Source organism: Oceanospirillum sp. (assembly GCF_982874595.1).
Genome location: NZ_CEYNZH010000008.1, coordinates 1 through 115,343 on the forward strand (window position 1 = coordinate 1; position 115,343 = coordinate 115,343).

Below are 115,343 nucleotides of genomic sequence, written 5' to 3' on the forward strand. Positions count from 1 at the left end.
CGGAAACCCCGCTTCAGTCGAAGCGGGGTTTTTTTATGCCCGGAAGAAAAGGGCGGGAAGAACGTAGCCGGATAAACGGCCGGTCAAACACGTGAGCGGGCTGGATGATTAACTATCGCATAGAGCAGAAGAGGGCTAAGTAAGAAGGCGGGCCCACATATCTAAATGTAGGCCGCCAATCTGTTCAGAATAAAAGTGTTTTTGAGGCTTTGCCTGGTTCTTCACGGGTTAGTTTTGGCACTAGGAATCCAGGAAGCACCTTCTGCATTTCCTGCCATAGTAGGACGGCTCTGTCATCAGGCACATCAAAGTGGCTGGCTCCCTGTACTGGATCAAAGGCATGTAGGTAGTAGGGCAGGATGTCCGCATCAAAGAGTGCTTCGCTAAGCTCTGAGAGCGTTTGGCTATTGTCGTTCACACCTCTTAGGATCACAGACTGGTTGAGTACCATCATTCCATGATCGGTGATCTTCCGGACGGCATCTGCAACAGAGATGTCAATTTCATTAGCATGATTGATATGCAGTACCCAGATCACTTTTAAGCGGTTTTCTGATAAACGAGATACCAATGCATCCGTAACGCGTTGAGGGATCACCACGGGCAGTCGTGAGTGGATTCGGAGGCGTTTCAGATGGGGGACTTCTGATAGCTTGCTGATTAAAACCTCTAACCGTTTATCAGATGTGGCCAGTGGATCACCACCACTCAGGATCACTTCGTTTACGTCTGGTTGTTGTTTCAGATAAGCCACCACCTGATCCAGACGTTCATTCGATAACCCGTTATCGGCATAAGGGAAATGCCTGCGGAAACAATAGCGGCAATTAATGGCGCATGCGCCAGAGCCAACTAAGAGCACGCGGCTTTTATATTTATGGATCAAGCCAGGAATCGGGTTGCTCTCTGCTTCCTCTAAGGGATCTGTTACGTAGCCGGTGACCTTAACCGTTTCCTGCTGAACGGGCAGCACCTGCAGCAGCAGAGGATCCTGCGGATTCCCTTTCTCAATACGCTCCAGATAAGGTTTGGGGACACGTAGCTCAAACAGTTTGTGCCCACTCTCAGCACCTGGTAAGCACTCTGCAGGCAGCTCCAGATAGGAGATCAGCTCAGCGGCTGGAATAAGACTCTCTTTCAGTAGTGTCTGCCAATCGCTATCCAGGGTGTTTTCGTATGTTTTATCGGCAGGAAACTGCACAGAGGATTCAGAAACAGGTATCATTGGCAACCAGATTTTGTTGATCAGGAAAGGTCGTCTGCCTTTCCGACTAAATTAAGAGATATTGGTGATATTTTATGGCGAACTATTCTACCAACGAATTCAAGTCGGGTCTTAAGGTAATGCTTGAGGGCGACCCGTGCTCCATTTTGGAGAACGAATACGTTAAACCGGGTAAAGGTCAGGCCTTTAACCGTGTAAAGCTGCGTAACCTGAGTACCGGTCGTGTATGGGAGCGTACCTTCAAGTCTGGTGAAAGCCTGGAAGGTGCCGATGTTATGGAATATGACATGGAGTACCTGTATACCGATGGTGAGTTCTGGTATTTCATGGCGACGGATGGTTCTTTTGATCAGCACCCTGCTGATGAGAAAGCAGTGGGCGATACAGTTAAATGGCTGAAAGAGCAGGAAACCTACACCGTAACGCTATTCAATGGTGCGCCTATCTCTGTAACTCCGCCAAACTTTATTGTTCTGGAAGTTACCGAAACGGATCCTGGCCTGAAAGGTGATACGGCTCAGGGTGGTTCTAAGCCTGCAACTCTGGCGACCGGTGCTGTTGTTCGTGTTCCTCTGTTTGTGAACATCGGCGACAATCTGAAGATCGATACCCGTACAGGTGACTACGTAAGCCGTGCTTAAGCGACTTAGCCGTCCCCTATAAAGAAACCGGCTTCGGCCGGTTTTTTTCTGTCTGTTTATCCTGTGAAAATGAGAGGCATGCTATGAACCAAGAGCAATCGCTGTGGAAACCTTCGGCCAGCATTGAGCATCTTAAGTTACGGGCTGAGACCCTCAGGCAGGTTCGGAGCTTCTTTGATGAGTGCGGTGTGCTTGAGGTGCAGACGCCGGTTCTGGGGCGTGCAGGCAGCACTGATGCATACTTGAGTTCCATGCAGAGTCATTGCTCCGGTGGTGGTGTCAGTGAACCGCTGGATCTTTATCTGCAAACATCTCCTGAGTTTCATATGAAGCGATTGCTGGCGGCTGGTAGCGGTGCTATCTGGCAGCTGGCGATCAGTTTCCGTAATGGTGAATACAGCGAGCGTCATAACCCTGAGTTCACGATGCTTGAGTGGTATCAGCCTGGCTATGACCTGAATGATCTGATGTCTGAAGTGCAGTCATTGATTGAAGAGGTGCTGGGTGTCGGGCGCTTCAGTTGCCATAGCTATCGCTCACTGTTTCAGAAACACCTACAGATTGACCCCTTCACCTCGGAGTTATCAGTAATGCAGCAGTTGTCCCATGAGAAGACCGGGATTACTGCTGACGATATGGATCGCGATGGTTGCTGTGACTTGCTGATGAGCGCTTGTATTGAGCCTTTACTGGGTCAGGATGAAATTACCTTTGTGACGGACTATCCGGCGTCTCAGGCAGCGCTTGCTAAGGTCAAACAGGATGCAGAGGGTGATTGGGTCGCTGCCCGCTTTGAGTGCTATTACCAGGGCATTGAATTAGCGAACGGCTACCATGAGCTGACCGATGCCCAAGAGCAGGCGAAGCGTTTTGCCGCGGATAATGATCAAAGACGCACTTTGGGTTTGCCGGAAGTGACCGTGGATCAGTATCTGATAGATGCTTTAGCTTCGGGTATACCGGAGTGTGCGGGGGTTGCCTTGGGTTTTGATCGGTTACTGATGCTAAAAGCTGATGCAGAACGTCTTTCTGATGTGATTAGCTTCAGTATTGATAGGGCCTAAATGTACTTATCGGTGTCTGGGCATAAAAAAAGCGTAGGCAAGTGCTACGCTTTTTTTAACCGACGGTAGAAAGCCAAAGGTTATTCTGCTTCCGGTGCCTTGGTTTCAGCGGACTCGCTTTTAGCATTATCGGATGCTGTCAGAAACTGGCCGAAGTACTCACCCATGCGAGTCGGCGTGCCAGCCTCAAACTGATCCAGAAACTCAGCCATTTCCGGACCATAGAGCATGACAATGGTCGAACCCAGTTTGAAGCGACCCAGTTCTGCACCCTTCTCCAGAGTAATCGCCTGTGGCTGATCTGAATAATTACTGACCGCCACTTCACGGTTCAGCGGCGTTACCTGGCCACTCCAAACGGTTTCGATGCTGGCAACGATCATAGCACCAACCAGAACCATCGCCATTGGGCCGTGTTCAGTATCAAAAATGGCAACGACACGTTCGTTACGGGCAAACAGACCGTCAACATTTTCAGTGGTGGCCGGGTTAACCGAGAACAGACGACCAGGAACATGGATCATCTGACGCAGGGTACCCGTTACCGGCATATGAATACGGTGATAATCCTTAGGGGACAGATAGATGGTTGCAAACTGACCACCCATAAAAGGTGCGGCACGTTCTACATCGCCACCCAGTAGTTCCAGTACAGAATAGCTGTGTCCCTTAGCCTGAAAAATACGGCCGTAATCGATCGGTCCCAGCTGGCTAACGGTACCGTCTACCGGGCAAGCCATGCTGTTTTCCAGCGAAATAAGCGGACGAACCCCCTCTTTCAATGGACGGGTGAAGAACTCATTAAAGTTCTCATAAGCCTTAGGGTTTGGCTGAGCAGCCTCTTCCATGTCGACCTTAAAGGTTTTGATAAACTGACTAATCAGTAAGTTTTTAAGCCAGCCAATCCGGCTTTGGGCCAGAAAGCCCACTAATCTGGAGATCAGATGGTGGGGTAATGGGTACTGTATCGCTGCAAACAGCTTCTTTTTATTCACGTATGAACCTTAGGTTTCAATCGGGGTGTCGGAGCGGTTGCCCCACTCATTCCAGGAACCGTCGTAAGCGCGAACCTGCTTAAAACCGAGTATTTTACCTAATAACCAGGTAAAACCCGAGCGGTGATGCGATTGGCAGTAGGTCGCAATCTCCTGATCTATCGTCAGCCCCTTTGTTTGCAGCTCTGTGATGATTTCAGCCATATCACGAATGCGGAGTTCGTTCTCCTTATCCATCGCTTCTGTCCACTCGTAGTGAACCGCTGTTGGAATATGTCCGGCACGCTCTGCTTTAGAGGCTGTACCTTCATACTCACCTAGTGAGCGGGAGTCCCAAACAGCAAAATTTTCGGTACTGATTTTAGATTTCAGTTCATCCAGTTCGATGCGTTCATTCAGGTTGATATGATCGGCTTTATAGTCTGATGCTACTGGCAGGGACTCTTCCTGATGCTGAGGTTTGCCATCCGCACGCCAGGCAAGAATACCTCCATTAAGGTATGAGTAGCGTGAATGCCCCATGACTTCGAGTGTCCACAGCAGGCGGCCAGCCCAACCACCACCTTCGTCATCGTAGGCAACAACATGGGTATCACGGCTCAGACCCAGCTCAGAAAACAGAGTACTGAGTTGTTCTGCCGTTGGTAGCTTATTAGGTACAGGAGCAGAGCCTGTAAAAAGCCGGCGGTAATCCAGAAAAACAGCGCCGGGAACATGTCCCTGATCGTAGCACTCGCGGGAGCAGGAGACATCAATGACCAGTAGGTCTTCGCTGCCTAGCTTGGCTTCCAGCTGATCAGAGTCGATCAATAGAGGTAACAGATTGTTTTCAGAGCTCATTTTCTTCTCCCATGGGGAAATGACGTTACTGACCTTGATACCATTCCGGTTACAAAAAATAAAGTTTCATAAAAAATGTAACTTTTATCGTTCTCATCCTCAATGCACAATAACCCGGGACGGTTAAGAATATAGAATAATCCTAAACGGGCTGTTGCCTGGAGTCAGTGAGGATTACACTACTTAAAGATATTGCCATTGCGGACGATACTTTAGGGCAGATTGCGGCAGTAAATACTGAGTTTAAGGATGTCGACATGTTATTGATTATTGGTGCTTTGATTGTATTGGCCAGCGTTGGAGGCGGTTATGTATTGTCCCATGGCTATTTGCCAATGCTGTGGCAGCCTTATGAGCTGATTATTATTTGTGGAGCGGCTTTTGGTGCTTTTGTTATTGCCAACAGCAAACACACCATTATTGAGGTGATGAAAAGCGCCCCGAAAATGATTGCGGGTTCCGGTTTTAATCGTGCATTTTATATGGACTTGCTGAGTCTGATGCATGATCTGTTCGCCAAGATTCGTAAGGAGGGCATCATCGCGATTGAAGAGGATATCGAAGATCCTGATCAAAGCCCGATTTTTACTGGTTACCCGGCTATTGCTAAGCATAAGAGCCTGGTTGAATTTATCTGTGATTATGTTCGCCTGATCAGCTCCGGTAATATGCAGTCCCATGAGCTGGAAAGTCTGATGGATGCGGAGATTGAAACTCTGCAGCATGAGATGGAAGAGCCTGCTCATGCAGTAACCAGTGTTGGTGATGCCCTGCCGGGCTTCGGTATTGTTGCTGCGGTATTGGGTATTACCATCACTATGAAGGATATTGCGGCCCCGCCGGAAGTTTTGGGTCTGCATATTGCAGCGGCTCTGGTCGGTACCTTCCTGGGTATTCTGCTGTCATACGGCTTTGTCGGCCCTATGGCCAATGCGATGAATAATGAAGTTCATGAGAAGATTAAAGCGTTCGAATGCGTTAAAGCCTGCCTGATTGCCAACATGAATGGGCTGGCACCTCAGATGTCCATTGAGTTTGGTCGCAAGATGTTGTTTTCCAGTGTTCGTCCGAGCTTTAACGAGCTGGAAGAACATGTACGTTCCCGCTAACGGAGTCCGGCATGGAAGATAAAAATAACATCGTTATCAAGCGCGTTAAAAAGGTCGCAGCCGGGCATCACGGTGGCTCCTGGAAAATTGCGATGGCCGATTTTGCCATTGCAATGATGGCTTTTTTCCTGCTGATGTGGCTGCTGGCAAATACCACAAAAGAGCAAAAGGTCGAGCTTGAACAGTTTTTCTCTGATCCGGTTGGTTATATGGACAAGGTAGGGCGCCTTAACCCGATTGATTTGGGTGGATCGCCGTCATTGATTCGCCAGATGAATACCAGTGCAGATTCTGACCAGATTGAGCAGGCTCAAATGCTGAATAAGGATGATCCTGAGCAGCTTGCCGCAAGCATTGAAACGAACAAAGAGGTCATGGACTCGCTACAAAGCACTCTGATTCAAACCATTAGTCAGAGTGAGACGTTACAGCAGTTTAAAGACCAGCTATCGATTGATATCCGGCCAGACGGCTTACATATTCAGATTGTGGATAACAAGCTGCGTCCAATGTTTGACCCCGGCAGTGATAAGATCAAAAACTACTTTGCCGAGATCCTGTTGCAGTTGGCGCCGGTTATTTCAAAGGTTAATAACAAAATCAGTGTCAGTGGACATACCGATGCTGCAGCCTTTGGTGATACCGATTATTACAGCAACTGGGAGCTCTCATCGGAGCGTGCTAATGCAGCTCGTCGCATGCTGATTGAAGGTGGTTTACCGGAAAATCATGTGGCTCAGGTGGTTGGATATGCCAGTTCGCAGCTCTACGAACCGGAAAAACCTTTGGATCCGATCAACCGCCGGATCGAAATTGTGGTACTGAATAAGCCCGCTGAAAAAGAACTTTCTCCTGAGGTAGCTCCGACTTCACAGGGATTGAATGTTGATGAGGAGGCGGCACTGGATGAAGCGGAGCAGTTGCTCAACCAGAAACCGGCGGAAGAGGCTTCACCCTATAATCCTCTGGACTCAAATACCCAGGTTCGTAGCGGACGTGCTGAAAGTAGCTATGGAACAGAACGCTTAGGGCCGGGTGGCGAGCCTGTACCTCAACAGACTGAGAGGGCATCTTCTCAGCCGGATCCTGTTCCGGAAAATGTTGCTCCCAAAGAGGTTTTGAACTCTTTGGAAGGCTTGTTGAATCAACCGGACTCGCCCTATGTTCCGCCGCCAGAGGTGGACTGACCTGAACGTCGGTTTCGATAAATAAAAAGAAAGCCCGCAGGTTATCTTATTTGGATTAACCGATAGCGGGCTTTTTTATGTCGCTGTTTAAAGCAGGTTCCTGATCCGTTATTTCAGCATTCCGATCAGTGAGCCTAGTGTTGGGCCGATGGGAGCATCCAGTTTAAGTTGTAAAAGCCCATCAGCACGGGTTTTGCCTAATGTCAGCGCTGCAATTGGCTTCTCTCTTTGCTCAGCGTAACGGCAGAAGCGGAAGCCGGAAAAAACCATCAGTGACGAACCGATAACCAGCAGAGCATCGGAGCGATCCAATGCCTCAGAAACCTTCTCAACGCGCTCTTTGGGAACATTATCACCAAAGAAAACCACATCGGGTTTCAGGATGCCTGAGCAGCTGGGGCAGCCTGGAACCTTGAAACCGGTGAAATCCACTTCAAGATCCGCATCGCCATCGGGAGCCGTTTCAGCCGTGAAGCGAGTGAATTCAGGGTTCAGACGCGCACTTTCGGCATGAACCTGATCCCGTTTGACCCGGTAATCACAGCTCATACAGATCACTTCATCGGAGCGGCCATGCAGGTCGATGACCCGCTGACTTCCGGATTGCTGATGCAGGCGATCCACATTCTGGGTGACCAGTAGTTCAACATGTCCCATCGCTTCCAGTTCAGCTAAGGCCGCATGGGCCTGATTAGGCTCGGCATCACGAATCACCGGCCAACCGATCAGGCTTCGCCCCCAGTAACGCTGTCGTACCAGCTCGCTCTGCATAAAGTCGCTGTGTTGTACCGGCTGTTTGCGTTTCCACTGACCTTCCTGATCCCGATAGTCCGGAATACCGGAGTCGGTGCTCATACCGGCACCGGTCAGGATCAGAAGGCGGGGATGCTGCCTGATAAACTCAAACAGAGCGAGTGATGGATCTTGGGCGGGCAGTTGTCCGGTCATCAGTACTCCGAATTTGATCGATTAAAATTCGTCCAGAGAATCGATAATACGGTGATAACTCTCAAAGCGTTCAGGACTGATATCTCCCGCTTCAAGTGCGTCCCGCAGAGCGCAGCCCGGCTCCTGACGATGTCGGCAATCCCGGAATTTACAGGCACCTAACAGACCATCAAACTCCCGGAAGCCTTCCGCAACCTGACGCTCATCGATATGCCACAGACCAAATTCCCGAATTCCCGGTGAGTCGATCAGATCTCCACCATCAGGCAGGTGGAACAGCATTGCTGTAGTGGTGGTATGCATACCTTTACGGGTTTGCTCGGAAAGCTCCCCAACACGGAGGTTAATACCCGGCAGCAGCACGTTCACCAGTGAGGATTTACCTACACCGGATTGGCCGACAAAGACACTGACCTTGTTATCCAGCAATTGATTCAGTACGGTGAGGCCATCTTCCTCAACGGTTGAAGCCGTTAGAACCTTATAGCCGATCTGTTGGTAACGTTCAGCCATCTCCAGCAGACGAGGGGCATTATCGGCATTCAGCAGATCGGTCTTGTTCAGCAGCAGAACCGGCTCAATACCGGTACTTTCTGCCGCCACAATATAGCGGTCGATCAGATTCGCGTGAGCATAAGGTTCAGGAGCAAAGACGATAACGATGTAATCGATATTGGCGGCCACGGGTTTCAGCTGGCCACGGGTGTCTGGGCGCATCAGCGCATTGAGTCGGTCAAGACGGGCAACAACGATACCATCGTTATCCGGCCCGGGCCGCCATACAACCTTATCACCGGTTACCAGTGCATCAATATTGGCGCGCATGTAGCAACGGTGCACCTTACCTTTGGATTCACCGGTCGTGCCCTCCACATCAACCTGACGGCCGTAGTGGGCGATGATCTGACCTTCCTGTTCCGCCCCTAACTCACCGGCAGACAGCTGTTCATCAATCTCCTGATCTTTACGGCTGACCCGAGAGGCTCTCTCTTTCTGAATCTTCTCAATACGCCACTGTTGGCGACGGTTTAGTTTACGTTTGCTCATGGATATTGGTTATCGCTATATTCGGATGCGCTGCTGAGTGAGGGGCTGATTCTAACATAACCAGATAAAAGCCCCTTACTTTTAGCCTTGAGGCACAAATATCCTTATACTTTGCTGTCATTGAAAGGCTGCATTAAAGCAGCGCTTAACCATCGATGATTTTGGCCGCAAGAATCGGGGGATTCAGCTCCCGATGCTGAAACAGGAGCTCAGGGCGTAATGACACAGGCAACCGAATCGAATAAAGCGAACAACCTGATCTGGATCGATCTGGAGATGACAGGCCTTGAACCTGAGCGCGATACCATCATTGAGATCGCAACCGTTGTTACGGACTCCGAGCTGAATATTCTGGCAGAAGGCCCAACCTTTGCCATCGCCAAACCCAAAGCCGTTATGGATGAGATGGGCGAGTGGTGTACCAAGCAGCATGGCTCATCCGGACTGACTCAGCGCGTACTGGACAGCAAAGTCTCTATGCAGGAAGCCGAGCAGAAAACTATCGAGTTTCTGCTGCAATATGTCGAGCCGGGTAAATCACCAATGTGCGGAAACAGTATCCAGCAGGATCGTCGCTTTCTGGTGAAAGAGATGCCGCGTCTGGAGAAATTCTTTAACTACCGCCATCTGGACGTCAGCTCCCTGAAGATTCTGGCGAAAAACTGGTATCCGGATGTGGCAAAAAGTGTTCAGAAAGGTGGTTCGCATCTGGCGATGGACGATATTAAAGACTCCATTAACGAGCTGAAGCATTACCGTGAACATATGCTGAAATAAGAAGTTCAGCAAAAATTACGGTAGAAAGGCGCATTCTTATGCGCCTTTTTACTTTGTACTGCTCCTAATAAGCGAGGCAGGACTTAGATTGCGGTTTCGTTAACGCTAACCTGAACATCAATATTGCCACGGGTCGCATTGGAGTAAGGGCACACCTGATGGGCGGTGCGTACCAGATTAAGTGCCGTTTCCTGCTCCAGATCTAGGGTTACAGCTAACGAAACCGTCAGGGCAAAACCGCCGTCACTATTTGGGCCGATACCCACTTCAGCGGTGACCGGCGCTTCGCTCAGTTTCACTTTAGCTTCTCGGGCAACGTGCAGAACTGCATTAGAAAAGCAGGCTGCATATCCTGCGGCAAACAGTTGTTCCGGATTGGTAGCGTTACCGGCACCGCCCATCTCTTTTGGATAAGCCAGACTGACATCCAGTAAACCATCATCTGTTTTTACCTGACCATTACGACCGGCGGATGCTGTTGCGGATGTGTTGTAGATTGTTTGCATGATGATCTCCTGAAAAATATTTGAAAATTAAGTTGTATGCAATGTAATTGCCAGCAATCTTATTTCGACTGCAGGGTTGTTTGCAAGTATATTGTGCGCAACTTAATTGGTCGGTTTGAGGGTCTTGATATGTCATCGGGTGATAATTCAAAGGAAAACAGCAGCTTACTTCAGCTGGACAACCAGCTCTGTTTTTCTCTATACAGTGCGACAAATGCCATCACCCGGGCTTATCGGCCCTTATTGGATGCTTTGGATCTGACCTATCTGCAATACATGGCGATGATGGTGCTTTGGGAAGAGCAGAGTGTCAGCGTGAAACGCCTGGGTGAGCGCCTGCATCTGGATTCCGGTACGCTAACGCCACTGCTGAAAAGGCTGGAAGCTAAGGCTCTGGTTGTGCGGGGACGTAGCCCGGATGATGAGCGGGTACGTGTGATCACGCTGACCGATGCAGGGCAGTCGCTCAAAACTCAGGCGGAAACGGTTCCGGAGCAGATCCTTTGTCAGACCTGTATGCCACTGGACGAGCTGAAGCAGATGAAGCAGTTGTGTGATCAGCTGTTGAAAAACCTTGCCAGATGATTGAGTGCAAAGCTTTTAGTTTTACTGCAGATCATTACAATGGCCTCCTGTTAAAATACCTGACTAAAACCATTGGTTTTTCATGGGTATTATCCGATCAAAATAATGCGGCGGATTTACGATCCGTTTAGCAGGAGAAATTGATGATTACTGTTTGTGCGCTCTATAAGTTTGTTCGTCTCGACCACTTTGAATCCCTGCGTGAACCTTTGCATCAGGTGATGCTGGATCATGACGTAAAGGGCACTCTGCTGCTGGCGGCTGAAGGTATTAACGGTACGATTGCCGGTCCAGCTGACGGTATCAAAGCGGTTCTGAACTGGCTGGCGCAACAACCCGCCCTAGCAGATATTGTTACGAAAGAATCCTTCCATGAAGAAAACCCATTCAATCGTACCAAGGTGAAGCTCAAGAAAGAGATCGTCACCATGGGCGTCGAGGGTATCGATCCCCGGCACGTCGTGGGTACTTACGTTAAGCCGAAAGACTGGAACGCGCTAATCTCTGATCCTGAGGTTTTACTGGTGGATACCCGTAATGATTACGAGGTGGAAATCGGAACCTTTAAAGATGCCCTGAACCCGGATACTGAGACGTTTCGGGAGTTTCCGGATTATGTCAAAGAGAACCTCGACCCTGCCAAGCACAAAAAAGTGGCGATGTTCTGTACCGGTGGTATCCGCTGTGAAAAATCCACGGCGTACATGAAAGAGCAGGGCTTTGATGAGGTCTATCATCTTGAAGGCGGTATTCTGAAATACCTGGAAGAGGTGCCGGAAGAAGAGTCTCTGTGGCAAGGCGAATGCTACGTGTTTGACGGTCGTGTATCGGTAAATCATCAGCTTGAGAAAGGCCAGTACGATATGTGCAACGCCTGCCGCCTGCCAATTACCGAAGAAGACAAAGCGTCGGATAAGTATGAAGCCGGTGTGACCTGTCCGAAGTGTTATGGCACGCATACTGAGGATCAGCTGAAGCGTTTCCGTGATCGTGAAAAACAGATTCAGTTGGCGCGTGCTCGCGGTATTGAGCATGTGGGTGGCGAAGCGAAAACCCATGCTGAGCTGAATCGGGAGCTGAAGCTGAAACAAAAGCAGCAGCAAAAAGCAGCACAGCGTCGCTAGGTATAGAATTTAGTATCATCATTCGCTTTTTTAAAAGGCGAATGGTGGTTATTCTTGGTAGAGGTGCTAGTGGGATGTATCAGGCTGCTTCCTTAAACACGTTTCGAAGCGATGTTATACACTTGATTTCGTTCACGCTTTCCTACAGCTACAACTGACACGACTACTTCCTCATCGCGCACTTGGTACACGAGTCGATATCCTGCACTCCGGAGTTTGATCTTGTAGCAGTCTTTCATGCCATTCAGACGGGCAGATTCAACTCTAGGTTCTTTTAATCGATCAATAAGTTTTTTCTTAAACTGCAGGCGTATTGTTGCGTCTAATTTTCTCCACTCTTTCTCTGCGTCATATTTAAAGACTAGCTTATAGGTCATCAATGCTGACCTTTATTTCTTCCTGACACTCACGATCTTGTACGATTTGTGCAAGTTCCATATCTTCTAATTTATCCAGTAGCGCTTCGTATGCTTCTGCTGGGATACAGTAGAATGCTGGTTGGTTGCGATTTAGCACAGCAACTGGAAAGCCGTCGGCTTCGTCAACCACAGCCATAGGGTTCTTTTTTAATTCAGAAATACTGGTCGTGTTATCTGCCAGTATTGGGCGAATTGTGTTCATGGATTGAGCCTTTTAGATGTCCTGAAACAACTTTAAGTCTAGGTCATTCGCTTTAATTTAGCCAGATATAAGACCTGTTAAGGGTGTCCTGATTAGGTTTCTATTGGCTTTGGTTAAGTGAGGCTGAATTCATGATCGCTCGTCTAGTCCCAGCTGTTTAAATCAATATCGGCCGTTACAGCTCGCATTTTATGATGGCTTTTTCAGTTTGGCCCGTGCCTCAAGAACCGCATCCCGCTTAAAACAGCCTTCTAAGTGATCGTTCACTAAGCCCATCGCCTGCATAAAGGCGTAGCAGGTCGTTGGCCCGACAAATTTCCAGCCCCGCTTTTTCAGATCTTTACTCATCTGTTTCGAGAGATCGGTCTGGGCGATCTGGCTCAGCGTGGCGTAATCCAGCTGATTCGGGCGCTGATCCTGTGTGGGTTCAAAGTGCCAGAAATAAGCCGCCAGAGAGCCACATTCCTTCTGCAGCTCAATGGCCCGTTTCGCATTATTGATGGTGGCCTCGATCTTTCCGCGATGGCGGATAATTCCCGCATCCAGCAGTAAGTTATCCACATCCTGCTCTGTGAATTGCGCGACTTTATGAAAATCAAAACCGGCAAATGCCGCCCGGAAATTCTCCCGTTTACGCAGAATGGTGATCCAGCTTAACCCCGCCTGAAACCCTTCCAGACAGATCTTTTCAAACAAACGGATATCATCCGTCACCGGAAAGCCCCATTCGGTGTCGTGATAGTGACGGTAAAGTTCATCGTCTTCACCGCACCACCAACAGCGTTTAGCACCTGAATTATCTGTTATGAGTCCAGCGTCTGCCATTTGGAAATCCCTGTAGTCATTAGCCTGACAAGAGGATGCACCTGAGCAGAATAATTATCTACAGAGAAAGGAAATTTATTCCATTGAAGGTGATATAGGGGAGCAGGTAGCGGGTACACCTTTGCTCAAATGTGAGCAAAGGTGACTTTTTGGACTTAAACCGCCATCGCAATTCCGGTCAGGGCGATCAGTCCGCCGGCGATCTCTGCCCGGAAGGCTTTTACTTTCAAGATCAGACCGATACCGGCCAGATGCAGCGCCATCGTCGCTACGCTAAAACCCAGCAGGTAAGTGCTTAGCATCGCACTGGATGGAAGTTCTGCGCCGTGAGCGGCCCCGTGGAAAACAGCCATTGCTGCAACCAGCAGGGAACTTACTGGTGCGCTGAAGCGGGCAGAAAATGCCACCAGCAGGCCTGCAATAATCACAGATGCGCTGATACCCGCTTCCACGAACGGGAATGGTACGCCAGCGGTTGCCAGCATTGCTGACAGAAGCATCATCGCGACAAAGGTAACGGGGAGCTGCCAGAGGGCTTTTCCGCCCATTTTTGCGGCCCAGAGTCCTACCGCTAACATTGCCAGTAGGTGATCGAGTCCCAGCAGCGGGTGCGTTAAACCAGCCATCAGACCTAAAACCTCGTGGCCGGTGTGTGCCATTGCAGAAGCCGGTAGTAGGCTGGCACCGATCAGCAGTGCTTTGGAAAGTGTTGTCTTATTCATCGTTATTGTCCTTTTGAAATGGAACTTGTTTGTTGTTGTGCGGATTCATCAGGTGATTGACGAATGTTCAGTCGGGTTAAACAACCGCTTTGGCGGGAGGAATCTCTTTTGACTCCAGCATGCCTTCGGTGACGATAAACTGAATGATCTGATCCAGCCCCTGGGCCTGTTTCAGATTAGAGAAAACAAAAGGACGATCACCGCGCATCAGTTTGGCATCGCGATCCATCACCTCAAGGGATGCACCGACAATCGGAGCCAGGTCGGTCTTGTTGATAATCAGCAGGTCGGATTTGGTGATACCAGGACCGCCTTTACGGGGAATTTTGTCTCCAGCGGATACGTCGATCACATAGAGGGTCAGGTCTGACAGTTCCGGGCTGAAAGTAGCACTCAGGTTGTCACCGCCACTTTCCACAAACACCACATCCAGAGCGCCGTGGCGCTCCACCAGCTGATCGATAGCCGCAAGGTTCATGGAGGCATCTTCACGAATGGCGGTATGCGGGCAGCCACCGGTTTCGACACCCAGAATCCGATCCGCACTCAGGGCTTCATGTTCAGTCAGAAATTTCGCATCTTCTTTGGTGTAAATATCATTGGTGACGACAGCAATGTCGTAGTGATCACGCAAAGCGGCGCACAGTGAACGCAGCAATGCTGTTTTACCGGAGCCCACCGGGCCGCCAACACCGACGCGCAGTGTCTGTTTAGGTTTTGTCATGACATATCCTCGTACTTAATTTCTTATCGTGAGACGCTTTCCGGCCTGATGGTGAACAGGGTTCAGGAGCGGAAAAGTCGTGAATACATGTGTTCGTGTTGTGAGCTGGCGATGGCTAAAGCAGGTAAGCCTGCGCCAATCGCTTCCTCAGAAATCTCTTCCGCCTGTTCGATGGCGGTTTCCAGCTCGGGTTGCAGAGCAACCAGCAACTGCTGTGCCTGTGTCTGCCCCAGCGGTACCAGCTTGGTAGCCGCTGCGATCTGGTTTTCCAGCCAGGACCAGAGAAAGCCGTTGGCTGCCGCCCGATAGGGGATCTGCCAAAGAGACGCGGCCAAAGCGAACAGGCAGACAAAGCTGACCGATTCACTCTTGCTGAAGGGCTGGGCCATCTGCAGGCTGTTCATCAGCCGCATCAGGGCTTCACCCATGGCGGTATCCGTCAGGGTTAGTTCGTGGGTTTCCCGACAGGCCAGTGTCAGCTCGTTGATGCGCTTTAGCTCTTTAATACACTTTGACTCGGGCCAGTCTTCCTGAGCGCAGGCCTGCATTGAGAGCCTGAGCAGAGGAATATCCGTGCCCGAAAGCCCCAGATGCAGCTGTTCCCGAACCCAGTGTTCCACCTGATCCGCTTTGCGAATCCAGCCCGCGTCTATGGCGTACTCCATGCCGTGAGAGAAGGCATAGCCTCCCACCGGCAGACTGACTGAGGCCAGATGCATCAGGCGCACCAGACTCAGATCGGTCATCGCTGGCGCTGCTGATCCAGAGGCGTTATCCGGCTCAGTGTTCATGGTGATGTCCGTGAGCGTGGTCATGCTCATGTTGATGAGAATGGCCGTGGCCATGTCCGTGATCATCTGAGTGCCCATGATCATGACCGTGGGAGTGCCCGCCGAGGCCCTTAAAGTAAGCACCGTTTTCCGGCACAAACACCGCTTCGGTATGCACTATGGTCAGCTCCAACAGCTCCAGCATCTCCTCCAGCACATGATCCGGTGTGATGCGCAGCCAGCGTTCACCGACCTGCAACTTCACATGCCGGTTGCCCAAGTGATAGCAGGCGCGGGCAAAGGTGTGCCAGTCATCGCAACGGGCTTCGGTGACGGGTTCTACCGCACCTTCTACTTTAACGATCTTGCCGCAGTGAGATTTCAGATATTCACCCACCTGCAGTGCGGTGCCGCGCTCCAGAAATACCCGGACTTCTTCTCCATCGGTACTGGTCAGGCGCAGGCGACCGCGATCCCGCTGCTCATGGTTCAGAGTTACTGTGGCATAGATAGGGCCTGCTTTTTCGGTGCCCAGTCGTTCGTAAATCTCAAGCATCTTGGTGCTCCTTTAAGAATTTTCCGGGCGTCATCAGAACAGGTTAAAGCGCTGGGCCAGCGGCAGTTCAGTCGCAGGCTCACAGGTCAGCAGTTCACCGTCAGCGCGTACCTCATAGGTTTGCGGGTCAACGGTGATATCCGGCTGCCAGTTGTTCAGCACCATGTCATTTTTGCTGATGTTGCGGGTATTACCGCAGGCTACCAGTTCACGGTTAAGGCCCAGTTTTTCCCGGATGCCGTTATCCAGCGCCGCTTTGGAGACAAAGGTGACGGAGGTTTGACTGGCGGCTTTGCCATGAGCACCGAACATAGGACGGTAGTGCACCGGTTGTGGCGTCGGGATGGAGGCGTTCGGATCGCCCATAGGGGCCGCGGCGATCATACCGCCCTTGATAATCATCGAAGGTTTGGTGGCGAAGAAGGCTGGTTTCCAAAGCACCAGATCTGCCAGCTTGCCCGGTTCAATGGAGCCGACTTCATGGGAAACACCGTGGGTAATCGCCGGGTTGATGGTGTACTTGGCGACATAACGACGGGCGCGGAAGTTATCGCAACCCACGTCCTTATCTTCCGGCAGCAGGCCAAACTGAGTCTTCATCTTGTGCGCGGTCTGCCAGGTGCGGGTCACCACTTCACCAACTCGGCCCATCGCCTGAGAATCGGAGGAGATCATAGAGAAGGCACCGCGATCGTGAAAAATATCTTCGGCAGCGATGGTTTCCTTACGGATACGGGAGTCAGCAAAGGCCACGTCTTCCGGAATCGAGCTGTCTAGGTGGTGACAGACCATCAGCATATCGAGGTGTTCATCCACCGTATTGACCGTGTAAGGGCGGGTCGGGTTGGTGGAGGAGGGCAGCACATTCGGGTAAGCACAGGCGCGAATAATATCCGGCGCGTGACCGCCACCAGCCCCTTCGGTGTGATAGGTGTGGATAACACGGCCTTTGAACGCGCCAATGGTGTCATCAACAAAACCGGATTCGTTCAGGGTGTCGGTATGGATCGCCACCTGCACATCATACTTTTCCGCCACGCTCAGGCAGCAGTCGATTGACGCCGGTGTTGTGCCCCAGTCTTCATGCAGCTTCAGACCGCAAACACCCGCTTCCAGCTGTTCTTCCAGCGCCTCTGGTTGGGACGCATTGCCCTTGCCCAGAAAGCCCAGATTCATTGGCATATCATCGGTACTTTGCAGCATCTTGCCGATATACCAGGGGCCCGGTGTACAGGTGGTCGCATTAGTACCGGTAGCTGGCCCTGTACCGCCGCCGATCATGGTGGTGACACCGCTCATCAGGGCTTCTTCGATCTGCTGCGGGCAGATAAAGTGAATATGAGCATCAATGCCGCCAGCGGTCAGAATCGAACCTTCCCCGGCGATCACCTCAGTACCCGGCCCAACGATGATATCCACATTGGCCTGAACATCCGGGTTACCGGCTTTACCGATCCGAACAATGCGACCGGCTTTGATACCCACATCACCTTTGACGATGCCCCAGTGATCCAGAATCACTGCGTTGGTGATCACCAGATCCATGGCACCTTCGCTGCCATCGGAGGGTTCGTTCACCTGCTGGCTCTGGCCCATGCCGTCACGGATCACCTTGCCGCCACCGAATTTCACTTCATCGCCATAAACGGTGAAATCTTTTTCTACCTGAATCCAGAGATCGGTATCGCCAAGCCGGACCTTGTCCCCTACGGTCGGGCCGAACATCTGGGCATAGGCGGTGCGGTCCATAGTGACAGATGAGGTTTCGGAACTGGAGTCCGAGCTACCTGACTCTTCAAGCGGGCCCATCACTTCACCGCGGAAGCCATAAATGGTTTTACTTCCGGCAAATTCTACCAGTTGCACTTCACGACCCTGACCGGGCTCGAAACGAACCGCTGTGCCGGAGGCTATATTCAGATGGAAGCCTTTGGCGGCTTCGCGATCAAAGCTCAGTGCCGGATTGGTTTCCGCAAAGTGATAATGGGAACCCACCTGAATCGGGCGGTCACCGGTGTTTTCGACCCGAAGGGTGATCACCTTGCGGCCTTCATTAAGCGTGATCTGCCCTGCTGCGGCTTTTACTTCGCCGGGGATAAAGAGGCCAGAGGTTAGTGAATCCTTATCAGTCATGGTGATCTCTCCTTAGCAGATAGGCTGATGAACGGTGACAAGCTTGGTGCCGTCGGGGAAGGTCGCTTCTACCTGAACCTCATGGATCAGTTCCGGCACGCCTTCCATCACCTGATCCGCATTAAGCAGGGTTTTGCCGTAGCTCATCAGCTCCGCTACGGTTTTTCCGTCACGGGCGCCTTCGATGATTTCCATAGTGATAAAGGCAACCGCCTCCGGATAATTCAGTTTCAGTCCACGGTTCAGGCGTCGTTCCGCCAGCAAGGCTGCGGTAAAGATCAGCAGCTTATCTTTCTCTCTTGGCAGTAGTTCCATAGTGACCTCTTGCAATGTGATCCTGACGGGCAGGTAATTTTTAATTCGGCGATTCAGCGTTTTGAATTCAGGCGCGTTTTGTTCAGGTATTGGTTACTCAGGTAGCCCAGATACGTGGCTCACAGGCATCGCGGTTGAGTAGTTCAGGGCGTACCTGTTTCCAGCATTCGATAAAGAGTTTGCGGGCTTTTTCCGAGCAGCGACCCAGATAGCGCACTATCACAAAGCCGTGATTCAGGGTGACGCCCGCGAGAAAATCCTCATCGAGGGATTTGTGCTGCTCGCAGCAATCCCGCAACCGGCGGATCAGGTTTTCCAGTACGGTTTCATCATCATTTAGTGGGGCATTAAAAGAGGGCGCATCGAATGGGCCGGCCACCATCATGGCGGTGATCGGATAACCTCTAAGACCTGCAAGGCTCTGCAGCATGCCGTTTTCCTGCTGATCGCCATCGACGACTAACCGTTCGCGCAGACAGAGCTTGCCATCGCGATAAATCTGCAGGTTTTGCTTCATCAGACTGCCGGGGGAAAAGGGTTGCTGACAGGCGGGCAGGCCGAGACTGGTGATCTCCCAGCCGATATAGCGGGCGTTTCCGGTCAGGTGAACCTGTGTATCCAGTTGCGTCATGGCACCGGGATAGATAATGCCTTCCAGTGGCAGCCATTCGAGGGAGGCATCATCTGCCAGATCAAAGCGCAGTATCTGATGCTGCAGGCTTTTATCAGCGCGTGCCTTATAAACCCGGCCTGCACCCGGCGTTGTAATCAGAGCAGAAGCTTGTTCATCCACATCGGCAGAGATGGTCAGGGTATCACCGGAAACCATGCCTCCCGGTGGATGCAGCAGATAGAGATGCGCCAGATTGCGCCCTTCAGGGTAAAAGGGCTTCTGCACATAAAGCGGGCCTTTATGTTCGCAACCTTTAAGGACTGAACCGCGCATTGTGCGGGCCAGCTTGAGTGCCAGTCGGGCTTCCCAATGGGAAGCCTGTGTTGTTATCACTGCCTGATTCATAGGGCTGTCTGTTTTATGTTTGCACTCTTTTGGTGCTTATTTTATTGGTTAAGATTTCTTGGTGCGCTTTATTGGTTGGCTAACCTACTGTTTTTATTGGGTTTTATTTTTTCTGGCGCACTGTAAATGGCTTTCTGTAACCTGTTGATGCAAATTCCCGACCAACTTTCGGTGTTTGGGATCCGGGGAATGCTAGAGAACAGCATCAATAAATTTCTGCAGTTCCGGCGTTTTGGGAGCGGCAAATACTTCCTTGGCATCACCGGATTCCCATATTTTTCCCTGATGCATAAAGATCACGCGATCTCCCACATCTCTTGCGAAATTCATCTCGTGCGTGACCAGCACAAGAGTCATGCCCTCTGCCGCCAGCTCTTCCAGAACATTCAGAACATCGCCAACCAGTTCCGGATCAAGGGCCGAGGTAATTTCATCGCACAGCAGCACCTTAGGCTGCATCGCCAGAGATCGGGCGATGGCAACCCTCTGCTGCTGTCCGCCTGATAACTCCTGAGGGTAGCTTGTGGCTTTATCTTTCAGTCCTACTTTTTCAAGCACCTGAAGCGCTAAGGCATCGGCTTTTTCCGCAGAGATTTTGCGAACCAGTTTGGGGGCCAGAGTAATGTTCTGGCTCACGGTCAGGTGTGGAAACAGGTTGAAACTTTGAAAGACCATGCCCACGCTTTTGCTCAGCTTTCTGATCTGTTCTTCGTCACTGGTCACCTCCATCTGGTCAACAGTGATGCCGCCTTTGTCATAGCCTTCCAGACCATTGATGCAACGAAGCAGAGTGCTTTTGCCTGAGCCACTTCGGCCAATAATAGAGATAACCTCACCGGCTTTAATTTTCAGATCGACACCTTTGAGTACATGGTTGTCGCCGTAATATTTATGAACGTTATCGATACTAACCAGTGACATTGAGTTTTCTCTCCAGATGACGGCTGGCTACAGATAGCGGGTAGCACAGCAGGAAATAGATCAGCGCAACCATGCCAAATACTTTGAAGGGTTCGAAGGTTGCGTTGTTGAGCATGGTTCCGGCTTTGGTTAATTCGACAAAGCCAATGATTGAGGCCAGAGCGGTGCCTTTAACGATCTGCACTGAAAATCCGACGGTAGGGGCTACGGCCACCTTCAATGCCTGAGGCAAAATAATGTGTCGCATGATTTCGAAGTAGCTGAGACCTAGGCAGCGTGAGGCCTCCCATTGGCCTTTGGGGAGTGATTCAATACAGCCACGCCAGATTTCAGACAGAAAGGCGCTACTGAACAGCGTCAGCGCCAGAGCTGCTGCTGTCCAGGGCGAGACATCGATGCCCAGAAGCGACAAGCCAAAAAAGACCAGAAACAGCTGCATCAGCAGAGGGGTACCCTGAAATAACTCGACATAAAGGCGGGCGACTTTGACTAATGCGGTTCTGCTGCTGATCTGCAGAAACGTTAAAATCAGGCCAACAGTTGCGCCGCCTAAAAAGGCGATCAGGGATAAAACAACCGTCCAGCGTGCGGCAAGAATCAGCGCCTGAAAGATATCCCAGTTGGTAAATTCATTCATCGTTGTGCCCTCAGATTAGGGAAGACAAGATAGTGAATCCCGTTAAAGAGCTGGCGCATTCCGATAGAGAGCAGAAGATAAACACCGGCCACCACAAAATAGACTTCAAAGCTCAGGAAGTTTCGGGATTGGATAAAGTTCGCGGCAAAGGTGAGTTCCTGAACCGAAATCTGTGACAGCACCGCAGATCCCAGCATGACGATGATGCACTGGCTGGTCAGAGCGGGATAAATTTTCTGAATAGCAGGCGGCAGTACGACGCGAACAAAGGTCTGAAAACGGGTTAGTCCAAGCACTTTAGCCGCTTCAATCTGGCCTTTTGGGGTTGCCTCAATACCCGCCCGGATAATCTCTGTACTGTAGGCTCCAAGGTTAATCACCATGGCCAGTACCCCCGCTTCCCAGGCTGATAATCTCAGCCCCAGTGCCGGCAGCCCAAAGAAGATAAAAAACAGCTGAACGATAAAGGGCGTGTTACGGATCAGTTCGACATAAACGCCAACGGCTTTGGATTTCAAAGAGGATTGCCCTGCCCGAGCTGCCGCACATAGGGTGCCTAAAAGGCACCCCAGAACGGTCGTTATCAGGGTAATCACAACGGTGGTAACAAGCCCATCCACCAGATTTTGCAGGTAGGGCAACAGGCCAGAAAACTGAAAGTTGTATGCCATGATGACTACCCCTTACTTACTTCAGCTCTTCAGGAAGGGGGGCCTTGAACCACTTAATCGACAGCTCATCAAGTTTCCCGCTTTGAATACCCTGAGCGACCAGCGTGTTCACTTTGCTCAACAGTTCTGGCTCGCTTTTGCGCATACCGATGTAGCAGGGTGAGTTTTTGATCATGAATTTGGATACCAGATCGCGGTTGGATTGACGCTCAGCGATTTTGGCTGCGACCAGGTTACCGGTGGCAATAAACTCGACCTGACCGGAAAGGTAGGCCGAAATTGTGGTGTTGTTGTCTTCGAAGCGCTGAATGGTGACAGAGTCAGGCGCTACCTTGGTCAGCTCCAGATCTTCAACAGAGCCTCGGGTGACACCGACAACTTTTCCGGCAAGATCGGCCGGAGATTTAACGGTGGCCTCGCTTTCACCAAAAACACCCAGGAAGAAAGGCGCATAGGCGCGGGAAAAGTCGACGACTTTCTCACGCTCAGCATTTTTTCCCATGCTGGAGATCACCAGATCCACTTTACCGGTTTGCAGATAAGGAATTCGGTTCGCACTGGTAACGGGAACCAGCTTAAGTTTCAGCTTCATGCTCTCAGCCAGAAATGCAGCCATGTCCACATCGTAGCCGACCGGTTGCAGATCCTTTCCAACAGAGCCAAAAGGTGGGAAGTCCTGTGGTACTGCAACCACCAGCTCCCCCCGTTCCTGAATTGTTGAAAGTTGATTGGCCTGAGCATTCAGGGCCGCTAACGATAGAGTCACAGCGCCAACAAGTTTGATGCAGTTACCCAGAAGGGATTTTCCGTTGCGAAAGAGTTTTGTTGCTTTCATTGTGCATAGCCTCTTTTGTTTCATTTGTGTTTTTCTTTGAATCATTTGTTTCATAGATAAAGCAATGAAGAGGCCATGTTTTTTAACTGTTTGAAATGTAAGGGGTATTTTTATTTTCTTAGCGTATTGAAAAAAATAAACAACGCAAAATGCACCGATGTTGTGCTTTGAGGGCAACATCAGTGCATGGTGAGATATCTTGGTGTGTTTTTAAGCTTTAGCTCGGAGCCGGATGCTCTTTTATCCAGTGGTTTGCGATATCAACCCTTCGGGTGATCCAGATATCGTCAAAGCTTTGCAGGTAATCCAGAAAGCGTTGCAGGGCGCGGAAGCGTCCGGGTTTACCGATCAGGCGACAGTGCAAGCCGATGGACATCATTGCCGGGCGTGTTGCTCCTTCTTCATACATCACATCAAAGCTGTCCTTCAGATAGCGGTAGAATTCATCACCCTCAGAAAATCCCTGAGAGGATGAGAAGCGCATATCGTTACAGTCCAGCGTGTAGGGGATAACCAGATGCTGTCGGGTTTCACCGGTTGAGGTTGTAACCGGAGTCCAGAAAGGCAGGTCATCGCCATAGTAATCGGAGTCATACAGAAAGCCTCCATGCTCAACAACCAGCTGACGGGTGTTGGGAGAGTCCCGTCCTGTGTACCAGCCCAGAGGCGTTTCCCCTGTCATCTGTTCCAGCATACGAACGGCTTCTTTCATGTGTTCCCGCTCGATATGTTCCGGCATGTCCTGATAGTGAATCCAGCGCAGGCCATGGCAGGCGATTTCGTGGCCCTGATCTATAAAAGCCTGGGTCACTTCAGGGTTTCTTGCCAGTGCCATCGCAACGCCAAAAATGGTCATGGGCAGCTGACGCTTTTCAAACTCTCTGAGGATGCGCCATACCCCGACACGGGAGCCGTACTCGTACAACGACTCCATGCTCATATGGCGGCTTGTGTAAGGCTGGGCTCCGGCTATTTCCGACAGAAAGGTTTCGGCATGGGGGTCGCCGTGAAGTACAGAATTTTCACCGCCTTCCTCATAATTGAGTACGAACTGAACCGCCAGTTTGGCCTGGTTGGGCCAGTTGGCATTAGGCGGGTTAGCGCCGTAACCCTTCATATCTCTGGGATAATTGCTACTCATCCTTATTCACCTGCTGTCGTTTTATCTTCAGCGGGCTGATAGGTGCAGTGCTTGCTGGTGGATAGTCCGCAACGCAGCAGGCCTTCGATCAGACTGATACCTGCTCTGACGCCATCAATCACCGGAACCTGCAGGGCATCCTGCAACTTCTTTTGCAGAATGGTCAGGCCGGCACAGCCGAGAACCAGTACCTCCGATTCATCCTGTTCCAGAATCTGCTGGCAACGTTGCAGCAGAATCGGGAACCATTCCGGTTCGAGAAATTTTTCCAGATCAAGCACAGGTGTTTTCATGGCATGTACACCCCGGCAGTGGGTGGCAAAGCCATATTGATGGGCATTACGCTCCAGAATATGCACCGACTTCTGTTGTGCTGTCAGCACCGAAAAGCCTGCGCCTAAAAGGGTTGCTGTGTGCATGGCGGCTTCACCGATACCCAGAACCGGAGCGGGTGTGATCTCACGGCAGGCATCAAGACCGGTGTCGTCTGCACAGGCGATCAGATAACCCTGTGATGGGTTGCTTTGCAGGCTTTTCAGTACGCCTACGGTGGCAAGAGCGCCATCATAAAAACCTTCCACACTGGCAACGCCTGAAGGCGCGCAGACAACCTTCAGCTGGGTATCATTCAGGGCTACCTGTTGGCAGCTGGTTTCAATAACCTGGCGCATCGCTTTGCTGGTGTTGGGGTTTATAACGCAAATGGTCTGTGACATAGATATTCCGATGGCTTAGTTAAGGGTTTTAGCCCGATGCTTTTTCAGCAGGTGAACAGCAAACATGGCGCAAAAGATCAGACTGAAAGAGAACAGAGTGGTAACCGTACCCAATGCATAGAGCACAGGAGAGGTGACGTTGGTGGTCATGCCGTAGATCTCCAGCGGCAAGGTGTTATAGGTGCCGGAGGTCATCAGTGTGCGGGCAAACTCGTCATAGGAGAGGGTGAAGCCAAACAGGCTGACACCGATCAGACTCGGCAGAACCAGAGGAAATACCACAAAACGGAAGGTCTGCCAGGAGGTTGCACCCATATCCATAGCCGCAGCTTCATAGCTGCGGTTAAAGCGGTTGAATACCGCAAACATAATCAGCAGGCCAAAGGGCAGCGTCCAGGTCAGATGAGCACCAAAAGCCGAGGTGTACCAGGTTGGTGCAATACCCAAACGGTCAAACATGATGCCGATCCCCAGGCTGATCAGAATAGAGGGCAGGATCAGGCTAACCAGAGAGAGATAAAACAGTGCATCACTGCCTTTAAATTTGCGGCGATATGCCAGGCCTGCCAGTAGTGAAAATGCCGCGGTGCAGATCATGACCGCAAAACCCAGCAATACAGAGCGGAACAAAGAGCCGCCAAAATCACCCACCTGCTGGGGTTCAAACAGCTGACGGAACCAGTGGAGTGACACCCCGTTCATCGGGAAAGTCAGGCCACCGTTAGGGCCCTGGAATGACAAAATGGCAATGGTCACTGTCGGTCCGTAAAGAAAGACCAGAAATAGCATAAAAAACAGAGTCAGAGGCACAAAGCCCGGCTTATGTCGTTGGTTAATGCGAGCCATGGTTTTACAGCTCCTTCTTGATATTGATAAAGCGGAACATCACGCTGAGCATAATCAGCACGGTTCCCAGCAGGACGATGGCGTTTGCGGCAGCCGCAGGGTATTGCAGCAGAGAGATCTCATTGCGGATCAGAACGCCCACGGAAGCACTCAGACCCCCGCTCATCATAGTGACGGTAATAAAGTCGCCCATCACCAGCGTCATCACGAAGATGGAGCCGATCGCCAGACCGGATTTGCACAGCGGCAGAATAACGTGGGTAATGGTTTGAAAAGCGCTGGCGCCGGAGTCGATGGCGGCCTCTACCAGATTGCGGTCGATACGCATCATAGAGTTAAAAACGGGAACAACCACAAACAGGGTATACAGGTGAACAAAGGCCAGAATGACACTGAAATCACTGTACAACAGCCACTCGATGGGCTCGTCGATAATGTGGGTTTCCAGTAAGGCTGAATTCACCAGACCGTTGCGCCCCAGTAACGGAATCCAGGAGATCATACGGATGATATTGGATGTCAGGAACGGTACCGTACAGGCGATAAACAGCAGGCTCTGTACGAAGGAATTTTTGACATAAAAAGCGATGTAATAAGCCACCGTAAAACCGATCAGCAAGGTGATGATCAGTGTTGAAACGGCATAGAACAGAGTCTTCAGATATGCGCTGTAAGTCACCGATGATGTCAGAAGAAATTCATAGTTTTCAGTAATAAAATCCGGCAGAAGCCGGTAAGAATCGTAATCCCAGAAGCTCACCACAAAGATGGTCAGAATCGGGAAAAGCAAAAATAACAAAATAACCAGAGCCAGCGGTGCGGCCTGAAAGTAACTGATGTATCGAGAAAAAAAGCGCATTGAATCTGCTCCGATAAATTGAGGCGGGAGGCCGTAGCCCCCGCCTTATCTCTGATGGCTGTATCGCGTTAAGAGGCGATAAACTCATTCCATTTTCTGAGCATGTACTTGTTTTCATCCATGACAGAGTTCCAGCAGGCCACGGAGCTCATACGCTCCCAGTAAGAGCCACCGTCACGCACCGCACCGGCTTTTTCCATCACCTTACCTTCAGGACTCAGAATGTCGCCCTGTGCCGGTTTACCTTCAATCCAGTAACCCCATTCATCAGCCGTCATATACTGTTTTGAGGTGGACGGTGCCGCAGAGTAGTAGCCCTGACGGTTCAGGTAAGCACCGACCCAACCAGACAGATACCAGTCGATATATTCATAAGCGGCATCCAGCTCAATACCACTCAGATGCTTCGCAAGACCGATACCACCGCCCCATGAACGGTAACCTTCCTGTAGTGGTTGATAGCGGCACTCGATACCCTTTGAGCGAACCGCGGCAACTGCCGGAGACCACATAGACTGAATCACCACTTCACCGGAAGACATCAGGTTGACGGACTCATCAAAGCTCTTCCAGAACGCACGGAACTGACCCTGTGATTTGGCTTCTTTCAGAATGGCGATGGTTTGGTCGATCTCAGCACGGGTCATGTTGCCTTTGTCGGCGTATTTGATCTCACCCATGGATTCGCAAATCATCGCGGCATCCATAATGCCGATGGCCGGAATGTTCAGAATGGAAGTCTTACCACGGAATGCCGGGTCCATAATGTCACGCCAGTTGGTAATCGGGCGGCCGACCAGATCCGGACGAATACCCAGCGTGTCTGCGTTATAAATAGTCGGAACCAGCGTCATCCAGCGGGTTGGGTTATCCGCAAACTCAGTCGAGTTTGCGCCTTCAACAAAACCGACAGTATGAGGGGCGGTGCCCTGAGCGATCACAGAATCCGGGGTCAGCTTACCGTTGATGAAAAGCGGTGCGATCTTGTCGAAGTTTTTCAGACGGTGAGTATCCATCGCCTGCATGGTGCCGGCCGGGAAAACCTTCTTACAGATCCAGTATTCGATATCGGCAATGTCGAAAGAGCGGGGCTGAGTCACGGTGCGCTGTGCTACGGCATCGGAATCCAGAGCGGTTAATTCCAGATTGATACCCAGATCTTCCTTGGCTTTCTGCGCGATGGCATTGAGGTTAGAAACCCCGGTACCAAACTGACGCAGTGTGATGTTTTTGATGTTCTGTGCCCAGATCATCGGAAAGCCAGTAATGGCTCCTGACCCAACGGCAGCACCACTTAAAGCACCTGCGGCTTTAATAAAGGTGCGGCGTGACATACCTTTTTTTTCTGGCGTTGTTGAAACCGTTTCTGTTTCGGCTCCGGTAACTTCGCTTGGGTTTTTCACATCATCTTTCATAACAGCCTCTCTGGCATATTGAGTTGTTTTATCTAGGGTTAACTCTTGTTGTTATTGCTGGTGTTTTTTTGGGACCGCTTATTGAGTTATTGCAGGGGGTTCAGTTGATCGTTTTGCCATCCCAGATAGGCGGTATCACCGGGGCTAAAGGGGTGGCTGAGAAAGTCCGAGTCATTCTGGTAAACAGAAAGACAAAACTGATCGCCAAGCTGACACTTCAGATGGATGTAGCTGCCGAGGTACTCCACATCTTCGATACGGGCCGATGTTTCCAGAGCGCCTGCAAAGGGGGTGGGAGCGATCTGAATACGGTCGCAGCGTAGCGAAACTGTCCGCTCCAGTGATTCATCTGAGTGAAGTGCCGGTGGCAGTTCGATGCTGACGGCCTGGTCCGGGCTGAAGCGGTTTGCTTCCTGCTTACCGGTAATGATGTTGTGACCACCAATAAAGCTGGCTACAAAGGCTGTTTTTGGTCGGGTAAAGATGCCGACAGGGGTGTCCACCTGCTCAATATGGCCATGGTTCATCACCACCACCTGATCCGACAGCGCAAAGGCCTCTTCCTGAGAGTGGGTCACATGGATAAAGGTGATCCCCAGCTTCTGCTGGATACGCTTGAGTTCGGTACGCATTTTGGCACGCAGAAAGGGGTCAAGTGCCGACAGAGGTTCATCCAGCAGGATCACTTCCGGTTCGTTAATCAGGGCTCGGGCCAGGGCAACACGCTGCTGCTGACCACCGGACATCTGCTCCGGAAACGCTTCTGCAAAATTCCCCATATTCACCAGATCCAGCATCTTGCGTGCCCGGTTATGGCGCTCTTCTTTCGATACACCGCTAATCTTCAGACTGAAAGCCACGTTATCCAGGCTGTTGAGATGTGGGAAAAGTGCATAGTTCTGGAACATTAGTGCCGTGCCCCGCTCTCTCGGAGGCAGGTCAGTAACGTTACGGTTGTTCAGCAGAATGTCACCTTCGGAAGCGGCTTCGTGACCAGCGATCATGCGTAGCGTTGTGGATTTACCGCAACCACTGGGGCCCAGAAGACAGCAATAGCTGCCGCCGGGAATTTTCAGATTGATCTCTTTTACCGCCAGACTCTCGTCGTAACGCTTGGATACCCCAACTAGCTCAACAGAACCTTTACTCATAGCTTTTTCCAAATTGTTAGCAATCTTTGGTTCTTCTGTTAGCGATAAGTGTGCCAAACAATTCAACGTGTTTATAACGGGTTGTTTTTATTAGATTTGTTGATTAAATGAGGCCTGTAAAGGTGTTTTTAAGCTGTTTTTATGCACTTAAATTGTGCTTTATGCTCTGTGATAGGGCGTTATTAAAGTGCTTTTCAGTGATGATTGTTCAACTATTTTTGCTATAATTGTTAACAATTTAGGCTGATGAGGATGTTTTAATGGCGACCAGAGCCCAGCAGGAAGTGCAGCGTATTGTTGATGCGATCGCGGCTGCGATCTATGAACATCGCCTGCCACCAGGAGCCCGATTAACAGAAGCTAAGCTGGTAGACGTGCTCAGCGCAAACCGTAACCATGTCCGTGCAGCACTGCAGAAGTTATCGGTTGAGTATAAGGTGGTTGATATCTTCCCTAACCGGGGGGCCTTCGTCGCCCAGCCCACTGTTGAAGAGGCAAAAGATGTTTTTGATGCCCGCTGCGTGCTGGAAAAGGGTATCGTTTCTCTTGCTGTGGGTAAGCTCACGCCTTCACACAAACAACATCTTCAGAAACAGCTGGAAAAAGAAGCAGAAGCCATTCGCCATGGCGACCGCCGTGATATGGTGCGCGAGTCGGGGGCTTTCCACAGTTTGCTGGCGGATATTGCCGGTAATCAGGTATTGGCCGAGTTGCTCAGTCATCTGATTTTGCGCTCATCCCTGATTATTGCCTTGTACCAGCCAACGTCAGATGTGAAGTGCTCCTTACATGAGCATGAGGCTTTGCTTGAAGCGATATTCTCCGGTGATCATGAGGCAGCCAGTGCTCAGATGGGACGTCATATTCATGGTATTCAGGAGCATCTGCCGTTGAAAAACCGTGAGGTTGAGATCGATCTTGAAAAGGCGCTCAGTTTTTAAGTCCGAATCTCCAGTTCTTAATGTCTGCGCATAAAAAAAGCAGATACGAATCGCTTCGTATCTGCTAAAAACATTGCCTTGCGGGCAATGAAGGGTGTGTCCCGTTAAAGGTCAGTCTGTTCAGATGTTAAGAGGGCAGAGATGATGGATAAGCAATCCACACGTCTGAATCCGGACGTTGTATTTCATTGCAGTTATCTTTGTCTCCCTGGCGATCTACCACCAGCAACTCATCATCATCTTCCAGGGTGATCAGCGGGTAGTGCCATGTGCCTGCTGCGTAATTAACACCCTGTGATCCATCGCTGATAAATAACGCGAGATCACCTTGTTCCACGGCCTGTGCCGAAGCCGCAACAAGAATCAGAAAGGGTCTGCCTTTCAATGGAATAAATGCCTGAGAGCCAAAGGGATGCTGCTCCATCATCTCTACCCGAAACGGAAAAGCATTCGCGACGGGTTTACGGAAAATACTGATAATGGCCCGCCCGTCTTCCGGCCCTGTCTCGACATTAGCCATTTGGTGATAGCGCTCGGTACTGCCGCCATTGATCAGAAAATGCGTATGCTGTTTCCGGTCAATCACCTCGCCATAAGGCGCAAAAGCTTCTGCTGTCAGCAGCTGAGGTTGCAGTGACTTTGACGTTGATTCGGGTGTCAGACGGGACATAGCGTTATTCCTCTGTTATTCCCCGATGGTGCCCAGAACACGAATGCGACTGACGCCACCATCCGGGAAAATATTCAGCCGAATATGGCTCACCCGGCCCAGCTGTTTCAGTTGATCCCGGAAGTGATGCTCGCTGTCCATGCTCAGTTTCTGTGACGGCAACAGCTCTTCCCAATACAGGCTCTGTGCCGGTAGCTGCTCATCAGTGCCGCCCTCAACAAAGCCTGCCTGAATTGAGCAGGAGTCGGGGAAGTTGCCTTTAAAGTGGCAGGTATCAATCAACACTTCTTCAATCTTGCCGGGGTGGCCCAGGGCAATAATCACCCAGTCATAACCCGGTGTACGGCGTCGGGCGGTTTCCCAGCCGTCACCCATATTCACACCGCGCCCCGGATTCAACAGGTTGCTGATGGTGCCGTAATGCTCATCGGAACAGGCCAGGGCACGGCCCCCATTAAGAACCGATGCCAGATCTGTTAACTCAGCTGTGGCGTGTTTTTCCCAATCTTTATAGGGGCGGCCATAGCAACGGAAACGGGCTACACCGCCATCGGGGAAGATATTCAGCTTGAGATGAGTCCAGGGTTGTTCCTGATTCAGGCACTCAAACAGGTTGTGACTGTCACCCTGCAGGTTGCTATCTGACAGAATTTTGGTCCACTGGGTGTTCGCATCCGGCTCCGCATTTGGGCTGAAGCAAGCTTCAACCGATGCTGAAGGCGGATAATTACCGGTGAAGAACTGAGTGTCGATATCACAGGCTTCAATAAAGCCGGGTGCGCCCAGTTTAATAATGGCGTAATCGAAGCCGGAGGAACGCTTTCGACGGCTCTCCCAGCCATCCATCCATTTACCGTTATCATCGTAAACCCCCTCTTTCCACACAGGTGGCTCGGGGTTCAGCATACGGTTGGCTTCTGCAAACCAGTCATCAGTCACATAAACAACCTGAGTACCTAGGCGGGCGTCGGTCAGGTTGGTGTGGTAGCGATATTTAGAGAGTTCCTGTGTCATCTTGGCTTCCATTGAAACTTTTGATTCATTTTGATTTTTGATTGCAACAACGGTGCCACTATCAGATGGAGATTCAGGCGGACGGGTTTTATCGCTTTTGACGGCACACGAAGCCGCTTTTTTAAGAAAAAGCATCGGGTTTTATGCATTAAACTGGGGCGAATAAGGCGAGGTTTGTACGGTTTTGCACCTGATTGGAACAAAAGTTTCTTTGTGAAATTTTTGTTGCAAAGAAAACGCTGCCGGTGGCTCTTTTTTAGGTAAGATAGCGAGAGTCATCTTATAAAGTTCGAACCGCAGTCAGTAAGGGAGATATCAATTGGCAGACCTGATTGAGATTATTCAGCGTGAATACAGCGAGTTTTCCCCCAGCGAGCGGCGTATTGCTAACTTTATTCTCAGTCATCAGGATGATCTGGCGACCTACAACTCTGTTGAACTCAGTAAAGAGTGTCAGACCTCAAAAGCGACCATCAGTCGTTTGTTCAAACGCTTGGGGTTTAAGAGTTTCCGCGATGCCCGAAATGCCATGCGGGATCTTCGGCGTGCCGGTGTGCCTATGGCTCGTGATGCTTCTCTTAATAATGAGTCGCTGACCAGCCAGCATTTTGCTTCTGAGATCAGTAATATTGAGCGGCTGCAGAGTTTGTTGCAGCATCAGCCTTTGGATCAGATTGTTAGTGCACTGTCAGAGGCCAGGAAGATCGCTGTAATCGGTTTTCGTAACGCTTATCCTGTGGCGCTGCATCTCAGACAGCAGCTGATACAGAGCAGAGATCAGGTCAACCTGCTGCCTCAACCGGGACAAACCCTCGGGGAGGATCTGGTTGATTACGGGGATAACGATCTTGTGGTGGTGATGGCTTTTCATCGCCGTCCGGAAGTGACCAAGCGTCTGATTCAGGTGCTTTCTGATCATCCTGCCCGGGTCATTATTTTTGCTGAAGAAAATAGCGGGCTGAACTGTCGTGGCTCGGATTGGCTGTTTGAGATTCCGTTAGAAACGGTGTCGGCTTTTGACAGCTACGCCTTACCCATGAGTATGGTCAGCCTGCTGAGTAATCAGGTCTTCCATCGTCGACTGGAGCAAGGTCAGCAGCGGGTTACCGCGATTAATCAGCTCTATGATGAGTTGAATGAACTGGATCTGAGCTGATAAAGAAAAGCGGGAGCCCAGCTCCCGCTTCAGGTCGAACCGGCTAACGGCATTTATTCAACCGGCTAACGGCACTTATTCAACCCGCTGAGGGCTTTAAACCGCCAGATACTGACGGATCAGCTCATCATTCAGGTTGGCCATTTTGTCGCTGGCAACCACCCGGCCTTTTTCCATCAGACGGAACTCTTTACCCACCCTGCGGGCAAAGCCCAGTTTCTGCTCTACCAGAATCACGGTTAGTCCTTCCTCCTCATTAAGCTTGAGGATGACATCACCGATCTGCTTTACGATGTTGGGCTGAATACCTTCGTTGGGTTCATCCAGAATCAGCACCTTGGGTTCCAGAACCAAGGCCCGTCCAATGGCCAGTTGTTGCTGTTGGCCACCGGACAGGTCGCCACCGCGACGATGCAGCATCTCTTTCAGTACCGGAAACAGCTCGAAGATTTTTTCCGGAATGTCACCTGAGGTATCTCCGGTTCGGCTTTTACGCACCGGCAGGCCGATACGCAGGTTCTCTTCCACGGTAAGCATGGGGAAAATGTCCCGCCCTTGTGGCACATAACCGATACCACCGGGGGCGCGGTTTTCAGCACTTTGGGTGTGCAGAGGCTTTCCGTCTAACAGAATCTCACCACTTGAGATCGGCAGTAGTCCCATCAGGCATTTCAGCAGCGTGGTTTTACCCACACCGTTCCGACCCATAATGCAGGTGCAGGAACCGGCTTCGATATCCAGATTCAGATCCCACAGAATCTGGGTTCCGCCATAGAGCTGATTCACATTGTTAATGGCGATCATGCTTCTTCCCCCAGATAAACTTCGATCACATCTTTATTGCTCTGTATCTGATCCATAGTGCCTTCGGCCAGCACTGAGCCCTGGTGCAATACGGTGACAGTGCGGGCAATGCTGCGCACAAACTCCATATCATGTTCCACCACGATAACCGTGTGTTTGCCCGCCAGAGACTGCAGCAATTCTGCGGTGCGTTCAGTCTCTTCAGCGGTCATACCGGCAACGGGTTCATCAATCAGCAGCAGGCGGGGTTCAGCCATCAGCAGCATGCCGATCTCCAGCCACTGCTTCTGGCCGTGGGAGAGGGCTCCTGCTGCCATAAAACGCTGTTCTTTCAGGCCGATAACGCCTAACACATGATCGATACGGTCGATCTCGCTGGGAGTGAGTCTGGCCATCAGCACCGGTAACACTTTCTTGCTGGTTTTCAGGGACAGCTCCAGATTGTCGAACACGGTATGGGCTTCAAACACCGTGGGTTTCTGAAACTTACGACCGATGCCAAGCTCGGCTATAGCGGGCTCCTGATGCTCCAGCAAATTGTGATTCTGGCCGAAATAGACACTACCGGAATCCGGTTTGGTTTTACCGGTAATCACATCCATCAGAGTGGTTTTACCCGCACCGTTGGCGCCGATCAGGCAGCGCAGTTCACCATCATTGATATAAAGGTTGAGATTGTTGAGTGCCTTAAAGCCATCGAAGCTCAGATTGAGGTCTTCCACATAGAGAATCATCTGATGGGAAACATCGATCTTTTTCTCAGCGGGCATCAGAAAAGGCCACACCTGATCCCGGCGCATCAGCTCTTTTCCGCTCTCTTTCAGTTGGGTCAGGGCGCTCATGAATGAACCTCCTTGGGCTGATGATTTGCGCGTGTTTGTATAGTCGGTGCTTGGCTTTTGGATGTTGGGCTTTTAGGTGAGGTGTCCAGGCGCTGTTTCAGCTGATCGAAAACACCCATCAGACCTTTCGGTAGATACAGGGTGACGAGCACGAAGAGAGCGCCCAGCGCGAACAGCCAGCCGTCCGGCATAATGGCGGTGAAGCGTGTCTTGGCGTAATTCACCAGCAGGGCTCCGATAATGGCACCGATCAGCGTGCCCCGGCCGCCAACGGCCACCCAGATCACGATCTCAATAGAGTTGATTGGTGAGAATTCACCGGGATTGATAATGCCCACCTGAGGAACATAAAGTGCCCCGGCGATTGCTGCGATCACGGCGGAGTAGACAAACAGCCAAACCTTGTAGGTATCGGTACGGTAACCAAGAAAACGGGCGCGGGCTTCACCATCACGAATCGCAACCACCACCTTGCCGAGACGGGATTTCATAATCCAGTGGCTGGTGATCAGTGTCAGTGACAGCAGCAAAGCCGTGGTGACAAAAAGACCAATTCGGGTGCTGTCTGCCTGCAGGTCAAAGCCGAGCAGATCTTTAAAGTCGGTCAGGCCGTTGTTGCCGCCAAAGCCCATCTCGTTGCGGAAGAACGCGAGCATCAGGGCGTAGGTCAGCGCCTGCGTCATAATGGAAAGGTAAACCCCGGTCACCCGTGAGCGGAACGCCAGCCAGCCAAAGATATAGGCCAGAACACCGGGAACCAGAAGCGCCATCAGCATGGCGAACCAGAACTGATCCATGCCCAGCCAGAACCAGGGCAGCTCTTTCCAGTCCAGAAACACCATAAAGTCCGGCAGTTCCGGGTGACCGTAGACACCACGATCACCGATCTGACGCATCAGATACATCCCCATGCCGTAGCCGCCCAGTGCGAAGAAAGCACCATGGCCCAGACTGAGAATACCGCAATAGCCCCAGATCACATCCACCGCCAGGGCCAGCATGGCGTAGCTCAGATACTTGCCCAGCAGGGTGATGCTGTAGGTGCTGACATGTAGTGCCGAAGATTCCGGCAACAGCAGGTTAGACGCGGAAGCCAGTGCCGTAACCAGTAGCAGGATGATGACAAAAGGTGCCACCCGACCACCGGGTTGTCCCCGGTCTTTGAACAGAGGATTAAACAGAGATTGCATCATAGCGGGCATGCTCTTGATATCGGAGGTACTCATTCTGCAGCCCTCCCTTTTTGCGGGAAGAGGCCTTTAGGACGTTTCTGGATAAAGAGGATGATAAAGACCAGAACCAGAATGCTGGCCAGAACCGCACCGGTAACAGGTTCCAGGAACTTGTTGGCGATACCCAGGGAGAAGGCTGCCACCAGCGTACCCAGCAGGTTGCCCACGCCACCAAACACCACCACCATAAAGGAGTCGATGATGTAAGCCTGACCCAGATTCGGACCTACATTGGTCAGCTGACTCAGAGCGACACCGGCGATACCAGCGATACCGGAACCCAGTCCAAAGGTCAGAGCATCGACACGGGCGGAGCGAACACCCATGGCCCGGGCCATATCACGGTTCTGCGAAACGGCACGAACATTCAGACCCAGATTGGTTTTCTTCAGAATCATCTGCAGCAGGAAGAAAACGATCAGGGCAAACGCCAGAATATAAAGGCGGTTCAGGGTCAGAGAGAGCACAGGGTTGATTTCAAGGGAGCCGCTCATCCACTCTGGGGAAGCCACCTGACGGTTCAGGGGGGAGAAGATGGTTCGCACCAGCTGCTGCAGAATCAGGCTGATACCAAAGGTTGCCAGCAGGGTTTCCAGTGGGCGGCCATGAAGGTGACGAATCACACCCCGTTCAATGGCAATACCCATCAGGCCGGAAACCACAAAGGCCGCCGGAATCGCAACCCAGAGGGAGTATTCGATATGGTTCGGCATCATCAGCTGAACCACATAAGTGGTGTAAGCCCCCAGCATAATCATCTCACCGTGGGCCATGTTGATCACGCCCATCACACCAAAGGTGATGGCAAGGCCGATGGCGGCCAGCAGCAGAACAGAGCCCAGGCTCAGGCCGAAAAACAGCTGATCGATAAAGGCGTAAAATTCGATTTTGTCTTCAATTCCCACAAGGGCTTTTGCGGCCGCTGCGCTAACGCTCTTGTGGTAGTCACTGTGCTCCGGTGACATGGTGGCGTAGCGGTTCAGCAGAATGCGCACATCATTTTCCAGACTGCTTTCCAGCGTCTGAATAGCGTTCAGTTTATCCACAGCCTCAGGCGCGTTGCTGAGCTTGTGGATCGCCAGCGCCAGATCCATCACCTCTTTGACCTGATTATTGGCTTCGGTCAGGCGGCGTTCGCTGATCATGGAAACTGTGTCGGCATCCAGATCCGACAGTAGGCTGCGCACTGCACTTTCACGCACAGCAGCGGACTGTGATGACAGTTGCAGGCGGGCAATTGCGCCTCTGAGGTGGCTGCGAAGTCTGTTGTTGACCCGAATCTTCTTGATGGCGCTTTTCTTAAGGGCCGGTAACGGCTCGCCATCCAGCATACGGACAAAGCGGGTCTCTCCGTTCTGCTCATTAACGGCGATGACCTGGCGGTCGGCTTTGATGTAATAAAGATCACCACCTAGCATGGCCTGAAAAACCGGCAGCACCCGGTCTGAGCCGGTTGCTTCAAGTTGCTCAAGAACAGGGATCGCCTTGGTCAGACTTTTTTCGGTCAGTTCAGCCAGCAGGGGCTGAATTTGGGTTGAGTTGGCCAGAGCAGGCTGGGCCAGCGCAAAGCTCAGCCAAACGCTTAGCAACGCACAAAGAGAGAGAAATCGTTTCACAACAGGACTCCAGAAAACGGCGGTCACTTTTCGTTGTTTGTGCTCTGGCTTTCCGGTGGTTCATCTGTTTCGGGAGGCGAAGAACCGGAAGAAAGAGAGCAGAAAAGTGACCGCGAAAAACCTGAAATCCTTGTGAAGGGCAAGGATTTCAGGAGTTACCGCAGGACTGCTCAAAAGAGCAGTCGGTGTGAAGAGGATTAGTAGTTCTGGCCGGAGCAGGTACGGGTTACGACGTTGTAGTTGCCGCAGGTTACCGGAGCTGTCCAGTCAGAGATCAGGTCTTTGGAACCCGGCAGGAAGTCAGACCACGCATCACCCGGTACGACACCTTCGGTTTCCCAAACCACTTCGAACTGACCGTTGTCCTGAATCTCACCGATCAGAACCGGCTTGCTCAGGTGGTGGTTCTTGTTCATCTTGGCGATGCCGCCCGTCAGGTTAGGGGTTGTCTGGCCGATCATCGCCTGCTCTACCGCATCAACATCTGTGGTGCCGGCTTTTTGTACGGCCTGAGTCCACATCTTGAAGCCGATATAGGTCGCTTCCATCGGATCGTTTGTTACCCGCTTGGAATCACCGATAAAGGACTTCCAGTTTTTGATGAACTCTGCGTTTGCCTCGGTATCCACGCTCTGGAAGTAGTTCCAGGCTGCCAGATGGCCAACAAGCGGTTTGGTATCGATACCGGAAAGTTCTTCTTCACCCACAGAGAAGGCAACAACCGGGATATCTTCAGAAGAGATGCCCTGATTACCCAGCTCTTTGTAGAAAGGAACGTTGGCGTCACCGTTGATGGTCGAAACCACAGCGGTCTTTTTACCCATGCTGCCGAACTTGCTGATATCGGAAACGATGGACTGCCAGTCGGAGTGACCAAATGGCGTGTAATTCACCATGATGTCTTTTTCAGCCACACCTTTGGATTTCAGGTAGGCTTCCAGAATCTTGTTGGTGGTACGTGGATAAACATAGTCGGTGCCCGCCAGAACCCAACGCTCAACTTCCAGTTCATTCATCAGGTAATCCACAGCCGGAATCGCCTGCTGGTTTGGCGCAGCACCAGTGTAGAAAACGTTTTTGGAAGACTCTTCGCCTTCGTACTGAACCGGATAGAACATCAGACCGTTCAGCTCTTCCAGAACCGGCAGAGCAGATTTACGGGAAACAGAAGTCCAGCTGCCGAAGATCACATCAACCTTCTCTTTAGTCAGCAGCTCACGGGCCTTTTCAGCAAACAGGGGCCAGTTAGAAGCCGGGTCAACCACAACCGCTTCCAGCTGTTTACCCAGCAGACCGCCTTTCTTGTTCTGCTCTTCCACCATCATCAGAACGGTGTCTTTCAGTGTGGTTTCACTGATCGCCATCGTACCGGACAGAGAGTGCAGAACACCGACCTTGATTGTATCTGCTGCCAGCGTACCGAAACTCACCAGACTGGTGCCCATTGCCAGAGCTACACCTGCAACCATCGTTTTCATTTTCATGCTGTACCTTCCCGTGCCAATCGAAATGTTGGGATGCTTTTTTTAATGCATCGTCTGAAGTTGATTCGATTATTGGGCAAGGCTCGCAGGTGCGGTATGGGGAGGATGACGCAGCGGGGTACGTCATTTGACGTAGTTGGCTTAAAGTACCTCATCGGGGACATTAATGTAGCTATGCGCCCTTAATGTGCGCTTATAGGGATATTAAGCAGTTAAGTATTCAACCCTCGGCGTGAGTTAGTTCTTTCAGGGCCACGGCTGCGGCTGAGGTTCGGTTTTCCACACCAAGTTTGGGGAAGATCTGTTCAAGGTGTTTGTTCACGGTGCGGGGACTCATCTCCAGAATCTCGCCAATATCACGATTGGTTTTGCCGTTGGCGATCCAGTAGAGCACTTCCGATTCCCGTTCGGTCAGTTGCAGAGCTGCTTTAAGCAGGGCGGCTCCGGTCGGCCTTTCTCCATCGAGCAGTTTCAGCAGGATGTCGCCATTACTCTGATGGCTAACAAGGCGGACGCTCAGGCGGTAATCCAGATCGCTCAGGCGTAGCTGGTGATCCGGCTCCGGATGATGGCTGAGCCAATGATTAACCTGAGGTGTGAAGTGTTGTTGTAGCCAGCTTTCATCAGCCCGGGCTTTAGCCAGCAGACCGTAAGACTGAGGCGTGGCCCATTGAATATTACCGCTGGTATCCACTGTCATCAGGTGTTGGCCGGTGCTATCCAGAGCGGACTGGGCACTGTTGGTCAGGCGGGCATTGGTCAGGTGAACTTTCATGCGGGCCAGCAGTTCGTGGGGGTTGATGGGCTTGACCAGATAATCCACGCCACCAGCTTCCAGTCCCCGCACGATATCGTCGGTATCATTCAGCCCCGTCATAAAGATCACGGGAATGGCGGCCAGTTCAGGATCTGCTTTGATCTGACGGCAGGCTTCAAAGCCGTCCATGTGCGGCATAATGGCATCCATCAGAATCATATCCGGCTTCATCTTGCGGGCGATATTCAGCGCCTGCCGACCTTCCAGTGCTACCAGCACATCCATTCCGGCGTCTTCCAGCGCATCGTTAATCAGGCTGAGGGCATCCGGTGAATCATCCACGACTAGGATGATATCGCTGCGGCTGATGACGGATGATTCCGTTTGCAGGGCCGGGAGAGTCATGGTTGAAGCTCCTTGTTGTTGTTTTTGTTGTTGGGTGATTCCGGTGTGGTGGGTGATTCCGATGCACCGAGATCCTGAGTCAGTTTTGACGCCAGATCCGGAAAGCGGAAGCTATCCGCCAGCTGTTTGTAGTGGTCGTATTGGCTGGCGCTGAGTTCACTGCGGAGTTGTTTCAGACACCCTTGAACCCCTTTTTTGTAGCCCATCTCGGCAAAGGCTTTCAGTTCATGCAGTAGCGGATGATCATTTACGATGTTAATCTCGGATTCGTCAGCAGCTGGAGATTCAGGCTGCAGTTGTTCTGCTTTGTCCTGTATTCCCTGTTCAGCGTTTTTTGATTCCGGGCTTTTTGATTCCGGGCTATGAATTTGTGCGTCTTCCGCCTGATAAACCCACTCCAGATCCAGCTGTTCGCCAAGGCGTTTCAGTAGCACGCTGTTGCTGACCGGTTTAACCAGATAGTCGTTAAAGACCGCTTTGTACTCGGGGCTGCGGTCATGCTCCTGCGCATCAGCGGACAGCATCACGATAGGTGACTGAATATTCTGCTGGCGCAATCGGGCTGCCAGTTCAAGGCCGTTCATGCCGGGCATGGAGATGTCCAGCAGGAACAGATCCGGTGTCCGGTTCCCCGGCAGCTGCTCCAGTGTACGCAGACAACTTTCACCGTCATGGGCTTCAAGGGTGATAAAGCCTAAAGGCTGCAACAGGTCGGATAGTAACCCCCGCAATACCGGATCATCATCGACAATGCACAGGGTGCGCTGGTATCCGGCGTAGCCGATCAGCTGGCGGGAATCCTGAGTGGGTTCTGCGCCGGAAAGGCTTTGCTCGCTGATCCAGGGCAGCATAAGCGACACCCGGAAGCAGCTGCCTTTGCCGGGTTCGCTCTGATATTGCAGATCGCCCCCCATAATATCCGTAAGCAAGCGGACGATGGTCAGGCCAAGTCCGGTTCCCGGTAGTTGGGCAGTTTCGTAATTTCTGACCCGCTCAAAAGGATCAAAGATGCGGTTCAGGTCTGCTTCCGGAATACCGGGGCCTGTGTCTTCAATACAGAATTCGGCCACCTGATTCCGGTATCGGACTTCAAAAATGACTTCACCGCTTTGGGTGTATTTCACCGCATTGGAGAGCAGGTTGATCAGAATCTGGCGCAGGCGTTTTTCATCCGTGTTGACCCACTGAGGCAGCGGGCCCTGAACTCGACAGGAAAAGCGGATATTCTTCTGGCTGGCCTGCATCTCAAACATCGCGGTGAGCTGATCGATCAGCTGAGGCAAATTAACCCGACCTTTAAACAGATCCAGTCGTCCGGCTTCGATTCGGGAGATATCCAGCAGGCCTTCAATCAGGTCGGTCAGATATTGCCCGCTGCGCTGAATAATCGTCAGCCCGTTGTGGTGGCTGGCGGGTGTGTCCGGTTTATCCGCCAACAGTTGGGCGTAACCCATTACGGATTGCAGCGGTGTTCTCAGTTCGTGGCTGATGCCGGTGAGGTATCGGCTTTTGGCATCGTTTGCCCGCTCTGCCAGTTCTTTGGCCTGTTGCAGGGCAAGGTCGGTTTCTTTGTGGGCTTCAATCTCCCGGGTGAGCTTTCGGGTTTGGCGGTTGGATTCTTTCTGGGCAACCACGCGGCTCTCATGGGCGAGCAGGAAAAGCCATGAGATCACCCCTGATGCGATCAGCAACGTGAAAAAGAGTGTCCAGATTGTTTGGGTCAACAGAAGTGTCTCGCCCGGTGTTTCTGGCGTCATCTGGCGATAAATTACGGCCAGTAAGGCGGCATTCATCAGGTTAACGGTGAATAAGATGCCGACAAAACGCCCAAGTCTGGAATTGATCTGACGAACCAGTTTTCGCGGCAGAAACAGGGATAAAAAGTGAATCGCCTGTCGGGAAACTCTGGCGTGGGGTTTACAGCTGTCCATACAGCGCACATCTAGGGTGCAGCAAAGAGAGCAGATCGGCAGAGCGTAAGCGGGACAGTAGCTCATATCCTCGCTTTCAAAATGATTTTCACAAACTCCGCATTGCAGCAGGGTATGCCCATGGGGCTTGCCGACAGATGGCGTGCTGTCTGAAAGCGTTAGCTCCGGAGAGGTGCGGGCCAGATAGTATTTTCCCTTGGTGATAGAGGCGATCAGGGGGACAGAGATAAAGCAGATCAGCAGGGTAATAAAGTGGCTCAGATTCTGACTGAATTCTCCGAACAGACCCAGATAACAGAGGATACCTGCCAGTGCTGCCAGCAGCATGGAACCAACCCCCACAGGGTTGATGTCGTAAAGATGCGCCCGTTTAAATTCGACATAGGAAGGGCTCAGGCCAAGGGGTTTGTTGATCAGAAGATCCGCTGCCAGTGAGCCCAGCCAGGCCACGGCGATAATAGCGAAGATGCCGAGGATGGCTTCAAGAGCCCGATAGATACCCAATTCCATCAGTAGCAGGGCGATGGTGACATTGAACACCAGCCAGACCACGCGTCCGGGGTGGGAATGAGTCAGGCGGGAGAAAAAGTTCGACCAGGCGATGGAGCCGGCGTAGGCGTTGGTAACGTTGATCTTCATCTGGGAGATGATCACCATCAGCGCCGCCAGCACCAGTGATAAACCATCGGAATGGGTCAGGTAGTAAAACACCTTCTGGTACATATAAGTCGGGTCGGTTGCCTGCTCAAAACTGACGCCCCGGGTAATGGCCAGATAGGCCAGAAAAGAACCCAGCAGCATTTTGATCACGCCGATAAATACCCAGCCGGGGCCTGCCATGATCAGCCAGAACCACCAGCGTTTTCGGTTGGCCTGGGTTTTCTCCGGCATAAAGCGCAGATAATCCACCTGCTCTCCAATCTGAGCGGCCATGGCAAAAAATACGGAAGCTGCTGCGCCAAACATCAGAATATTGAATTCATCCTGAGGCGGTGCTGCTGTTGGGTTATGCAGTTTGGCGCTCTCACCGGCATAACTCATCCAGCCGGGAAGTGCGCCGGATTCAAACAGGACTACAACGACCAAAGCCGCGCATTGAAGCAGTAACCAGAAGCCTTGGGTACCGACCTGAAATTTACTGATAGCGGTGATGCCGTGGGTCACGATGGGGATGACGGCAACCGCACAAAGAAAGTAACCCACCGCCAGAGGAACCCCTAATAAGGCATTTAAAGCAGAGGCGAGAATGACCGCCTCAATGGCAAAAAAGATAAAGGTAAAAGAAGCGTAGATCAGGGAGGTGATGGTTGAGCCGAGATAACCAAAACCAGCTCCCCGGGTCAGCAGGTCGATATCCAGTCCGTGTTTGGCGCTGTAATAGGCGATGGGAAAGCCGGTGATAAAAAACAACAGGCACACCGACAGCATCGCCGTCAGAGTGTTGATAAAGCCATAGTTCAGGGTTACTGCTGCTGCGATACCTTCAAGGGCCAGAAAAGCGGTTGCCCCAAGAGCTGTCTGGGCGACCCGCTCGATACTCATATTACGACCGGAGCGCGCGGTAAAGCGCAGGGCAAAATCTTCTAAGGTCTGGTTGGCAACCCACTTGTTGTAATGGCGGCGTACCTTAAAAACTTTCTGGGAGGCTGGCATTGTTTTTGTTATCTGAGTTCTTATTCGCTTTGAGGTGCCGACGCAAGATTGCACTCGTCGGGTGCGTTATCCGATCTGTTTATTTTTTGTGCGCTTTTTTAGGGCGCAAAAAACCATCCGGATGTGTTTTAACATCGGGCGTTGGCTTTATCTCAGTGTCTGTCGCAGGAGTCGTGCCAGATGCGAGGGAGAAGAGGGGTGTGATTAATGGTGCGTTTTATAGGGGCTGCCGATGCCGCCCCAAAGCCCATGCCACATGCTCTCTGACCATCTCTGAGTCATCATTCTTACGATGCGCCAGTGCATCCATGACCTGAGGTGTTGAGGGTGCATTGCCCAGTGCAACGGCGATGTTTCTCAGCCAGCGCTCGTAACCGGCGCGGCGGATGGGAGTGCCTTCGGTTTTACTGAGGAAAGTGGCCTCGTCCCAGCTGAACAGGTCGATTAGGTCGGCGCTGTCGAGACTGTGCCGCGGGGTGAAATCGGATTCCTGAGTGGGTTTGGTAAAACGGTTCCAGGGGCAGACCAGCTGGCAATCATCACAGCCGAAGATGCGGTTGCCGATACCGGAGCGCAGTTCTTCCGGAATAGAGTCTTTCAGCTCGATGGTGAGATAGGAGATGCAGCGGCGGCCATCAACGACTTTGTTATCCACAATGGCATCGGTCGGGCAGGCAATCTGACAGGCATTGCAGGAGCCGCAGTGATCTTTCGGATAGGGCTTATCTTTTGGCAGATCCAGTTCGACCATCACCTCACCCAGAAAGAAGAAAGAACCGGCTTTGGGGTGGATCACCATGGCATTTTTACCGACCCAGCCAAGCCCTGAGCGCATTGCCAGTGCACGTTCCAGTACCGGTGCGCTGTCGACAAAAGCGCGATAGCCGTACGATCCGATTTCAGCTTCGATCTTTTTCGCCAGTTGCGTGAGACGCTTGCGAATCAGCTTGTGATAATCCCTTCCCAGAGCATAACGGGAGATATAGGCTTTCTCTCCCTGACTCAGCAAGCGGGTGGTTTCCACATCGGCGGGCAGATAATCCATGCGTGCAGTGATCACGGTGCGGGTGCCTTCCACCAATTCATCCGGGCGGCTGCGTTTGGTGCCGTGGCTGGCCATGTAGTCCATCTCACCGTGATAACCGGCGTCCAGCCAGTCCTGCAGGTGTTGTTCATGTTCGCCCAGATCCGGATCGGCAAAGCCAACATGTTGGAAGCCCAGTTCCCGTCCCCACTGACGAATCTGATCTCTCAATTGCAGACACTTTTCTTCGGCGAAGGGCTGAGGGGCCGTTATTTGACATGAGGTTTGATCGGGCATGGGGATTCGCTGCAGGAGATAAAGGGTGATGATGAGCTTAATTCGGTCATTGCTGTGAAAAATATCCACAGGTAACCGGGGAAACGGCTTTGGCAGACATTGCGCTCGGGCTATAATTTTACCATCATCTGCTGCCGTCTTTTCAGGCGAACAGCTTAACTTATTCTTCCGGCAAAACAAGCCGGTCACCTGCTGCCACAGGAACGTTATCCAATGATTGTCTGGCCATCCCATGAACGCCTATATCGGGCTGAACAGGTTCGTGAACTGGACCGCTTAACGATAGCTGCAGGAACCACGGGGTTCGATCTGATGCAGCAGGCCGGTCGAACGGCTTTTCGTCACCTGACCCGTCAGTGGCCTGAATGTCGCTCGGTAACGGTTGTGTGTGGCGGTGGTAATAATGGTGGTGATGGTTATGTGATTGCGGCGCTGGCGCAACGCAATATGCGTGTTCAGGTGCTGGCGGTATCAGACCCTGACAGGCTGACCGGGGAGGCAGCTGAAGCCTATCAATGGGCGCTGCAGCACGGTGTAAAGGTTGAGTTATGGCTGCCTGATTCTGTGATTACCGGTCAGATCGTGGTGGATGCGCTGTTGGGTATAGGCCTGACGGGGCTCGTAAAAGCGCCTTTCGATGCGGTCATTGAGCAGATCAATCGCTCCGGCAAACCCGTACTCTCGATTGATGTTCCCTCCGGCCTGTGTGCGGATCGTGGTATTCCTCTGGGCTGTGCCGTGCAGGCGGATCTGACGGTGACCTTCATCGGGAAGAAGATCGGTCTCTGGACCGGGCAGGGGCCAGCGTTGGCCGGTGTTCGTCGTTTTGAGCCGTTACTGGTTCCTGAATCGGTTCGTGCTCAGGTCAGCGAAACGGCAGAGATGATCTCCCGCGAGGATATTTCCCGCCTGATTAAGCCTCGCCGTCGTACGGCACACAAAGGTGATTGCGGTCGTATTCTGGTGGTGGGTGGTGATCTGGGCTTTGCCGGAGCTGTAATTCTGGCAGCGCAGACTGCGGCCCGATCCGGTGCCGGCCTGGTTAAGGTGATGACCCGTTCTGAGCATGTTGCGGCTCTGGTGAGTCGTCAGCCGGAGCTGATGGTGAGTGGCCTGACTTCGATGCATCAGTTGGACGAGTGGCTTACCTGGAGTGATGTTGTGGTGCTGGGGCCGGGCCTGGGACAGGCAGGATGGGGGCAGCAGCTGTGGCAAAAAGTGATGCTGGCAGAATGTGCCAAGGTGATCGATGCTGATGCCCTGAATCTGATGGCGACCAAGCCTGCCTTTATGCAGCAGCTTTCTGAGGCTGCTTCGAACTGGGTGTTGACCCCCCATCCTGGCGAAGCTGCGCGCTTGCTGGGATGCTCTGTCGATGAAGTGGAGCGGGATCGTCCTTCCGCTGTTCGGGCTATTCAGCAGAAATTTGGCGGAACGGTGTTATTAAAAGGGGCCGGTACACTGATCTTTAACGGTGACGTGTTGTCTGTCAACAACAGCGGTAATCCCGGTATGGCCAGTGGTGGTATGGGGGATGTTTTGGCGGGGCTGATTGGCGCGCTGAGAGCTCAGGGGTTATCCGGCTATGATGCGGCTTGTCTGGGAACTCAGGTTCATGGTCTGGCTGCCGATCAACTGGCGAAGCAATTTGGCGAGCGGGGCCTTCTGGCTGCGGACCTGATTCGCCCGATACGTGTTCTACTGAATCCGGAGTGTGCAAAAAATGAGTTCTGATTGTTTGCAAGTGGTGCTGCCAAACGAGGATGCTCAGGTTGTTTTTGGCGAGCAACTTGGCAAAGCCAGCGCCGGGCAGGGTGTTATTTTTATGCAGGGTACGCTGGGCATGGGGAAAACTACTCTGACCCGTGGCATTTTGATGGCTTATGGACATCAAGGGGCGGTAAAAAGCCCGACCTATACGCTGGTAGAACCCTACGAGACTGACGTTGCCCGGGTTTATCACTTTGATCTGTATCGGCTGGCGGATGCGGAAGAACTCGAATATATGGGAATTCGCGATTACTTTGACGAGAAAGCTCTTTGCGTTATTGAATGGCCGGACAAGGGCGCCGGAGTGCTGCCAACGCCGGATATTGAGCTGACCTTAACCAAGGAGGGGGATGGAAGAGCCGCGTCACTCGTGGCTTTTACGGCAAAAGGGGCTGAAATTTTGGCTCAGCTCCGTACAATGCTGTAATCTTCCGTTGTTACGGAAACCTGAAACTTATACCGCCTCTGACAGATGCCTATGACTGCCTGGAAAACATACTCAAAAGAGACCTTCAGTCTGAACCGCTGGATGACTCGCTACGCCGTACAGTTTTGTCTTCTGCTGTTGAGCTGTCTTTTGGCGGCTACGCAGGCAATGGCGGCTAAAATTGAAAACGTCCGTATCTGGCCTGCACCGGATCATACCCGGATTGTATTTGATCTGGATAAACCGGTCGGACATAAGGTTTTTAGCCTTTCCGGTCCGGATCGACTGGTGATTGACCTTGATAATGCCTCTACCAAGGCTGACATCGAATCGTTGTCCTTAAAAGACACGCCTATCGGAAAAATTCGTACAGCGGTTAAAAACGGCTCGGATATGCGGGTTGTGCTGGATCTGAACAATAAGGTTCAACCTCGTAGTTTTCTGTTAAAACCGAACAAGCAGTACGGAGATCGACTGGTTGTTGATCTGGTCTATAAAGAGAAGTCCAGTAAACCAAAAGTTGTGACTCAGCCTGCGGCTAATCCGGCCGGTGCCCGGGATATTATTATTGCCATTGATGCCGGGCATGGCGGTGAAGATCCGGGGGCGATTGGTCCGGGTCGAGTGAGAGAAAAAACCGTTGTTCTGGCGATTGCCAAGAAAGTGCAGTCGCTACTGAAGAAAGAGCGTGGGTTTTCCCCCGCAATGATACGTACCGGTGACTATTATGTCGGTCTTCGTGCCCGTACTGAGCGTGCCCGTAAGTACCGTTCTGATCTTCTGGTGTCGATCCATGCGGATGCTTTTAAAGACCATCGGCCACGGGGTTCCTCAGTGTTTGCTTTGTCTCAACGTGGGGCAACCTCTGAAACGGCTCGCTGGCTCGCTGACTCTGAAAACAGTGCTGACTTGATTGGTGGCGTTGAAGGCTCTCTGAAACTGGATGACAAAGACAGAGTTCTGGCAGAGGTTTTATTGGATCTGACCATGACAGCAACCCTGTCAGACAGTCTGAAAGTGGGGCAGAGCGTGCTCCGTTCTATGGGCACGGTGAATAAACTGCATAAGCGCGATGTAGAGCAGGCCGCTTTTTTGGTGCTTAAGTCTCCGGATATTCCTTCAATCCTGATTGAGACTGGCTTTATCTCAAATCCCCGTGAAGCGAAGAATCTGCAGAGTTCCAGTTATCAGTGGAAGATGGCCCGCTCCATTGTGAAAGGTATCAAAGAACATTTCAGCAAGAATCCACCACCGGGCACGTTGCTGGCTTATGAGAAAAGCAAACGGGATGCCCGTCACTATGTCGTTGCCCGTGGCGATACGCTGTCGGCAATTGCTAACCGCAACAAGATCTCTGTAGGGAGTCTGAGGAAGGCCAATAAACTGCGTTCCGATACGCTTTATGTCGGTCAGCGGTTACAGATTCCCCGCTCCTGAATGGATTGATTCTTTCGGCTGGTTTATATCGGTCGAAGCAAATGCTGAAGCCTGAGCTGATGACCAGTTCGGGCTGTTTTTTTATACCAAGCCAGCTTTTGGCGACAGCTGCAGGCAACGTGAACCAGAACCGATCTGAGAGATACAAATAGAGTCCTTATGAGCAAAATCCATATTCTAAGCCCGCGACTGGCTAACCAGATCGCTGCAGGTGAGGTGGTAGAACGCCCATCATCGGTGATTAAGGAGCTGGTGGAGAATGCGATTGATGCCGGAGCGACCCGCATTGATATCGAGGTTGAGAAAGGCGGTACAAAACTGATCCGCATTCGGGATAACGGTTCCGGTATTGGACCGGATGATCTGCCGCTGGCGCTGAGTCGCCATGCTACCAGTAAAATTATTACCCTTGATGATCTGGAAGGGGTCCACAGTCTGGGATTCCGTGGCGAAGCTTTGGCCTCTATCAGCTCGGTTTCACGACTGGATCTGGTGTCCAGCACCCTTGATACCGGTGAAGGGTGGCGGGTGATTGCTGAGGGGCGCGATATGGCAACTCAGGTTACGCCTGCTCCTCATCCCAGGGGCACCAGTGTTCAGGTCAAAGATCTTTTCTTTAATACGCCTGCCCGTCGCAAGTTTATGCGTACCGAGAAAACCGAGTTTGGTCATATCGAGGAAACCTTCCGAAGGCTGGCTTTGAGTCGGCCGGATATCGCTCTGAGTCTGCGCCATAATCAGAAGCCGGTGCACCAGCTGCCTGCCGGAACCCGTCAGGCTGAGCAGGAGAAACGCTTGGCTTCCTTGTTGGGCAAAAACCTGATGGATCAGTCTCTTTATATTGATGTGGAAGCGACCGGTTTGCGTTTATGGGGTTGGGTGGGATTGCCGACTCATTCCCGCAGTCAGGCGGATCAGCAGTACTTTTTCGTAAACCGTCGTGTGGTGAAAGATAAGCTGGTGGTGCACGCGATTCGTCAGGCTTATCGGGATGTGCTCTTCCATGGCCGTCACCCGGTGTTTGTACTCTATCTTGAGTTAGATCCTGCTGTGGTGGATGTGAACGTTCACCCGACTAAGCACGAGGTGCGCTTCAGAGACGGGCGTCTGGTCCATGATTTTCTGTTCCGTTCTCTGCATAGGGCCCTTGCTGAAGTGCGTCCCGATGCAGAAGGGGCCACGGCCCCGACCAATATGGCTCATGCTGGAATGGCGACTTCTGGGGCGGTGGCAGAACAACCGATGCAGGATCAGACAGCGATCGCTTTTAATGATGCTTCCGGCTCAGGAGGCTATAGTCCGGGTGGACTGGGTGGTTCGCCCTATCGCTCGCAGCCTCAGCCTGCTGCCGGAGGGGTATCGGATTATTTGAGTAGTTATCAACAGCTCTCGGATCAGGCGCGGGCGATGCCGGTTGTGGATAACCCAGGTGCTGATGAACAGAGTGCGCCCTGGAATACCGCAGCGGGTCCGCAGATGATGCTGGAAGAAGATCCGACAGGAGCGCCACCGCTTGGCTTTGCTATTGCTCAGCTCCATGGCGTATATATTCTGTCTGAAGCGAAAGATGGCCTGATTTTGGTGGATATGCATGCGGCCCATGAACGTATCACTTATGAGCGCCTGAAGGCGTCCTATCAGGCTGCTGCAGAGGGCGGAGGGCTGAAATCTCAACCCTTGTTGGTTCCTTTGTCCATGGCGGTCAGTCGTAAAGAAACGGATTGTGCTGACCAGCATCAGGAAGTATTTCAGCAGCTTGGGGTTGAACTGCAGGTCATGGGGCCTGAGTCGTTGGTTGTTCGCCAATTGCCTGTCATGCTAATGGAGTCCGATGTAGAGCCGCTAATTCGGGATGTGCTGTCTGATCTGTTGCAGTACGGCTCCAGCGATCGTATTCAGGCTCATATCAATGAGATTTTTGCCACCATGGCCTGTCATGGTTCTGTGCGAGCCAACCGCAAGCTGACCTTGCCAGAGATGAATGCGCTCTTGCGGGATATGGAGCGAACCGAGCGCAGCGGCCAATGTAACCACGGCCGCCCGACCTGGACCCGCTTGAGTATGAATGAGCTCGATAAGCTGTTCCTTCGGGGGCAGTAAGCTAAGTTTTGTGCTTTCCGCTCATATAAACGGAAGGCCCTGTACCGGAATTGAACAAATTTTATGAGTCAAGCTTCTGACCTGCCCTCTGCTTCTGCCTCAGTGGTTGCTGAGCAGGATAAACCTCTGGCGATCTTTCTGATGGGCCCCACTGCTGCGGGTAAAACCGATCTGGCGGTGCATCTTAGTGAAGAACACAACTGCGACATTATCAGCGTGGATTCTGCGCTTATCTATCGGGGGATGGATATCGGCACGGCTAAGCCGGATGCTGAAACGTTGGCGCGAGCCCCTCATCGCCTGATTGATATTAAAGACCCTACAGAATCTTATTCCGCAGCCGAGTTTCGTGATGATGCGCTAAGGGAGATGGCGGATATTCGAAGCCAGGGTAAAATTCCGCTGCTGACTGGCGGAACTATGATGTACTACAAGCGTCTATACGATGGCGTTGCAGACCTGCCGTCTGCCGATGCTGACGTTCGTGCCCGTCTTGATGCCTGGGCTGAAAAGGACGGGCTCAAAGCTTTACATGACCGTCTGAAAGAGATCGATCCGGTATCTGCAGAGCGTATCCACCCCAATGATCCGCAGCGACTTCAGCGGGCGCTGGAGGTGTACGAAGTAAGCGGAAAAAGTCTGACTCAGCACTGGCTTGAACAGAAACAGTGCCGGGATAGTTTTCCGTTCCGTATATTATCACTGGCGGTAAACCCGACAGATCGTAAGCTTCTGCACGAGCGCATTGAGCAGCGTTTTCATCTGATGCTGGAGCAGAACTTTATCGCGGAAGTTGAAGGTTTGAGAGCCCGAAGTGATCTGGATCTCAGCCTGCCATCGATGCGCTCTGTGGGTTATCGGCAGGTCTGGGAGTACCTGGATGGCCTGTATGATTACGACACCATGATTCATAAGGGTGTCGTGGCAACCCGTCAGTTAGCCAAGCGGCAAGTGACCTGGTTAAGAAGCTGGCCGGATCTGAATTGGTTGCCAACGGAAGCCCCGAATCTACGGGATTTGGCCTTGAAAAAATTAGAGTCAAGCCTTATTTAAACTGGTATGATAAAAATTGCTGCAAGTCCGGTTTTGGTAAATACTTATTTACGTAAAAGCCTCGGTAGCAATTGGTGGTTTGTGTTAAGGCTTAACGTTAAAGCTGTATTGTTGATCACCTTAAAAAAACTAAATCTAATAATCAAAAATGAAATTAGGGAGAGCGGTATGTCAAAAGGGCAGTCTCTACAAGACCCTTACCTGAACATCCTTCGTAAAGAACGTGTGCCGGTATCTATCTTTTTGGTCAATGGTATTAAGCTGCAAGGTCAGATTGAGTCTTTCGATCAGTTTGTTATTCTGCTGCGCAATACAGTAAGCCAAATGGTCTACAAACACGCCATTTCAACAGTTGTACCATCCCGTAATGTTCGTCTGCCGGCGCAGGAAAAAGCCCCGGGCGAAGCGGGTGCTGAATAATCTTCGGAGTAATACTTGTTTTTTGAACGTCCTGATTCTGGTGAAGTAGCTGTTCTTGTCCATATCCATTTACCGGATGAGAAAGACCGGGAAGACCCGGGTGAGTTTCTGGAGCTGGTGCGTTCAGCAGGTGCTGACCCGGTTGCCTTAATTGAAGGCAGCCGGCCACAGCCCAGCCCCAAATATTTTGTTGGTGACGGTAAGCTCGAAGAGATTCGTGATGCTGTTGTCGCCCATGAAGCGGAAATTGTTCTCTTCAATCACGCCTTATCCCCTTCTCAGCAGCGTAATGTCGAACAGGCACTTGAGTGTCGTGTACTCGACCGTACCGGTCTGATTCTGGATATTTTTGCCCAACGCGCGCGAACACACGAAGGTAAGCTTCAGGTTGAGCTGGCTCAGCTTGAGTATATGTCGACCCGTCTGATTCGTGGCTGGACCCACCTTGAGCGTCAGAAAGGTGGTATCGGTCTGCGTGGACCGGGTGAGACCCAGTTGGAAACAGACCGTCGTTTACTGCGTGAACGTATCCGTCAGATCCATAAGCGCCTTGTTAAGGTTCGTACTCAGCGCGATCAGAATCGTCGTGCCCGTCGTCGGGCGGATATTCCGTCAGTCTCATTAGTGGGATATACCAATGCGGGTAAATCGACACTGTTTAATGCGCTGACAGAATCTGAGGTCTATGCCGCAGATCAGCTGTTTGCAACGCTGGATCCGACCTTACGTCGTATTGTTATGCCGGATATCGGCCCTGTTGTACTGGCTGATACCGTAGGCTTTATCCGACACCTGCCCCATAAGCTGGTAGAGGCCTTCCGGGCGACATTACAGGAGGCTCAGGAGGCGACGTTGCTGGTGCACGTGATCGATGCTGCTGATGAGGATCGTGACGGTAATATCCGCGAAGTAAACAGCGTGTTGGAAGAGATTAAGGCTGATGATATTCCTTGTCTGCTGGTCTACAACAAAATTGACCGTATGCCCGGCTATGAGCCCCGGATTGAACGAAATGATCAGGGTGAACCGGAACGGGTCTGGATTTCTGCGGTCAATGGAGACGGTCTTGACCTGGTTATGCAGGCGATTGGAGAGCGTTTGTGTGACGACATCTTCAAAGGAGAGCTGATACTTGAGCCTTCCGAAGGTCGTTTACGCGCGCTTTTATATCAGCAGGGCGCTATTATCGAAGAAGCGGTCAGTGATCGCGGACAATTTGTGCTTCAGGTGCGTTTGCCAGAAGCAGATTTTATCCAGATGTTGTGTCGGGTTGGTGTTGATCCGAAGCGTTATTTCCCGAATTATGGTGTCGAAGACTTCATGTTGGATTCGGATACAGAGGTGCTCTAAGCCTTTGTGTCATCAGTAAGCCATTTTTGCGCGCAGGGAAGCTGATCTGAATTCCCGGGCGCGCCATAAACAATTCATAACTTTAACGGAAGCTGGTAACAGTTTTCTCGGCGAGTGGAGATAGGTATGGCTTGGAATGAGCCGGGTGGCAATAAAGATAATAATCGTGACCCCTGGGGTAACGATAATAAAAATGGTGGCCGCAACGATCAGGGACCACCGGATCTTGATGAAGCCCTGAAGAAGTTTAACGACCGTCTGAGCGGTATTCTTGGCGGTAAAAAAGGCGGCGGTGGCGGTTCCGGCGGCAGTGGCGGTGGTGGCAACTCTTCCTCATCTGCTGGTTTTGGTCTGCTGGGCATCATTTTAGTTATTGGTGCTGCCGTTTGGGCTGTATCCGGTTTCTATCGTGTTGATCAGGCCGAGCGGGCTGTTGTTCTCCGTTTCGGTGAGTACCACGATACCGTAGGTGCTGGTCTGAACTGGAACCCAACCTTGATCGATAGTGTGCAGACCGTGAATGTGACTAAAGTCCGTTCTCTGAGTCGTCGTGCACTGATGCTGACCGAAGATGAGAACATTGTTCAGGTTAATCTGTCGGTTCAGTACCGTGTTGGTAGTCCAAAGAACTTCCTGCTGAATGTTCGTAACCCTGAACAAAGTCTGGAAAACGCGACCGATTCGGCTCTGCGTCATGAGGTGGGTTCATCTGAGATGAACGACATTCTGACGGAAGGTCGTGAGGCGTTGGCGCAACGGGTTCGTGCGCGTCTGCAGCAGTATCTCGACAGTTACGATGTGGGTCTGGAAGTTCGTTCCGTGAACGTTGAGAGCACATCCGCACCTGATGAAGTTCAGGCGGCGTTTGATGATGTGATCAAGGCGCGTGAGGATGAACAACGTGTGAAAAACCAGGCTGAAGCCTATTCTAACGGCATCATTCCGGAAGCACGTGGTAAGGCGCAGCGTATCATTGAGGAAGCCAACGGTTATAAATCCGAAATCATCGCCCGTGCAGAAGGTGAAGCGGATCGTTTCGTGAAGCTTCTGACCGAGTACGAAAAGGCACCGAAAGTAACCCGTGATCGTCTCTACCTGCAAACGATGGAAGAGGTGATGGCTAATTCCAGTAAGGTGTTGGTTGATGTCGATGGTGGCAACAACATGATGTATATCCCTCTGGATAAAATGGTTGGTGGTAATGGTGCCAGCAACTCGTCCCGCGGCAGTGGTATGAGTTCAACCGATCAGAGCCGCTTCTCCAGCTCACCATCAGTAAGTTCCGATACGGAGATTGATGAATTGGCTGATCGTGTGCTGCAACGTCTGCGCGAGAAAAGTGCCAATTCAACTGCACCACGTAGGGAGGGTCGATAATGCAATCTAAGTCTTTTCCGGCACTGATTCTCATCGCCATTCTGGCCTTGGTGGGTGCGAACAGTATCTACATCGTTAACGAGACAGAGCGTGCGATTAAGCTGAAGTTTGGTGAGATTATCGATTCGGACATCAAACCTGGCCTGCACTTTAAAATTCCTGTGTTGCATACCATCCGTAAGTTTGATGCCCGTATGCTGACGATGGATTCCCGCCCACAGCGTTATCTGACGCTGGAGAAAAAAGCGGTAATCGTAGACTCCTTCATTAAATGGCGTATTGCCGATGTGCAGAAGTACTACGAAGCAACTTCCGGTGATGAATTGCAGGCTGCACGTCTGCTGGGTCCTCGTATGGATGAAGGTCTGCGTAACCAGTTTGGTGAGCGTACCATGTACGAAGTGATCTCCGGTGAGCGTGACGAGCTGATGGATGAGCTGACGGTTAAGCTGAATACCATCACTCAGGATGAGCTGGGTATTGAGATTCGTGATATCCGCGTTAAGCGAATCGACCTGCCACCTGAAGTCAGCCATGCCGTATATGAGCGTATGAATACTGAGCGTCAGCGTGAAGCTCGTGAGCACCGTTCTGAAGGTAAAGAGATCGCTGAAGGTATTCGTGCCGATGCGGATCGTCAGCGTCAGATTATTCTGGCAGAAGCCTTCCGTGAATCTGAACGGATTCGTGGTGAAGGTGACGCAATCGCAGCAGCAACTTATGCGGGTGCTTATCAGAAAAATCCGGAGTTCTACTCCTTTATCCGTAGTCTGGAAGCCTACCGCAACAGCTTCTCCAGCAAGGATGATATTATGGTAATCAAGCCTGAGAGTGAATTCTTCAACTACATGAAGAAATCACAGTAAGTCTGATTGCTGATCAGAAATACCCCGCAGCCGTAGGCTTCGGGGTATTTTTTTGCCCGCTGCAAGGAGATCTCCAAAGTACTTTTTTGGGAAATCCCCCTTCAAACCATGGCCGTAAATCCTAATCGTGTTAGAATGTGTTGAACCGGGTTCACCCCGGTTTTTTTGTGTGCAGATTCCGGCAACTGGGTGGATTAGCAGAGAAATACTGCTGTATGACGTAAGTCCATGGAGAGAGATGTTGGATTGGCAGGTATTGTTAAGTGCGCTGGCATTGGTCTTTGTGATTGAGGGTATCGTCCCGTTTGCGAACCCGACCCGCTGGCGTAAGCTGGTAGCAACAATGGCACAGGTGTCAGATCAGCAGCTAAGAATAATGGGAATGATCAGTATGTCGATCGGCCTGATTATTCTGTATCTGGTCCGGGCTTAGTTGTTGTTAGTCGCAACACAGATTACCGTTTGAAAAACGATAATCATCAAGCGGCCCGCCATTGTTTTAGACTAAGATTAACCCGGATCGGTAAGGCTTGGTTTGCCAAACCGATGATGGATAGAGACAGATAAAGAACAGGCTGAATTATGACCATTGCAGATCGTTGGTTACTTCCAGATGGTATGGAAGAGGTACTGCCACCGCAGGCCCGGCAGATTGAAGAGCTTCGTCGTGAATTGCTGGATCTGTTCCATACCTGGGGATATGACTTAGTCTTTCCGCCCCCGGCAGAATATTTAGAATCCTTACTAACCGGCAGCGGCAATGATCTTGATCTGCAAACCTTCAAAGTCACAGACCAGATGACCGGTCGTATGATGGGAATTGCAGCTGATATTACCCCTCAGGTTGCCCGTATGGACGCTCACTCCATGAAGCGCCAGGGTCCTGCACGTTTTTGTTACTGTGCCAATGTTCTACGCACCAAAGCGGGTAGCATGCTGGGCTCACGTAGCCCGATGCAGGTGGGGGCCGAACTTTTTGGTGATGATGGTCAGGAAAGTGATACCGAGATTCTTGGCCTGATGATCTCTGCTCTGGCAGCTGCCGGAGCCGAAAAAATATATCTCGATATGGGCCATGTTGGCATTTATCGGGCATTAATTCGTGAAGCAGACCTCACAGCAGATCAGGAAAAAACACTGTTTGATGCCATCCTGCATAAGGCTTATGGCGAAATTGATCAAATAGTCGCAAGAGATATTGCTAATGAGTCTGTGAGAGGTATGATTTCACGTCTTGCGCGTTTGAACGGTGGTGCAGATATTCTGGCTCAGGCACAGGTGGAACTGGCTGATGCTCCGGCATCGGTTAAAGAAGCTCTGAACAGTCTGGAACAGATTGCCAACGTCATTAAAAACCAATATCCGAATGTTGAGATCAACTTTGATCTGGCGGAACTGCGTGGTTACAACTACCACACAGGGATGGTGTTTGCGGCATATATTCCGGGATATTCTCACGCGGTTGCCCAGGGTGGCCGTTATGATGAAACCGGAAAAGTATTTGGACGCGCGCGGCCTGCAACAGGCTTTAGTGCTGACCTGAAAATTCTGGCAAAACTCTTACAAAAAAATGATCCCGTATCCGGTGTGTATGCACCGGCAGGTTACAGCGATGATCAGGAACTTTTGTCTACAATCCGGGCTTTACGCAGTGAAGGTATCCGGGTAGTCAATGGCTTACCTGATCAGGATGTCAGTGCACTTGAGATGGGTTGTGACAGCGAGCTGGTCCTCAAAGAAGATGGCCAGTGGGTTGTTGAACCAATTAACCGAATTTTTTAATCAGCCTGCATAGGCGAGACTGTTTACAGTCTGAGTTCGAGTGAATGAGAAAGCAGTAATGGGTAAAAATGTCGTAGTACTGGGCACCCAATGGGGTGACGAAGGTAAGGGTAAAGTAGTTGATCTGTTAACAGAATCTGCTGCTGCAGTTGTCCGTTTTCAGGGCGGCCACAACGCCGGCCACACGTTGGTGGTAAATGGCGAAAAAACCGCGCTGCACCTGATTCCTTCAGGCATCCTGCGCGACAATGTTAATTGCATTATTGGCAATGGCGTTGTTCTGGCCCCGGATGCTCTGCTGAAAGAGATCCGCATGCTGGAAGAGCGTGGTGTTCCGGTACGTGAGCGTCTGCGTCTGAGCTCCGCCTGCCCGCTGATTCTTGAATATCACGTGCGTCTCGATCAGGCCCGTGAAACTGCCCGTGGTGATAACAAGATCGGTACTACCGGTCGTGGTATCGGTCCGGCTTACGAAGACAAGGTGGCACGTCGCGGCCTACGCCTTGGCGATATGATGAACGCGGAAGTTTTCGAAGCGAAAGTGCGTGAAATCGTGGCTTACCATAACTTCATGCTGGAAAACTTCTACAAAGAAGAGCCGGTTGATGCTGAGAAAGTTATCGCTGACTGCGCCGCGATGGCCGAAGAGCTGCGTCCAATGGTTTGCGACTCCACCAGCGAGCTGCACGCTTACCGTAAAAACGGTGACAACATCATGTTCGAAGGTGCACAGGGTTCCCTGCTGGACATCGACCATGGTACTTACCCGTTCGTAACCAGCTCTAACACCACTGCTGGTGGTGCTGCTACCGGTTCCGGTTTCGGCCCTCTGTACCTGGATTACATTCTGGGTATCACCAAGGCTTACACTACCCGTGTGGGTTCCGGCCCTTTCCCGACTGAGCTGTTTGACGCTGTAGGCGATCATCTGGGTACTGTTGGTCGCGAATTTGGTACGACTACAGGCCGATCTCGCCGTTGCGGTTGGTTTGATGCCGTTGCCCTGCGTTACTCGGTTCAGGTGAACTCTATTTCCGGTATCTGCCTGACTAAACTGGACGTATTGGATGGTCTGGAAACCATCAAAGTTTGTACTCACTACAAACTGAAAGACGGTACGCTGGTTGATTTGCCGGTTGATGCCTCAGCATTCGGTGACGTTGAGCCGGTTTATGTTGAAATGCCAGGCTGGAGCGAGTCTACCGTTGGGGCTAAAACCATGGACCAGCTGCCACAGGCTGCCCGTGACTATGTTGCTTTCCTGGAAGAACAGGTTGGCGCTCCGGTTGATATTATTTCTACCGGTCCGGATCGTGAAGAAACTATCGTATTGCGTGATCCGTACAAAGCTTAATTGCTGCTTAGTGTAGTGCTAAAGCTCGAAAAACCCGATGTGAAAGCATCGGGTTTTTTAATGTCTGAAACTTATTAATTAGGGGACTCATGTCGTTTGCTGTACATATAGGCTGGTTTTAATCGGGGAAGTCTAAATATCGTAAACACCTAGGAGCTTTTTATATGACTCATCGACCTCCCTCCCTTCGGGCCCTTCAGATCTTTGCCATTGCAGCTCGTCAGGGAAGCTTTAAGTATGCGGCTGATCAGCTGTTTGTTACCCCTCAGGCGGTGAGCCTGCAGATCAAATCCCTTGAAGATCAGTTGGGGTTGGTGCTGTTTGAACGTAAGCCATCCGGGATAGAGATCACGCCTTCCGGTCAACAGCTGCTGGATTATGTCGAGCGGGGCTTAGCACTGATTCAACGGGGGGTGGATGAGGTTTGCGATCAGCATCAGCGACCCACAATTCGTATCAGTTCATCGCCCTGGTTTGCGGTGAACTGTCTTTTGCCCCGACTACCGGAGTTCGAATCGGCTCACCCTGAATGGCATATTCAGGTGTCGACCTCTGTGCCTTTCCCTGACTTTGACGCGGAAAAACTGGACTTAGCAATTCAGTGGGGCTTTGGCGATAAGGGCGGCAGAGACTGGGGGCTGGAAGCTCATCTGCTGTTAACCGATGACAAGCTGATTGTTTGCGCACCTGATCTGCTGGAAAGAGTTTCACTGGATCAGGCAGATGACCTTATTCATCATCGCCTGCTGTGCACCCCTCTGTCGGTTCCTCTCTGGGAGCGTGTACTGGATACTCTGAAAGTGGATGCTGCTGTTGATCAGCAGGTTTTACCTCTGGATAGCCATGCCGGTTTGCTGGAGGCTGCCAACAGAGGTCTGGGGGTTGCTATGATCTCCACCGGCGATGCGCTGGATGGTATTGCTGCAGGGCGTTTGGTTGCCCCTTTAGGGCAGCAACCGATCAGCCGGCTGAACCCCGCGCTAATGCCGGGTTACTGGCTGGTTCATAAAGAGAAGGCTCCTGAAGGCATCAGAGCGAAGGCATTTATTGACTGGATGCAGGGCTGGCTGAAGGATCATCCCAGAGCGGTTAGGGCAAGCCTGACTTGATCTTGGGGTTAAGTTTTTTTGTTTGTCGGCAGATGCTTTCGTCACCAAAATAGCTATCCGAGCCTCACCGCTTAGCGGTGTGCTCGACTTATCAGCTACGTTTAAAACAGCATCTATAACAAAAAGGCTTTCAGTCTTACGACTCCAGGTGACTTATGAATCCGGTACAGTTTTTTGACAATCTTTGGCAGGACTACATCTCCATCACACCTCAGGCGGAAGTGATCCGTAAAGTATTTGCAGCCCCAGAGGAAAGTGCTAATGGTGAAGTGATCAACGATCACGTTGCTTTCCGTACCTTTGCTCACACCCCACTGCAGCTGGATAATCTGGAGCCACTGGTTTTGGCAATGGGCTACAGTCTGCAGGGTGAGTACAATTTTACGGCTAAAAAGCTGCGTGCCCGCAGCTATGTTCATCCGGATTCCTCAGTACCTAAAATCTTTATCTCTGAACTGCTGACCGATCAGCTGAGTGACGCGGCACAAAAGATTCTGGCGAAATATACCGCTGAAATCACTGACAAGCCGACAGATCAGAGCGTGTTCTGGTCAGCCCGTCACTGGAGCGCGCCAAGCTTTGAAGATTACAAAACCCTGATGCAGGAAACCGAATACGGTGCCTGGTTACTGGCGATTGGTATCCGCGTTAACCACTTCACCGTAAGCATTAACCACCTGAACGGTGTGGCCGGTCAGGAAGCGACGACTCAGATTCAGCGTGTACTGGATCGCGTCAAAGAAGCGGGTTATGCGGTCAACACAGTCGGTGGTGAAGTGAAAGGCACCCCAGCAGCACTGCTGGAACAGGGATCGACCATGGCAGATCGTCAGCAGATCGAATTTGCCGGTGGGGAGAAGCATGAAATTCCAACCTGCTTCTACGAGTTTGCGCTGCGTTATCCTAATGCGGAAGGTGAGGTTTATCAGGGCTTTATCGAAGCGAACGCGGATAAAATCTTTGAATCAACCAGTGGTTGAGCAAAGGTTGCTTTAACTCGAAGTTAAACCGCACAATAGTGGCATCAATTCTTGTCTAGGGAAGGACTATGCCACTTTCGTTTTTTCGGCCACTGAACGTTGTTTGTATTCTTCTCATTCTCTCTGTGTGGTTGTGTTATCCCAAGATCGCAGCTGCTGAGGATGAAGAGGTGGTGGTTGCTGTTCCCGCTTTCTGGGGCGTGGCAAAAACGGAGCAGCAGTGGCAACCCCTGGCGGATTATCTGACGCAGGAGATACCGGAATACCGGTTTGCTATCCGTGCTTTTCAGCTACCGGATCTGGAGCGCGCGGTTATCTCGGGTCAGGCTGATTTTGTATTTGTTAACCCGTCGATCTATGTGCTCTATACCTACCACCTGGGTTTGAGTTCTCCTCTGGCTACCTTGGCGAATCGGGTGAAGGGGCAGGATATCAGCCAGTTTGCGGGTGTTATTTTTACCCGTTCTGAATTGACCGATCTAAAGAACTTATCTGACCTGAAACAGCGAAAAGTAGCGGCCGTATCGCCTTCCTCTTTGGGGGCCTATCAGATGCAGCGCTACCGCTTGCATCAGGAAGGACTGGAGGTGGAAGAAGACCTTCAGATGCAGTTCACAGGGTTGCCTCTGACCCGGGTTGTTGATGCTGTTTTGTCCGGAGAGGCGGATGCTGGTTTTATCCGGGCGGGAGTCCTGGAAGAACTGGTTGAGCAGGGAGAGCTTAAGCCGGAGGACTACCGTTTATTAGGGGTAAAAGAGCATGTTGCATTTCCACTGCAGGTGAGTACCGCGCTTTATCCCGAATGGGCTTTTGCCGCACTTTCGCATGTTTCCAAAGATCTTTCCCGTCGTGTTTCCGGAGCCTTGTTATCCATGCCGCTTGGCGGCGAGGTGGCGCAGCAACTGAATATTTCCGGCTTTACCATTCCCGGTGATTACCGGGTTATTGATCAGCTGCTGAGGGAGCTACGCTTACCGCCTTTTGATCAGCTTCCGAAGCTGACCTGGGCGCAGATCTGGCAGCAGTTATACGCTTATCTGTTGTTTCTTGTTTTAGTACTTGTCTCTGTACTGACCCTGTTTACCCTGCATCTGTATCGCTCCAATAAAGCGCTCAAACGTAGTCAGGATCATATTCACCATCTGGCTTACTATGAGCCTTTAACAGGCTTACCCAATCGCTCTTTTCTGCTGGAAAGTCTGGAGAAGGATCTGCAGTGTCCCCATGGAAAACGCCTGAATCTTTTATTGCTGAACCTTGATCACTTTAAGACGATTAATAATGCCAGAGGGAGTCGCTTTGCCGATGGTTTACTGCGGCATATCGCAGGGCTGTTAGAGCAGCATTTGAAGAGGGAAATCTCGCTGTTTCATATGAGTGGTGATGAGTTTGCCTTGCTGTACTCGTCCCCTGAGATTGCGGGTCAGGTGCAGGCTATTTTTTCTGAGCCGGTGAATATTGATGGCGAGTATCTCCACCTTTCGGTCAGTACGGGATCAACTAAAATCCGGGCCGGAGACTGTGACGAGACGGCCGAGCTTATCATTGGTCGCGCAAGCATGGCGCTTTACACCGCCAAGCAGCAAGGCGGCCAGACAAGTGTTCATTTTGAATCTGCGATGGCAGAGCATATCAGTCAGAAGTTTCAGGTGGAAAAAGAGCTGCCTTTGGCGATTGAATCCGGTGAGCTCAGACTGTTTCTGCAATCTCAGGTTGATAGCCTTGCGCAGGTGAAATCGGCCGAGGTTCTGGTGCGTTGGCAGCATCCGCAGAAAGGACTCTTGTCACCGGGATATTTTGTCCCTATTGCTGAAGAGTCGAATCTGATTGTCGATCTGGGGCGTTGGGTGCTGACCAATGCCTGTCGTCTGCTGGGTAACCGGATAGAGCAGGGGCTGAATGCGCTGCCTTTAGCGGTTAATATCAGCCCCCGGCATTTCCGCCAGAGTGACTTCGTCAATGAGGTTGCCGACTGTCTGCAGCGTTATCGGGTGCCAGCCCACTACCTCACACTGGAGGTCACTGAAAGTCTTGTGATTGATGATCTTGAGGTCATGCGGGAAAAAATGTTTGCCTTGCGGCAGTTGGGGGTTCGGTTATCAATTGATGACTTTGGCACAGGATATTCTGCGCTTTCTTACCTGAAACGCCTGCCTATTGATGAGATTAAAATTGACCAGAGCTTTGTTCAGGGCGTCACCCGTGACAAAGAAGATGCCGCACTGGTCGAGGTGATTATCGCGGTCGCTGAAAAACTCGACTTAGATGTTGTGGCAGAGGGGGTTGAGACTGAGGAACAGGCCGACTTTCTTAAACGCCATGGTCAGGTTCTGCATCAGGGTTATCTGTACTGTAAACCGATGCCGGGTGATATCTGGTATGCAACCTGTGTTGACGCCGGTGACACCGTCCCGATTATGTCGCGGTGATCTTACGGCTTGTCATCCTCTGGTCAGCCTATAGCGTCAGAGGAAGCATCGGTCTTGAATCTTCATTGCCTTTTAGTGCGCAAAACTCTCGCTTTTGGCCATCAGCGTAGAAGACCTGCACATTAAAGCCGGCTCCCGTCGGGTGATTCAGAAATAACGTGCGTGATTCGCCCGCCGGTAGCCGGAATGTCTGCAGGCTGGACTGACCGTCAGCGCTGCCAAAGTCCAGTTTGATTGCGGTAATCATCTGAGCACTCTGGTTTTCAAAGCGCACAGAGAAACCTTCTGTTGGTGTCAGCAAATAGCCCAGTACGGCTCCGGCCAGTAGCAACAGCAGGGTCTTAGTGTTTAGTAACCGAGGCTGTTTGCTTTTTGGATCCGAGGTATTGTGCGACATAGTGTCAGTATCCCGAGTGGTGTTAAACGGACCATAGTAAACTCAGTGCGCTTGCCTGTATCTGAGGTAAATTGCCACACCGCCAACCGCTGTGGTTGCTCTAAGACGTATGTATTTTTATTGGTTATTGAAGGACAGATATGACGGTTAATAGCTGGCCCACCGGCATGATGGTGATTCAGGGCAATCATCTGGAAGAACTCAGGGATGTGATGACCGGTTGGATTCAACGCTATCCGCTGGGACCGTTGGACGATGAGCAGATTCTGGTTCAGAGCAACGGTATCGCCCAGTGGCTGAAAATGGCACTGGCCGAAGATGAAGACAAAGGCGGCTGTGGTATTGCCGCTGCGATGAAGGTGCAGCTGCCGGGGCGTTTTATCTGGCAGGCTTATCGCTGCTTTGAGCCAGATATTCCCAGTGCATCTCCCTTTGATAAAGGCCCGCTGACCTGGACCCTGTATCAGCTGTTGTCGGATCAGGATCAGCTGCAGGCCAACCTGCCTAATCCGGACTGTTTATCCCCCCTGCTCGGCTTTCTGAAAAAAGATGCCGATCCGCGCCGTACCTATCAGCTGGCAGCCAAACTGTCGGATATGTACGATCAGTATCAGGTGTATCGCGCCGATTGGCTGGAGGCCTGGGAGAACAACCAGGATATTCTGATCCGTGTCGGGCAGGAGCCGAACCAGATCCCGCTGCCTGACGAACAGCTCTGGCAACCTGCGCTTTGGCGCTTGCTTAGCCAAACCATTCTGGAGCGCCCATTAGAGTCTCACTCTAACGAAACACTGGATGAAAAGGAGCGCTTCTGGGCCAAGAAAAGCCGTTCCGAGATTCACCGGATTATTGTCGATCAGTGCCAGCAACGGGTAGAAGCACCGGATGACCTGCCAAAGCGCGTCATCGTGTTTGGTATTTCGGCCCTGCCACAACAAACCCTTGAGCTGCTGCAGGGGCTATCCCGCTTCTGTCAGGTACTGCTTTTTGTTCACAACCCAAGCCCTCATTACTGGGGCGACCTGATTGAGGGGCGGTCGCTGTTAAAGCAGTACACCCGAACCGCCGCCCGCAAGCTGCCGGAAGGCATCCCCCTGGAAAGTCTGCACCTGCAGGGCAATCCGCTACTGGCTTCCTGGGGTAAACAGGGGCGTGATTATCTGCACCTGCTGGACGAAAGTGATCAGCCGGAAGCCTACCGTCAGCACTTCAACAGCATCGACCTGTTTGAACCGCCAAAGCCAGATACTCTGGGCGTTATGCCCTTGCTGCGTCAGGTTCAGGACGATATCTACCAATTGAGAAGTCTGGATGAGCGGCAAAAGCTAAGTGAGCAGCCTGAAAACCGGATCGACCCGGAAACCGATAACAGCCTGCAGTTTCTGATCGCCCATAGCCCCCAGCGGGAGGTCGAAATCCTGCATGATCAGCTGCTGGATGCCTTTGAACAGGCCCAGAAGCATGGAGAAGCCCTGCAACCCAGAGATATTCTGGTCATGGTGCCGGATGTTTCGGTTTATGCCCCCCATGTGCAGGCTGTTTTTGGGCGCTACAGCTCGCAGGCAAATGCTGCCGGTGAATACAGCACGCGCGACTCCCGCTTTATTCCCTACCATATTTCTGATCAGGGGCAGCGGGGCATTAACAGCCTGCTGACCGCCTTTGAAAGCCTGCTGCAGTTGAGGGATGCCCGCTTTGCTGTCAGTGAACTGCTCGACCTGATGGATACCCCTGCGCTGCAGGTCCGTTTTGGCTTTACCGAAGACCAGCTGCCGCGATTGCATCAGTGGATCAAGGGCGCGAATATCCGTTGGGGGCTGGATCAGCAGCACAGAACAGAGCTGGATCTGGCAGAAGCCGGTGAACAGAATAGTTGGCTGTTCGGCCTGAAACGTATGCTGTTTGGCTATGCTGTCGGGCAGAGTGATCGCTGGCATGAGATTGAACCCTACGACGAAATTGCAGGGCTTGAAGCCGCGCTGATCGGCCCTCTCGTCCTGCTGATCGATGCACTGCAACTCAGCCGTGATGCCATGATGACCGAGCGAACCCCGAGAGACTGGGAGCGGGTGATCAATGAACTCTGTCATCGCTTCTTTACCGCACAGGAACCTGCCGACGAGCGCGCCCTCAACGATATCAGCAAAGGGCTGGACAGCTGGTGCAATGAGTGCGAACTGGGCCAGCTGACGGATGAACCTCTGCCGCTGGAAGTCTTACGGGAAGAACTGCTAAGCCGTATCGACCAGCCCACTCTGACCCAGAAATTCCTCGGTGGCTCGGTGAACTTCGCCACCCTGATGCCGATGCGTGCTATTCCCTTTAAACAGGTCTGGTTACTGGGTATGAACGATGCCGACTATCCCCGTAGCCAGCAGGCGGCAGATTTCGACCTGATGGCCAACGACTACCGTCCCGGTGACCGTTCCCGTCGGGAAGATGATCGTTACCTCTTTCTGGAAGCCCTGCTATCCGCGCGGGAGCGTCTGGTGATCTCTTGGGTCGGTCGTAATATTCGCGATAACTCCCCCAAGCCGCCTTCGGTTTTGGTGGGGCAGCTGCGGGATTATCTGGCCGCAGGTTGGCGACTGGCTTCAGATCCTGAAGAGAACACGTCTGATCTGTTGGATGCGATTACCACAGAGCACCCGTTGCAGCCGTTTAGTGTGAAGTACTTTCTGCCGGATGAGAGTGGTCGATCGACGCACTTCACCTATGCCCGAGAGTGGCGGGAGGTGCATGAGCCTGAAATGGTTTCTGCTCAGGCCGATCAGAAGCTCTCGAATCTGGTGCCGGATCAGGCGCTGATCTCCGGTGATATCCAGCTGCCCCCTTTGGCGCTGGATGCCCCCTTAACCCTGAGTGATCTGGCGGAGTTTCTGCGTCATCCGGTGAAAACCTTTTTCAGTCGTCGCCTGGGCGTGCGCTGGTTTGATGAAGGCGAGATCGCCGAAGATGAAGAGCGTTTTGCATTGGATGGTCTTGGCCGCTGGGCGTTGCAGAAAACGCTGATCGACCGTGTTGTACAACAGCAGGCGGTCTCTCTGGAAGCTCCGGCGGATCTGCTACTGGATGAAGCCCTGAATCGTTTGCAGGCCGCGGGTGAACTGCCCATGGCGGCCTTTGCGGAAGCAGAGCAGAACCGGTTAAAGGATGCGCTTTATGAACCCCTTAGCCTGAGTCAGATGCTGCAGCAACAATATCCACTGCCACACACGACCCGGGTTCGGGTGTTTGAGCTTTCCACAGGAGATCAGCTGGAAGCCCAGCTCAATGATCTGCGCCGTGATGCTTCCGGCAACACTATACGTCTGATTCTGCAGCCAAGCCGCTTGCTGCAGGGGGATGATCTCAAGTATTACCATCTGATCCGTCACTGGCCAGCGCACCTGTTTGCTCAGCTGGAGCAACCTGTGGTGACTCATCTGTTGGGAGCCGACAGTCAGCAAAGTATTCAGATGCAGCCCGTTCCGGCTGAAGAAGCAGAAGCCCTGCTGAAAGATCTGGCGGAAGCCTGGCTGGAAAACATCAACCAGCTTTGGCCGCTGGCCTGCAAAACAGGCTTCAGTTATCTCACCGATGGCGATGCTGCTGGTGAGTATCTGGGTGGCTTTAACCGCAGTGGTGAAATTGACGATCATCCGGCTTATTCCCGCTTCTGGCCGGATTTTGACGCGCTATCGGCCGATGGCCGTTTTGATCAGCTTGCGGAGCGTCTTTACGGCCCCATGTTAGCCTGCTTAAAACCAGCTCAGCCTGAAGGCGATTCACCGGATGGAGCATCAGATGAAGGAAAGAGCAGCAAAGTTTTACTTAAAGGAGGTGTCGCATGAGTTCGGAGCCTTATGATCTGAATCAGGATCAGAACTCGCAGCCAAGCCGGGATTTTAACTTCCTAACCTTTCCGCTGACCGGTAGCCAGCTGATCGAGGCCAGTGCAGGAACCGGTAAAACCTTCAGTCTGGCATTGCTCTATACCCGACTGGTGCTTGGTCATGGCGGCTTGGGTTTAAACGGAGAGGAAACAAGCTTTCACCGTCCGTTAACGCCAAAAGAAATTCTGGTGGTGACCTTTACCGATGCGGCGGCAGAAGAGCTGCGTGACCGTATCCGAGCCCGACTGGTGGAAGCAGCTGTCTTTTTTCAGGATATGGAGACAGAAAGGGATCCCTTCGATCCGCTCTATATTCTTCGAGCCAGTATTCCTGCGGTAGAATGGCCCGGTTGTGCCTGGCGCCTGAAACTGGCCGCTGAATCTATGGATGAAGCCAGTATCTCCACCATTCACAGCTGGTGTAACCGTATGCTGGTGGAACATGCTTTTGATACCCGAGGGCTGTTCAACCGTGAGCTGGTCACGGATCAGAGTGAACTGCTGGCAGAAGTGGTACGGGATTACTGGCGTAAGCATTTTTATCCCTTGTCAGCTGCCAAGGTTTCTCTGGTGCTGGATTGTTTCGCCTCACCGGAAGCTTTGCAGCAACGTCTGCAGGGGCTGATGGGCAATCATCAGGCGGGGCTGAGTTTTGAAGGTCGCCCTTTAACCGTGCCGGATTTTGATGCCTGTCTGAACGCCCATTATGAACATCAGCAGGCGCAGGAAGCCGAGGCTGCCCGTAAGGCAGAGCTTGAGCAAACCGCCCGCAGCCAATGGGCAGCGCAACAGGAAGAGATTGAAGCCTATCTGTGGCAACTACAGCCTGTGCTTTCCGGCACTCAGCATGACAGTGCCAAGCCGGAGAAATTTACCCAGCTGCTGCAAAGTATCGCCCTTTGGGCAAAGGACGAGGGGAAAGCTCCTGGCAAGCTAAAAAACTTCGCTGAAGGTGCTTTCAGTTTTAAAAAGGGCAAAGAGCAGGAGGTTAAAAACTTCCCAGCTTTTACCAGCCTGAAAGCGATCTACTGGGCTGATGCAGATGATGCAGTGGCAGAGCATGATGAACCGCGGCAGGTTACTGTTAAAGAACCGGATACCGATCTCCGTTCTGCACTGACCGCCCATGCGCTGGACTGGGTCAGCACTCAGTTTGATGCACGCATGCAACGTCGGGCCGAGATGGGCTTTGATGACCTGTTGACACAGCTGGCGGATGCCCTGAATGACCCCGAGCATGGACCGCATCTGGCGATGACACTGGCCAAAGCCTTCCCGGCAGCCATGATCGACGAGTTTCAGGATACCGACCCGGTTCAGTATCAGATTTTTAAGCGTATTTATCACCTTGAAGAGAACCGGAAGGAGAACCTTCTGGTGATGATCGGTGATCCCAAACAGGCGATCTACAGCTTCCGTGGCGCGGATATTCACACCTATCTGCAGGCAAGAAACGCCACCACAGGACGGCACTACACCCTGAAGCGTAACTTCCGCTCCAGTGACGGTGTGGTTGCCGCCTGTAATCATCTTTTCCGGCATGCTGAGGAGCATCCCCGGGGAGCCTTCCGTTTTAACGCCGATGGTGACAATCAGGTGCCCTATGTGGTGGTCGATGCCAAAGGACGAAAGGAGCAGCTCTGCTTTCTTGGTCAGCCGGTTGCACCCATGACTCTCTGGCCCTTTGAGCATGACGAGGATGAGCCGCTGAGCATGAGCGCCTATCGTCAGCAGGCGGCAGAAGTGGCCGCCAGTCAGGTGACTCACTGGCTGAATCTGGCGCAGCAACAGCAGGCGGGGTTTGCCACCTTATCGGATCAAGACCCTGAAGGTTCGAAAGGTCCTCTCAACATCGATCAGCCGCTGAAACCCAAAGATATCGCCATTCTGGTGCGTACCGGTAGTGAAGCCCGTCTGGTGAGGGATCAGCTGGCAAAACGTCAGGTCGCCAGTGTCTATCTCTCGGATCGGGAATCGGTTTTTTCCAGTGCTGAGGCGGTGGATCTGCTGCATTGGTTACGGGCGGTTGCCGAACCGAGCGATGAACGCTTGGTCAGAGCGGCACTGGGCAGCAATACACTGGAACTGCCTTTGGCTCAGTTGGCCGACTGGCGGGAAGATGAGCTGGGCTGGGAAAGTCAGATGCTCTTCTTTGCCCGCTTGCATCGTATCTGGCTGCAGCAGGGCGTTCTGGCGATGGTACGTCAGCTGATGGATCACTATCGACTGCCAGCCCGCTTGCTGAAGAAACCGGAAGGCGAGCGTTGCCTGACCAACCTGCTGCATCTTGCGGAGTGGCTACAGCAGGCTGCTGTCGAGGTAAAAGGTGAACAGGCACTGATTCGTCATCTGTCAGAGCAGATCGAATCCGGTGACAGCCAGAATATCCTGCGTCTTGAGAGTGATGCCGATCTGGTACAGGTGATCACCATCCACAAATCCAAAGGTCTGGAATACCCGCTGGTGCTGCTGCCCTTTATTGGCAGCTGGCGTGAGATTGACGGTAAAACCCCGCAGGTGAACTGGCGGCAGGGGCTGGGTGATTCCCAGCGGACTTACGCCGAAATTGCCGGAAAGTCGCGCTTTGGCGAAGCCTGGGATCTGGCTAATGATGAGCGCATCAGTGAAAATATGCGCCTGCTCTATGTTGCTCTGACCCGTGCCAGTCATGCGCTTTGGCTGGGTATCGGGCCGCTGAAATCCGGTAATGCGAAAAAACCTCAGATCGAGCGTTCCGCCATGGGCTATCTGTTGGCTGGTGGTGATGCTACTCAGACCAAAACTGCTGAAGCGGTGATGGAGGCTTATCGGGCTTTGGCATCTGGCTGTGACAGCATTCGCTTGCTGGATCGTGCTCCGGATGTGTTGGATAACCGACTGCAGCAACCGGAACCTCCGGTGTTAAGTCCTGCCCGGGTTCCGCCACAGCTCAATGCCCTGAAAGGCTGGTGGATCGCCAGTTACTCGGCCATCGAATATGGCGCTGTTGCCGGTATGCGCGGCGGAGCTGATCACAATGTTCATTCCGGTATTGCTCATTCTGGAGTTGCTGATCCTGAACTGGCGGTAGAAGCGACCGCCTCTGAAACCCGGGATGAGCCTCTGGAGCGGGCACCGCTTCCGGAAGAGCTTGATGAGAAGAATGTTATGCACCAGTTCCCAGCGGGAGCCAGCTGGGGCACCTTCCTGCACTGTTTGCTGGAGTGGGCCGCAATCCAGCGATACCGCACCCAGGATGGTCAGTTGATCAAAGGTTTTCAGGCGGCGGCACTGGATGATGCCTCCCGTCTTGAGTATCTGCAGCGCCAGTGTGAATTCCGTGATATTGAGCATATGGCTGCCCCGTTAAGTGACTGGCTAAAAGCTTTCCTGCAGATGCCCTGGCCGCTGATATCTTCTGAGAATACGACCTTTTCACTATCAGAGTTATCGCCTAAGGCCTGCGCTGTGGAGCTGGAGTTTCTGCTGGAGAGCCGCGGAGTGAATACCCTGCAACTGGATCAGCTGGTCAGCCGTTACACGCTGGATCAGCAACCCCGTCCGGCAGCGTTGCCCAATCAGCTGAATGGCATGCTCAAGGGGTTTATCGACCTTGTGGTGGAGCATGACGGCCGTTATTACGTGGTGGACTGGAAATCGAACAAACTGGGTGAGGATGATACCGCTTACACCCATGATGCGATGGTGGCCGCGATTCTGAAGAAGCGTTATGACCTGCAGTATTGCCTTTATCTCTTGGCGTTGCATCGTCAGCTGAAAGCCCGCTTGCCGGATTATGATTATGACCGTCACATCGGTGGCTCGGTTTATGTCTTCCTTCGGGGATGGCAGGGGGAGTCATCGGGACTGTGTTTTGAGCGCCCGCCAAAAGAGTTGATTGAAGCGCTGGATCGCCTCTTCCGGGGTGAGTCCGTGGCGGTCGGCTTTAACAGCCATGAATCCGGTGAACAAGGGATGTTGCTATGAGTGATGGGACAATGATCCAAGATCTTTCACAGGAAATGCCTCAGGAGCTATCTCAACAGATGTCGGGGAATCTGCCCCTGATTCAGCAGCTGGAGATCTGGCAGGAAGCCGGTGCTATTCGTGCGCTGGATCTGGCCTTTGCCCGCTTTATTCGTCAGCAGGAGCCGGAAGGACGTTGTACCGATGCCGTGCTGTTAGCGGTAACTCTGGTGAGTGAGCGAACCGCCCACGGTCACGTGTGTCTGGATCTGGTTCAGGCACAGCAGGAGCCTTCCGGTCTGCTGTCGCCGGTTTCTGAGGAGCGCCTGCGGGAGCTGGTCGGTCGTCAGCTTCGCAGTCAGCTCAGTGCTGTGTCGCTGACACAATGGCTGGAACAGCTGACGGCCTGTTCCGCGATTGAAGATTTACGCGGCCAGCTGGATACCGATGCCGTTTTGGCCCGCGGCAATCAGCCACTGGTACTGACAGGAACCACTGAGCGGCCGCTGCTCTATCTGCGTCGCTACTGGCAGTACGAGCAGGAGGTCCGACAGGGCATTGAACAGCGTCTGCTTCCACTGGATGTATCGGACAAAATTCAGCCGCTGATACAGGTCGTCTTTGGCCCTGAGCCGGATCAGCTGTTGCCCAACTGGCAGAAGGTTGCCTGCGGTCTGTCGGCCCGCAGCGGCTTCAGTATTATCACCGGTGGCCCCGGAACCGGGAAAACCACCACGGTAGTGCGTCTCTTAGCGTTGCTACAAGGACTGGAGCTGGCAGAAGGCGCGCCGCCGCTGGTGATTCGCTTGGCAGCCCCTACCGGTAAAGCGGCCGCACGACTGAACGAGTCCATTGCCGGCAGTGTTCAACGACTGAATCTGAATCTTGAGGGTTTATCCGCAGATGCGCGGGGGCTGTTCCCTCAGGATTTGCCATCGGATCAGTGGCAGGCGTCGATTCCGACCGAGGTCAGCACCCTGCACCGTTTACTCGGCAGTCAGGCCAATACCCGTCACTTCCGTCATAACCGGGCCAATCCGTTACCGGCCGATATTGTGGTGGTGGATGAAGCTTCCATGGTGGATGTAGAGATGATGGCTAAGCTGATGGATGCTCTTCGACCGGATGCCCGCCTGATTCTTCTGGGGGATAAAGATCAGCTGGCATCGGTGGAAGCGGGCTCTGTATTGGGGGATCTTTGTCAGCAGGCGGAAGAGGGTCATTACAGTAAAAAGAGTTGTGCTTATGTGGCATCGGCCACGGGGCAGCTGATTGGGGAGGAGTATCAGGCCACTCAGGAAACACGGGCTCTGCCAAGGCTGGGGCGTATGCTGAGTCAGGCAACGACCATGCTGCGGCACTGCTATCGTTCTGAAGGTCAGGGGCTGCTGGATTTTGCTGCCTGGGTTAACCAGCAGGGCGTACTGAATTTCGGCTTGGCAGGATTACAGCGCTATTTTCAGCAGTTTGCCGGCGAGTTGAATGCATTGGAATTGCCCTTAGTTCAGGATAAACACCGGGACTGGAGCGCCTTTGATCAGCTGATGCTGTCGGGTTATCAGCCTTATCTGCAGAAACTGAATGAGTTGGAGCGTGTTCTTGCTGATTCAGAGCCGTCTGTTTCTTCTGAAGAGGTTTTGGAAAGCTGGGTACTGGAGCTGTTTGAGCAGCATAAGAAATTTCAGCTGCTGTGTGCGGTACGTCAGGGAGATTTTGGTGTTGATGGACTGAACCTGCGCATCCGTCAGTTATTGGCAAACCGTCGTCTGATCGATGCCGGTGAGCAGCAGTGGTACTCCGGGCGGCCTGTGCTGGTAACCCGGAATGACTACAGCTTAAAACTGATGAACGGGGATATCGGTATCTGTCTGCAGTTACCGCAAAGTCACGAAGAAACAGGCCGTTCCGGTATCAGTGCTTTCCGGGTTGCTTTCCCGGATGGCAAAGGCGGTATCCGCTGGGTTCTGCCAAGTCGCCTGCAGGGCGTTGAGACGGTATTCGCCATGACGGTGCATAAGTCACAGGGCTCTGAGTTTGAACATACCGCGCTGATTCTGCCGGACAAGGTGAACGCGGTACTGACCAAGGAGCTGCTGTATACGGGTATCACCCGCTCGAAAAAGATGTTCACCCTGATTACTCCAGAGCATAAGGTGCTGGAGATGGCGCTGAAGCAGAAGATCAGTCGTGCCAGTGGGCTTTTGGTTTAAAAGCCCTTTTGTGATCGGGACATATAAGCAGGCTTGCAATTGTTAAGAAAAGTTTTTTTGTGGAGTCATAGCATTTCTGAATTGGTTTTGGTTTGTATATGATTCAAACGACTGTTTGAAGTTTTGTTGTGCTTTGTCTACTCTGACGGGGCTGCCCCGGACTTGCTCTGTTTCAGCAGTGCAAAAAAAGATAAGAACAAAAACAAAACAAGAGATTGAACAGCCCATGATGGATTATGTCATTGTTGGTGGTGGTGCGGCAGGTTGCTTGCTGGCCGAGCGCTTAAGCCGCGACCCTGCCTGTCAGGTAACCCTTCTGGAAGCAGGCACTGCCGATACCAGCCCGCTTATTCATATCCCTGCCGGTATTCTGGCGCTGATGCGCAGTAAACGCCTGAACTGGGCGCTCTATACCGAACCTCAAAAAGAGCTGAATCAGCGTCGCTTGTTCTGGCCGCGGGGCAAAGCTCTGGGTGGCAGCAGCTCGATTAATGCGATGTGTTATACCCGTGGTCAGCCGGAAGATTTTGATCGTTGGGCAGAAAGTTTCTCAGGTGTCGGTCAGCATGACTGGCACTATCAGGGGCTGCTGCCGCACTTTAAGGCGATGGAAGACTTCGAAGCGGGGGCAAATCCCTGGCATGGTGAGGGTGGTGAATTATCGGTGCAGTCACTGCGCAGTTTTAGCCCGCTTTCAGAAGCTTATCTCCGTGCCGGGCAGCAACTGGGTTTGCCGCTGAATCATGATTTTAACGGCCAGAGCCAGTGGGGCGTTGGCCCTTATCAGGTGATGCAGCGTAATGGCAGTCGCTGTAGTAGCGCCAAAGCCTTTCTCGACCCGGCCCGGGAACGACACAATCTCACCATTATTACCCGGGCCCAAGTGCAGCGGTTGAAACTGAGAAACAGACGGGTCTGCGGGGTTTATTATCAGGTGGCCGGTCAGGATCTGTATCTGCCGGTCAGTGGCGAGGTCATTTTGTCTGCCGGGGCTCTGCACTCTCCTCAATTACTCATGTTGTCCGGTATCGGGCCGGAACAGGAGCTTAGCCGACAGGGGATTCCGGTTCGACATCAGTTGGAGGGTGTTGGCCGTAATCTGCAGGATCATCTGGATATTAGTGTCAGCTGGCTGGAAAAAGGTTGTAAGGGAATCTCTCTGAATCCACTTTTCTGGCCAAGGGGGATTAAAAGTCTGCTGGATTATCCTAAGCGTCGTGGCGTGCTGACCTCTAATTTTGCTGAAGCAGGGGCTTTTGTAGCCACTGATCCGGAGCAGTCCCGGCCGGATGTACAGCATCATTTTCTTCCTGCTCTGGAAGTGGATCACGGCCTGAACCTGACACCAACGATCCGGCATTTTGGTTATACCCTTCGGGCCTGTCTGTTGCGCCCGAAAAGTCGAGGTTACGTGGGCCTACGTTCTGATCGTCCGGAGGATGCACCGTTACTGCAGCCCTGCTATCTCAGTGATGCCGAAGGCGAAGATATGAAGGGGATGGTACGGGCGCTGGGCAGTGCCCGGGAGTTGCTTAATCAGCCTGTGATGAGTCGGTTGGGTAAAGCGGAGTGGCGGCCCGGTAAAGACTGCCAGACGACGAGAGAGAAAGAGGCGTATATCCGTCAGTTTGCCGAGAGCATCTATCATCCCGTAGGCACCTGTCGAATGGGGAGTGATGAAGAGGCTGTAGTGGACCAGCAACTCAGAGTCCGGGGCATGGATAATCTTCGGGTGGTGGATGCTTCCGTGATGCCGAACCTGATCAGCGGGAATACCACGGCTGCCACCTTAGCGATCGCCAGTAAGGCTGCAGATCTTATAGTCGATTCCGATGCCTAAGGCCTGTTTGCTCTGTCAAAAGCCAGATATCAGCGGGTGACAGGCGATCTTTGTTTGTTTATAAACTCAGTGATGCAAATATGATGGCTCAGAGACTCAGATAAAGGAGGTTAAGCATGGTACGTTCGTTGGGTTGGGGTGCCGGACTGGTAGCCGTTATTTTTCTAACGGGTTGCTCTTCTGCTGCAGAAGATTATACCCGTGCTAAAGCCGATGCCGAGAGGGCCCGCGAGCAGAAAGCCAGTCAGCAGGAGCAGCAATTACGTCGGGACGCGGACAAAGCGTTCCGGGAGTTGGATAACGAGTAAATATCTGACCCGCATCTGTCCGGCTCATTCTAAGTCGGCCTTAAATAAGAAAAGCCAGCGTTGATGCTGGCTTTTCTTATTTAAGGCGCTCGTAAAATGTTGGGTGCTGTTTAAGTTTCAGGTACTTCTTTTCTGGGGGCCGGATTGATGGGCAGTTTTAGTGATTGGCGGGTTGGTCGGCTGTAGCGCTGGCCATCGGGTTTCAGCTCCGGGTTGCCGCTCAGGTCCAACTGTTTCAGGGCAGGCAGATCCAGCTCAAGTTGCTGAAGCTTGCTGTTACTCAGAATGAGTTGGCTCAGCTTGGGCTGTTCGGTCAGTGTCAGTATTTTCAGCGGTGTCTGATTGATGTACAGCGTTTCCAGATTGGGCTGAGGTGCTAACGCGACTTGTTTCAGAGGATTCCGGGTCAGAATCAGTTCTTTCAGTGCCGGTTGATTCGGCAGGATAAAATCCTTCAGTTGATTGTCCGGCAGACTGAGCAACTTCAGTTTGGGTAAGTTAGGCAGGTTAATCCGTGTCAGTTGGTTTTCGCCCAGTCGGATCGTTTCCAGGTAGTGGCTTTCCGGCAGGGTGATCTGTCGCAGGGCTTTTTTGTGACTGCGGATGTCGAGTTCTTCCAGCCCGGTGAGTGAACGGAGGTTCAGTTTATTGACACCTTCTGACAGTCGCAGGTTGAGCTTGCGCAGGTTTATCAGTGGTTTAAACGCATCGGCTTTCAGGTCGCTACCTGCGCGACAGTTCAGGCTGAAGACCTCAACGGTGTAGTCCAGTGTATTGGCATCGATGCAGTACAGGAAAAGACTACTGTTGCCGAGAGTTTTATACAGATCCGGCAGCGGATTGTTCTTCACGTAAAGACGGGTCAGGTCACGTTGAGCGTTCAGATCCAGGTCCGTCAGCTGGTTATTGTCCAGATCCACTTCCTTAAGGTTCGGCGCCCGACTCAGGTCGATGGATTTAAGCTGATGACGACTGATCACCAGTTGCTCCAGTTGAGGCGCTGTACCCAGCTTAACCTCGGTCAGCTGGCCTTCCTGCAGCCAGAGTTTTTTCAGCCTTGGTAGTTCGCCGAGAGTTAGTTTCTGCAGCGGTGTTTTACGCACTTCAAGGTTGACCAGGTTCTGCGTATTGCTCAGATCCAGCCAGTTCAGCTGGGAGCGGTCAATATAAAGGTCTTCCAAGGATGGCGTGTAGAGCGTCAGTTTTTTCAGCGCTTTGGTGCTGATAAAACTCAGTTTCTTCAGATCCGGCTGTTTGAGTTTGAGTGCGGCCAGATCCTCAAAACCCAGAGTGACCTCTTCCAGATCGGGCATCGCGGAAAAGGCATCGACGGCAATTTCGCCATCAAGACCATCCAGCGACAGATGAGTCAGCTGAGGATATTGGCTGAACTTGGCGGCTTTCAGATAACTGCTTGGGAATACCTTCAGACTCTTCAGCTTGGTGTTAGCTCTCAAATCCAGCCAGCTGATCTCGTTCAGCCCCAGATCTAGTTGCTCAAGATTCGGGAAATAAAACAGCTCATCGGCGGACTGAATGTTTCTCAGGCTACAGTCCAGCTGAATGATTTTTGCGGGATCAGAGATACCTTGTTCCAGAACACAGGCTTTAAAGTTGTCGTCCCGGAACGGAATCTGTTCAATGCTATAGGTGAGGTTGGCCTTGGGCTGGGTGGCAACGCAGCCGGTTAATAGCGTCGTCAGGGCCAGTATAGGAATAAGCAGTGAGGTAGGCGCGCGCAACACGACAGATCCTTTTGAGTCGAAGAAAAATGGGGTGAGCGATTACGAAAGGCCAAATGTAGAGGATCTGCTCCATTCTGTCGAGGTAAAGCCGGTTCGAGGTAACGGTATAGGCGTTGCCAATCAGATCAGCTGAGAGTGCTGGGTAACCACGGGGTGCGGATTGGTGTTGGCTTCCTGCTCCTGCAGACGTTTGCGTTCTTCCCTTGGTGTCAGACCGTAGTGGTTGCGGTAGGCGGTACTGAAATAGGAGGCACTGGCAAAGCCGCAGGAGAGCCCTACCTGAAGAATCGGTTTGTCCGTTTGACGCAACAATTTGCGGGCGTGTTCCAATCGCAGTTCCAGATAGTATTTGGACGGCACGGTTTGCAGGTGTTTTTTGAAAAGGCGTTCCAGATGGCGGCGTGATACACCCACATGGCGGGCCAGATCATCAGCGCTGAGTGGCTCTTCAATATTCGCTTCGATCAGCTGAACGGCTTCGATCAGTTTTGGTTGGCTGACACCGATACGGGTTTTCAGCGGAATACGTTGCGGGTCATCGCCGGTTCGCATACGTTCGCAAACGAACTGTTCCGAAATAGAAGCCGCCAGATCCATACCATGCTGCTGACGGATCAGAAACAGCATCATATCCATTGCGGCGGTACCCCCGCTACAGGTGTAGCGTTTGTTATCGATCTCGAACAGGTTGTTGGTGACCTGTGTATGAGGAAAGTCTTCCCGCAAACTGTCGATATCCCACCAGTGAATGGTTGCTTTGTGATTATTCAATAAGCCCGCACAGGCAAGAATGTAAGAGCCTGTGCCGATACCCCCAATAGCAATTTGATTACTGCGCTGCTGACGTAACCAAGCGATAATGGCATCATTGCCTGTTCGGGCAATGGGGCTGGCACCGCAGACAAAAATAGCGTCCAGTTCCGGCAGATCATCCAGACTGTGGTCCACCAGTGTTTGTACGCCAAAACTACTGGCAACGGCTTCACCGTCGTGGCTGATCAGCGTGGTTTCATAAAGCTCTTCACCGGTAATCCAGTTCGCCATACGCAACGGCTCAATCGCTGAAGAAAAGGCGATTAAGGAGAAGTTAGGCACCAGCAGAAAGCCGTAGCGCTTGGCTTTTGTCTTGCCGCGTTCTTTTGTTGTGCTTGTTGGGCGTGCTGACTGACCAGGTTGCAACGGGGTTATCTCCTGAATATTTGTCCCAGACAGAATGTTTAGGTGAGCTTTAGCAGAACATTGGATGGCACTTAGAATAACGGTTTATCGGCCTGATAACTGCTTGCAGATGACGAAATGTCAACTTAGAGCAAGTTTGTGTCGCGCTATAACAAATCCGGCTATGTAATCCCGAGCCGGTTTTACCGATACTGTAATAACAGGTTTTCCGGACCTCTCCGCTCTCAGAAGCAGTCCGTTATGGAAAAGTGTTTTGCCGCTAGGCGATCTTTTCAGCATAGCCTGTTTCATTCGAGGCTGAAGCAAAGGTGCCGATGACACAGATTAAGGCGTAGATTGATGAAAGGCATGGCAGAGATGGCTCCGCAGACTGCCGGTTTGTTTGTAATAACCAGGTGCTCTTAACAGCAACTACGCAAGAAACGATAAACAGCCCCGCCCGGGATCGCGACCAACATTAAGGCGTTCAGGGTCAAGGGGTTAACGAGGTAGAGACAGAGATGACAACACAAAACGTAACCCGCGCACTGTTCGATGACGTAATGGTACCCAACTATAACCCGCAGCAGATGGTACCGGTGCGCGGAGAAGGTTCTCGCATTTGGGATCAGGACAACAACGAGTACATCGATTTTGCCGGTGGTATCGCCGTAAATGCGCTGGGTCACTGTCACCCTGAGCTGGTTGCAACGTTGAAAGCTCAGGCGGATAAGCTGTGGCACCTGAGTAACGTATTTACTAATGAGCCAGCTCTGCGTCTGGCGAAGAAACTGACTGATGCGACGTTTGCCGACAAAGTTTTCTTCTGTAACTCCGGTGCAGAAGCCAATGAAGCAGCGTTCAAGCTGATCCGTAAATACGCATATGACAACTTTGGCCCTGAAAAGAACGAGATTATCTCCTTCAAACAGGGTTTCCATGGCCGTACCCTGTTCACCGTTTCTGTGGGTGGTCAGCCGAAATACCGCGAAGGTTTTGAACCAGCTCCGGGTGCGATTGCGCATGCAGAATTTAACAACCTGGACTCTCTGAAAGCTCTGATCTCCGATAAAACCTGTGGTGTGGTGCTTGAGCCAACACAAGGCGAGGGTGGTGTCGTACCCGGTAATGTTGAGTTTCTGAAAGGTGTTCGTGAGCTGTGTGACGAGCACAATGCTCTGCTGGTATTTGATGAAGTGCAAACCGGCGTGGGTCGTACCGGTCACCTGTACGCTTACATGGAAAGCGGTGTTGTTCCGGATGTGATGGCAACAGCGAAAGCTCTGGGTGGTGGTTTCCCGATCGGTGCGATGCTGTGCAGCGATAAAGTGGCACCAAGTCTGGGCTTTGGTACTCACGGCAGCACCTATGGCGGTAACCCGCTGGCGTGTGCTGTGGCTGAAAAAGCGTTGGATATCATTAACACCCCAGAGGTGTTGTCCGGTGTGGCAACCCGTAATGCGATCTTCAGTGAAGAGCTGAACAAGCTGAACGAGCGTTTCAGTATCTTCAAAGAAGTCCGTGGCAGTGGTCTGCTGATTGGTGCTGAACTGATCGAAGCGTGGCACGGTAAAGCCGGTGAGTTCCTGGCGGCAGCTCGTGCTGAAGGTCTGATGATGCTGGTTGCTGGTCCTAACGTACTGCGTTTTGCACCGTCGCTGATCATCCCTGAGTCCGATATTCGTGAGGGTATGGCGAAGCTGGGTGAGGCGATTGCTAAGGTACTGGAAGCGGCTAAGGCGTAAGAACCTGAACTGACAAAGGTTATGCATAAAGGGCCATGGGTTTTAACCCATGGCCCTTTATGTTGTTGTCACTTCAGTCAGCGCTGGTGCAAAGATGCCTTAGACACCGGCACCCATAATATCCCGGCCAAGGTGGATCAGCTGAGGGGCAAGAACATTCTCAAGATGCTCTTTACTGAATATATAGGAAGGACCACCACAACTGAGGCAGACGATCTTGTCATCCCGAAGTTTCAGCGGAACGGCAACGGAGTTAACGTTCCGGTCCCAGACACCATAGGCTGAGGTGTAACCTTTTTCGCGGTATTCCTCGATGGCTGCATCAATACCTGCTTTTATCTCAGGCCAGTTCTCTTCATCCTTTTTCTGGATGTAGGACATAAAGAACTCTCGCTCTTCCTGAGTAATCATGGCCAGAAAAGCGCGACCAATAGCGCTGGTTGCCATAGGTAATAAAGAACCGACTTCAACCCGCAGAGACTGAGCATCATCGCTGCGGCTGTAGGCAACAAAGATCATTGAGAGCCTTTCCCGGGTTGCTAAGCCAATGGATACCTGTGCTCTTTTCGCCATCGCATCCATATAGGGTTGCGCAACCTGACGTACCTGAAGCTGGTTGGTGTAGGCACTGCCTAAGGCGAGTACGCCTGAGTCCAGCTGATATTTCTCAAGGCTGGGTGAATAGGTCAGATAACCCAGCTTTGTCAGTGTGTAAGTCAGGCGCGATACAGTGGGTTTTGGCAGACCTGTAATAGCGGCAATATCCTGATTTCCCAGTACGCCACCTTTTTGGCCAAATGCCCTTAGAATTTCCAGACCCCTTGCCAGTGCTTCGACAAACTTCCGGTCTTTATCTTCTTTGGATTTACCGCTCTGATAATCAAAAAATTCCTGCATAGTGCTCCGCCATTCCGAACTGTTCGCTTTTATTGCCTTTATGACCGTCGCTGCTGCTCTGATCGAGTTGCACACTTTCGTTTGAGTGATCAGGTGCGAGGTAGTCTGCAAAACTGTGTTTCATTATACATTTTGTGGGCTTTAATTATAGAAGCCTATCGTTAAAGGGCCCGTGAATACTGCTTTTAGCACTTCTTCTAATATAGATGGGCCATTTTTTTGCAGAAAAAGGCTCACTCTTCTTACTTTTAATGCTCACGAGCTTCGCCTGTAGAAAGTGAAGTTCACATTTCGGTCGGCAGTTTCATCCTGCAATTTAAGAGTTGCGATAAGCAAGTCCGTTATGTAAAGTCTAACATGTTTATCGCGGTATAGTATTTCGCAATGCGAAATAAAAATAACAACAAAATGGAGTACGGCAATGAAATTCTTCAAAAAGTGCCTTGCAGGTGTTCTGTTAACGTCTCTGGTGGGCACCGCTCAGGCTGCGACCACGCTTACCTTTGGTGAGCCCGCACCCAACCGTGGTGCCCGGGCTGCAGATGTTCAGTGGTTTGCTGATCAGGTAGAGCAGCGTTCCGGCGGCGATCTGAAAATTGATATTCAGTGGGGGGGAGCACTGTTTAAAGCTAAGGCTGCACGTCAGGCGATCAGTACAGGCGTGGCTGATATGGGTAGTATCATTCAGGGGTATTTCCCTCGTGAGCTGATATCGACCGGAATCGGAGATCTGCCATTTGACAATCAGGACCCTTGGGTTGGTATTCAAGCCATTAATGAATTCGTAAGAGACGGTCAGGTCGAGAAACAGCTGGCGCGTCAGAATTTGCACTTGCTGACCTCCTACAGTGTGGGCCAGGTTAACCTGATCTGTAAAGATCAGCCGATTACGTCGTTATCTGATCTGGATGGCAAAAAACTTCGTGGGATCGGTGTTTACGGACATGTTCTGGGGGATAACGGTGCCAGTCAGGTCAACATGTCGGTTTATAAGGTCTATCAGGGGCTGGATACCGGTCTGATTGATTGCGCGCAAACTTATCTGAGCGCTTCTGCTGCGCTTAAGCATGACGAAGTTGCCAAATATATCACCAAGCTCAACTGGGGGATCTTCTCGGGTCTGGGCATCTATATCAACAATGATGTTTACAAGAGTCTGAGTCCTTCGCAGCGTAAGGTTCTGAGTGAGGTTTCAGCCGATTTTGCCAATCATCATGGTCGCAATGTCATTGCTAATGATATTGCCGGTGAGAAGAAACTGGTACAGAACGGAATGATCTCTAACGAGTTACCGGCATCTGTCAGTAAAACACTGATCGACCAGAGCAACACCTATTTTCAGGATTGGGTACAAAAAGCAAACGCTTCCAGACTTGATGGTGAGCGCCTGCTTAAAAAGTATCAGGACCTGGTCGCCAAGTATAAGCATGAGAAAGAAACCTCAGGCTATCCCTGGGAACGCTAATTGTAGTGACCCCAGGGAAGGGGTCTTCGAGGAGGCCTTATGCTGAAGAAAATAGAAGAACTCTTTTTATATGTTGCGGGTTTTTGCATTGTTGCTTTGGGTGTGATGATCACGCTGACGGTTTTACTGAGAAATTTCTTTAATACCGGTGTGCCTGATGTCGTCACGATTGTGGGTGAATTGATGGTGGGTGGTGTGTTTCTGCCACTGGCGTATGTCACGGCCAAGTATCACCACATTGCCATCGACTTTTTATTTAAGCTTCTGAGTCGTCGTCTTCGGCTTGTTATTTTGGCGTTTGGCTCGTTCATTGTTCTTTTCCCGATGTTTCTGGTGGCTTTCGCAGCCTGGGGATCTTTCAGTCATGCGATGTCCAGCGGTGCCTATTTTTTCGGAGAACTTGAGCTGCCTGAATGGCCGGGCCGTTTAGCCTTTTTTGTCGGCTTTGCTCTGTTCTATATCCGGTTAGTTATTATCTTTTTTCAGGACCTGAAGGCGGCTTATTTGAATGATGTGAACTACCTCGCTGCCCGCACTGATTCTGATGACAGAATTGAGGAGAGTTGATCGATGGACCCCATTATATTAGGTGGCATTGGGTTTCTTTGTGCACTGCTTTTACTGGCTATTCGCGTTCCGATCTCTTTCACTCTGGCAGGGGTTTCATCGCTCTTCATCTTTATCTTCTTTATCAATAAAGGGATGGATGTTGAACGGGCTTTAAGGCCAACGCTGTCTATGATTGCAGGTAATACCTATGAGCTGGTGCACTCTTATGATCTGAGTATGATCCCGCTCTTTATCCTGCTGGGACATATTGCGTATCACACCGGAATGACCGGTGATATCTATAAAGCAGCCCGTGTTTGGTTACTGAAGCTGCCCGGTGGTGTGGCAATGGCTTCGGTATTTGGTTGCGCGGGTTTCTCGGCGATTACCGGTTCAAGTATGGCTTGTGCATCGGCTATGGGGCGCATCTGTGTTCCGGAAATGCTGGATGCAGGCTATAACAAAAAGTTAGCCAGTTCGTCAGTGGCTGTGGGTGGAACATTGGGCTCTTTGATTCCACCAAGTGTACTTTTTATTATCTACGGCATTTTTACCGAAGTATCGATCAACAAGCTCTTTCTGGCGGGTGTACTGCCGGGGATTTTATCCCTGCTGGCCTATATCCTGGTGATTTTTATCTGGGTGAAGCGTAAGCCATCAGATGCGCCTGCTATTGAGTCTGACCGCCACGAAAGCCGTCTTAAGGTGGCGCTGGATTGCTGGCCAGTGGTGTTTCTGTTTCTGATCATCATTGGTGGTATCTACAGTGGTTTCTTTACCGCCACAGAGGCTGCCGGTGTGAGCACCACCATCGCTATTTTGGTGGGCATTAAGCAGAAGAAACTGAATTGGGCGAAATTTCTCGATTCGGTAAAGGAGACTTGCCTGCAAACGACATCTATCTTCTTTATTGCGGCAGGTGCCAAGATCTTTGTTGGCTTTATTGCTCTGACCGGGATTGCGCCATCCATCGCGGAGATGATTACGCAGATGGATCTGTCGCTGTGGTTGCTGCTGGCCATGATTGCCGTTATTTATCTGGTGCTGGGTATGTTTCTGGACCCGCTGGGTATTCTGGTGCTGACCCTGCCGTTTCTGATTCCTATGGTGGAAGGTTATGGCCTGAATCTGATCTGGTTCGGTGTGGTGGTGGTTAAGCTGCTGGAAATCAGTCTGATCACGCCTCCGGTTGGCCTTAATGTGTTTGTGATCGGAAGTGTGATCCGCGGACGGGTTGAGGTTGGCGAGATCTTTATGGGGGTGATGCGCTTCCTGGCGATAGACCTGTTGGTGCTGATCGCCCTGATCGCCTTCCCGGCTATATCCCTGTTGTTACCGAACACATCATTTTAATTTTCGAACCCTTTCTTCAGCATCTTAGGGCTCGCCCTGCCTTGTTAAAGGCAGGGTTTTTTTTGGCACGGTCAAAAGCCCTTTTTATCCCTCAGCTGTTCGCTGGTTCCTTCTCCTTCTGTCCCTTCCCACCCCCACCCCCTTTTCTCTTTCTCTGACTGTTTTCTCATTGTGGTTTTGTCACCAGTTCTCAGCCGCTTCAAGGCGTTGAGGTGCCTTCCGATCCTGGCTGATATTCGGAGCAATGACGGATAACCTTTTAGGCGCTCAGGTTTGCCGGGACAACTTTGGGGCAGACAGAACAGGCACTGGATGATTTGAACGGCGGAATGGTTTAAACGGCAGGATGCTTTGGGCAGCAAGACCGTCTGAACAGCTTTGGCGGGGGGCTGAAAAATACAGGTTATACCGAAATAAAAGAAGGCATGGCGTGCCATGCCTGTCAGAGGGAAGGTGGGATGTAAGGAATTACTCGCTACCGCCACGATAGCGCAGCGTACCCTGTGCCGTTGCCGCAAGGGTGCCGTCATCGTCGTAGGCCCGGACTTCACTGAAGAAGATTTTACGACCGCGTCCGGTCATGCTGGCGCAGACTTTGATATAACGGCCTTTAACGGGCGCAATAAAGTTGCTGTTCAGTGATAGTGTGGAGGCGTACCGGCTGTTGTCTTCGGAATAGGTTCCGGCCATAGCCGCTGCAATATCCATTAACGCGCACAGATACCCCCCGTGGGCGACATTCTGACGGTTGATGAATCTGGGCTCCAGTTGAGAATGCAGGGTGATTGAGGATTCATTCCACTCCTGAATCTCAATATTCATATCTTCAAAAAAACCACTGTTGGCTGACTTGCTCATTCTGTTATCCAAAGATGCTGACTAGGGTTAAGACCAAAATACATAGTGATAAATAAAGGTAGTTTGTTCGGTAAAGTTGCCGTACCGGAATACCGGTTTCACGGGCGATCAGAAGGTTGGTGATCGAGATAGGTGAGATGCACATAGACAGAGACCAACCGGCTGTAATGCACAGGTAAAAGGCTTCTTTGTTGGTGATCTGGTCGGCGTAAGGGGCAATAAAGCTGCACAGAATAGCGACGGTAATCAGAGGTGATATCGCCAGAGCTGAGGCACCTATGATGATTATCGGCAGGATCAGAGTAATGATCGGGCTATGCAGATACGGAGACAGATCGACCCACTGGGTCTGGCGGTTTACTTCGGTAATCAGGCTTCCGATAGCGGCCGAAAATAACAGAATGGTGGCTTCGCTGTGGAAGGTTGCTGATGACTTGACGATCTCTTGCTGAATCGCTTTTTGCTTACCGGTAAGCAGCGCGGTTGCTGTCAGTATCAGGATCGATGCGGGGATAAATGATTTAGACAACGGCAGCTCAGAGACGAAATACACCAAGGCGATAATCAGGACGCAGCTCATCAGGTAGAAGGCGGACAACATGAGTCGCTTGTGGTCGACCTGTCTGGGTTCCCGTTTAGCCGGTGCGGCTGTTTTATCCCGTCGGATACTGTCCAGAATGGCGATCGCCAGGAACACGCTGACAATCGGCAGCGCATGTTCAAAGACGGTATTGAAGTCCACCGGAAAAAGCATGGTGGTCATCAGTACAAAGGTCACAGAAAAAGGCGAGATCATCGGGATCAGAGAGAAGCCCCTCTGGATCGGTAGCGCCAGATCCCGGTTGCTGTTGAACAGGTTGTAGATCAGAGGGATAGCGCCAAAACTAATGAAGGTTCCGGAGCCAAGACTGGCGATAGCCACAGATGTCTTCTGTTTATTGCGCCCCATTTCCGCGATGATCTCACGCAGCTCCTGCAATGAACTGATATTCACCGTCGCAATTTTCAGCGTTGTTGCTGCCAGAATAAAGGCGCAGAAAATAACCAGGCTTTTTTCAATTCGCAGACTGGCTTCCGGCGTTACCACACTGAAATAGAGATAGATCGTCAGACTGACCAGCAGCAAGGCAAGCTTCACCGGGGAGAAGCTTCGTATGCAGATCAGGGAATAGGCCATGTAAGCCGCAAAGGCTGTTAGCAGGATGCTGTGCTCATGCTGATACAGCGAGAGAGCGCTGCTCAAAAATGCAAGGATCAGAAAAACAGGAGCAGGTCTGAGCAGCGACGGGTTCATGGCATTCCGGAGATTGTCTGATTAATGGGTAGAGGAACTGCAGAGTTCTTCTGCCATTGTTTTTAATTGGTTTTTCAGGATTTTTCCTGATCCGCTGGCGGGGAAATGATCCAGAAATATAAAGCGGGCCGGTACCTTGTAAGGGGACAGGCGCTCTTTACAGAATACCCGCAGTTCATCCTGTGACAGACTTTGGCCTTCAGACATCTGAACAAAAGCGATCACAACCTCATTATGGTCTTCGGTGACACCCACCACAGCGGACTGAATCACCGAGTCGTGTTCATTGATTGCCGCCTCAACTTCAGCCGGATAAACATTAAAGCCGGAACGGATAATCAGCTCTTTTGTGCGACCGACAATGTAGAGATTGCCGTCTTCATCCAGCCGGGCCAGATCCTGAGTATTCAGCCAGCCGTCATCCATCAGAACCGCTGCGGTCATCTCCGGCTTATTATAATAGCCTTTCATCACATGGGGGCCTCGGGTCCAGAGTTCCCCTACGTCACCGGTTTGAACTTCCTGCCCGTTTTCCGCTAATAACTTAATTTCGATCCCTGGGATTGGTCGGCCACAGGAGAGGTTATTCAACTGGGTGTTATAGCGCAGTGCCGATACGGTAGGGCTGGTTTCCGTCAGGCCATAGCCGTTGTGCAATACCATACCGAATACCCCCTCGATATAGCGTTTGGTCTCCATATCCAGAGAAGCCCCGCCAATAAAGAGGTAGGTCAGGTTAAGTTCATGGGTGTTGATCCCCTGACGTTTAATCTCATCAATCAGGCTGCTGTACATGGGAGGAACCCCCATGAAGATGGTCACTTTCTGATCTACCAGGGTTTTCAGGCATTTCTGAGCGGAGAATTTAGGCTCAAAATACAGTGCGCCACCATACAGCAAGGTTGCCAGGCAGCAGGATGTCAGACCAAAGGAATGGGACATCGGCAGGGCCGCGAAAACATAGCTGTGCTCGTCAAGATGGCGGATTCGGCCGGATAATGCTGAAGCAAACAACACATTACTGTGGGTCAGCATCACTCCCTTGGGTTTGCCGGTTGTACCTGAGGTGTAGATCAGCGCGAAGACCTGCTCTTTGCCGGATGCCTGTACCACTTCAGGAGTGGCTTCCAGTGTTGGGGAATGAATAAAGGTGCCGGAGGATAATTGAGTCTGCAGTGTATGACCCATGGCCTTTGCGTGCTGCTCAGCGGTCTGAGAAACCTCCGTTGTGTAAATCACAAGCCTTGGTTTGCAGTCATCAAAGATATTCTGAATCTCATAATCCGTCAGGCGTGAATTAACCGGAACCGCCCAGGCATCCAGCTCACTGGTGGCCATCATAAAGGTCAGCAGTACAAGGCTGTTCTCTGCTACCAGCAGAACCCGGTCACCTCCTCTCACCTGATGCGCCTGCAGGAAACGTTTGGCTTCTTCAACGGCAGCCGCTAATTCGCCGTAGGTCATCGAGCGCTGCTCTTCCACGGTACAGATATTGTCAGGATGACTCAGAGCATGGCGCAACACGGCATGACTCATTCTTTCCGGCAAATTCTTAACCACAGTTTCTGAATGACTACCCATGATCTCTTCGTGAGGGATAAGCATTTTCAGGTCCTCATAACCTTGTTTTTATTTTGTTGAAATCCATGCTAGCAAAATCATGTACCGCTATGCAAAACTAAAAATTAAAAATGTAATCAGCCAGAAGCATCTCTATTTCAGATTCTTAGAATAGCTATCTATAGAAATATGAGACTTTTTATTCTGATTGAGTGAGATTTTTTATTTATTTTTGATTTCTTAGCATGTAGATTGAAAGTTAATTCCGGTATGCGAAATAGGTGATTTATGTTGGATGCTTTTATTTACGATGGAATACGAACCCCTTTTGGTCGCTTTAACGGTGGCCTTTCTTCTGTCCGTCCTGATGACCTGCTGGCCGCAGCCATCAAAGAACTGCTGGTCCGCACCGGTGTGGATGCCGCGCTGGTAGAAGATGTTGTTGCCGGCTGTTCAAATCAGGCCGGTGAAGATAGTCGTAATGTTGCCCGCTTTGCTGGCTTGCAGGCCGGTTTACCGGTAACGACAGCGGGGCTGACGGTTAATCGCCTTTGTGGTTCTGCTCTGGCTGCCCTGATTGATACATCCCGTGCTGTGCGCTGCAATGAGGGGCGTCTTTTTGTTGCCGGTGGCGTTGAGTCCATGAGTCGTGCCCCCCTGGTATTATCGAAATCGACTCAGGCATTTGACCGTAGCCAGGTGCTGGCGGATACAACGATTGGCCCTCGTTTTACCAACAAGAAGATTACTGAAGTCTATGGTAATCACTCGATGCCTCAGACCGCTGACAATGTTGCCGCCCAGTTGGGGTTAAGCCGTGAGGCCTGTGATGCCTTTGCCTATGGCTCGCAACAGAAATATCAGCAAGCCTTTGAACGCGGCTTCTTTAAAGAAGAGATTCTGCCGATTGACGTTACAGTAGGGCGCAATAAAACCGTTACGATCGATACCGACGAACATCCGCGCCCGGAAACCGGTTTAGAGAAACTGGCCGGTTTGCGTACGCTTTTTGAGGGCGGTGTGGTTACTGCCGGTAATGCGTCAGGTATTAATGATGGTGCCTCAGCGCTGCTGATAGGTGATCAATCGATTCAGGAGCAGTTTGGCATCAGACCCCGCGCCCGTGTGGTATCCACCGCTGTAGCGGGTGTTGAACCACGGGTTATGGGCCTTGGACCGGTTCCTGCCTCCCGTAAAGCTCTGGAGCGTGCGGGATTATCTCTGGCCGATATGGATGTTATCGAGATTAACGAAGCCTTTGCCGCTCAGGTGCTGGGTTGTGTTCAGGAGTTGGGTATCGATCCTGAAGATCCTCGCCTGAACCCCAATGGTGGCGCAATTGCACTGGGGCATCCGCTGGGTGCCAGTGGTGGCCGTATCGCACTGACAGCGGTTCGTCAGCTGGAGCAAACGGGTGGACGTTATGCGTTGGTGACCATGTGTATCGGTGTGGGTCAGGGCATTGCGGTTATTCTTGAACGGGTTTAAAGGAGCGGGTTATGAGTGTAGTCACCTATCGCGCCGAGGGTAATATCGGCATTATCGAGATCTGCAATCCACCGGTTAACGCGCTGTCTCAGGCGGTTCGCTCGGGGTTGCAGGAAGCCGTACAGCGTGCAGAAGCCGATACTGTTGATGTCGTTCTGTTTACCTGTGCCGGGAAAACCTTTGTCGCGGGTGCGGATATTTCCGAGTTTGATAAACCACCGATGATGCCAATTCTGCCGGATGTGCTGGCCCAGATTGAGGGCTGCAGCAAGATCACTCTGGCGTGCCTGCATGGAACGGCATTGGGTGGTGGTCTGGAACTGGCGCTGGCCTGTGATTATCGTATTGCAGTGCCCACGGCTAAGCTGGGGTTGCCGGAGGTGACTCTGGGGTTGATTCCGGGAGCCGGTGGAACCCAGCGTCTGCCGCGTCTGATTGCTGCGGATGAAGCGATCAAAATGGCTGCGCTGGGCGAGTTTCGCTCGGCTGCGCAGGCTAAGGAGATCGGCCTGATCGATCAGATTGCAGAAGGTGACCTGTTCTCTTCTGCGATCGAATTTGCCGGTGGATTGCTGGCTCAGGGTAAACGTCAGCGCCACGAGGATGTCGCGCCTCTGAGTGATCAGCAGATTGCTGACTGGAAGCGTCTGTTAGAGAAAAAATTCCGCGGGCAGCGCTCCCCATTAGTGGCACTGGACTGTATTGTCGCGGCGACCCATTCAACCCTTCAGGATGGTCTGGCCTATGAGCGTGCCACCTTTCAGGCGTGTAAAGCATCACCGGAATCTGCAGCCCTGCGGCACAAATTCTTTGCTGAGAAGCAGTCACCAAAGCTGGCGAATGTGTCTGATGATGTCCAGCCGCTGGCGATTCAGCATGTTGGTGTGATTGGCGGCGGTACCATGGGCGCAGGTATTAGTGTCTGCCTGCTGCAGGCCGGATACCCGGTCACCATGGTGGAGCGGAACACCGAGGCGCTGGAGACAGGGCTTGATCGGGTCAATCAGACGCTGACGCGCCAGTTTGAGAGTCAGCGACTCAGCGAGACCGCTTATCAGGATGCCATGTCCCGCCTTAAGGGCACGCTCTCCTATGATGATCTGGCCGATACGGATCTGGTTATCGAAGCGGTGTTTGAAAGCCTGGATGTAAAGGAAGATGTCTTCCGTAAATTAGATGCGGCCTGTAAGCCCGGCACCATTCTGGCGACCAACACCTCTTATCTGGATATCAATATTATTGCCGGATACACCCAGCGACCGGAGCAGGTGATTGGTCTGCACTTCTTTAGTCCGGCTCATATTATGAAGCTTCTGGAAGTGATTCAGGGTGATCAGACGACGGAAGTCGTGCTGAAAACGGTGATGGAGCTGGCGAAGAAGATTCGTAAAATTCCTGTGCTGTCCGGTGTTTGTTACGGCTTTATCGGAAACCGTATGCTGCGTCAGTATTTCCGGGAAACGCAGCTCTGCCTGTTGGAAGGTGCCTCACCGCAACAGATCGATCAGGCGATGAAAAATTTTGGTATGGCGATGGGACCGCTGGCTGTTTCTGACCTGGCAGGTCTGGATATCTCCTACAACGCCCGACGCAATCTCTCGCCAGAGTTGCGGGGCAAGCCTGAGACCTACGCTATTGCCGATGCTCTGGTGGAAGCGGGGCGTATCGGCCAGAAGTGTTCGCTGGGTTATTACGATTATCGGGAGGACAAGCGGCCAAAACCTGATGCGGATGTTCAGGCCATCATTGAACAGATGTCGGCAAAGTTTGGGGTGACCCGAAGAGCCCTCTCTGATGAGGAGATTGTTAGTCGCCTGACGCTGACTCTGATTAATGAAGGCTTCAAAATCCTTGAGGAAGGGATTGCTCAGCGCGCCAGTGATATTGATGTGGTGTATGTCAACGGCTATGGCTTCCCGGCATTCCGCGGTGGCCCTATGTTCCTGGCGGAGCAGATGGGTTTTGAGACGGTGCTGAATAAAATCAATGAGTACCGCCGTACGCTGGACCCGGATAACTGGCAGCCGTCTGTATTATTGGAGTCACGGGCAGCGGCCTCCTGAATGCTCTTCAGCGCTCTGGAATCCTCTTGCGTACTCTGAGTTTCTCTAAGTGCTCTGAGTTTCTCTTAAGTGCTCTGAATTCGGTTTAATCTTACGGGGTTTTATCTTAATTCACTGGGTTTCCTTTTAAGGCTCCTTATCTTTTGATTCGGAGCCTTTTCTTTTGCATTTCTGTCCTGTAGCACGTTTTTTCAGTGGCCCATAAAAGCCTTTCTTTTCGACCGAATAGTCAATTTTGCGTTTTTCAGTTTCGCATAGAGAAATTAGATACCGTAATTTGTTGACTCGGTTCTTCTATGTGGTATTTTGGTTTGCATAAATAGAACAAACCGGAGAGTGATGATGGATTTGAATTTTAGTGATCAGGATCTGGCTTTTCGTGAAGAGGTCAGAGAATTCTTCCGAACCAGATACCCTCAGTCGGTAAAAGAAAAACAAGATAGCGGCATCTACCTGACAAAAGAGGATCATGTCCTCTGGCAGAAAGCGCTGCATGAAAAGGGATGGGCGGGTATCAACTGGCCGGTAGAGTACGGTGGCACAGGCTGGACGACGGCACAGAAGTATATTTTTGCCAATGAGTCCGCTGCCCATAATGCGCCACGACTGGTTCCTTTTGGCTTGTCTATGGTGGCCCCGGTTATCTACACCTATGGCAACGAAGAGCAGAAGCAGCGCTTTCTGCCTGACATTCTGGCGTCCAACGTCTGGTGGTGTCAGGGCTATTCCGAACCCAATTCAGGATCGGATCTGGCGTCCCTGAAAACCAAAGCGGTTCGGGACGGTGATCATTACATCGTTAACGGCACCAAAACCTGGACAACCCTGGGTCAGCACGCTGACTGGATCTTCTGCCTGGTTCGTACCGATGACACCGGCAAAAAGCAGGATGGCATCAGCTTCCTGTTGATCGATATGAAAACTCCGGGTGTTTCGGTAACTCCGATTATCACTATTGACGGTATCCGCGAAGTTAATGAAGTGCACTTTGAGGATGTCAGAGTGCCGGCGGAAAACCTGATTGGTGAAGAGGGTAAAGGCTGGACCTATGCCAAGGTACTGCTGACCCATGAGCGTACCGGCATCGCCCGTGTTGCCGAGTCTAAGGCCAAACTGGCCAGCCTGAAAAAACGCATCGAAAGCGGTACCTCTGAGCTGAATGACCTGTCAGGCAATGCCGTGTTTATGTCCCGTGTTGCAGAGGCAGAGGTTGAGCTTAAGGCGCTGGAATTTACAGAACTGCGGGTTCTGTCTTCCGTTGCTACCGGTAAAGCACCGGGTTCTGAGTCTTCCATTCTGAAGATTAAAGGTACCGAGATTATGCAGCTGCTGGATGAGCTTCTGTTAGAAGTGGCGGGCATTCAGGGGCTGCCATTCCTGCCGGGGCAGTACCAGACCGGTTTTGATGGTGAAACCGAAGGTCCTGCATTTGCGGCTAAAGCGGCTCCTGTTTATTACAACAACCGCAAGCTGAGTATCTACGGCGGTACAAACGAAATTCAGAAGAACATCATTTCCAAACAGGTTTTGGGCCTTTGATAGGGTGGGGACTATGGACTTTTCATTAAACGATATTCAGCAAATGATGCAGGACAGTGCATCCCGCTTTATCACGAACGAATACGATTTTGAGACCCGCCGTAAGCTGGCTGACAGCGACACGGGTTATGACGAGAAAAACTGGCAGACTTTTGCCGAGCTGGGCTGGCTGGCGCTTATGGTCCCGGAAGAGTTTGGTGGCCTGGGCGGTACCATTCAGGATGCGATTGTTCTTCAGGAAGCCTTTGGTAAAGGCATGGTAGTTGAGCCGTTCTTTGCCACGGTGATTCTGTCCGCGAACCTGATCAATAAACTCGGCCATTCCGGGCAGAAAGAAACGCTGCTGCCTCAGATTGCGGAAGGTTCTCTAAAGGTGTCTCTGGCGCATACTGAGCTGGAAGCGGCTTCAACACCTGCATCCGTGGCAACCCGTGCGGTAAAAGAAGGTTCGGGTTATGTCATTAGCGGTGCTAAAAATTATGTCCTGAATGCCAACACCAGTGATCTGCTGTTGGTGACTGCCCAGAGTTCTGATGACAGTGAATCCGGGCTGACCGTTTTTGTCGTTCCGGCAGACAGTCAGGGACTGAGCTTTAAGCACTACAAAGGCAACGATGGCAGCTCGGCATCTAATCTGGTGCTGGATCAGGTCTTTGTGGATGAGAGTGCTGTTTTGGGTCAGGCCGGTCTTGCCGCTGATGCTGTCAATGAGGTTCTGGCAGACGGGATTATTGCGCTGTCTGCTGAGGCGGTCGGCATCATGGATGCCCTGCTGGAAAAAACCAATGAATATGTGAAAACCCGTAAGCAGTTTGAACGCCCTATTGGTAACTTCCAGGTGGTTCAGCACCGTATCGCGGATATGTTCATCGAGAAAGAGATGTCACGTTCCATGCTTTACTTTTCGGTACTGGAACCTGCCAATGCCGCTGAAGCACAACGGGCCGCATCCATGCTGAAGGTGAAGATCGGCAATGCAGCGCGCCTGGTTGGTCAATCCGCTGTTCAACTGCATGGTGGTATGGGTATCACAGACGAACTGGATGTCGGTCATTACTTTAAGCGTCTGACCAGTCTGAATATGTTGCTGGGTAGCCGCGACTGGCACCTTAACCGTCTGATCGCTCAATAACGGGCATCTGAAACTCTTATTACGAAATACAGGGAGGCTTCCATGAAAGTATTGGTAGCGGTCAAGCGCGTCATTGACTACAACGTCAAAATTCGTGTTAAAGCGGACAACTCTGACGTTGATCTGACCAATGTGAAAATGGCGATGAATCCGTTCTGCGAAATCGCAGTGGAAGAAGCGGTTCGTCTGAAAGAGAAAGGTATCGCAACCGAGATCGTTGTGGTTTCTGTTGGCCCGAAACAGGCTCAGGAGCAGTTGCGTACTGCACTGGCGCTGGGTGCAGACCGCGCCCTGCTTGTTGATACGTCGGAGATTGAGACTGCAGACAAAGTAGACTCTCTGGGCGTTGCCAAACTGCTGGCGAAGCTGGTGGAAGAAGAGCAGCCGGGTCTGGTGGTTCTGGGTAAACAGTCGATCGATTCTGATAACAACCAGACCGGTCAGATGCTGGGTGCACTGACGGGTATGCCTCAGGGTACGTTTGCTTCTGAAGTCGCCGTTGACGGCGAAAAAGTCAACGTAACCCGTGAGATCGACGGCGGTCTGCAGACAGTGGCACTGAATCTGCCTGCTATCGTGACCACAGACCTGCGTCTGAACGAGCCCCGTTATGCGTCTCTGCCTAACATCATGAAAGCCAAGCGTAAGCCGCTGGATGTTAAGACCCCGGCTGATCTGGGTGTTGATGTAGCGTCTAAAGTGAAGACCCTGAAAGTTGAGCCACCTGCAGAACGCAGCGCGGGTATCAAAGTGGGCAGCGTAGACGAGCTGGTAGAAAAACTGAAAAACGAAGCGAAGGTGATCTGATCATGAGTATCTTAGTCGTAGCTGATCACAACAATGCCGCTCTGGTGGGTGCTACTGCAAATACAGTTGCAGCTGCTCAGCAGATCGGTGGCGATATCACGGTACTGGTTGCCGGCAGCAACTGTGGTGCGGCGGCTGAAGAAGCTGCAAAACTGAACGGCGTTGCAAAAGTGGTTGTTGCTGACAACGCTGCTTACGAGCATCTGCTGGCTGAAAACGTCTCTCTGCTTGTAGCCGATCTTGGTAAAGATTTCTCTCACATCCTGGCGCCTGCGACGTCCAACGGCAAAAACATCATGCCACGGGTTGCTGCGCTGCTGGATGTGGCTCAGATCTCTGACATCATTGCCGTTGAATCGGCGGATACCTTTAAGCGTCCTATCTACGCCGGTAACGCGATTGCGACGGTTCAGTCTGAAGACGCAATCAAAGTGATCACGGTTCGTGGTACGGGTTTTGACGCAGTTGCTGCTGACGGTTCTGCTGCGGTTGAATCTCTGGACAATGCACAGGATGCCGGTAAGTCTGCATTCGTTGGCGAAGAGCTGGCGAAATCTGACCGTCCTGAGCTGACGGCTGCGAAAGTGGTGATCTCCGGTGGCCGTGGTATGGGCAACGGTGAAAACTTTGAACTGCTGAACAAGGTGGCTGACAAGCTGGGTGCCGCGGTTGGTGCATCCCGTGCAGCCGTTGATGCAGGCTTCGTACCGAACGATATGCAGGTGGGTCAGACCGGTAAAATCGTTGCGCCTGAGCTGTATATCGCGGTGGGCATCTCTGGTGCGATTCAGCACCTGGCCGGTATGAAAGACTCTAAAGTGATCGTCGCCATCAACAAAGATGAAGAAGCGCCGATCTTCCAGGTAGCAGACTACGGTCTGGTGGGTGACCTGTTCACCGCACTGCCTGAGCTGGAAGGTAAGCTTTAGGGTTGGAGCTCAGCAAGTGTTATATCCTGTCGGATGTTATCTCTTGATGAGGAAAAGATCCTCGGATAATAAGTGCTGACAAAAGGCCATAGGTGAAAATCTATGGCCTTTTTTGTATGCACAGGATTGCTAATCAGGTCTTCGGTTTAAGCTCTCGGGGATAACATGATGCTTGCACTCGGGAATTTTATATTTAATATATGAATACATATTCATAAGTTAAGGATGAGTTTCCATGGCTCACTCACACGGCGATCACGATCACCAGCATTCACATGATCACGGCCATAGTTGCGGTCACGGCCATGACCACTCCCATGTACCGGAGATGTCAGAGGCGAATGAGCGTAAGGTGCTGCTCTCTTTCTTCCTGATTTTCAGTTTTATGGTTGTCGAGGTGATCGGTGGTCTGATCTCGGGATCGCTGGCGCTGCTGGCCGATGCGGGTCACATGCTGACCGATGCCGCTGCGCTGGCACTGGCTTATGCCGCTTTCCGTTTTGGTCGTAAGGCTGCAGATACCAAACGCACCTTTGGCTATCTGCGTTTTGAAGTGATCGCCGGTTTTATCAATGCCATTACCCTGTTTGTGATTGTCGGCTGGATTATGTTTGAAGCCTGGGAGCGCTTCAGCGAGCCTCAGCCAGTGCTGGCCGGTCCTATGATGGCGGTGGCGATTGCCGGTCTTTTGGTCAATATTCTGGTGTTCTGGATTCTGACCCGGGGTGACAGCGAGCACGTCAATATCAAGGGTGCAGCCCTGCATGTGCTGGGCGATCTGTTAGGTTCCATCGGTGCAGTTGCCGCTGCAGTGATTATTCACTTTACCGGCTGGACGCCTATCGACCCGATTTTGTCTGTCGTGGTCTCCCTGTTGATTCTGCGCAGTGCCTGGGCGCTGCTGGCGAAATCCCTGCATATCCTGCTGGAAGGCGCACCGGATAACGCGACTCCGGAGCAGATTCGTCGTCACATCAAAGACAGTCTGCCCGGTGTTACCGATATCAGTCACGTGCATGTTTGGCTCATCACTTCGGGACGTGCGCTGGCAACACTGCATGTGCGTCCTGAGAGCGATGCCATGGCACGTGAGGTCACTCAGGCGGTGGAGCAGGAGCTGAAAAACAAGTTCCGGATTGAACACGTGACCGTCGCCGTAGACTGGAATGAAGGCAGTTCCAGTGTTTGTAGCTTATCAGAGCCGTCAGAATATAACTCTGAACATCAGCATTAGGCGGGGAGCTGGATACCATGTCGACACCACATCATCATGACACCCTGTCCCTGCAGGACAGCACCATTCTGGCGGAAACCTTCCGCCTGCTGGGCGACCCCAGTCGGTTACGTATTCTCTTCTACTGCCTGAACGAGCCGAAATCCGTGGGAGATATCGCGGAACAACTGGATCTTTCCCAAACACTGGTCAGCCACCATCTGCGTTTGCTGCGCGGGGCAAGACTCGTCGTCGGTGAGCGCCGCTCCCGTCAGGTGTTTTACGCACTGGCGGATGATCATGTACGGGATATGCTGAAAGATATGGTTGTGCATATTAATGAAGAGCATGATACTGACTAAGATCAAATAAGGCACCGGTAGGATTGATTGCTTATTTATCAAAAGGTTATGATCCTGCACGAGTCATAGATTGGCAAAAATCAGGATATTACAAGGAAGTACAATGAATAGGATTTTGATTGCGTCTTTAGTTTCTCTGTTGTTAGCGGGTTGTTTGGGGGGAGAGGAGGAATCCAATAGCTCTTCATCAGCACCTTCCGGGGAAGACGCTGCAGGTGCTGCAGATAATACATCTGATACAGACGCTGGTGTAATCACTTCAGGGACAGATGTAGCGAATCTTAGTCAAGGTGCTACTGCAGTTTCATCGTTCAACTCCAGTACTGCCAGTAACTTGATTGATGGCAGTGAGATGAGGGCATGGATAAGTGCACCGGATATTCCAATCAATATTACGCTGAGCAATCAATACCAAATTGCTAAGATTGAAATTGCTAAAGATCACGAAGCTGGTACAGATGTAACGCTAGAAATTTCAGATGATGGTGTTAATTATAAAACTCTTTCTGTAACGAACTCTCCTGCTGATGTTACTTGCTCTGACTCTGCGTTTTATAGCATTAGGATTAAGTGCTTATTCGAACCTGCTCAAACAATATCGCACATACGTCTAACCTCATTAAATGGCAGGTCATACCGTTTTCAGGAGCTAAGGGCTTACACCGATTAGAATAGCTTAAAGGCCTGGTGACAGGCCTTTTCAATTTTTAAAGCCCCCCCATGTCCCCAATCTAAAAAAAAGGTCGCATCCCGGACAGAAACTCTTGCGGTCTTCAGCAATACTGAAGACAACGCAAAATAGGATGTCTTGAGATGAGTAACGACTTTACCCAATGGCTTGAGTGGATTGATTCACAGCACGACACCATGCTGGCCAATACCATTTCCCTTTCTGAAATCAACTCAGGCAGTCTGAATGCCACCGGTGTAAACCGTGTCGGTGATGAGCTGATCCGAATTTGCGAGCCCTTAGGTGGCGACGTTGAGCGCATCAAGGTTGCGCCATATCAGAGCGTCAACAACCAGGGCGTTGTTGAAGAATTCCCTCTGGGCGATGCGATCCGTATCCGCAAGCGTCCGGAAGCGCCGCTGCAGATCTTCTTCTGCGGGCATATGGATACCGTATTTGCTATCGATCACCACTTCCAGACCATAACCTGGCTGGATGACGATACGCTGAATGGCCCCGGCGTTGCCGATCTTAAAGGTGGCCTGATGGTGATGCTGACCGCGATTCAGGCGCTGGAACGCAGCCCGTTCGCAGAGCGTATCGGCTGGGAGATCCTGTTTAACTCCGATGAAGAGATCGGTTCTGCCGCTTCTGCACCTCTGATTGCTGATGCTGCTAAGCGTGTGCATCTGGGGCTTATCTACGAGCCAAGTTTCCCGGACGGCAATCTGGCCGGTGAGCGTAAAGGCAGCGGTAACTTCAGCGTTGTGATCCGTGGCCGTGCAGCACATGCCGGTCGTGAGCATCACCTGGGACGTAACGCGATTCGTGCCATGGCGGACTTTATCGCCATGCTGGATGACCTGAACGGTCAGCGTGAAGGCGTTACCATCAACCCCGGTTTTATCGAAGGTGGCGGTGCGGTCAATATCGTGCCGGATCTGTGTGTGTCCAAGTTCAATATCCGTCTGGAACGCCCTGAAGATGAACGCTGGTGTCAGAACCGTCTGGCAGAAATTGTCGGCAAAATTCACGCCCGCGAAGGCATTCTGATCGAGCTGCACGGCGGCTTTACCCGTAAGCCCAAGGTGCTGACCCCGGCTAACCAGAAGCTGTTCCAGCTGGCGAAAGATTGCGGTGCCGATCTGGGTATGCAGATCCAGTGGCTGCCAACCGGTGGTTGCTGTGATGGCAACAATCTGGCGGCAGCGGGTATTCCGAATATCGATACGCTGGGTGTACAGGGCGGCAAGATTCACTCTGCCGATGAGTACGTCAAAGTCTCCAGCTTTACCAAACGGGCTAAGCTGAGTGCACTGATGCTGATGAAACTGGCCGCTTCAGATGATCTGAGCTGGTTGGGTGTTCAGAAGGAGAAAGTTTGATGCTGGTACTGCGTCCTTTAGCGTTTCACGATCTGGCAGGGCTTGAGCGCCTTGCTGTGATCTCCGGTGGTCGTATGACGACGCTACCGGATAACCGTGATCATCTGAGTCAGCTGATCAGCAATACTCAGCAATCCCTGCGTAAAGTGGTCGATCGTCCGGCGGGTGAGAGCTATCACTTTGTGCTGGAAGATACCGAGACCGGCGAAGTGGTGGGTGTATCCGGTATTGAAGCGGCGGTGGGCATTACTTCTCCGTTCTATAGCTACCGTATCGATGATGTGGTGCACGCTTCCAGCGAACTCCAGATCCACAACCGTGTTCCGGCGCTGCATCTGTGTCAGGACTACACGGGGGCATCCCGTCTTTACACCTTGTTTATGGATAGCGAGCATCGTCAGGCGGAGAACATCCACCTGTTATCCCGCGCCCGCATGCTGTTTATCGCGGCGCACCCGGAGCGTTTCTCTCCGCGTCTGATCGTCGAACTGCAGGGTGTGGCTGATGAGAAAAACCAGTCGCCATTCTGGGAATGCCTCGGTCGTCACTTCTTCAATATGGATTTCAATAAAGCCAACTACCTGACGGGTATTAACTCCAAAGGCTTTATTGCAGATCTGATGCCGCACTATCCGGTTTATGTGCCCATGCTGAACCCGGAAGCGCAGGCGGTACTGGGGAAAGCCCGTGATGATATGCGCGATGTGCAGCAGCTGCTGGAAGCGGAAGGTTTCGAGTATCGCCGCTACGTAGACATCTTTGACGCCGGCCCAACACTGGAAGCCCGCACCGAATACGTACGCTCTGTCAGCCAGAGTCGTTGTCTGCCGGTTGCGATCGCTGAGACCGCAGACGATCAGCCGGTGGCGCTGATCAGCAATAACCAGCTGAACAACTACCGCTGCATTCTGGCTCCGATGAATCCGGATCAGCCAGTACTGACCGAAGCGCAAGCAGATGCACTGGAACTGAGTACCGGTGACAGCGCTCGGGTACTTTGGCTTTAAGCGGACGGTTGTTGTAAGTGGGTGGTTGTTGTAAGCGGATAATTATCCGATGGCTTCATCGTCTCTCAATAGAAGAATGATGAGGTCATCAGCAGGACGCTGAAAGAACGCTATAGCATTAATAAAAAACAGTAACTGCCAGCGTTGCACGGCTGGCAGACAATCTTTCTGAGACTTTTTGAGGAGCAGCCCGCCATGATGGTGGTTCGTCCAATTCAGGCTGAAGATCATGCAGCCCTGCGAGAACTTGCTCGCAAAACCGGTCCGGGTTTTACCTCCCTGCAGGATAACGATGAGCAGGTAGCCGGAAAAATCGAGAGCGCGCTGGAAGCGTTTAAGCCGAACAGCATTCCCGATGAAGCCCTGTACCTGTTTGTTATGGAAGAGACCGACACCGGTGAAGTCGTCGGAATCTGCGGTATCGAAGCCGCTGTTGGTCTGAGCGAGCCCTGGTACAACTACCGCGTAGGCACTCTGGTGCATGCTTCCCGCGAGCTGAATGTTTATAACCAGATTCATACCCTGACCATCTCGAATGACCACACCGGTTATTCCGAGCTGTGCACCCTGTTCCTGAGCCCGGAAGCCCGCCATAGCAAGAATGGCGCGTTGCTGTCCAAGTCCCGTTTTATGTTCCTGGCGGAATTCCCGCAGCGCTTTAACGAATACATGATCGCAGAGATGCGCGGTTACTCCGATGACAAAGGTGTATCGCCATTCTGGGAAGGTCTGGGTCGTCACTTCTTCTCTCTGGATTTTGCCGAAGCCGACACCCTGTCCTCAATGGATAAGGTGTTTATCGCCGAGCTGATGCCGAAGAACACCATCTACACCAACCTGCTGCCAAAAGAGGCACAGGAAGCGATTGGTAAAACCCACGAGGCGACCACACCTGCCCGTAAACTGCTGGAAGCAGAAGGTATGCGCTACACCGGTTACGTGGATATTTTTGACGGCGGCCCGACACTGGTTTCCCGCACTAATGATCTGCGTGCCGTGCAGGAAAGCCGCTACGTTAAAGCCCATGTGGTTGATGAGAAAACAGAACATAAGCCGGAAGGCGAACTTTATCTGGTCAGTACCACTGACTTTGCCAACTTCCGCTGCTGTATGACGGCGGTGGACGTGTTTGGCAACCATGTTGTCGGCCTGCCAAAAGCTGTGACCGACGCACTTCAGATTACAGAAGGCACCACCGTACGTATCGTACCTATGGCGTCAGGAAGGAGATTCTAAGATGACTGTGACCCAAGCAAATGTGAATTCAGGCAAATGTTTTATTAATGGGCAGTGTTTTATCAATGGAGCTTGGCAAGCGGGTGAAGGTCCGGAATTCACCTCCCTGAACCCGGCAACCGGTGAAGTGGTTTGGCAGGGTAAAGAAGCCTCTGCAGCTCAGGTTAATACGGCTGTAGAAGCAGCCCGCGCTGCCTCTGTTGAGTGGGCGATGACCTCTTTTGAAGCCCGCGAAGCGGTTGCACGTCGCTTTGCCGAGCTGCTGGGCGAGAACAAAGAAGAGATGGCGACCATCATTGCTGCGGAAACCGGTAAGCCGATCTGGGAAACCCGTACCGAAGTAGGCGCGATGATCGGCAAGATCGCCATCTCTGTAAACGCATACAACGAACGTACTGGTAGCCGCGTGAGTGAGGTTGCTGGTGCCCGCGCTGTACTGCGTCACAAGCCGCACGGTGTGGTAGCAGTATTTGGCCCATACAACTTCCCGGGACACCTGCCAAACGGTCATATCGTACCGTCACTGCTGGCGGGTAATACCGTGCTGCTGAAACCCAGTGAACTGACGCCACACGTTGCGGAATTTATGGTTCAGCTGTGGGAAAAAGCCGGTCTGCCAGCGGGTGTTCTGAACCTGCTGCAGGGCCAGAAAGATACCGGTATCGCACTGGCGGCACATGATGATATCGATGGTCTTTTCTTCACCGGCAGTTCCCGTACCGGTCACATCCTGCACGAGCAGTTTGCCGGTCACCCGGGCAAGATTCTGGCGCTGGAGATGGGCGGCAACAACCCGCTGATCATCGACGAAGTGGCTGATATGAAAGCGGCCGTTCACGAGACGATTCAGTCTGCGTACATCACCAGCGGTCAGCGCTGCACCTGTGCCCGTCGTCTGTTTGTACCTGTTGGCGAGTGGGGCGATCAGTTTATTGACCAGCTGCAGAAAGCGGTTAGCCAGATCAAGGTGGGTGGCCAGTTTGATGAAGACGCGCCTTTCATGGGTAGCCTGATCTCGGAAGCAGCCGCTGACGGCATCGCGGCAGCTCAGGACAACCTGATCGGTCTGGGTGCAAGCCCTCTTGTGAAACTGGAGAAACTGAAGCCGGGTACCGGTTTCCTGTCTCCGGGTCTGATCGATGTGACCGCTCTGGTTAACGCGGACAAGCTACCTGATGATGAGTACTTTGGCCCGCTGCTGCAGGTGATCCGTTTCAGTGACTTTGATGAAGCGATCCGTCAGGCCAACAACACCCAATACGGTCTGTCTGCCGGGATGTTCAGCGACAGCGAAGAGCGCTTTAACTACTTCTACGACCGCATCCGTGCGGGCATCGTGAACTGGAACAAGCAGCTGACCGGTGCGGCAAGTAGCGCTCCGTTTGGTGGCGTGGGTGCCAGCGGTAACCACCGCGCAAGCGCCTACTACGCAGCGGACTACTGCTCTTACCCGGTAGCGGGTATGGAAGCAGACCAGCTGGTACTGCCGGAGACCCTGTCTCCTGGTCTGAACCTTGATGCCTAACCGACGGATGAAGAACTGATATGAAAGCGTTTGAAGCAAATTTTGATGGTCTGGTGGGGCCAACGCACAACTACAGCGGTCTCTCTTTCGGTAACGTCGCGTCTGAGAACAATGGTGCGAATGCGTCTAACCCGAAACTGGCAGCGCTGCAGGGGCTTGCGAAAATGAAAGCCCTGCACGACATGGGCATGGTTCAGGGGGTACTGGCACCTCAGGAGCGTCCTGATCTGTTTACCCTGCGTCGTCTGGGCTTTACCGGATCGGATGCCGACGTGCTGGCACAGGCTGCGAAGGAAGCACCGCGTATTCTGGCGGCTTGCTGCTCGGCCTCCAGTATGTGGACGGCGAATGCTGCCACCGTATCCCCAAGTGCGGATACGGCGGATGGCAAGGTGCATTTCACACCAGCCAACCTGACCAACAAGTTCCACCGTTCCATTGAGCATGAAACCACTGGTCGCATTCTGCAGGCGACCTTTGCTGACGAAAACCACTTTGCCCACCATCCCGCTCTGCCGGGTGTTGAGCACTTTGGTGACGAAGGCGCAGCAAACCACACCCGTTTCTGCCATGAGTACGGCGAGCAGGGTGTTGAGTTCTTTGTCTTTGGCCGCAGTGCCTTCGACAGCCGTTATCCCGCACCCAAGAAATACCCGGCGCGTCACACGCTCGAAGCCTCTCAGGCGGTGGCCCGTAGTCACGGTCTGAGCAACAGCCATGTGGTTTATGCACAACAGCACCCGGATGTGATCGATGCCGGTGTTTTCCACAACGACGTCATCGCTGTGGGTAACCGCGACATTCTGTTCTGTCACGAGCAGGCGTTCCTGGATCAGTCAGCGGTTAAACAGCAACTGACCGATGCCATGGGTGGCAGCTTCCGTGTGGTAGAAGTTCCGGCCAGCCGTGTATCGGTTGACGATGCGGTACAGAGCTATCTGTTTAACAGCCAGCTGCTGAGCCTGCCGAATGGCCGTACGCTGCTGGTGATTCCGGAAGAGTGTAAGAACAACGAGCGCGTCTGGAACTACCTGACAGGGCTGGAAAGTGGCGACAGCCCGATCGACGAACTGAAAGTGTTCGACCTGAAGCAGAGCATGAGCAACGGCGGTGGCCCTGCTTGTCTGCGCTTGAGAGTGGCGATGAACGAAGCGGAACTGGCGGCCTTTAACCCGGCAACCCGTATGAGTGATGAGCTGTTTACTACGCTGAACAGCTGGGTAGAGCGTCATTACCGTGACCGCATTGTAGATGCGGATCTGGCTGATCCTCAGCTGCTGATTGAATCCCGTACGGCACTGGATGAGCTGACTCAGATCCTGAAACTGGGTTCTGTGTATCCATTCCAGCGGGTCTGATCGCCCCTAGATCTTCCCTGCGAAGATTCATTGTAAGCCTCTTGTGCGCAGATTTTTTGCGAGCTTTCTTGCCCCGTCCTGAAAAGGCCGGGGTTTTTTTGTGGTTGCAATAAACAATATGCACTACAATTGTTATTACATTTGTTGTGCGAGATGTAAAAAATGGGCAATGTCACGTTCCGTGTTGATGATGAACTTAAACAGCGTTCCTATCAGGCGCTACAAGAGCTTGGCGTCACCCCTTCCGAATTATTACGGCAAACTTTGGAATATGTCGCGGAAACAGGACGTCTGCCTTTCAAAAAAACACTGATGACGGATGAAGATGAGCAGCTTCTGAACGAAGTGCGGGAACGTCTTAAAGATCCGCAACCTGTGAGGGTCAGCCTGGATGACTTATAACCTCGACTTTGATCGTCGGGCGCTAAAGGAATGGCACAAGTTAGGTGATAGTGTTCGCCAGCAGTTTAAGAAGAAGTTAGCAGAGGTACTCGAAAACCCTCATGTTGCTGCTAACCAGCTACGAGAGTTGGATCATTGCTATAAAATCAAATTGCGTGCTTCGGGTTATCGCCTAGTTTATCAGGTTATCGATGATACGGTGACGGTTTTTGTTGTGGCGATTGGTAAACGGGAAAAAGACGATGCCTACCAACGAGCCGCTAAACGACTTTAAGATGGTTTGGCGGTCTTTCCCCATCTGTTTATCACTCCCGATTCAAGGCTTCCAGCAGCTCAATCTCAAAGATCAGATTACTGTTCGGTGGGATCTTGTCGCCAAAACCCCGTTCGCCATAGCCCAGCTCGGCAGGCACCTGCAGTTTGCGTTTGCCGCCCACCTTCATACCTTTTAAACCTTCCACCCAGGCCGCGATCACTTTCTTACGGCTCAGTACCACCTGAAACGGCTGGCCTTTATCGTAGGAGTTATCAAACTCGGTGCCATCTTCCAGCCAGCCTCTGTAGTGTGCGGTCACTAAAGCGCCGCCCTTTTTAACTTCGGTGCCTGTGCCTTCAATCAGGTCTTCGATGATGAGTTCGTTCAGATCGGCCATGGTCTTTCCTGTTTGCTCTGTAGTTGCTAGTTGCTAGTTGCTGGTTGCTGGTTGCTGGCACCCGGTTTTTATATTGTATGGGCGGGCAGATTAGGTGTTCATGGCGCTTCTTTCAAGCGGCTCTTTCAGGTCGTGATTTCAGCCATTCTTTTAAAGGCTGAGGGGCGTGCTTCCTGCAAAGATTCAGTCTGACCTGCCAGACAAGATTCAGCATTCTGAAATATTTGTGTCATAGATGGCTTTTGATATATGGCTATCCATATATCTGTTTTTTCATATATCATGAGATTTCACTTTTTTCAGATAGGCATAGCCGATGCTCGACCCTGTGATCTTTTACAAACAACTGGCGGATGAGACCCGACTGCGATCCTTGCTGTTAATCACGCAGGAAGAGGAGCTGTGTGTCTGTGAGCTGGTGGCGGCACTGGATGAAAGCCAGCCGAAGATCTCCCGTCATCTGGCGCAGCTGCGTAAAACCGGATTGTTGGAGGATCGTCGTCAGGGGCAGTGGATTTTCTATCGACTGAGTTCCGGTTTGCCCGAGTGGTGCATCGCTGTCTTATCCACAACGGCAGCGTCCAATCAGGTCTGGTTACAGCTGGCAAAAGAACAGCTTAATGCGATGGGTGATCGACCGGAGCGGGTTAAAGCCTGCTGTTAAGTCTTATTGCCCGAGGAGAACGGAACCATGTTTGAGATCTTCACACAACTGGCCGACTGGCTGGTGTACCAGCAGATGGGCTTATCACCGGATACGAAGCTGGGTGATGCCCTGCACTTTTTTGTCGAGGATGTCAGCAAGATTTATGTGCTGCTGGTGGTCATGATCTATGTGATCGCCCTGGCGAGAGCCTCCCTCAATGTCGAGCGGGTACGGGACTTTCTGGCTGGGCGGCACCGGGGTGTTGGTTACGTGCTTGGCTCAGGTTTTGGTGCGATTACACCCTTCTGCTCCTGTTCCAGTATTCCGGTCTTTCTTGGTTTTACCTCCGCAGGTATTCCCGTGGGGATCACCATGTCCTTTCTGCTCACCTCACCGCTGATCAATGAGGTTGCTGTGCTCCTGCTGATGAGTCTGCTGGGCTGGAAGTTCACGCTGCTCTACGTGATTGTCGGTATGGGGATCGGGATTCTGGGTGGTGTTTTTCTGGATCAGATTCGTGCCGAGCGCTGGCTGAAATCGTTCGCCCGCAAAGCCCTTGAGAAAGGGCAGCAGCGCTCTGATAGTGAACAACAGCAGGAGCAGCTTGTTGCGCCAGAGAAACTCTCCTTTGCCGAGCGTCATCAGTTTGCCAAAGGGGAGACCGGTGAGATATTTGGCCGGGTGTGGAAGTGGGTAATTATCGGTGTCGGGCTGGGTGCTGCGCTGCATGGTTTTGTGCCGGATGGCTGGATTGAGGCGCATCTGGGCGATGGCCAGTGGTGGTCGGTACCGGCTGCCGTGCTTCTGGGGATTCCGCTTTACTCAAACGCCACCGGGGTGATTCCTGTGATGGAGAGTCTTATCGTCAATGGTTTGCCCGTTGGCACCACACTGGCGTTTTCCATGAGTACCGTCGCGGCAAGTTTCCCGGAGTTTATCCTGCTCAAGCAGGTGATGCAGTGGCGTCTATTGGCGATTCTTTTTGCGCTCCTGCTGGTGGCATTCACGCTGGTGGGCTGGATTTTTAACCTGCTGACACCGTTTATCTGAACAGCAGGCATGACGCGAGGATAAGGTAATGAAAGAGATCAAAGTGTTGGGCAGTGGCTGCAGCAAATGCATCAAAACCGCCGAAATGATCAGCAAAATTGCTGCGGAATTGGGAGCAGACGTTAACGTCATCAAAGAGACCAATCCGGAAGCGATTATGAACTATGGCGTGATGAGCACACCAGCAGTAGTGATCGATGATCAGGTTGTCCACAGTGGTGGAATTCCCAGGGAAGATGCCATTCGTGAATGGTTTGCCTGACCCTGATAACGGTAGAGGAAAATTGATATGACAAAAATCAGGGTAGGTATTAACGGCTTTGGCCGTATGGGACGACTGACACTGCGTGCGGCCTTTGATTGGCCGGAGATCGAGTTTGTGCAGATCAATGATCCGGCAGGGGATGCGGCTACGCTAGCCCACCTTATCACCTTCGATTCGGTTCATGGTCGCTGGCACCATGAGGCAACCGCTGACGGCGATGCTATGTTGATTGATGGCAAAAGCATCCGTTGTACGCAGAACACAGCTATTGCCGATACCGACTGGTCCGGCTGTGATCTGGTGATTGAAGCCTCCGGCAAGATGAAAACCCAGAGCCTGCTCAAGGCTTATCTGGATCAGGGCGTAAAGCGTGTGGTGGTAACAGCGCCGGTGAAAGAAGAGGGCGTGCTCAATATTGTGATGGGTGTGAACCATTACGAATACGATAAAGCGCACTACCCGATTGTGACGGCGGCATCCTGCACCACCAACTGTCTGGCCCCTGTGGTTAAGGTGTTGCATGAGAAGCTGGGTATTGTGCATGGCTCCATGACCACCATTCACGATATCACCAACACCCAGACCATTATGGATGCGCCCCATAAGGATCTGCGCCGTGCCCGCGCCTGCGGTATGAGTCTGATCCCGACCACCACCGGCTCGGCCACCGCTATCACCCATATCTTCCCGGAGCTGAAAGGCAAACTGAACGGTCATGCGGTACGCGTGCCTCTGGCCAATGCCTCGCTGACCGATTGTGTGTTTGAGGTCAGCCGCACGACCACAGAAGAGGAGCTGAACGCCCTGTTCAAAGAAGCAGCAGAAGGCGAGCTGAAAGGTATTCTGGGTTATGAAGAACGCCCACTGGTCTCCATCGATTACCGTACCGATCCGCGTTCTACCGTGGTGGATGCGCTGTCGACCATGGTCATCAATGGGACTCAGGTGAAACTTTATCTCTGGTACGACAACGAGTGGGGCTACGCCAACCGTACCGCCGAGCTGGCACGTTTTGTTGGTCTGCAGGATCAGTAGTCATGTCTGTCGAGTTGCCTAAACTCACTCTGATCGAGAAACTCAGGGCGCTGCCGGAAGGTGTGCGCCAGTACCTGATCGTGACCGGTAACTACTGGGCCTTTACCCTGACCGACGGTGCCCTGCGTATGCTGGTGGTGCTGCACTTTCACAGTCTGGGTTTTGCCCCGCTGGCGATCGCCATGCTGTTTCTCTTCTACGAGTTTTTCGGCGTTGTCACCAACCTGGTAGGTGGCTGGCTGGGCGCGAGGCTGGGTCTGAACCGGACGATGAATATCGGCCTATTCCTGCAGGTGCTGGCGCTGGTGATGTTGCTGGTGCCTGCAGACTGGCTCACCGTTGCCTGGGTAATGGCGGCACAGGCGTTGTCCGGTATCGCCAAAGACCTGAATAAGATGAGCGCCAAAAGCTCGATCAAGCTGCTGGTGCCAAAAGGGGAAGAAGCCAAACTCTACGGCTGGGTCGCGGCGCTGACCGGATCAAAAAACGCCCTTAAAGGCGCGGGCTTTTTCCTTGGCGGATTGCTGCTGACACTGCTCGGTTTTCAGGGCGCGGTACTGGCGATGGCGGTAATGCTGTTGCTGGTTTGGCTGTTCAGTCTTGCGGCGTTAAAACGGGATCTGGGCAAGGCGAAAAACAAACCCAAGTTCTCGCAGATGTTCTCCAAAAGCCGGTCGGTGAATCTGCTCTCTGCGGCGCGTCTTTTCCTCTTTGGCGCACGGGATGTCTGGTTTGTGGTGGCGCTGCCGGTATTTCTGGCGGCAAGCCTTGGCTGGGATCACTGGCGGGTAGGTGGTTTTCTGGCGCTGTGGGTTATCGGTTATGGCATGGTGCAGGGTTTTGCGCCGCGCCTGACCGGCCGCAGTAAAGCCGCCCTTACTGATGCGCAGACACAAAGCGGGGGTAACGTCCATGCGGTACCCGATGGGCAGGCGGCCTTCCGCTGGGCGCTGCTACTGCTGGCTGCCCCTTTGCTGATGGCGCTTCTGTTAAGTGACGTCACCAGTTTTGGTCTGACGACAACGGAGCAAGCCTATCTGGTGATCGGTGGCCTGCTGCTGTTTGGTGTGCTGTTTGCCGTTAACTCCTCCCTGCACAGCTATCTGATCGTCAGCTATGCCCGGGATGAGGGCGTGTCCATGGATATCGGCTTTTACTATATGGCCAACGCCGCCGGACGTTTACTGGGTACGGTGCTGTCCGGCTGGCTGTTTCAGGCTTATGGCGAGGGTGTATCGGGGTTAACCGCGTGTCTTTGGATATCGGCCCTGATGCTGGCACTGACAGTACTGATCTCGCTGGCGCTGCCCCGACATCCAACCGTTTAGTCTGGTGTCATTGTTTTCCGGAAACGGCCATTAACCGTTGGCAGATTTAAGCGACCAACAAAGTGGTCCCAGGGCTCGGGTTTCGCCAGCAGGTAGCCCTGAATCAGTTCGGCTTGTTGCGCACTGACAAAGCTAAGCTGTTTATCCGTTTCTACCCCTTCCACCACGACCCGCATATTCAGTGTGTGTGCCATGGCAATGATAGTACGCACCAGAGGAGCATCTTCGTGATGCTCCAGCGCCTGAATAAAGCTCTGATCGACCTTAAGCTCATCCACCGGCAGATCCTGCAGATAGCTGAGGGAGGAATAGCCGGTGCCGAAGTCGTCCAGTGAGATCTCCACTCCCAGCTTGCGAATTTGGCCGAGCTTGCCCTTAACTTCCTGATCTATCAGTAGAGACTCAACGACCTCAAGGGTCAGTTGATCCGGCGAGAACTGATAAAGTTGTAGCAGATCGGCGACCTCTTCGACAAAGTTGGTCTGTTGCATCTGCAGTACCGAGATATTGACTGACAGGCGAATAGGGTGCCATTGGAGCAGTTGGCAGGCCCGCTCCAGAATCCAGCGACCCAGTGGCAGAATAAGCTCTGTCTCTTCTGCCAGCTCGATAAAGTGTGCCGGTGACAGCAGGCCCCGTTCAGGATGACGCCAGCGTACCAGTACTTCTGCGGAAACAAGTTTGCGGTCACGGTTAAACTGCGGTTGGAAGAAGAGTTCAAACTCCTCATTCCTGATACCTCGTTCCAGATCAGAGATCGCTTCGTTGCGGGCTTTAAGGCTGGTGCTGACATCATGAGAATAGATGGCGTAGCTAAGGCCGGACGTAGAACGGGCGTGCTGTAATGCCAGTTTTGCTCTGTGTTGCAGCATCTCCGGGTCCTGTCCGTCTTCCGGGTACCGGGCCAGCCCCATCTGGATTTTCAGGTTGTAGCTCTTACGTTGTATCTGCCAGTGTTTGCTTTCCAGTTTGGTTATCAAATATTCCAGAAAGTCGGTGACTCGGCTTTCTTCACCCTCAAGAAAGAGCCCCAGCCTGTTAGCAGGTAGGCGAACCAGAATCCCTTCAGGGTTCCAGGATTCCAGCTCCCGCATCAGGCACTGGGCAAACTGGCGGAACAGCTCGTTGCCGCAGGAAAAACCATGTAGCTCGTTGATGATATGCAATCCCTGAATGCGGATCACCGCCAGAAAGCCTTGCTTTTGACGAAGCAGCTCCGGGTACTCCTCTGCAATAAACATCAATCTTGGCAGTCCGGTAATCTCATCAAAGTGGGTCTGCTGATAGTGATCTTCTTCGATGGATTGCCGTTGAAAGGCTTCAGCAAACTGGGCGACGACTCCCGCAAATCCGGAACAGGCGAAATGATCTGATTCACTCCATTGACGACTGCGAAGGCTACAGAGGGTCAGGATTCCTCTCAGTTCGCCACCCATGTAAATGGCGGTCACCAGTAAACTGCTGATCTTGTGGTCCCGGAAAAAACCGATCAGTGATTGGCTGTGGCTCTGTTGGTCAAGGGGTTGGATGTGAGGCAGCTCAACCAGAGTAACGGGCTGCTGATGAAGCTGATCCAGAGTTTCAGTCATCTCGGCTATCTGCAGTTGACTACCTGCGATGGGGGCGTTACTGGCCTGACAGGTGAGATACTCTCCTGAGGCGTCGAGTAACCAGACCGAGGTGATGTCTGCACGGGTCAGGTGGCCTGCTTCTGTTATCAGTTCCTGCAGGAAGTCTTCCTGCTTGCTTTGCCCCTGGAAACGTTGGCGTAGCTTCTGTAGTGAGATTTGCTGCTGACTGAGGTCCTGACGGGTCTGCGCGAGGGCCTGCATCTCTGAAAGGCTGTGTCGACCCTGGCGCATGATGCGTCGGATCAGGAAGAAGATGGCACCGCAAAGCAACAAAAGTAAACCGATGACATCCGGCATTAAGCGGTGGAGCAGAGCGGTTCCCGGGTACGTGGGGTGCCAGTTGATATAGCTGAGAATTCTGCCCTGTTTATTCCGGACTGCAAAACTTGCCATACCTTTTACAGGCTGAAGGCTTGAGACGGCAGCGGAGGTTTCTGTGTGTATCTTGAGTAGATGGATAACGGAATCGGTAATGCGCTTTCCAAAGATAAAAGTTCTGGGGCTGTCAGTGGGCAATGCCGAACGAGTTTCAGTTTCTATCGGGTGAGAGCCTAACAGCCATAACTCGTTGTTGATCAGAAACAGACCCGAAGCCTTTTGATTCAACGGATAGAGCTTTTGTTGAAAGCTTTTAATATCTGGTGGAATGTCGTTCGGAACGCCTTCGTAGCTGCTGAAAAGCAGTCTGCGGTTTTGATCGGTGACTCCTGCCCAGGCGATATCAAGATTCTCGTACAGGCTTTGCCCAAGATTACTCTCAATCCAGTCGTTACTGGCAAAGCCATCGACTACCCAGAGTTGATAGGCTTCATCCCAGATAGAATAGTCTCTGAGTTGGGCTTCCAGTATGTTGTGTTCGCTGTTGATGCTTTCCTGAATGGTTGCTTCAGTTTGGCGAATATCCTCTTTATCAACAGCCTTTGCGGCTCCCCACACCGAAAGTCCTATCAGGAAAAAGCAGAGTGCAAAAAGTACCAGCATTCCTATCAGGGTGTTGGAGTACTGACGTGACAGCTGATTGAGCAGTGTGTTCTTCAAGTGAGGTCGTCCGCATTTGACTGAGAGTTAAACCGAACGGGTTATAAGGGATTATTGCTCGGCAGGGCGGAATATTAACATTCTTTTGTTATGTATCAATTTGTTGGCTATTAGATTTTACCGCGGTTATCGACGCTGAGTCTTGACTATTTATCGTCAGCCAATGCATCCAACGGGTAGCCTCTGAAGGGTTTTACCGTGGTCAGCACCACATGGCTGCTGATATTCACCATACCGGGCAGGACGTCCAGCAGCTGATCGTTGATCTCGTTATAGCGCATCATGTCCGGTGCCACGATGCGCAGGAAAAAGTCGAAACTGCCACTGACGGTGTAACACTCAACCACCTCCGGATGACTTTGCGCGGCCTGCTGAAAGGTGCGAAAGGCGTCTGTGCTCTGATCTTTCAGGCTGACGGTGACGATCACTTCCACACTACGGCAGATTTTGGGCAGGTTAAGGGTGCTGAGATAAGGGCCGATCAGACCAGCTTCCTCCAGTTTACGTACCCGGTTCAGGCAGGAGCTTGGTGATAGCCCTACCCGGTCGGCCAATTCCTGATTGGTGATTCGGGCTTCCTGCTGCAGGGTCGAAAGAATCTTTCGGCTGATCTTGTCCAGTTGCATCTTATAAGCTCTTTTTTCGATGTCTCTATCGGTCTGTTGTCGTGGTTTGATGTTTCCGGAATGGACGTCATGGATATACAGGTCGCATTCTATCGCTGTTCGGGGGCTAGTTTGCGTTTCAGAACAGCTCAGCGCAAGCCTTTCTGTCTAAGCCGAATATTATTCGGTATCTGATATAAATTCCTGCAAGATCTGCAGTTTTTGCCTGAAATCAGACAGCTCATTTTGTCACTTCGACACTAAACTTAACGGCATAAACCGCATTGATAACCGTAATTCTTGGTTCACCGGAAACATCATAACCGCGGCAAAAAAGTGCGGGCAGGCAGAAGGGTAGGAAGGCTTATGTTAATTATTCGTCCATGTCAGTTGGCTGATCTAGAGGATCTGATGGCGCTGTCCAAAGCTGTAGGACGGGGAATGACCTCTATGCCGGCGGATCGTGAAGCCTGGTTGAAAAAGATTGAAGCCACCGAGCGTGCTTTTTCTGAACAGGGTAAAAAAGATCCGATGAGCACCTATTTTATGGTGCTGGAAGACCCTGAAACCGGTCGCGTGATCGGCTCTACGGCGATCTATACCGGTGTGGGGCTGGATCGTCCGTTCTACTCCTACAAGATCTCCACACTGGTCAGCAGCTGTCATGATCTGTCGGTAACCCGTCAGGCCCGTGTGCTGAGCATGGTGAACGATTACACCGGTGCGACCGAAGTGGGTTCTCTGTTTGTGTCTCCGGAGTACCGTAAACCGGGTATGGGCCAGTTCTTGTCCCGTGCGCGTTTTCTGGCGATGTCGGACTTTCCTGAGCGTTTCGGTGACACCGTGATGGCAGAGCTGCGTGGCTGGCAGGATGAGGCGGGTAATTCTCCTCTGTGGGAAAATCTGGGCCGTCAGTTCTTCGGCATCGATTTTCAGGAAGCGGTGAATACGGTTGCCCTGAAAGGTACTCAGTTTATCTCAGACCTGATGCCGAAATATCCGATCTATATCGACCTGCTGCCTCAGGAAGCCCGTGAGGTGATCGGTAAGCCGAATGACTCGTCAGCCCCTGCACTGCATATGCTGAAGAAAGAGGGTTTCCAGTTTGCCGGTTACGTGGATCTGTTTGACGGTGGCCCGTCTGTGCAGTGCGCCCGTGATGAGATTCATACCGTGCGCGAAAGCCTGAACGGTGATGTGCGTGTCAGCCATCATGTTAAAGATGACGACGCCCTCTTTATGCTGAGTAACGGCAGCGCAGAAAACTATCGTGTGGTACTGGCTCCGGCTCGTTTGGCTGCTGATGGCACTTTGCTGATTCAACAGGCCGCAGCAGATGCTCTGTTGCTGGACACCTGTCATGACTTCAGCTCTGCTGAAGTCCGTTTTATGCCCTTCAGTCAGAAACGTCAGGCGGCAGCACATGCGGCCTGATTGTCATTAGATGTAAAAACTGAAGTGTGGTGATCGGGAATCGTCTGCTCCCGGAGAATTAGAGCGTTATCCGACGCCAAAAAAATCCCTGCCAAATCTATCAAGGATTCGGCAGGGATTATCGTTAGCGAAAAAACGCT

The 115,343-nt window shown here is 52.0% G+C and carries 101 protein-coding genes; 55 read left to right on the forward strand and 46 right to left on the reverse strand.

Going from position 1 to position 115,343, the window contains the following annotated elements:
* Positions 1-184: 184 nt before the first annotated feature.
* Positions 185-1,225: an EF-P beta-lysylation protein EpmB gene (gene epmB, locus AC4GL5_RS05340; RefSeq protein WP_490381758.1), complete on the reverse strand. Its 1,041-nt coding sequence runs from the start codon at positions 1,223-1,225 to the stop codon at positions 185-187.
* Positions 1,226-1,299: 74 nt separating this feature from the next.
* On the opposite strand from epmB, the gene efp reads away from it, so the two are divergent.
* Complete coding sequence (gene efp / locus AC4GL5_RS05345) at positions 1,300-1,866, forward strand: elongation factor P (RefSeq protein WP_490381759.1); 567 nt, start codon at positions 1,300-1,302, stop codon at positions 1,864-1,866.
* A gap of 83 nt (positions 1,867-1,949) precedes the next feature.
* On the forward strand, positions 1,950-2,930 hold the full coding sequence (gene epmA / locus AC4GL5_RS05350; protein ID WP_490381760.1) for an EF-P lysine aminoacylase EpmA: 981 nt from the start codon (positions 1,950-1,952) through the stop codon (positions 2,928-2,930).
* A gap of 80 nt (positions 2,931-3,010) precedes the next feature.
* On the opposite strand, the gene asd is transcribed toward epmA, so the two are convergent.
* Together asd and AC4GL5_RS05360 are read right to left on the reverse strand one after the other, a co-directional pair.
* Positions 3,011-3,925 (reverse strand): archaetidylserine decarboxylase, encoded by a 915-nt coding sequence (gene asd, locus AC4GL5_RS05355; protein WP_490381761.1) that lies wholly within the window; start codon positions 3,923-3,925, stop codon positions 3,011-3,013.
* Between the two features lie 9 nt (positions 3,926-3,934).
* Positions 3,935-4,765, reverse strand: coding sequence for a sulfurtransferase (locus AC4GL5_RS05360; protein ID WP_490381762.1), 831 nt, complete (start codon positions 4,763-4,765; stop codon positions 3,935-3,937).
* Between the two features lie 257 nt (positions 4,766-5,022).
* Here AC4GL5_RS05360 and motA point away from each other — a divergent pair, with 257 nt between their 5' ends.
* Both motA and motB read left to right on the forward strand, forming a co-directional pair.
* Positions 5,023-5,874: a flagellar motor stator protein MotA gene (motA, locus tag AC4GL5_RS05365; protein WP_490381763.1), complete on the forward strand. Its 852-nt coding sequence runs from the start codon at positions 5,023-5,025 to the stop codon at positions 5,872-5,874.
* Between the two features lie 11 nt (positions 5,875-5,885).
* Positions 5,886-7,061, forward strand: coding sequence for a flagellar motor protein MotB (gene motB / locus AC4GL5_RS05370; RefSeq protein ID WP_490381764.1), 1,176 nt, complete (start codon positions 5,886-5,888; stop codon positions 7,059-7,061).
* A 108-nt stretch (positions 7,062-7,169) separates the two neighbouring features.
* On the opposite strand, the gene AC4GL5_RS05375 is transcribed toward motB, so the two are convergent.
* Positions 7,170-8,009 carry an NAD-dependent protein deacetylase gene (locus AC4GL5_RS05375; RefSeq protein WP_490381765.1) on the reverse strand — a complete coding sequence of 280 codons (840 nt, stop codon included), beginning with the start codon at positions 8,007-8,009 and terminating at the stop codon, positions 7,170-7,172.
* Between the two features lie 21 nt (positions 8,010-8,030).
* On the reverse strand, positions 8,031-9,056 hold the full coding sequence (rsgA, locus tag AC4GL5_RS05380; protein ID WP_490381766.1) for a small ribosomal subunit biogenesis GTPase RsgA: 1,026 nt from the start codon (positions 9,054-9,056) through the stop codon (positions 8,031-8,033).
* A gap of 219 nt (positions 9,057-9,275) precedes the next feature.
* On the opposite strand from rsgA, the gene orn reads away from it, so the two are divergent.
* The gene (gene orn / locus AC4GL5_RS05385; protein WP_490381767.1) at positions 9,276-9,833 is read left to right on the forward strand and encodes an oligoribonuclease; all 558 of its coding nucleotides are present in this window, start codon (positions 9,276-9,278) and stop codon (positions 9,831-9,833) included.
* Positions 9,834-9,916: 83 nt separating this feature from the next.
* On the opposite strand, the gene ohr is transcribed toward orn, so the two are convergent.
* Positions 9,917-10,339 carry an organic hydroperoxide reductase Ohr gene (gene ohr / locus AC4GL5_RS05390; RefSeq protein ID WP_490381768.1) on the reverse strand — a complete coding sequence of 141 codons (423 nt, stop codon included), beginning with the start codon at positions 10,337-10,339 and terminating at the stop codon, positions 9,917-9,919.
* 129 nt (positions 10,340-10,468) lie between these two features.
* Here ohr and ohrR point away from each other — a divergent pair, with 129 nt between their 5' ends.
* Complete coding sequence (ohrR, locus tag AC4GL5_RS05395; RefSeq protein WP_490381769.1) at positions 10,469-10,924, forward strand: transcriptional regulator OhrR; 456 nt, start codon at positions 10,469-10,471, stop codon at positions 10,922-10,924.
* 143 nt (positions 10,925-11,067) lie between these two features.
* Complete coding sequence (gene trhO / locus AC4GL5_RS05400; RefSeq protein WP_490381770.1) at positions 11,068-12,048, forward strand: oxygen-dependent tRNA uridine(34) hydroxylase TrhO; 981 nt, start codon at positions 11,068-11,070, stop codon at positions 12,046-12,048.
* 92 nt (positions 12,049-12,140) lie between these two features.
* On the opposite strand, the gene AC4GL5_RS05405 is transcribed toward trhO, so the two are convergent.
* The 20 genes from AC4GL5_RS05405 to AC4GL5_RS05500 all read right to left on the reverse strand — a co-directional run bounded on the left by AC4GL5_RS05405 (position 12,141) and on the right by AC4GL5_RS05500 (position 28,924).
* Positions 12,141-12,425, reverse strand: coding sequence for a type II toxin-antitoxin system RelE family toxin (locus AC4GL5_RS05405; protein WP_490381771.1), 285 nt, complete (start codon positions 12,423-12,425; stop codon positions 12,141-12,143).
* Entirely contained in the window at positions 12,415-12,669 is a 255-nt protein-coding gene (locus AC4GL5_RS05410; protein ID WP_490381772.1) for a type II toxin-antitoxin system Phd/YefM family antitoxin, read from the reverse strand. Before AC4GL5_RS05410 ends, AC4GL5_RS05405 begins: the two co-directional genes overlap by 11 nt.
* 189 nt (positions 12,670-12,858) lie before the next feature.
* Complete coding sequence (locus AC4GL5_RS05415) at positions 12,859-13,494, reverse strand: DNA-3-methyladenine glycosylase I (RefSeq protein ID WP_490381773.1); 636 nt, start codon at positions 13,492-13,494, stop codon at positions 12,859-12,861.
* A gap of 155 nt (positions 13,495-13,649) precedes the next feature.
* On the reverse strand, positions 13,650-14,216 hold the full coding sequence (locus tag AC4GL5_RS05420) for a HupE/UreJ family protein (RefSeq protein ID WP_490381774.1): 567 nt from the start codon (positions 14,214-14,216) through the stop codon (positions 13,650-13,652).
* Positions 14,217-14,292: 76 nt separating this feature from the next.
* The gene (gene ureG, locus AC4GL5_RS05425) at positions 14,293-14,940 is read right to left on the reverse strand and encodes an urease accessory protein UreG (protein ID WP_490381775.1); all 648 of its coding nucleotides are present in this window, start codon (positions 14,938-14,940) and stop codon (positions 14,293-14,295) included.
* A 62-nt stretch (positions 14,941-15,002) separates the two neighbouring features.
* The gene (locus AC4GL5_RS05430; protein ID WP_490381776.1) at positions 15,003-15,731 is read right to left on the reverse strand and encodes an urease accessory protein UreF; all 729 of its coding nucleotides are present in this window, start codon (positions 15,729-15,731) and stop codon (positions 15,003-15,005) included.
* On the reverse strand, positions 15,721-16,266 hold the full coding sequence (gene ureE, locus AC4GL5_RS05435) for an urease accessory protein UreE (protein WP_490381777.1): 546 nt from the start codon (positions 16,264-16,266) through the stop codon (positions 15,721-15,723). Before ureE ends, AC4GL5_RS05430 begins: the two co-directional genes overlap by 11 nt.
* Before the next feature lie 33 nt (positions 16,267-16,299).
* The gene (gene ureC / locus AC4GL5_RS05440) at positions 16,300-18,399 is read right to left on the reverse strand and encodes an urease subunit alpha (protein ID WP_490381778.1); all 2,100 of its coding nucleotides are present in this window, start codon (positions 18,397-18,399) and stop codon (positions 16,300-16,302) included.
* 12 nt (positions 18,400-18,411) lie between these two features.
* Complete coding sequence (locus tag AC4GL5_RS05445) at positions 18,412-18,714, reverse strand: urease subunit gamma (RefSeq protein WP_028301608.1); 303 nt, start codon at positions 18,712-18,714, stop codon at positions 18,412-18,414.
* Positions 18,715-18,811: 97 nt separating this feature from the next.
* Positions 18,812-19,732 carry an urease accessory protein UreD gene (locus tag AC4GL5_RS05450; RefSeq protein WP_490381779.1) on the reverse strand — a complete coding sequence of 307 codons (921 nt, stop codon included), beginning with the start codon at positions 19,730-19,732 and terminating at the stop codon, positions 18,812-18,814.
* A gap of 192 nt (positions 19,733-19,924) precedes the next feature.
* Positions 19,925-20,653: an amino acid ABC transporter ATP-binding protein gene (locus AC4GL5_RS05455; RefSeq protein WP_490381780.1), complete on the reverse strand. Its 729-nt coding sequence runs from the start codon at positions 20,651-20,653 to the stop codon at positions 19,925-19,927.
* Positions 20,640-21,290, reverse strand: coding sequence for an amino acid ABC transporter permease (locus AC4GL5_RS05460; protein WP_490381781.1), 651 nt, complete (start codon positions 21,288-21,290; stop codon positions 20,640-20,642). The genes AC4GL5_RS05455 and AC4GL5_RS05460 overlap by 14 nt, the downstream gene beginning before the upstream one ends.
* On the reverse strand, positions 21,287-21,961 hold the full coding sequence (locus AC4GL5_RS05465) for an amino acid ABC transporter permease (RefSeq protein ID WP_490381782.1): 675 nt from the start codon (positions 21,959-21,961) through the stop codon (positions 21,287-21,289). The genes AC4GL5_RS05460 and AC4GL5_RS05465 overlap by 4 nt, the downstream gene beginning before the upstream one ends.
* A 16-nt stretch (positions 21,962-21,977) precedes the next feature.
* The gene (locus AC4GL5_RS05470) at positions 21,978-22,796 is read right to left on the reverse strand and encodes a transporter substrate-binding domain-containing protein (protein ID WP_490381783.1); all 819 of its coding nucleotides are present in this window, start codon (positions 22,794-22,796) and stop codon (positions 21,978-21,980) included.
* 217 nt (positions 22,797-23,013) lie between these two features.
* Positions 23,014-23,937 (reverse strand): allantoinase PuuE, encoded by a 924-nt coding sequence (puuE, locus tag AC4GL5_RS05475; RefSeq protein ID WP_490381784.1) that lies wholly within the window; start codon positions 23,935-23,937, stop codon positions 23,014-23,016.
* Positions 23,938-23,939: 2 nt separating this feature from the next.
* Positions 23,940-24,653, reverse strand: coding sequence for an aspartate/glutamate racemase family protein (locus AC4GL5_RS05480; protein WP_490381785.1), 714 nt, complete (start codon positions 24,651-24,653; stop codon positions 23,940-23,942).
* Between the two features lie 15 nt (positions 24,654-24,668).
* Entirely contained in the window at positions 24,669-25,499 is an 831-nt protein-coding gene (locus AC4GL5_RS05485) for an ABC transporter permease (RefSeq protein ID WP_490381786.1), read from the reverse strand.
* 4 nt (positions 25,500-25,503) lie between these two features.
* Positions 25,504-26,358 (reverse strand): ABC transporter permease, encoded by an 855-nt coding sequence (locus tag AC4GL5_RS05490; protein ID WP_490381787.1) that lies wholly within the window; start codon positions 26,356-26,358, stop codon positions 25,504-25,506.
* A gap of 68 nt (positions 26,359-26,426) precedes the next feature.
* Positions 26,427-27,773, reverse strand: a complete 1,347-nt coding sequence (locus tag AC4GL5_RS05495) for an ABC transporter substrate-binding protein (protein WP_490381788.1) — start codon at positions 27,771-27,773, stop codon at positions 26,427-26,429.
* A gap of 86 nt (positions 27,774-27,859) precedes the next feature.
* A complete protein-coding gene (locus AC4GL5_RS05500) occupies positions 27,860-28,924 on the reverse strand; it encodes an ABC transporter ATP-binding protein (protein ID WP_490381789.1) in 1,065 nt (354 codons plus the stop codon).
* 260 nt (positions 28,925-29,184) lie between these two features.
* On the opposite strand from AC4GL5_RS05500, the gene AC4GL5_RS05505 reads away from it, so the two are divergent.
* Positions 29,185-29,865: a GntR family transcriptional regulator gene (locus tag AC4GL5_RS05505; RefSeq protein ID WP_490381790.1), complete on the forward strand. Its 681-nt coding sequence runs from the start codon at positions 29,185-29,187 to the stop codon at positions 29,863-29,865.
* A gap of 127 nt (positions 29,866-29,992) precedes the next feature.
* Here AC4GL5_RS05505 and AC4GL5_RS05510 read toward each other — a convergent pair whose 3' ends face one another.
* A complete protein-coding gene (locus AC4GL5_RS05510; RefSeq protein WP_417837673.1) occupies positions 29,993-30,535 on the reverse strand; it encodes an ureidoglycolate lyase in 543 nt (180 codons plus the stop codon).
* 15 nt (positions 30,536-30,550) lie between these two features.
* Positions 30,551-31,549, reverse strand: coding sequence for an allantoicase (alc, locus tag AC4GL5_RS05515; protein ID WP_490381791.1), 999 nt, complete (start codon positions 31,547-31,549; stop codon positions 30,551-30,553).
* A 319-nt stretch (positions 31,550-31,868) separates the two neighbouring features.
* Between alc and AC4GL5_RS05520 the strand changes: the two genes are divergently transcribed.
* Positions 31,869-32,705, forward strand: coding sequence for a MurR/RpiR family transcriptional regulator (locus tag AC4GL5_RS05520; RefSeq protein WP_490381792.1), 837 nt, complete (start codon positions 31,869-31,871; stop codon positions 32,703-32,705).
* A gap of 96 nt (positions 32,706-32,801) precedes the next feature.
* Here AC4GL5_RS05520 and urtE read toward each other — a convergent pair whose 3' ends face one another.
* From urtE to queG, 8 genes are all read right to left on the reverse strand, one after another.
* Positions 32,802-33,509, reverse strand: coding sequence for an urea ABC transporter ATP-binding subunit UrtE (gene urtE / locus AC4GL5_RS05525; protein ID WP_490381793.1), 708 nt, complete (start codon positions 33,507-33,509; stop codon positions 32,802-32,804).
* On the reverse strand, positions 33,506-34,351 hold the full coding sequence (gene urtD, locus AC4GL5_RS05530) for an urea ABC transporter ATP-binding protein UrtD (RefSeq protein ID WP_490381794.1): 846 nt from the start codon (positions 34,349-34,351) through the stop codon (positions 33,506-33,508). The genes urtE and urtD overlap by 4 nt, the downstream gene beginning before the upstream one ends.
* On the reverse strand, positions 34,348-35,544 hold the full coding sequence (gene urtC / locus AC4GL5_RS05535) for an urea ABC transporter permease subunit UrtC (RefSeq protein WP_490381863.1): 1,197 nt from the start codon (positions 35,542-35,544) through the stop codon (positions 34,348-34,350). The genes urtD and urtC overlap by 4 nt, the downstream gene beginning before the upstream one ends.
* 29 nt (positions 35,545-35,573) lie before the next feature.
* Positions 35,574-37,199 (reverse strand): urea ABC transporter permease subunit UrtB, encoded by a 1,626-nt coding sequence (gene urtB / locus AC4GL5_RS05540; protein WP_490381795.1) that lies wholly within the window; start codon positions 37,197-37,199, stop codon positions 35,574-35,576.
* 197 nt (positions 37,200-37,396) lie between these two features.
* Positions 37,397-38,683, reverse strand: a complete 1,287-nt coding sequence (urtA, locus tag AC4GL5_RS05545) for an urea ABC transporter substrate-binding protein (protein ID WP_490381796.1) — start codon at positions 38,681-38,683, stop codon at positions 37,397-37,399.
* Positions 38,684-38,903: 220 nt separating this feature from the next.
* Positions 38,904-39,845 carry a response regulator gene (locus AC4GL5_RS05550; RefSeq protein ID WP_490381797.1) on the reverse strand — a complete coding sequence of 314 codons (942 nt, stop codon included), beginning with the start codon at positions 39,843-39,845 and terminating at the stop codon, positions 38,904-38,906.
* A complete protein-coding gene (locus AC4GL5_RS05555; RefSeq protein WP_490381798.1) occupies positions 39,842-43,429 on the reverse strand; it encodes an ATP-binding protein in 3,588 nt (1,195 codons plus the stop codon). The genes AC4GL5_RS05550 and AC4GL5_RS05555 overlap by 4 nt, the downstream gene beginning before the upstream one ends.
* A 217-nt stretch (positions 43,430-43,646) precedes the next feature.
* Positions 43,647-44,750 carry a tRNA epoxyqueuosine(34) reductase QueG gene (gene queG, locus AC4GL5_RS05560; protein WP_490381799.1) on the reverse strand — a complete coding sequence of 368 codons (1,104 nt, stop codon included), beginning with the start codon at positions 44,748-44,750 and terminating at the stop codon, positions 43,647-43,649.
* A 213-nt stretch (positions 44,751-44,963) separates the two neighbouring features.
* Between queG and AC4GL5_RS05565 the strand changes: the two genes are divergently transcribed.
* The 15 genes from AC4GL5_RS05565 to AC4GL5_RS05635 all read left to right on the forward strand — a co-directional run bounded on the left by AC4GL5_RS05565 (position 44,964) and on the right by AC4GL5_RS05635 (position 63,204).
* Positions 44,964-46,484 (forward strand): NAD(P)H-hydrate dehydratase, encoded by a 1,521-nt coding sequence (locus AC4GL5_RS05565; protein ID WP_490381800.1) that lies wholly within the window; start codon positions 44,964-44,966, stop codon positions 46,482-46,484.
* Positions 46,474-46,947, forward strand: coding sequence for a tRNA (adenosine(37)-N6)-threonylcarbamoyltransferase complex ATPase subunit type 1 TsaE (gene tsaE / locus AC4GL5_RS05570; RefSeq protein ID WP_490381801.1), 474 nt, complete (start codon positions 46,474-46,476; stop codon positions 46,945-46,947). Before AC4GL5_RS05565 ends, tsaE begins: the two co-directional genes overlap by 11 nt.
* A 51-nt stretch (positions 46,948-46,998) precedes the next feature.
* Positions 46,999-48,384: an N-acetylmuramoyl-L-alanine amidase gene (locus AC4GL5_RS05575; protein WP_490381802.1), complete on the forward strand. Its 1,386-nt coding sequence runs from the start codon at positions 46,999-47,001 to the stop codon at positions 48,382-48,384.
* Positions 48,385-48,543: 159 nt separating this feature from the next.
* Entirely contained in the window at positions 48,544-50,484 is a 1,941-nt protein-coding gene (gene mutL, locus AC4GL5_RS05580; protein WP_490381803.1) for a DNA mismatch repair endonuclease MutL, read from the forward strand.
* A gap of 63 nt (positions 50,485-50,547) precedes the next feature.
* Positions 50,548-51,537 carry a tRNA (adenosine(37)-N6)-dimethylallyltransferase MiaA gene (miaA, locus tag AC4GL5_RS05585; protein WP_490381804.1) on the forward strand — a complete coding sequence of 330 codons (990 nt, stop codon included), beginning with the start codon at positions 50,548-50,550 and terminating at the stop codon, positions 51,535-51,537.
* Between the two features lie 168 nt (positions 51,538-51,705).
* Positions 51,706-51,957, forward strand: coding sequence for an RNA chaperone Hfq (gene hfq, locus AC4GL5_RS05590; protein WP_086481701.1), 252 nt, complete (start codon positions 51,706-51,708; stop codon positions 51,955-51,957).
* A 15-nt stretch (positions 51,958-51,972) separates the two neighbouring features.
* A complete protein-coding gene (hflX, locus tag AC4GL5_RS05595) occupies positions 51,973-53,307 on the forward strand; it encodes a ribosome rescue GTPase HflX (protein ID WP_490381805.1) in 1,335 nt (444 codons plus the stop codon).
* Positions 53,308-53,433: 126 nt separating this feature from the next.
* Positions 53,434-54,684 carry an FtsH protease activity modulator HflK gene (hflK, locus tag AC4GL5_RS05600; RefSeq protein WP_490381806.1) on the forward strand — a complete coding sequence of 417 codons (1,251 nt, stop codon included), beginning with the start codon at positions 53,434-53,436 and terminating at the stop codon, positions 54,682-54,684.
* Positions 54,684-55,550: a protease modulator HflC gene (hflC, locus tag AC4GL5_RS05605; RefSeq protein ID WP_490381807.1), complete on the forward strand. Its 867-nt coding sequence runs from the start codon at positions 54,684-54,686 to the stop codon at positions 55,548-55,550. The genes hflK and hflC overlap by 1 nt, the downstream gene beginning before the upstream one ends.
* Before the next feature lie 238 nt (positions 55,551-55,788).
* On the forward strand, positions 55,789-55,983 hold the full coding sequence (locus AC4GL5_RS05610; RefSeq protein ID WP_490381808.1) for a DUF2065 domain-containing protein: 195 nt from the start codon (positions 55,789-55,791) through the stop codon (positions 55,981-55,983).
* A gap of 149 nt (positions 55,984-56,132) precedes the next feature.
* A complete protein-coding gene (locus AC4GL5_RS05615) occupies positions 56,133-57,332 on the forward strand; it encodes an ATP phosphoribosyltransferase regulatory subunit (RefSeq protein WP_490381809.1) in 1,200 nt (399 codons plus the stop codon).
* A gap of 58 nt (positions 57,333-57,390) precedes the next feature.
* Positions 57,391-58,686, forward strand: a complete 1,296-nt coding sequence (locus tag AC4GL5_RS05620) for an adenylosuccinate synthase (protein WP_490381864.1) — start codon at positions 57,391-57,393, stop codon at positions 58,684-58,686.
* Between the two features lie 164 nt (positions 58,687-58,850).
* Positions 58,851-59,795: a LysR substrate-binding domain-containing protein gene (locus tag AC4GL5_RS05625; RefSeq protein WP_490381810.1), complete on the forward strand. Its 945-nt coding sequence runs from the start codon at positions 58,851-58,853 to the stop codon at positions 59,793-59,795.
* Positions 59,796-59,950: 155 nt separating this feature from the next.
* Positions 59,951-60,775, forward strand: coding sequence for a DUF1338 domain-containing protein (locus AC4GL5_RS05630; RefSeq protein WP_490381811.1), 825 nt, complete (start codon positions 59,951-59,953; stop codon positions 60,773-60,775).
* Positions 60,776-60,843: 68 nt separating this feature from the next.
* Positions 60,844-63,204, forward strand: a complete 2,361-nt coding sequence (locus AC4GL5_RS05635; protein WP_490381812.1) for an EAL domain-containing protein — start codon at positions 60,844-60,846, stop codon at positions 63,202-63,204.
* 28 nt (positions 63,205-63,232) lie between these two features.
* Here the strand turns inward: AC4GL5_RS05635 and AC4GL5_RS05640 are convergent, their stop codons facing one another.
* Positions 63,233-63,601 (reverse strand): hypothetical protein, encoded by a 369-nt coding sequence (locus tag AC4GL5_RS05640; protein ID WP_490381813.1) that lies wholly within the window; start codon positions 63,599-63,601, stop codon positions 63,233-63,235.
* 140 nt (positions 63,602-63,741) lie between these two features.
* Here AC4GL5_RS05640 and recC point away from each other — a divergent pair, with 140 nt between their 5' ends.
* The 5 genes from recC (at position 63,742) to AC4GL5_RS05665 (ending at position 75,778) form a co-directional block, all read left to right on the forward strand.
* The gene (gene recC, locus AC4GL5_RS05645) at positions 63,742-67,434 is read left to right on the forward strand and encodes an exodeoxyribonuclease V subunit gamma (RefSeq protein ID WP_490381814.1); all 3,693 of its coding nucleotides are present in this window, start codon (positions 63,742-63,744) and stop codon (positions 67,432-67,434) included.
* Positions 67,431-71,441: an exodeoxyribonuclease V subunit beta gene (recB, locus tag AC4GL5_RS05650; RefSeq protein WP_490381815.1), complete on the forward strand. Its 4,011-nt coding sequence runs from the start codon at positions 67,431-67,433 to the stop codon at positions 71,439-71,441. The genes recC and recB overlap by 4 nt, the downstream gene beginning before the upstream one ends.
* Positions 71,438-73,630, forward strand: coding sequence for an exodeoxyribonuclease V subunit alpha (recD, locus tag AC4GL5_RS05655; protein ID WP_490381816.1), 2,193 nt, complete (start codon positions 71,438-71,440; stop codon positions 73,628-73,630). Before recB ends, recD begins: the two co-directional genes overlap by 4 nt.
* Positions 73,631-73,856: 226 nt before the next feature.
* Positions 73,857-75,470 carry a GMC family oxidoreductase gene (locus AC4GL5_RS05660; RefSeq protein ID WP_490381817.1) on the forward strand — a complete coding sequence of 538 codons (1,614 nt, stop codon included), beginning with the start codon at positions 73,857-73,859 and terminating at the stop codon, positions 75,468-75,470.
* 116 nt (positions 75,471-75,586) lie between these two features.
* Positions 75,587-75,778, forward strand: coding sequence for a hypothetical protein (locus tag AC4GL5_RS05665; protein WP_490381818.1), 192 nt, complete (start codon positions 75,587-75,589; stop codon positions 75,776-75,778).
* 110 nt (positions 75,779-75,888) lie between these two features.
* Here the strand turns inward: AC4GL5_RS05665 and AC4GL5_RS05670 are convergent, their stop codons facing one another.
* Both AC4GL5_RS05670 and AC4GL5_RS05675 read right to left on the reverse strand, forming a co-directional pair.
* Positions 75,889-77,523 (reverse strand): leucine-rich repeat domain-containing protein, encoded by a 1,635-nt coding sequence (locus AC4GL5_RS05670; protein WP_490381819.1) that lies wholly within the window; start codon positions 77,521-77,523, stop codon positions 75,889-75,891.
* Positions 77,524-77,643: 120 nt separating this feature from the next.
* A complete protein-coding gene (locus AC4GL5_RS05675) occupies positions 77,644-78,702 on the reverse strand; it encodes a GlxA family transcriptional regulator (RefSeq protein WP_490381820.1) in 1,059 nt (352 codons plus the stop codon).
* A gap of 500 nt (positions 78,703-79,202) precedes the next feature.
* On the opposite strand from AC4GL5_RS05675, the gene AC4GL5_RS05680 reads away from it, so the two are divergent.
* Entirely contained in the window at positions 79,203-80,426 is a 1,224-nt protein-coding gene (locus AC4GL5_RS05680; RefSeq protein ID WP_490381821.1) for an aspartate aminotransferase family protein, read from the forward strand.
* A 99-nt stretch (positions 80,427-80,525) separates the two neighbouring features.
* On the opposite strand, the gene AC4GL5_RS05685 is transcribed toward AC4GL5_RS05680, so the two are convergent.
* Positions 80,526-81,323, reverse strand: coding sequence for an IclR family transcriptional regulator (locus AC4GL5_RS05685; RefSeq protein ID WP_490381822.1), 798 nt, complete (start codon positions 81,321-81,323; stop codon positions 80,526-80,528).
* A 421-nt stretch (positions 81,324-81,744) separates the two neighbouring features.
* Here AC4GL5_RS05685 and AC4GL5_RS05690 point away from each other — a divergent pair, with 421 nt between their 5' ends.
* From AC4GL5_RS05690 to AC4GL5_RS05700, 3 genes are read left to right on the forward strand one after another with little or no spacing between them, the layout of a single operon-like run.
* On the forward strand, positions 81,745-82,788 hold the full coding sequence (locus AC4GL5_RS05690; protein WP_490381823.1) for a C4-dicarboxylate TRAP transporter substrate-binding protein: 1,044 nt from the start codon (positions 81,745-81,747) through the stop codon (positions 82,786-82,788).
* 39 nt (positions 82,789-82,827) lie between these two features.
* Complete coding sequence (locus tag AC4GL5_RS05695; protein WP_490381824.1) at positions 82,828-83,355, forward strand: TRAP transporter small permease; 528 nt, start codon at positions 82,828-82,830, stop codon at positions 83,353-83,355.
* 3 nt (positions 83,356-83,358) lie between these two features.
* Positions 83,359-84,690, forward strand: coding sequence for a TRAP transporter large permease (locus tag AC4GL5_RS05700; protein WP_490381825.1), 1,332 nt, complete (start codon positions 83,359-83,361; stop codon positions 84,688-84,690).
* A gap of 468 nt (positions 84,691-85,158) precedes the next feature.
* On the opposite strand, the gene AC4GL5_RS05705 is transcribed toward AC4GL5_RS05700, so the two are convergent.
* The 3 genes from AC4GL5_RS05705 to AC4GL5_RS05715 are packed head-to-tail and all read right to left on the reverse strand — an operon-like array spanning position 85,159 to position 88,447.
* Positions 85,159-85,548, reverse strand: a complete 390-nt coding sequence (locus AC4GL5_RS05705) for a PaaI family thioesterase (protein WP_490381826.1) — start codon at positions 85,546-85,548, stop codon at positions 85,159-85,161.
* Between the two features lie 4 nt (positions 85,549-85,552).
* Entirely contained in the window at positions 85,553-86,842 is a 1,290-nt protein-coding gene (locus tag AC4GL5_RS05710; RefSeq protein WP_490381827.1) for a hypothetical protein, read from the reverse strand.
* A gap of 21 nt (positions 86,843-86,863) precedes the next feature.
* Entirely contained in the window at positions 86,864-88,447 is a 1,584-nt protein-coding gene (locus AC4GL5_RS05715) for a class I adenylate-forming enzyme family protein (RefSeq protein ID WP_490381828.1), read from the reverse strand.
* Positions 88,448-88,690: 243 nt separating this feature from the next.
* On the opposite strand from AC4GL5_RS05715, the gene AC4GL5_RS05720 reads away from it, so the two are divergent.
* The 16 genes from AC4GL5_RS05720 to AC4GL5_RS05795 all read left to right on the forward strand — a co-directional run bounded on the left by AC4GL5_RS05720 (position 88,691) and on the right by AC4GL5_RS05795 (position 105,792).
* On the forward strand, positions 88,691-89,890 hold the full coding sequence (locus AC4GL5_RS05720) for a 3-oxoadipyl-CoA thiolase (RefSeq protein ID WP_490381829.1): 1,200 nt from the start codon (positions 88,691-88,693) through the stop codon (positions 89,888-89,890).
* Positions 89,891-89,901: 11 nt separating this feature from the next.
* Entirely contained in the window at positions 89,902-91,953 is a 2,052-nt protein-coding gene (locus tag AC4GL5_RS05725; protein WP_490381830.1) for a 3-hydroxyacyl-CoA dehydrogenase NAD-binding domain-containing protein, read from the forward strand.
* 339 nt (positions 91,954-92,292) lie between these two features.
* The gene (locus AC4GL5_RS05730; RefSeq protein ID WP_490381831.1) at positions 92,293-93,492 is read left to right on the forward strand and encodes an acyl-CoA dehydrogenase family protein; all 1,200 of its coding nucleotides are present in this window, start codon (positions 92,293-92,295) and stop codon (positions 93,490-93,492) included.
* A 13-nt stretch (positions 93,493-93,505) separates the two neighbouring features.
* Positions 93,506-94,624, forward strand: coding sequence for an acyl-CoA dehydrogenase family protein (locus AC4GL5_RS05735; RefSeq protein ID WP_490381832.1), 1,119 nt, complete (start codon positions 93,506-93,508; stop codon positions 94,622-94,624).
* A gap of 42 nt (positions 94,625-94,666) precedes the next feature.
* A complete protein-coding gene (locus AC4GL5_RS05740; RefSeq protein WP_490381833.1) occupies positions 94,667-95,431 on the forward strand; it encodes an electron transfer flavoprotein subunit beta/FixA family protein in 765 nt (254 codons plus the stop codon).
* 2 nt (positions 95,432-95,433) lie between these two features.
* A complete protein-coding gene (locus tag AC4GL5_RS05745) occupies positions 95,434-96,360 on the forward strand; it encodes an electron transfer flavoprotein subunit alpha/FixB family protein (protein ID WP_490381834.1) in 927 nt (308 codons plus the stop codon).
* Positions 96,361-96,595: 235 nt separating this feature from the next.
* A complete protein-coding gene (locus tag AC4GL5_RS05750) occupies positions 96,596-97,594 on the forward strand; it encodes a cation diffusion facilitator family transporter (protein WP_490381835.1) in 999 nt (332 codons plus the stop codon).
* A gap of 17 nt (positions 97,595-97,611) precedes the next feature.
* On the forward strand, positions 97,612-97,935 hold the full coding sequence (locus AC4GL5_RS05755; RefSeq protein ID WP_490381836.1) for an ArsR/SmtB family transcription factor: 324 nt from the start codon (positions 97,612-97,614) through the stop codon (positions 97,933-97,935).
* 103 nt (positions 97,936-98,038) lie between these two features.
* Entirely contained in the window at positions 98,039-98,605 is a 567-nt protein-coding gene (locus AC4GL5_RS05760; RefSeq protein ID WP_490381837.1) for a discoidin domain-containing protein, read from the forward strand.
* Between the two features lie 143 nt (positions 98,606-98,748).
* On the forward strand, positions 98,749-99,990 hold the full coding sequence (locus AC4GL5_RS05765; protein ID WP_490381838.1) for a hydrolase: 1,242 nt from the start codon (positions 98,749-98,751) through the stop codon (positions 99,988-99,990).
* Complete coding sequence (astA, locus tag AC4GL5_RS05770; RefSeq protein WP_490381839.1) at positions 99,990-100,997, forward strand: arginine N-succinyltransferase; 1,008 nt, start codon at positions 99,990-99,992, stop codon at positions 100,995-100,997. The genes AC4GL5_RS05765 and astA (AC4GL5_RS05770) overlap by 1 nt, the downstream gene beginning before the upstream one ends.
* A 195-nt stretch (positions 100,998-101,192) precedes the next feature.
* Positions 101,193-102,233, forward strand: a complete 1,041-nt coding sequence (gene astA / locus AC4GL5_RS05775; RefSeq protein ID WP_490381840.1) for an arginine N-succinyltransferase — start codon at positions 101,193-101,195, stop codon at positions 102,231-102,233.
* A 1-nt stretch (position 102,234) separates the two neighbouring features.
* Complete coding sequence (gene astD / locus AC4GL5_RS05780; RefSeq protein WP_490381841.1) at positions 102,235-103,758, forward strand: succinylglutamate-semialdehyde dehydrogenase; 1,524 nt, start codon at positions 102,235-102,237, stop codon at positions 103,756-103,758.
* Between the two features lie 20 nt (positions 103,759-103,778).
* Positions 103,779-105,116, forward strand: coding sequence for an N-succinylarginine dihydrolase (astB, locus tag AC4GL5_RS05785; protein ID WP_490381842.1), 1,338 nt, complete (start codon positions 103,779-103,781; stop codon positions 105,114-105,116).
* Between the two features lie 162 nt (positions 105,117-105,278).
* On the forward strand, positions 105,279-105,518 hold the full coding sequence (locus AC4GL5_RS05790; RefSeq protein ID WP_490381843.1) for a type II toxin-antitoxin system RelB/DinJ family antitoxin: 240 nt from the start codon (positions 105,279-105,281) through the stop codon (positions 105,516-105,518).
* Complete coding sequence (locus AC4GL5_RS05795; RefSeq protein ID WP_490381844.1) at positions 105,508-105,792, forward strand: type II toxin-antitoxin system RelE family toxin; 285 nt, start codon at positions 105,508-105,510, stop codon at positions 105,790-105,792. The genes AC4GL5_RS05790 and AC4GL5_RS05795 overlap by 11 nt, the downstream gene beginning before the upstream one ends.
* Positions 105,793-105,823: 31 nt before the next feature.
* On the opposite strand, the gene AC4GL5_RS05800 is transcribed toward AC4GL5_RS05795, so the two are convergent.
* Positions 105,824-106,171: an FKBP-type peptidyl-prolyl cis-trans isomerase gene (locus AC4GL5_RS05800; protein ID WP_490381845.1), complete on the reverse strand. Its 348-nt coding sequence runs from the start codon at positions 106,169-106,171 to the stop codon at positions 105,824-105,826.
* A gap of 316 nt (positions 106,172-106,487) precedes the next feature.
* Between AC4GL5_RS05800 and AC4GL5_RS05805 the strand changes: the two genes are divergently transcribed.
* From AC4GL5_RS05805 to arsJ, 5 genes are read left to right on the forward strand one after another with little or no spacing between them, the layout of a single operon-like run.
* On the forward strand, positions 106,488-106,835 hold the full coding sequence (locus tag AC4GL5_RS05805) for a metalloregulator ArsR/SmtB family transcription factor (RefSeq protein WP_490381846.1): 348 nt from the start codon (positions 106,488-106,490) through the stop codon (positions 106,833-106,835).
* Between the two features lie 27 nt (positions 106,836-106,862).
* On the forward strand, positions 106,863-107,867 hold the full coding sequence (locus AC4GL5_RS05810; RefSeq protein WP_490381847.1) for a permease: 1,005 nt from the start codon (positions 106,863-106,865) through the stop codon (positions 107,865-107,867).
* A 28-nt stretch (positions 107,868-107,895) separates the two neighbouring features.
* Positions 107,896-108,129 (forward strand): thioredoxin family protein, encoded by a 234-nt coding sequence (locus AC4GL5_RS05815; protein ID WP_490381848.1) that lies wholly within the window; start codon positions 107,896-107,898, stop codon positions 108,127-108,129.
* Positions 108,130-108,156: 27 nt separating this feature from the next.
* Positions 108,157-109,167, forward strand: coding sequence for an ArsJ-associated glyceraldehyde-3-phosphate dehydrogenase (locus tag AC4GL5_RS05820; RefSeq protein ID WP_490381849.1), 1,011 nt, complete (start codon positions 108,157-108,159; stop codon positions 109,165-109,167).
* A 2-nt stretch (positions 109,168-109,169) separates the two neighbouring features.
* On the forward strand, positions 109,170-110,495 hold the full coding sequence (gene arsJ / locus AC4GL5_RS05825; protein ID WP_490381850.1) for an organoarsenical effux MFS transporter ArsJ: 1,326 nt from the start codon (positions 109,170-109,172) through the stop codon (positions 110,493-110,495).
* Here arsJ and AC4GL5_RS05830 read toward each other — a convergent pair.
* Positions 110,492-113,164, reverse strand: a complete 2,673-nt coding sequence (locus AC4GL5_RS05830) for a bifunctional diguanylate cyclase/phosphodiesterase (protein WP_490381851.1) — start codon at positions 113,162-113,164, stop codon at positions 110,492-110,494. The genes arsJ and AC4GL5_RS05830 overlap by 4 nt on opposite strands.
* Positions 113,165-113,310: 146 nt before the next feature.
* On the reverse strand, positions 113,311-113,790 hold the full coding sequence (locus AC4GL5_RS05835; protein WP_490381852.1) for an Lrp/AsnC family transcriptional regulator: 480 nt from the start codon (positions 113,788-113,790) through the stop codon (positions 113,311-113,313).
* A gap of 345 nt (positions 113,791-114,135) precedes the next feature.
* Between AC4GL5_RS05835 and AC4GL5_RS05840 the strand changes: the two genes are divergently transcribed.
* Positions 114,136-115,203, forward strand: coding sequence for an arginine N-succinyltransferase (locus AC4GL5_RS05840; protein ID WP_490381853.1), 1,068 nt, complete (start codon positions 114,136-114,138; stop codon positions 115,201-115,203).
* Positions 115,204-115,343: the final 140 nt, after the last annotated feature.

Bases quoted from the DNA above. Each gene is read 5' to 3' on its own strand.
- hfq (WP_086481701.1), top strand. From the start codon at position 51,706: ATGTCAAAAGGGCAGTCTCTACAAGACCCTTACCTGAACATCCTTCGT.
- rsgA (WP_490381766.1), bottom strand. From the start codon at position 9,056: ATGAGCAAACGTAAACTAAACCGTCGCCAACAGTGGCGTATTGAGAAG.
- urtC (WP_490381863.1), bottom strand. From the start codon at position 35,544: ATGATGCAATCTCTGTTTAATCCTCTGTTCAAAGACCGGGGACAACCC.
- AC4GL5_RS05735 (WP_490381832.1), top strand. From the start codon at position 93,506: ATGGACTTTTCATTAAACGATATTCAGCAAATGATGCAGGACAGTGCA.
- AC4GL5_RS05620 (WP_490381864.1), top strand. From the start codon at position 57,391: ATGGGTAAAAATGTCGTAGTACTGGGCACCCAATGGGGTGACGAAGGT.
- AC4GL5_RS05810 (WP_490381847.1), top strand. From the start codon at position 106,863: ATGTTTGAGATCTTCACACAACTGGCCGACTGGCTGGTGTACCAGCAG.
- recB (WP_490381815.1), top strand. From the start codon at position 67,431: ATGAGTTCGGAGCCTTATGATCTGAATCAGGATCAGAACTCGCAGCCA.
- AC4GL5_RS05565 (WP_490381800.1), top strand. From the start codon at position 44,964: ATGATTGTCTGGCCATCCCATGAACGCCTATATCGGGCTGAACAGGTT.
- ureE (WP_490381777.1), bottom strand. From the start codon at position 16,266: ATGCTTGAGATTTACGAACGACTGGGCACCGAAAAAGCAGGCCCTATC.
- ureC (WP_490381778.1), bottom strand. From the start codon at position 18,399: ATGACTGATAAGGATTCACTAACCTCTGGCCTCTTTATCCCCGGCGAA.
- hflK (WP_490381806.1), top strand. From the start codon at position 53,434: ATGGCTTGGAATGAGCCGGGTGGCAATAAAGATAATAATCGTGACCCC.
- AC4GL5_RS05450 (WP_490381779.1), bottom strand. From the start codon at position 19,732: ATGAATCAGGCAGTGATAACAACACAGGCTTCCCATTGGGAAGCCCGA.
- AC4GL5_RS05420 (WP_490381774.1), bottom strand. From the start codon at position 14,216: ATGAATAAGACAACACTTTCCAAAGCACTGCTGATCGGTGCCAGCCTA.
- AC4GL5_RS05660 (WP_490381817.1), top strand. From the start codon at position 73,857: ATGATGGATTATGTCATTGTTGGTGGTGGTGCGGCAGGTTGCTTGCTG.
- AC4GL5_RS05840 (WP_490381853.1), top strand. From the start codon at position 114,136: ATGTTAATTATTCGTCCATGTCAGTTGGCTGATCTAGAGGATCTGATG.
- AC4GL5_RS05485 (WP_490381786.1), bottom strand. From the start codon at position 25,499: ATGGCTCGCATTAACCAACGACATAAGCCGGGCTTTGTGCCTCTGACT.
- ureG (WP_490381775.1), bottom strand. From the start codon at position 14,940: ATGACAAAACCTAAACAGACACTGCGCGTCGGTGTTGGCGGCCCGGTG.
- AC4GL5_RS05615 (WP_490381809.1), top strand. From the start codon at position 56,133: ATGACCATTGCAGATCGTTGGTTACTTCCAGATGGTATGGAAGAGGTA.
- AC4GL5_RS05725 (WP_490381830.1), top strand. From the start codon at position 89,902: ATGAGTGTAGTCACCTATCGCGCCGAGGGTAATATCGGCATTATCGAG.
- hflC (WP_490381807.1), top strand. From the start codon at position 54,684: ATGCAATCTAAGTCTTTTCCGGCACTGATTCTCATCGCCATTCTGGCC.
- motB (WP_490381764.1), top strand. From the start codon at position 5,886: ATGGAAGATAAAAATAACATCGTTATCAAGCGCGTTAAAAAGGTCGCA.
- AC4GL5_RS05690 (WP_490381823.1), top strand. From the start codon at position 81,745: ATGAAATTCTTCAAAAAGTGCCTTGCAGGTGTTCTGTTAACGTCTCTG.
- AC4GL5_RS05625 (WP_490381810.1), top strand. From the start codon at position 58,851: ATGACTCATCGACCTCCCTCCCTTCGGGCCCTTCAGATCTTTGCCATT.
- miaA (WP_490381804.1), top strand. From the start codon at position 50,548: ATGAGTCAAGCTTCTGACCTGCCCTCTGCTTCTGCCTCAGTGGTTGCT.
- AC4GL5_RS05470 (WP_490381783.1), bottom strand. From the start codon at position 22,796: ATGAAAGCAACAAAACTCTTTCGCAACGGAAAATCCCTTCTGGGTAAC.
- astA (WP_490381839.1), top strand. From the start codon at position 99,990: ATGCTGGTACTGCGTCCTTTAGCGTTTCACGATCTGGCAGGGCTTGAG.
- AC4GL5_RS05575 (WP_490381802.1), top strand. From the start codon at position 46,999: ATGACTGCCTGGAAAACATACTCAAAAGAGACCTTCAGTCTGAACCGC.
- AC4GL5_RS05405 (WP_490381771.1), bottom strand. From the start codon at position 12,425: ATGACCTATAAGCTAGTCTTTAAATATGACGCAGAGAAAGAGTGGAGA.
- astD (WP_490381841.1), top strand. From the start codon at position 102,235: ATGACTGTGACCCAAGCAAATGTGAATTCAGGCAAATGTTTTATTAAT.
- AC4GL5_RS05500 (WP_490381789.1), bottom strand. From the start codon at position 28,924: ATGAGTAAAGGTTCTGTTGAGCTAGTTGGGGTATCCAAGCGTTACGAC.
- AC4GL5_RS05710 (WP_490381827.1), bottom strand. From the start codon at position 86,842: ATGAACCCGTCGCTGCTCAGACCTGCTCCTGTTTTTCTGATCCTTGCA.
- recD (WP_490381816.1), top strand. From the start codon at position 71,438: ATGAGTGATGGGACAATGATCCAAGATCTTTCACAGGAAATGCCTCAG.
- AC4GL5_RS05460 (WP_490381781.1), bottom strand. From the start codon at position 21,290: ATGAATGAATTTACCAACTGGGATATCTTTCAGGCGCTGATTCTTGCC.
- AC4GL5_RS05445 (WP_028301608.1), bottom strand. From the start codon at position 18,714: ATGGAACTACTGCCAAGAGAGAAAGATAAGCTGCTGATCTTTACCGCA.
- epmA (WP_490381760.1), top strand. From the start codon at position 1,950: ATGAACCAAGAGCAATCGCTGTGGAAACCTTCGGCCAGCATTGAGCAT.
- AC4GL5_RS05505 (WP_490381790.1), top strand. From the start codon at position 29,185: ATGGCGACCAGAGCCCAGCAGGAAGTGCAGCGTATTGTTGATGCGATC.
- AC4GL5_RS05610 (WP_490381808.1), top strand. From the start codon at position 55,789: ATGTTGGATTGGCAGGTATTGTTAAGTGCGCTGGCATTGGTCTTTGTG.
- ohrR (WP_490381769.1), top strand. From the start codon at position 10,469: ATGTCATCGGGTGATAATTCAAAGGAAAACAGCAGCTTACTTCAGCTG.
- mutL (WP_490381803.1), top strand. From the start codon at position 48,544: ATGAGCAAAATCCATATTCTAAGCCCGCGACTGGCTAACCAGATCGCT.
- AC4GL5_RS05360 (WP_490381762.1), bottom strand. From the start codon at position 4,765: ATGAGCTCTGAAAACAATCTGTTACCTCTATTGATCGACTCTGATCAG.
- AC4GL5_RS05805 (WP_490381846.1), top strand. From the start codon at position 106,488: ATGCTCGACCCTGTGATCTTTTACAAACAACTGGCGGATGAGACCCGA.
- AC4GL5_RS05630 (WP_490381811.1), top strand. From the start codon at position 59,951: ATGAATCCGGTACAGTTTTTTGACAATCTTTGGCAGGACTACATCTCC.
- AC4GL5_RS05480 (WP_490381785.1), bottom strand. From the start codon at position 24,653: ATGTCACAGACCATTTGCGTTATAAACCCCAACACCAGCAAAGCGATG.
- ohr (WP_490381768.1), bottom strand. From the start codon at position 10,339: ATGCAAACAATCTACAACACATCCGCAACAGCATCCGCCGGTCGTAAT.
- AC4GL5_RS05720 (WP_490381829.1), top strand. From the start codon at position 88,691: ATGTTGGATGCTTTTATTTACGATGGAATACGAACCCCTTTTGGTCGC.
- AC4GL5_RS05685 (WP_490381822.1), bottom strand. From the start codon at position 81,323: ATGCAGGAATTTTTTGATTATCAGAGCGGTAAATCCAAAGAAGATAAA.
- astB (WP_490381842.1), top strand. From the start codon at position 103,779: ATGAAAGCGTTTGAAGCAAATTTTGATGGTCTGGTGGGGCCAACGCAC.
- AC4GL5_RS05820 (WP_490381849.1), top strand. From the start codon at position 108,157: ATGACAAAAATCAGGGTAGGTATTAACGGCTTTGGCCGTATGGGACGA.
- AC4GL5_RS05755 (WP_490381836.1), top strand. From the start codon at position 97,612: ATGTCGACACCACATCATCATGACACCCTGTCCCTGCAGGACAGCACC.
- AC4GL5_RS05490 (WP_490381787.1), bottom strand. From the start codon at position 26,358: ATGCGCTTTTTTTCTCGATACATCAGTTACTTTCAGGCCGCACCGCTG.
- efp (WP_490381759.1), top strand. From the start codon at position 1,300: ATGGCGAACTATTCTACCAACGAATTCAAGTCGGGTCTTAAGGTAATG.
- trhO (WP_490381770.1), top strand. From the start codon at position 11,068: ATGATTACTGTTTGTGCGCTCTATAAGTTTGTTCGTCTCGACCACTTT.
- AC4GL5_RS05555 (WP_490381798.1), bottom strand. From the start codon at position 43,429: ATGCCAGCCTCCCAGAAAGTTTTTAAGGTACGCCGCCATTACAACAAG.
- AC4GL5_RS05495 (WP_490381788.1), bottom strand. From the start codon at position 27,773: ATGAAAGATGATGTGAAAAACCCAAGCGAAGTTACCGGAGCCGAAACA.
- AC4GL5_RS05430 (WP_490381776.1), bottom strand. From the start codon at position 15,731: ATGAACACTGAGCCGGATAACGCCTCTGGATCAGCAGCGCCAGCGATG.
- AC4GL5_RS05760 (WP_490381837.1), top strand. From the start codon at position 98,039: ATGAATAGGATTTTGATTGCGTCTTTAGTTTCTCTGTTGTTAGCGGGT.
- AC4GL5_RS05750 (WP_490381835.1), top strand. From the start codon at position 96,596: ATGGCTCACTCACACGGCGATCACGATCACCAGCATTCACATGATCAC.
- AC4GL5_RS05800 (WP_490381845.1), bottom strand. From the start codon at position 106,171: ATGGCCGATCTGAACGAACTCATCATCGAAGACCTGATTGAAGGCACA.
- AC4GL5_RS05730 (WP_490381831.1), top strand. From the start codon at position 92,293: ATGATGGATTTGAATTTTAGTGATCAGGATCTGGCTTTTCGTGAAGAG.
- epmB (WP_490381758.1), bottom strand. From the start codon at position 1,225: ATGATACCTGTTTCTGAATCCTCTGTGCAGTTTCCTGCCGATAAAACA.
- AC4GL5_RS05640 (WP_490381813.1), bottom strand. From the start codon at position 63,601: ATGTCGCACAATACCTCGGATCCAAAAAGCAAACAGCCTCGGTTACTA.
- AC4GL5_RS05700 (WP_490381825.1), top strand. From the start codon at position 83,359: ATGGACCCCATTATATTAGGTGGCATTGGGTTTCTTTGTGCACTGCTT.
- tsaE (WP_490381801.1), top strand. From the start codon at position 46,474: ATGAGTTCTGATTGTTTGCAAGTGGTGCTGCCAAACGAGGATGCTCAG.
- queG (WP_490381799.1), bottom strand. From the start codon at position 44,750: ATGCCCGATCAAACCTCATGTCAAATAACGGCCCCTCAGCCCTTCGCC.
- AC4GL5_RS05680 (WP_490381821.1), top strand. From the start codon at position 79,203: ATGACAACACAAAACGTAACCCGCGCACTGTTCGATGACGTAATGGTA.
- AC4GL5_RS05790 (WP_490381843.1), top strand. From the start codon at position 105,279: ATGGGCAATGTCACGTTCCGTGTTGATGATGAACTTAAACAGCGTTCC.
- AC4GL5_RS05835 (WP_490381852.1), bottom strand. From the start codon at position 113,790: ATGCAACTGGACAAGATCAGCCGAAAGATTCTTTCGACCCTGCAGCAG.
- AC4GL5_RS05510 (WP_417837673.1), bottom strand. From the start codon at position 30,535: ATGTCCCGTCTGACACCCGAATCAACGTCAAAGTCACTGCAACCTCAG.
- AC4GL5_RS05375 (WP_490381765.1), bottom strand. From the start codon at position 8,009: ATGACCGGACAACTGCCCGCCCAAGATCCATCACTCGCTCTGTTTGAG.
- urtD (WP_490381794.1), bottom strand. From the start codon at position 34,351: ATGAGCGCCCTGACCCAACTGAAAGAGAGCGGAAAAGAGCTGATGCGC.
- orn (WP_490381767.1), top strand. From the start codon at position 9,276: ATGACACAGGCAACCGAATCGAATAAAGCGAACAACCTGATCTGGATC.
- AC4GL5_RS05815 (WP_490381848.1), top strand. From the start codon at position 107,896: ATGAAAGAGATCAAAGTGTTGGGCAGTGGCTGCAGCAAATGCATCAAA.
- AC4GL5_RS05410 (WP_490381772.1), bottom strand. From the start codon at position 12,669: ATGAACACAATTCGCCCAATACTGGCAGATAACACGACCAGTATTTCT.
- AC4GL5_RS05795 (WP_490381844.1), top strand. From the start codon at position 105,508: ATGACTTATAACCTCGACTTTGATCGTCGGGCGCTAAAGGAATGGCAC.
- urtA (WP_490381796.1), bottom strand. From the start codon at position 38,683: ATGAAAATGAAAACGATGGTTGCAGGTGTAGCTCTGGCAATGGGCACC.
- AC4GL5_RS05705 (WP_490381826.1), bottom strand. From the start codon at position 85,548: ATGAGCAAGTCAGCCAACAGTGGTTTTTTTGAAGATATGAATATTGAG.
- astA (WP_490381840.1), top strand. From the start codon at position 101,193: ATGATGGTGGTTCGTCCAATTCAGGCTGAAGATCATGCAGCCCTGCGA.
- urtE (WP_490381793.1), bottom strand. From the start codon at position 33,509: ATGATCGCCATTAACAATGTGAATCAGCTCTATGGCGGAACCCAGATT.
- AC4GL5_RS05550 (WP_490381797.1), bottom strand. From the start codon at position 39,845: ATGACTCTCCCGGCCCTGCAAACGGAATCATCCGTCATCAGCCGCAGC.
- alc (WP_490381791.1), bottom strand. From the start codon at position 31,549: ATGACACAGGAACTCTCTAAATATCGCTACCACACCAACCTGACCGAC.
- AC4GL5_RS05635 (WP_490381812.1), top strand. From the start codon at position 60,844: ATGCCACTTTCGTTTTTTCGGCCACTGAACGTTGTTTGTATTCTTCTC.
- arsJ (WP_490381850.1), top strand. From the start codon at position 109,170: ATGTCTGTCGAGTTGCCTAAACTCACTCTGATCGAGAAACTCAGGGCG.
- AC4GL5_RS05465 (WP_490381782.1), bottom strand. From the start codon at position 21,961: ATGGCATACAACTTTCAGTTTTCTGGCCTGTTGCCCTACCTGCAAAAT.
- AC4GL5_RS05745 (WP_490381834.1), top strand. From the start codon at position 95,434: ATGAGTATCTTAGTCGTAGCTGATCACAACAATGCCGCTCTGGTGGGT.
- AC4GL5_RS05455 (WP_490381780.1), bottom strand. From the start codon at position 20,653: ATGTCACTGGTTAGTATCGATAACGTTCATAAATATTACGGCGACAAC.
- AC4GL5_RS05695 (WP_490381824.1), top strand. From the start codon at position 82,828: ATGCTGAAGAAAATAGAAGAACTCTTTTTATATGTTGCGGGTTTTTGC.
- puuE (WP_490381784.1), bottom strand. From the start codon at position 23,937: ATGAGTAGCAATTATCCCAGAGATATGAAGGGTTACGGCGCTAACCCG.
- AC4GL5_RS05765 (WP_490381838.1), top strand. From the start codon at position 98,749: ATGAGTAACGACTTTACCCAATGGCTTGAGTGGATTGATTCACAGCAC.
- AC4GL5_RS05715 (WP_490381828.1), bottom strand. From the start codon at position 88,447: ATGCTTATCCCTCACGAAGAGATCATGGGTAGTCATTCAGAAACTGTG.
- AC4GL5_RS05740 (WP_490381833.1), top strand. From the start codon at position 94,667: ATGAAAGTATTGGTAGCGGTCAAGCGCGTCATTGACTACAACGTCAAA.
- motA (WP_490381763.1), top strand. From the start codon at position 5,023: ATGTTATTGATTATTGGTGCTTTGATTGTATTGGCCAGCGTTGGAGGC.
- AC4GL5_RS05415 (WP_490381773.1), bottom strand. From the start codon at position 13,494: ATGGCAGACGCTGGACTCATAACAGATAATTCAGGTGCTAAACGCTGT.
- AC4GL5_RS05665 (WP_490381818.1), top strand. From the start codon at position 75,587: ATGGTACGTTCGTTGGGTTGGGGTGCCGGACTGGTAGCCGTTATTTTT.
- recC (WP_490381814.1), top strand. From the start codon at position 63,742: ATGACGGTTAATAGCTGGCCCACCGGCATGATGGTGATTCAGGGCAAT.